The sequence below is a fragment of the Vibrio sp. D404a genome (assembly GCF_030248535.1).
Classification (GTDB): Bacteria; Pseudomonadota; Gammaproteobacteria; order Enterobacterales; family Vibrionaceae; genus Vibrio.
Map to the genome: position 1 here is coordinate 115,343 of NZ_JAHGAJ010000008.1, position 110,563 is coordinate 225,905.

A 110,563-nucleotide genomic window follows, 5' to 3' on the forward strand; every position below is an offset into this window, starting at 1 on the left:
GTCCAAGGTGTTTGACATGTAGTAGCTAAAGCCGAGGTAATCCGCTTTACCTTCTTTTAGGATTTGCTCATCTTCAGGCTGCATTTCGATATTGAAGCCCTTCAGTGCCCAATCACGCTTGGCGTAACTTGGGTAGTGACCACGAACCATGACATCAGAGAAGAAGTAGCGATCACGCATCGCTTGCTGCGCCACCATGATGTCTTCTGGCTTTGAAGAGCGAGGATAGAAAGGCACCATCGCACACATTGCACCGATCTGAAGATCTGAGTTGATCTCATGACCTTTCTTCACCACCAATGCGCTCGCAACAAACTGATGGTGAACTGCTTGGTACATCGCTTCTTGCGGCTTTTCGCACTGTGGGAACTTCACGCCAGAGCATAACCATCCGAAGATGTCCGCCGAGGTGTTCATCTGGTTATTGATCTCGTTAAACGTCATCCAGTATTTCACTTTGTGCTGGTAACGCTCCATCACCGTGGTTGAGTACTTAACAAAGAAGTCGATCACTTTGCGATTCATCCAGCCGCCGTATTCTTTGGCTAGATGGTAAGGCATTTCAAAGTGGCTCAGTGTCACTACTGGTTGGATATCGTATTTCAGAAGCTCATCAAACAGGTCATCGTAAAATTTTAACCCCGCTTCACACGGCTCGGCTTCATCGCCATTCGGGAAAATACGCGTCCACGCGATACTGGTGCGGAAACACTTAAAGCCCATTTCAGCGAATAACTTAATGTCTTCTTTGTAGCGATGGTAGAAATCAACCGCCACTTGGTTTGGGTAGTTTTCGCCGTCGATCACACCATCGGTGATTCGACGTTGAACACCATGAGCGCCTGCCGTTAACACATCGACAACGCTCACACCTTTACCATCCGCATCCCAGCCGCCTTCTAGCTGATGTGCCGCAACCGCGCCACCCCATAAAAAATCGTTTGGAAATTCGTTATTCATACCATCACTCACTACAAGTTATTCGTCAGAAAATAGATAGGTTTAAGGTAACAAACTTAAAAGCTGCAACTCTGAAACCGATTTCAAGATAACAAAAAGATACACCCTGAAACCGGTTTCAACAACAGATTTTTGAGGTTTATTTGATCATAGAGATCAAGTTGATGAGCCAAGTGATCGCTATATCTTTGATATTAAGGAGAATAAAAGTGTTGGAAGGGGAATAAAAATTTTGAGAGATGAAAAGCACCGGACTAAGGGATTTAGTCCGGCAACTGGGTATTACTTTTTCCAAGCAAATGGTTCGAATGCTTTATCCACCGGCGTTTCTGCTAAGTGATTAACGTAGTTGCTGATCACTTTTTGCGACAAGCCAAGAATCACTTCTAAAACCTGTTTCTGTCCGTAGCCAGCACTGTAAAACGCCTCTACTTCCTCTTTAGAAACATTGCCTCGCCCTCTCACCACACTCAGCGTGAAGTCCTTCAGAGCTTGCAGCTTCTCAGTTGGTAAGGCTTCATCGTTTCGTAGCGCTTCAGTGATCGCAGGATCAACCTTCATTGAGTGTGCGATCGCGGTGTGCGCCGGAACACAGTAGTGACATTCATGTTCAACGTTAATGGTTTGCCACACAACGGTGAGCTCTTCTGCGTCGAAAGAGCTATTCGTAAACTGTTGATGCAACTCTTTGTACGCATTAAGTATTTCAGGAGACTCTGCCATCACTGAATACAGACCAGGGATCATCCCCATCTGTTTCTGCGCGCCCTCAAGAATCGCTTTACTGCCTTCTGGTGCTGTTTCAATCGTATGAAATTTAAAATTGCTCATCGTCTTTATCCTGTTTGTTTTACAAAGACAACCGAACATAGGCTCAGTTGACATCAATAAAATCATATTAGAACGAACGTTCAAAAATTAAAACATCGAAGCCCAACAGTTTTTATTCATTTTTGATCTAAGTGAGAAGATTAACTGACATGAAAACAATAAGAGCCACGATATTGACTCGTGACTCTCTATAAAATGACAGCATAAAACTATGATTTTAAATAGGTTAATCTCTATTTAATGTTCTAAATAGTACTGTTCATGCGCTTGCTTGTATTGAGTGTTCTGCTCTCCAGGATAGAACTGAACCAGCTTAAGATCATCGACAGATAGGTGGATCCAACCTTCTTTCAGACGAACCCAGTTATTATCGTGGATTTGATAAACGCTTGGAAAAGTACCCCAGCCCGATTCGGATACTTGTAATTCACTAAAACGCAAAACCTGTTCAATCGGCTGGCTGTCCATATTTGGAGACTCATATACAGAAACCGCTGGCATGGTTTGTTGAGGCGTAAATTGATAGCAACTTATCGATTCAAGTGAACGATCAAACCACTGGAATTTTTTCGCTTCGACGTAATTTACAACACTACAATCGTTGAACTGAATTGCCCATACCTGCCCATCTTGGAAGCCCAAGTACCCAATCGGCTCATCAACCACCTCGCTGGTCGTCTGGCAACCGACCAGCAGAGATAAAACTAGGAGACAAAAAAGAGGTTTGCGCATAAAGGTACCCGTATTGATATGTTATCAACTGAGAATAGTCCCTTTTAGACCGTAAGTTCTAGTCGATTACCATCTGGATCGAGAACGCAACTCTCATAATAACCATCGCCGGTTCTTCTTGGGCCATCTAATCGCTCATAACCGTCTTCAACCAAGCGTTGGGTTAGATCGTCAACCGCTTGTTCTGAACCCAATGAAATCGCCACATGAATAAACCCAGTGAACTGATCATAGATATCATCTTTCGATTCAGGCACCGAGTCCATTGCCATGATCTCTAAGCGACTGCCACTATCAAAAGACAAGAAGTAAGAAGAGAAGCCTTTGGTCGGGTTGTGGTATTTCTGATTCGCCTCAGCGCCAAAATAATCGATATAGAAGGTTTTAAGTACTTCTAGCTGCTTAGTCCAGATTGCAATATGTTCAATTTTCATAGTAAGCCCTGCTCATGGGATAAATAGAGAATAGTGCTAGAATAAGCCTCAAAACCGGAATGAAAAACAGAACAAATTTAATCACAACTGTTCCTAAATAAAATGAGTCAATTTAGGGCAGTGAGCATCTCCAACATTTTTATAACAACTGCTTGAGTATTCACGTTAATTGCTCCATAGTCGCTTTTTTGAACGGTTCGAGTTATGCGATGTTAAGCTTTGCTAAATTACTGATATTGGCGTCAATCTGGGGCGGCTCTTTTCTCTTTATGCGTATTGCAGCGACGCCACTGGGGCCGGCAATGCTGATTGAAGCTCGGGTTCTATTTGCGGCATTGACCTTACTTATCGTCTCTATTTACCTCAAAAAAACACTCAAGTTCACCAAGCATACCCGGCACTTCTTTATTCTGGGGCTGTTTAATACGGCGCTCCCATTTTTGCTGTTCGCCTATGCTGCGCAGACCCTAAATGCATCCACTCTGTCCATTCTCAATTCTACCGCGCCTATTTGGGCGGCGATCATCGGTGCCATTTGGACTAAAACAGCGCTCGACCGACGCGTTGTCGCGGGACTTGGATTGGGGGTGACAGGCGTCGCTATTCTCGTTGGCTGGGATGCGATAAATATTGGTAGTGAAGCTATCTTACCGATCGGCGCTGCGGTATGTGCTGCGCTAAGTTACGGCATTGCCTCTAACTACACGAAAACGGCACCAAAAGTGGAGGCCTTTAGTAATGCTCATGGCAGTATGTGGGCGTCGGTTTTATTGGTGCTGCCTTTCATCTTCTTTATCCCTGTCAGAGAAGCACCTGACCTGACCATCGCCACGTCGGTGATTTTATTGGGCGCGGTATGTACTGGGCTTGCCTACCTACTCTACTTCAACCTCATCAACGAATTAGGGCCTTCTCCAACGTTATCGGTGACGTTTCTGATCCCGGTGTTTGGTATCCTCTGGGGACACCTATTCCTCGACGAGCACATCGGCATCAACACCATCTTTGGTTCCATCTGCGTTGTCGTCGGCACCATGTTGGTAACTGGCTTATCGCCTTACGCAATGCTTCAAGCAGCCAAACGAAAACGCCAGCAGCGCGCATCGTAATCCAGCACAGACAACAGATACAAAAATGGCCAAGACATGCATCGAACATGTCTTGGCCATTTTTATTCGCTCAATTTTTGTGAGACCAATTAGTGGCAATTCAATTGGTGGTAGCTAGTTCAATTGACGACAGCTCATTCATTTAGCGACCACTAAATCAATTGGTACCGCTCACTCATTTGATAACCATTAAGCAAACCGAGTTTTCAGCTCTTCAATCAACGGCCTTGGTTTCGCAATGCCAAAGCCCTGTGCGTAGACCACGTTCAGGTCACTCAATATCTCGGCATGTTGCTCCGACTCCACAAATTCCGCCACCGTGATAAGCCCCATGTTTTGTGCAATTTGGCTAATGTTCGCAACGATCGCTCGATCGTTTTGGTTGTGGTGAATTTGCTCAACAAAAGAGCCATCGATTTTCAGAATATCGAGAGGAATACGGCGCAGATAATCAAATGAAGCATAACCAGTTCCGAAGTCATCAAGGGCTATCTTACAACCCACATTTTGAAGCTGATTGATATTCTTGAGCACGTTTGATTCGTTCGCGAGTGGCATACTCTCAGTGATCTCAAAACAGATCTTGTCCAACGGGATACTAAAATCTTGGGCTTTTTCGACAATACTGAATGCCAGATCGGGTTGGGTTAAGGCTTGAGCCGTCAAGTTAATACAGCAGCGATCAATCATCTGCCAATCGGAAACATAGCGATTGAGCACCTTGAAGGTATTGCGAATCACCCATTTATCAAGATCCAACTCAAGGCCGAATTCATTAATTAGTGGGAAGAACTGAGCGGGTGAGAGTACCTCGCCCCCTTCTCTTGGTAAGCGTAATAGGACTTCGAACGACAATGCACCTTGTTGGCTGTGTTGCAGGTTTCGATACGGCTGACAATAGAGCTCAAATGCATCGTTATCAAACGCCTGTTGCACCTGACTCAATTGCCCCAGTGACGATAGCGGGTTGCGTACGAGTTTTACTTCAGCGACAGCATCAAATGCGTCATGCTCACTCGTTCTTGAGCACAGTTGTGATACCAATGCCTCAAACTCAACCTCAGGCGTAATACGTGTATATCGTACCTGTGGATCTAACACCTTGATCGAACGGTTATTCCAATCAAAAGAGAATGCCAATAGCTGCTGATGCAGTGTTCTGAGTTGTGGCTCCAAGCCGTCACTCTTTGGCCACATGTAGATCAACGTAGTGGTGAAAGGAGCAATATAGCCTTGACCACAGTGCGAATTATTCAGCTTAAGGTAATGACTCAGCTGTTTAAGGAGTTCACTCTTCTCTGCTAAGCCTAACGCCTTAACGCGTCGCGTAACTTCTGACAAATCAACCAGAACAAGTGCCGGTTCATAATCACAATGGGTCACGTCTTCTTTGAGCTGTGCAATGGTATATAGCCCGGTGTAAGGCTCATGACGTTCAACATCAATCGCAGCTTTGGTGGTTAAGAAGTTTTTTATTGCTTGAGTGATCATCAAGAAAATCATAACGCTGAGTGTAAACAACACCACAATCAGCCCATAGAACGTCTGATCGGTAATACCGCCCGATTCATAGGAGACGATGGTTTTGTGGATATTGACCAGCACAATCACGACGGTAAACAGAGCAGGAAGTACGAAACCAAATTGCCCCAAGCCAAGCCCAACCATAGGCACTAGCAGCAAGGAGAAAGCTATCGTCGTAACGAAATGTCCAGAACCAATCGCTGCCAGTAACACCGTCGACACCATCGCAACCCAGTAGAGATACAGCCGAGATTGCGCAGAGTGTTCAAACATCGAGCGGTTGAGCGCCAACAGCTGAGAGCGCGTGCTGACAGAAAAGAACGCTAGCGCAACGGAAAACACGGGCGTTAGCACAAGGTGAGTCATAGAGCCGCTTAACACCGCGTAGCCATAATAACTAAGCTCATTCATTAACGGGTAATCAAATAACCACGCAATGACGGTCATCAGGAGGGTGTTAAAGATCGGATAAACCACCACCATCACACCAATATAGCTCATCGCCATTAGAGTAAATTGCTCTCCCTCTATCCTCTGCCTGAGTCTTAAATATATCTCAGTAAACAGCCACATGAGCGCAGGCAAAGCCAATGAAAACGCGAAAGAGACCGCGATATCTCGCTGAGAAATAAACAAATAGTGTGTGAGTAGCCCAGCGATAACTCCAGGGAATGCATGCTTACGGAAATTGAGAAAAAGAGCGGCTACAGTACTGGCAGTGAGTGAGATAACATGGACTCGGTCAGCACTTAGCGTAAACCACTGTGATGCTTGGAAACTCAACAGAATGGCCAAGGCGATCAAGAAAGTCTGGCTTAAATAGCGAAAACGAGAGTCTTGATTGGAATCAGAAAATGTCGACAGATTCATATTCAAAGCTCGCAGATAACATAATAGGTATGGCATACCCAAGAGCGGTGATCATACTCTTTTTTATGAAGTGATGTGACCCTGAATTACCGCCGCTTTGTAAAACATTGCGCTATTTTTATAGCTAGAATCTATACATTCACGAATAAATTGCTTTTGCTCTTTATTATTAAGATTTAAATATTCAACCTGTCACATTTAACTTGGTTAAGCCGCTCCCCTTAACTCAGTTGAGATTTAAGCCGACAAATAGAAATAGCCCCGACGTATTTGCCGGGGCTGAGTAAAATTCATCATAGCGGTAGTATTAGCTGTCTGCGCTAAGTGCACCCTGACAACTCACTTCAGGCGTTTGAGGCTGTATTTTCTCTTTTATGTATCGACTTAAGCGCATCCAAGCAAAGCCACCCGCCAACACGTTGGCACAAGCAGCCGCAGCCACAGCGTAGAGCATCTCACCCGTCGATGCACCTACCCATAGTGCAGGGATATAGAAAATAAACAGCCTTGCGAACGACACATTCAACGCTTGTTTCGGTTGGCCGAGCGCATTGAACACCGATGCCACGAGCATACACAAACCCAACGGGCCAAAACTTAATGGGATAAACAGTAGACTTAATTCAAACCAGTGACGAATTGTCACCTCGTCCGATAGCATAGACGCTAACACACCACTGCCTAACGCTAACAGTGCGGCAATTGCAATGTGGAAAGTCAGTAGAAACTGAGCTGATGTTTTCAATAGTTGCGGAATTTTATGACGTTGCTGCGCGCCAAGGTAACGACCAATCATAGGTGGGATCGACATGGTCAATGCCAAAGACATCACCAACACAAAGCTCTCAACGCGCGATAACAGGCTCCAAAATGCCATTTCACTTGTTCCCATGCGCGCAATCAACCACATAGTAAAGAAAGCACTCACCGACGGCAGAATTTGATTCATGGTGGTCGGTACCACGGTTTTAACCAGCTCTGAGCCATCGTGTTTGATTTGCTGAATGCTTGCGTCAGACACACCAAACCAGCCGCGTCCACGCACTTTCATCAACATGTAGATAGAGCAAGAGAGGTAGCCCACACTCGAAGCCACCGCTGCGCCAACAATACCCATATCGAGCCAGAAAATCAGAATAGGGTCGAGAATCAGGTTAATGATACTCGCACCAAGGAACATGCTACCCGTCGTTTTGGTGTCACCATTTGCACGATAGATACAAGTGGTTAAGTACAGTAGTGCCACCGTAAGTGCGCTCAACAGCCACACAGGCCAGTATTGATTGAACACCGCTAGTAAGCGCTGATACTGCTGCTGTGGGACACCGGAAATAAATGAGTGGAAAACCCAATCACTCGCTAAAATCAGAGCAAAACAGATTAACGCAATCACTACCATACCTGCGCCAACCGATAAGGTAGCCATTGAGCTCGCCTTACGACTGTCTTTCGCACCAACCGCCTGCGAGATGATCGAGGTAGCTGCAACCCCAATCCCGACTTGCACTCCAGTAAACGCTGCCTGAAATGGCAAAGTGATACCGTGCACCGCAAGCTCATTAACACCAAGCATGCCAATGAAAATAGAGTCCACGAGCTGAACCATCATGATCGCAAATACCCCTACCGTTAAGGGCATGGTTTTCTCAATCACAGTGCGTAAAGTGGACGGCAGGCTTGGCATAGTCGGCTCTCTATTCTGTTTCTCAGGGTGCAGTATAGAGCGCACATTGCAAAAGATAAGCGTCAGCAACGCTGAATGAGTTTCAACATTTTGTATATAATCTCTGCACCGAACGTGATCCGCGCAAAATTTAGTCAACTTTCCTCTGTAAGCGTGTGACCCGGCAAAAACTTTGCGCAGGTGATCTTTGTTATAAAAATCCCTCCAGCTATTTTTTGAAGGGTTAATAATGCAAAAAATAATTCTTATCACAGGTGCAACCGATGGGATTGGCTTGGAGACCGCACGAGTATTGGCTCAACAGGGACACCACCTACTCATTCACGGTAGAAACCGCATCAAATTAGAGCGCGTTGCCGCAAGCTTAAGTCGCCTATCAAAACAGGCGAAAATAGAACACTATCTTGCTGATTTATCGGTACTGTCCGAGGTTGAGCAATTCGCTCAGCAGGTGATACGCAATCACCGTCGGCTCGATATTCTGATCAATAATGCTGGGGTCTACAACGTCCCAGAGGTCACCACCAAAGACAATCTTGATACCCGTTTCGTGGTCAATACCATTTCTCCTTATCGACTGACACGTTTGTTGCTTCCTCTTTTCGATGCCACAGGGCGCATCATCAATCTATCTTCAGCAGCACAAGCCTCGGTCGACCTTAATGCACTCACCAGCCCCAATACGGGTGAGATCCACGGGACCATTTATGCACAGAGCAAACTCGCATTGAACATGTGGTCGATGGAATTGGCTCAATCGCTCGCAGGCCATGGACCTTCAGTGATTGCCGTCAACCCCGCTTCATTCTTAGGCAGTAAATTGGTGAAAGAAGCCTATGGACTGGATGGCAATGATCTGGCGATTGGTGCAGATATCTTGTGTCGTGCCGCGCTCTCGGAAGAGTTTGCTGACGTGTCTGGTCAGTACTTTGACAACGATTCAGGGCTATTCAAACCACCCCATGCCGATGCGCTCGACGACCGAAAGAATCAAAAACTTGTTGCGGCACTGGATCGAATATTAGAGACCAAGATCCACTAAAGGCTTCAATCAGAACCTCACCTAACTAACCTAACTAAAAACCAAATATCAGCGGTACCACAGGTGCCGCTCTCCTGCTCATCATCACTTCCAAATGGCCGATTGCCTCCTGAATACGACAAAACAAAAGTTCACCTCGAATACCACAGTGGCGTAGTCTTCCCTTAATGGGTCTGATATGGTGTCGCAAGAATTTCTGTCACGGATATGAGCATGACTATGAACAGACTCACAATATTAGACGGTGGTATGGGCAGGGAGCTCAAAGAGATTGGCGCGCCTTTTTCCCAGCCTCTTTGGAGTGCCCAAGCGCTCATCGAAGCCCCACAATTTGTTACGCAAGCCCATCAGCACTTTATCGACGCCGGTGCTGAGCTAATCATCACCAATAGCTACGCGTGTGTTCCCTTCCATTTAGGGGAAGAGCGCTTTTCACAGCAGGGCTTTGAGCTTGCCGCTTTATCTGGCGAGCTTGCTCAAGCTGTGGCTGGTAACTCAAAACACGCCGTGACGGTGGCTGGTGCTATCCCTCCTCCATTTGGCAGCTACCGACCGGATCTGTTTGACGCTGAGAACGCAAAACCTATTGTTCAAACACTTCATGATGCCCAAGCGCCATATGTGGATGTATGGATGGTCGAAACGCTGTGCAGCCTAGAAGAGTTACGCGCTATTCACGAGGTACTTAAAGCCTCTTCCAAACCAAGCTATTACGCTTTCAGCCTCAGCGATGAAACGGGATCAGCGGCCACTCTGAGATCAGGACAAGCCGTGACCGATGCAATCAAACTGGCCGTTCAATCCAATGCCGCTGCTGTGCTATTTAATTGTTCAGTACCAGAAGTAATGGAACAAGCGATCATCGACGCTAAAACGGTACTCGACGAGTTAGAGAGCAGCATCGAAATTGGGGTATACGCCAACAACTTTACTCCGATAAGCAGTGATCACGAAGCGAACGACACTCTGCAGTGCATGCGAGAGCTCTCACCTGAAGGTTATTTGGAGTATGCGAAACGTTGGTATCAACTGGGTGCGACTATAATCGGCGGCTGCTGCGGGATTGGTCCTAAACACATTAAAGCGCTCAGCGATTGGAAGTTAACGCTGGCTGAGTAGCCGACTGAACAATAAAATCATTAATCACCGCCTTGCTGTTTGCTTGTAAGGTGGTGATATCTTTTCATCTTAATCATCCCAAATAGACCGTCCCTTCTCGGTAGCTTATTGATATCAAATCAATATCCTCTCTCTATTCAGCCATTGTTTTAAACAGTAACGGTAAACAACATACGCTTTGATTCGCATTCACTTGCTCTTAGGACGCTTCAAAAGCTATGATATAACATAACAACTTATGGATATGTACTGTTCTCATAATGGAAATCTTTAATGACAAACCCTGTCGATACTGAAGCTCAGATCAAACATGTAGAAAACAACTTTAAAGCGCGTGGTAAGCAGCTAACCGCAACAAGACGCCTCGTACTTCGTGCACTGATTGGATCAGGGAAAGCACTCTCTGCCTATGACATTGTTGACTACTGTCGAGATCATTTGGATAAGACGATTCAGGCTATGTCGGTCTACCGTATTCTCGAATTCTTAGAGAAGGAGCACTTGGCGCACAAGCTCAAGGTGTCCAATAAGTACATTGCTTGCTCGCATATCCTTTGTGAGCATGAACACGGCATCCCACAATTCTTCATATGTTCTAAATGTGACAAGATCAGTGAGCAAACCATCGACCCTAAACTGATCATGGATTTGCAATCAAATGCGAGAGAAGAAGGCTTTACCGTGATCAGTCCACAGTTAGAGATAAACTGTGTGTGTGACGACTGCCTAAAAGAAGAAAAGACCTGCTGTGGGAATGATTAAGAAAAAAACTGTCAGGAAAAAAGCTGGGAAGATTCAACCCAGCTCAATTAACAAGTGATGCGAGTACGATTTGCTAGAAATTGTATTCCGCAATCTTCGATGGGGTGCCGATATCGTGTTTTGGTGAGGTCGCTTTCATCGGTTCCATTCTCAGTTGACCATTGTGGAAGCTGAACTCAACCGCTTCTCCGCCAGCCATCTTCATACGGTAACGAACTTCTATGCGTTGGAACATCCCGTTGCATTCAAAGTCTTCACACTGAATTTCAAAATCCACCAGCTGATGTTGGTGCTGTCCATCATTAAAATAGATGTTGTGTTGTGTGTAGTCGGCAGTCTTTAGTAAATCTAAAACCAGCTTTAATGAGTCTGTTGTAAAGACAAGCATGACAATCTCTCTCTAATTATTATCCCAATTTCGTGTTATTGATTATTTAATTATTAACACTCGGGCGCACTATAGCTCACAGTCATTAACAATTAAGTAACCATGCGTAAGGGTTTGTAATGCATGAAAGTTTCATTGATTTAATTTATACATTTCGTGTGAGATAATTAAGCCATTGGCATATCCGCCTCATGACTTTGTTTTAGGATCCCACTGCAATGTTTAAAAGAGTGTTGCAAGCACTATTCCCTTCTTTAAAGGGGCAACCAACAAGAGCCTCTTCAGAATCAAATAACAACACCGTAAATCACGCTCAATCTGCCCAATCAGAGACTCACCAAGCACCAACACCTCAGCACACGTTAAGAGCTGATAAACCGTTAAGCCCGCACGATGCGGACTTTCTTAACTACCTATTTGGTGAATCGAGACTCAATACTGAGTCGGATCCGTTCAGTGACTTTGTTGCTGCGCGTATTGAAAAGCTGTTGCTGTCACCTAAGGCGTTGTTGAATGAATTACCTGTTATGCCTGCCTCCATCACCACATTGATGGGCGAGCTTAAGAGTGACGACTTTAATGTTAATGCTCTGCTCACCGTGGTCGACAAAGAGCCAAGCATGGCCGCTGACATGATTAAGCTGGCAAACAGTGCGCGCTACCGTCGCTCTGAAAAAGAGGTGACCGATCTAAAAACCGCCTTCATGAATATGGGTTCTCAAGGTCTGATTGAGGGGGTTATCAACGCCTACCTTAAGGAGTTCTCTCCAACCTTGAATATTTACTGGCGCCAATTTGGTGAAAAGATTTGGGATCACAGCTTACGTACCGCTTGTTACTCTCGAGATCTTCTCCAAGACAGTGGCAGTGACGAAGATGAATCGACGGCTTATTTTGTCGGGCTGATACGTAACCTAGGTAAGATGATTATCTTCCAAGTGATGGTAGAGGCGTTCCGTCATGTCGATCCAAGCGTGCCACCTAACTCGACCGCTTTTAAGCGTTTGATCAACAGCTATTCCATCAAACTGACCTACACACTTGCCAAATTCTGGGAACTGCCGGAATCGGTGCTGTTGTCCATCGCTTACCAAGAATCTCAGAAATTTGCAGCCACGCCTTTAGCGACCGCGGTACTTGAGGCTAACTACATCAGCGAACTGCAATCGCTGCTGCAATCAGACATCATAGACTTAGACACGTTTGATAAACGCTGTGAACAGCGACTCACGCAGCCAAAATCACGCACGATTGTGGATGTCATCAGAGCGCAAGCACTAGAAAAATTATCAGCATAAAAAAGGGGCTCAATTGGGCCCCTTTGTTGTCTTTGTCATCATTGATGTTCTGTTGTCTCTAAGACGATATCGCCCTTAGAAACAGCACATCAGTGTATTATCGATCCGCGACTTCAAGTACGATTTTTCCGACGTGGTTTTTCTTCAAAAACTCTTGCTGCGCATGGTGAATCTCGGCCAGTGGGAAAGACTGCGCCACGATCGGTTGGATCTGCTGTTTTTCAATTCGACGGATCAGGTTCTGAAACACCTCAGGCTCCAGTACTGTACAGCCAAAGAAGCTCAGATCTTTTAAGTAGAGTGTGCGTACATCTAACTCAACCATCGCACCGCCAATCGCACCAGAGACGGCATAGCGACCATGTGGCTTTAAGACTTCCAGAAATTCAGGCCACTTATCACCAGCGACGAGATCGATGACGACGTTAACGCTGCTTTCACCTAGCTCTTTCACTAAGTCTGCATCACGAGCAATCACCTCATCAGCACCCAGTTCAAGCAGTTGTTGATTTTTGCTTGGGCTAGTAATCGCAATCACATGAGCACCGCGGGCTTTTGCCAATTGAATCGCAGCAGAACCCACGCCACCCGACGCACCTGAAATCAGAACGCGGTCGCCTTTAGAAACTTGGGAACGGGTTAGCATGTTTTCAGCGGTCGAGTAAGAGCATGGAAACGACGCCAGTTCGATATCTGATAAGTCACTATTAATGGCATAAGCGTGCTTAGATGCCACCTTAGTGTATTCAGCAAAACCACCATCACACTCAGATCCGAAGTACCAAGGCTGTGGAAGTTCTCGGCCATACACTTCGGTCAAGCATGGCTCAATCATCACACGCTCACCAATACGAGAAGCATCAACCTGCTCACCGACAGCCACAATGATGCCGCACACATCCGCCCCCTGAATTCGAGGAAACTTCAGTGACTCACCAGACCAACTGGCATCGTCAGAATCATCACTTTTCGAGTACCAACCGATACGGGTATTAATATCCGTATTGTTCACACCCGCCGCCAGCACTTTAATCAGCACCTCATTGGGAGCTGGTGTTGGCACCGAGACATCTTCTCGGTATTGCAGCATTTCTTCTCCACCGTGACCTAGCATCTCAACGGCTTTCATCGTTGTTGGTACATCAAAACTCATAATGATTCCTTAATTTAACAGCATCTTAGCTGCACTTTTTGCAGAGGTGACCGCAGCTTGGCCCAACACAGGCCACGCACTGGACACACCTTCATGCAAGATAAATAACGGGGTTGATAGCGCTTCGTTTTGGCTCAACTGCCCTAGCAAGGCACGTACTTCGTGTTTGTGATCAAGTACGGCTTGATTGATCAGTTCATTGTCTGGAAAAGCCGCGATGGCATTCATCGACAAGCAGCCATGAGGGGCATACTCCTCCATCCAAGCTTGCAGCTGTGAAAACACATGCTCGATACCCTGTTGCGGGCTCTGAGGCGCTTCATTAAGTAGCAGGTGCAAATAGCGTTGGTGACGATGTTCAAGTGCCCCAACAATCATTGCTTCTTTGGAAGGGTAATGCTTGTACAGGGTTCTTAAGCTAACACCACACGCGGTTTTCAGCTGAGCGACGCTAGGCTCAGCGAAACCGTGTTGGCTAAATGCAACCTCAAGGGCGGCGGCAATCTGTTCTTTCAACATAGAGCAGTCTCAATACGTTTCACAGGGAATAAAAATAAACACTCACAAGGGTAGAATGATTGTTCTACTTATAGGGTAGAGCGATCATTCTACCCTTGTCAATCATTGTTGATTTACATTCGCCAACCTAGGGCCTAGCTTGTCCCTACTCTTGCCTTATAACCCTTCAAAAATCATAGACTTAAGATTTCAAGCTCGTTGTCATCATTTGATGCAGATAGGTCGCGAATACGGCGATTAGCCCGCATACAGTTAAGCTCATACCCAGATCCTGTCCAACACCAACAAGACTCAAACCCGCACCAATCAACAAGTAGTAGAGCAGACCAAACAACGCACCCGCGCTACCAATTTGCGCTCGATAGTCGACCAAGGCTTTGCTCAACACATTAGGAATCGCGATCCCAAACGACATCACCACTAACATCATCGGCAGCAGAAAAACGACCTGCTGCTGTGTCAACCAAACCCCAATACCACCCGCCACCAGCAACAGTGCAGCCAGATTTAACAGTTGAGTTGAGGTTCTGCCACGAGCCAACAATGCTTTATTGAGATAGCTCCCGATTAAGGTTCCAAGGCCAAGCACCACGCCACTGTAACCGTACTGTTCGTTGCTCAGTCCGATCTGAGTAAAGGTAAAAGCCCCCAACTGATAGTAAGAAAACAGCGCTACGTTGTAAGCACTCACTAGCAATGCAGATAGCCAGATTCGGCGATCTATGAACATGGCTAGTGCAAGCGGCTTCAATCTAACTGAGGGTTGAGATTGCTGTGTTTCTGGCAGTTTGAACAGGCTATGCAATAACGCAATCAACGCCATGGTCAGCAGTGCGACGAACACCCATTGATGCCCACCCAACACGTTTAATTGGCTGCCCAGCAGCATACCGATCACAGGACTAATCGAGATCCCAATCCCCATGTAGGCGAATACCTTTGCTAGCTCCTCGCCTGTAAAGATGTCCCTCAGCATTGTCTGTGTGACCACTGAACCCACTGCAATCCCAAATGCACTTAGCGCTCGAGCTAGCATCAGAACAGTGAAGTTTTCAGTGGTTATGGCTAAGCATGCGGCAACCACAAACAGCAGCAATCCAAGCAGCATGGTTGGGCGTCGTCCCCAATAATCGGCGAGTATGCCCCACACCACTACGCCTAAGGCAAATGCGCCAAAGTAGATAGAAAGGGTTTGAGCGGCTTGCGCGTAACTCACCGAATAGGCGTCAGAGATTGAGGTCAAGGCCGGGCTATAAATGGTTTCTGCAATCTGCGGAAACATCAATAACATCACCATTTGCCATAATGATGGTTTCGTTTTCATGGTTGTTTCTCCGTATCAATCAACTTGACGCGCAGTTTAGGGCAAACTAATCTCGACCCATTAACAACATTAAAACCAAAAACATCAAAAAAGGGACAAATGGCAATCATCACTCCTGATACCCGATTTGATGCGGACGCCATTGACGCCAAAGTGGTGGGCATTGCTGCAGAATTAGGTCAGCACGATTCCGGGATTCATCAACACAATAAGGGGCAACTGCTATACGCTCCGCAAGGCTGCATCACGCTGACCTTGGAGAAAGCGATCTGTATTCTTCCTCCAACAAAAGCGGTTTGGATCCCGCCGGGTACGATGCATCGCGCTCAAATGACAAACGTCGTTGCCTACCGCTCTATCTACTTTGATGTGAATGCATTTGAATGCCCAAAAGCGATTACAACGGTCGATGTAGACGAGCTACTCAAGGCGCTCATCAATCGAATGGCATTGTGGGAATGGGATATAGAACCAGAGCAAACCACTAAGGCGACCGAGCTGTTCTGGCAAGAGTTTTACAACGCACAGATCCACTCTTTAATGCTGCCGCTGCCACAAGATCGCCGCTTAACACGCTTTCAACAGCAGATGACAAAGCCGAACTTTTTGCCACCTAGCCTCACCCAACTTGCCGATCAAGCAGGGGCGAGTAGCAAAACCATGAGCCGTATTTTTAAGGCAGAAACCGGCATGAGCTATCAAGACTGGCGTCAGCAGTGGCGACTAATGAAAGCGATAGAGCTGCTTGCCACACTGCTGCCCGTTGCAGAAGTCGCGCACCAACTCGACTTCTCGTCCGACAGCGCTTTCATCGCTTTTTTCAAGCAGCAGACAGGCCAAACACCCTTGGCATTTAACCGATAAGACGTCACCGCTTATGTGGGTATAAAAAAGCCAGAGTCGTGAAAGTGACTCTGGCTTTTCGATAGGATGCAATAAAGGGTTGAGTGCTAATCAATCAACATAAGTGAATCAAGGATCCCTTGTCCGCTATGAATGCCCCCTTCATTTTCGCTGGCGGGTTTACTGCGAATTAAATAGCCAGCATAACCGTTCATTTGCGTCATCGGCTCACCCTCAAAATAGAGACTAAACAGACCGATTTCACTCACTAAGTCGCTCACCAAGGTTGGCTGAGCATCTCGAATCGCCAGAGTTGGCTCATCGCGCTCATGCGGATAGATCCTCTGCATCAACGCCCAAGCATCGTATTCACTTGGCTGTAATTGCTGCAGCTTTTGCGATACCTCTTCACCAAACACACAGTGACCGCCACCTTCACCTTGATTTTTCAACACCCAGTCATGCTTGTTATCTAGTTGGTTGAACCATTCAATTGTCGCCTCATTGATGGGCTTCATATCCGCCAGCACACTCTGAACCAACTCCGCCTCTTCAAGAGTTAAACCCCAACGCAGGTATTCACTGGCGGGCATCATGGTCAACAGCATTTGCATTGTCTTACTGGTTGCCAGTTGTTGACTGATGGTGGCATTCATTGCCACATAGTGTTGCTCTATAAACAGGCGAGTTTGACTGAGCGTTTGGCAACATACGTCTTCATTGAGTTCAGGAATCCAGTAATCGGCGTATTGGTACCCAGCCCTCAAATAAACCACATCAACGCCACCCACGTCTTTAAGTTCTAAGCGCTGACCACGACCACTGCTGAGTTGGCAACTCAGTTGCTCAAACGTGCGACGCACCGTTCTCACACCCAATTTCTGAAGCTCTAACTCCAATAAGTGTTGATCGTAGACGTTGTCTTCGTTGTTCTGCACAACCATCAAAAATGTCGGTTTTCCCGACTCACCAAAATGGTGTTTGACCTTTTGCGCCGCTTTCGCAATCCCCAACGCCATTTGTTCCAACCCTCTATTTTCAGCGGGAACAGCCGACGGCGCTTCTAACCACGACGAGAAGTGTTGCGGCCATTGGTTTTGTAAAAACGCATGCAACTCTGTCGCTTTTTGACCAAAGGGGCCCATACCAGCGGCAATGCCGTTGAATTCCACCACTTTGGCACCGTGGTCTCGGTCATCCATAAAGTCAGTGCGCATCAAAAGCAATGGTCTACGTGCAGGAAACAATCGTTGAGTCTTATCACCATGAGCTTGTCGGTGCAGAGCCATCAAACGTCCGAAAAAGGGATCCGCCTTGGCCATGTCACTTAAAGAGGCTTGCAGAAAATCATGGTCTTCCGACACCTTGTTGATCAACTTGGTGATCAAAGGAACCACGAGTTTCAAGTGTTCAAAGCTGTCTCGTGTCATGGTCATCGGTGCGATACTAAATGGACAGTGTCGCGCGGTATTGTCTGTTTGTCGAAACGCGACACCGTGCATGATCGCCCACTCACACGCTTCTTGTAAAAGCTGTTGCGGAACTAACGATTGAGTATTGGTTTTCATATTGTTTCTTTATTTACTAGGAATGCCCTAGCTAAGACGACGCTTATTCTCAAAAGACGAAAAATAGTCATAATATTTTCAAGTCCCTTGTTTAAAGTGCAAACGGGCTCAAAAATATGGACTCTTATTGGGTCTGTTCAATGATCAACTCTCTAAGCCATTTGTGGCTCGGTTCTGAGTCATAGTAGCGATGCCAGAGCAAGAAAAGTCCTCCCGGAACCAGTTCCATCGGAATCGGCTTCATCACTAACTCACCGCTTTCAATATAGTCCCTTACTGAGTTGTAGGGATAACACATCAAGAGGTCACTCTGCTTACAGAGTTTCACCGCGCTCGTTATATCAGAAACGTTGGCCGCTTTATTGATCTTGAGCTGCTTCGCTTGCAGTATTTCTAGCAATAACCAATCCCCGACACCGCCTGTCACCAGCTGAATGTGTCGATATTTTAGAAACGTCTTAAGATTCCAATCTTCCATCAACGCGGGGTGGTCTTGACGCATAAGACAAACCGAATAGTCTTGCATCAGCTCAGCGTAATTGAGTTCGGGAGGAATACTGTGGACGTGAGTGCTGGCGCGTTCGTCCAGCTCAAAGATACCAATACCAAAATCCACCTCACGCTTTAACAAGCGCTTGTAAGTTTCACCATTCCAAGTGGTGCTATTGATGGTAATGTTCGGAGCCTGAGCGAGCGCATTAGGCATGAACTTAGGATAGATGGCGGTATAGGCCGTTTCGACCAAGTCGATGTTAAATATGCGTTCACTGCCGAGTGGGTCAAAGTCTTCCGGAACAGTGAGCTGTTCCACTTGAAGCAAGATTTGGTGGATCTTCGGCGCAATTTCGAGTGCTTTCGGCGTCGGAAACAGACCTTTCGACTCACGTTCAAATAACGGGTCGTCAAACAGAGTCCGTAGTTTTGTCAGCTGTTTGCTCACCGCTGATTGGCTCAAAAACATTCGCTGTGCGGTCTTGCTTACACTGCGTTCTTCGAGTAAAACGTGCAAGCAGAGCAAAAGATTCATATCGCATTTCAGTAATCGCTTCACATCAACCATGATATTCCTCAGATTCACATCAAAAATGATTTTATGTCACTTTCAATCATATCATGAAGTTGGTAATTTAGACCCATATAACCTATGAGTTAACTACTCAAGAATAATAGAACTAAGGAATACTCATGAACTTTCTAGCACTCCCTAAGATTGATCTTCACTGCCACCTAGACGGAAGCGTTCGTCCAGACACTATCATTGATCTTGCGAAGCAATACGGTATCGAGCTTCCTGCAGACCGTGATGCAGTCGTTGAATCTCTTACTGTGCCAGAAGACTGTAAGAACCTAGACGAATACCTAGCGTGTTTCTCTCTGCCACTTAAAGTGATGCAAACTGAAGAAGCGATTGAGCGTATCTCTTTCGAGCTTTATGAAGATGCAGCGCTTGAGAACGTAAAATACCTTGAAGTGCGTTTTGCACCTATTCTTCACGTAAACAAAGGCCTGTCGCTTGATACGATCATCGCAAGCGCAGTAAAAGGCATGAAGCGTGCGGAAGAGAAGTACGACATCAAGGGTAACTACATCCTGTCTGTTCTTCGTATGTTCCCGAAAGACTCTATCAAAGACGTGATCGATGCAGGTCAAGCTTACCTAGGTAAAGGCGTTGTCGCATTTGATATCGCAGGCGGTGAGAAACCAGGTTTCTGTGCAGAATTCCCAGAATACACAAAATACGCGATTGAAAAAGGCTACCGTGTGACAGTACACGCGGGTGAGCAATGGCACGGTCAAAACGTTTACGACGCGGTAACGCTACTAGACGCAGAGCGCATCGGCCACGGTGTTCACATCCAAGGCAACGAAGACGCGTACAACATCGTGAAAGAGAAGCAGGTTGCACTAGAAACTTGCCCAACAAGTAACGTACAAACGAAATGTATTCACAAATTCAGCGACCACCCAATCTCTGAATTCCAGAAAGACGGTATCGTGGTAACGATCAACACGGATAACCGCACAGTATCGAACACAACCATGACTAACGAAGTTAAGCGTGTATGTGAAACGTTCGACCTAACCAAAGAAGATTACGCTCAAATCTACAAATACTCTGTAGAAAACGCGTTTGCTTCAGACGAAGTAAAACAGCACCTAATGAGCTTTGCAGACCAAATCTAATAAGATTTGAGCAACGCAAGATAAATCAGGAAGAGAAAGGCGAAAGCTTTTCTCTTTTTTATTACCTATTTGTCGTTAACCTATATTCAAAATTGACTAACGAGTAGTACAGAGATGAAAACAGAACTCGAAAAAATGTTGTCAGGCGAGATCTTCGATGGCGCCGATAAAGAAATCGACCAAATGCGTACTCACGCGTTGCACGCTCTCTCTGAATTTAACCGAAGCACAGATCCCTCTCAGCTAGAACAGTTACAGGCCAATTTATTCGGTAAAGTAGGCAGCAGTATCGTGCGTGCTCCCTTCCATTGTGAGTTCGGCAAGACCATCGAAATCGGTGATGATACCTTCATCAATATGAGTGTGGTGATGCTAGATGGTGCGAACATTAAGATCGGCAACAACGTGATGATCGGTCCGAGTGCGCAGCTCTATACCGCTTCTCACTCATTGAACCATCTAAGCCGTCGTAAATGGGAGACCTTTTGCCAACCTATCACAATCGAAGACGACGCTTGGATCGGTGGTAACTGCGTGATCAACCAAGGTGTCACCATTGGTGCCCGCTCAGTGATCGCTGCAAACTCAGTAGTCAACAGCGATGTGCCACCAGATTGCCTCTATGGCGGCACGCCTGCGAAGTTGATTCGCAGGCTAGATGTTGATAAGCAGAACAACTAGACATACCAATAGAAACGGCCATCATTTCGATGGCCGTTTTTGTTAACTAAACAGGGCAACACCATGCATCGCCACGACACTGGATGTTAGGATTCCTCTCATTCCCATATACCCTTCGGGCAGTTGATTTTGAGATTGAGGCCTGAGTTGGTGCTCAGAAAACCACACCGCAATATAGCCCGCTGCTAGCACGATAATCGTTAGGCTAGTGCTGCCTGATCCTTGCAATAACGCGGCCCACGCAATCAATAGAAAAACGTTACTCAGCAGTAGTGCTTTGCGACTCAAGCTTTGTTCTGGGTAGTCGATGGCTCTGCCCCACAACACGCCCGATAAGAAACTCAAAATAACGACACTGTAGCTAACGAACAGCTGCTCGCCTCCCAAAGAGAAGAACTGAGCGTCTAACAACATCAGCAACAGTCCGAACGCAAAAGGTATGAGACCAAGATAGCCTAGCCTTAGCATGGTGCTTCTTGTTTGTGACATATCGCCTCCCTATAGCTGCTGTTCAATCGCGTTAATCAAGGTTGAGCTTGAGGGTGAGGTCGAGCTACCGAATGTCCCGACTACATTGCCATCTTTATCAATCAGGTACTTGTAGAAGTTCCAGCGCGGAGAAACACCCGCTTGCTTCTTGATCTCACTGAACACAGGATTTGCTTCAGGCCCTGAGATAGAAGAACGCGCCATCATTGGAAAGGTCACGCCGTAATCTAGGTAACACACCTTGGCACTGTCTGCTTCGCTGCCTTTGTCTTGTCGGAAGTCATTACTTGGGAAACCAACCACAGTGAAGTCCTTGTCTTTATACTCTTGGTGAAGCGCTTCGAGTTGACCAAACTGAGAAGTGAAACCGCATTGGCTCGCCGTGTTGACGACCAGTAGGGTTTTTCCTTGAAACTCTTCGCACAAGCTCACTTCGTCTGTCGAATTCAATAGTCGTTGAGAACCTTTGAGTATATCGGGACATGACGATGCGTTAGCTATAAATGGAAGCGTGCTCAGACACAGTGTTACCAAGCTAAGTTTATATTTATTCATCCGTGTATCTCTCATTTGAGGCGATAGGTGTTGTACTGTTAAGGAGATGTTTTTGATCACTTCTCGACTCTATTTCCAAGCGCCTATTTAGCCGTATGTGATAGAATTATTACTCTTACCCAGCGTGCTGAGTCTCTGATTTGGTTCACTATAATATAGTCATGATGAGTGTTTTGAGTTCTGAGAATGAAGAAGTATGAATTAGTTGTTCAAGATATTGTTAGCAAGATCTGCCAGAACAGCATCAACCATAAACTCCCAGCAGAAAGAGAGCTCTCAGAGATCTATGGGTTGTCTCGATTTACGATTCGTAAGGCTTTAGCCAAGCTCGAAGCAATCGGCATGGTCAAATCTAAAGTCGGATCGGGCTACTTTGTGAATACCGCACTTATCGGCACGCCTCTTGTTTATAACTCAATAACTGAGAACAGTTTCGAAGAGATCTCCTACAAAAAAATTCAGCTTAATAAAGCCCTCCCTGATCAGCACGAGCAGCAGATATTTTCACTCAAAGACAGTGAGTATATTTGGAAGATTAGACGCTTAAGATTAATCAACAATAAAGTCGTTCAAATAGAGGAAGCAAAAATACCCGTTAGTGTGTTTCCCGAAATGAATGCCGATATCATCGAAAGCTCAATCCAAAAACACGCCTTATCTATCGGGCTTGAAATAGACAGCTACCTCACCACTTATCAGGCGGTCAATGTCTCTAAAGATGATGCGGAATTACTCGGCTGTAAGAAAAACGCTGCGGCAATGAATATTACCAACCGAGGCTTCTTAACGTCAGGTGAGCTGTTTATCGTTAGCGACATCATTGATATTAACTATCAATGCACCTATCACACGCCATTTAACAGCGAAAGTATGAGTTACCGAGACAAAAAGTAACGACGCCGAGTCGAGATTCAGCAGTTATCAGTAGTCATAAACAAATAAGCCGTAGCCACGAATAAACAAGCCGCAGCCACAAATAAAACAACCCGCTCAATGGCGGGTTGTTATTATTCATAAGTAAGCACTGTTTAGAATTCGTAGTACAGGCGTACACGAGCACCAAAGTCGTCATCCTCTGAGAATGCGCTCGCGTTGTTAGTCTTATTCTCAACCGTGGTGTAGTAAGTACCAAGCAGTACAGAGAAGTCCTCGACTTCAAGTACATTTTGGAACTCGTACGACGCATAACCCGTATTCACTTTCACGTCACCTTGAGCCCAAGTTGAGTCATACTCGTTCGCTCCGTAAACGTAGCCTAAACCGAAGTTGTTATACAGTGCATTCAAACCAACGCTGGCATTGGTTTCATCGACCGCATCAAGGTAAGCAAAGTTAGCATTTACATTCCAAGCACCGCTGGTCCAGTTACCCGTCAAACCATAACCGGTACGATCTGAAATGTCCTTACCATTATCATCAACAATCGCATCACTGATTAGGTTAGTTTCCATCGATGCTGCGACGGTAAAGTCACCCATGTTATACGCGACAACTGGGCGAACAAGGAACGAGTCTTTCGCGTTTTCGTGATCTACTTCCACACCGTGATAGGTATCAGAGAATAAATCTGAGCGGTCACCAATCATGGTACCAACTTCAAGGTAAAGGTTGCCAAAGCTCTGGTTATACATCAATTGGCCATCCGAGCCACGGCCACGAGCTTCCTTCACCTGATACACATAAGCACTACCGCCTGTGTAGAGCTCATTTGAAGTATCGCCTGAGTATTCAAGGAACACATCTAGCCCGACAGGGAACATATCGTATGCTTCAAAACGACCCGCTTTGATCGCCCAGCTATCTTTCTTACCAAACTCAAAGTAGGCATCATCAAGAGCGACATTACCCGTACTCTCAAATAGAGGCTGCGCCTTTACGCCTACATAGTGACCACTTGTGGTGTATTTCTCACCGGCAAACTCGATCAGAACTCGACCATCTTGGTTGAACTCGGCATCTCCGTTCTCATTTGAATCTCTATCTTGGTAATTGAAGTTCAACTCAACGTTACCACCAACTGAGAAATTCCCCTCTTCGTTATCAACAATAGCGATGCCTGCATTTGCGGCCATTGCAGACGAAACCAGTACAGCAGCTAAGGACAGCTTGAACATGCTTTTCATATAAACCCTATATATTATTTTATTGTAATGTGTTGCATAGCAACTTTTTGATAATCAAGTTGAAGTTTATGGACAGTATTCGACTCAATTTCTAGGGCGTATATTTACGGATTAATTAATACCTCACAATCTTCTCTAATTACATTTGCAGACCTAAATCACTCTTTTATATTTATTTTAAAGCCTTTAAATTTCAACAGCTTAAATATAAAAACAAATTTACCGACTAAAACGTTATCTAATTAATCAGACAAAAACAAATATTGAACGGATTATGATAAATTATTGTTCTTTCGCTTCCCCTAAGTGAATCAAAGTTATCGAAGGTATCATTGGTATAACACAATAGGTTTCATATTTGTTCTGACCAAGGATTTCATAATAAAAGAACTTAGCATTGGCTATGATTAGATAATCATTTAAATATTCAATAGTTAAGCAATAAGAATAAATAACTGTACGCATCTGCCCTCATAACATATTAAAGAGAACACTGCCGCTCACTTTAAAATGCGGAAAACCTATAAGCATCGAATTGTACTAGAACAAATTGAGTCAATGGCAAACAACAACGACAAGGATGGGGGGACGCAGAAAAGTGTTAATTTCAATGTGTGATTTCGAGACAAAAAAATAGCCACAGAACGTGGCTATTTGGTATTAGTTTACGAGTTATGGAGTATGAATAGCGCCATCAGGAAGGCGGCTTTGAGTCCACTCGTGGGGGCGATACATTACTGGAAACTCTCGTGCTACGTCGCAATCCATTTCCACGCCAATACCAGCGACTTCAGAAGCGTATAGGTAACCATCAATTGGTTCTGCCGCATTCGGGAATACTTTATGAGTGTTAGCATTGTACTCAACATGCTCTTGAATAGCCGCGTTATGTAAGTGCACATTTAAGTGAGTATTCACTGCTGCACCAATTGGTGTCATATCTGGTGGACAATGCCATGCAATACGCACCCCAAAGCTTTGACACAAGTGACCCAGTTTCAAGGCTGGCGTAATGCCACCAATCTGCGAAACATGGCAGCGAATGAAGTCGATGCGGCGATTTACTATCAGAGACTTCCACTCTTCAGGGTTATTGAAAAGTTCTCCTAAACCTAATGAAACCGAGCTTTGGCTACGGATATTATCCAGCCACTCAGTTTGGTTCGGTGGCAGAATGTCTTCGATAAAGTAAGGCTTATATTGCTCAACCTCTTTTGCAAACTGAATAGCTTGATTTGGGAAAAGGCGCTCGTGCACATCGTGTAAGATGTGGAATTTATTCCCATACTTTTCTCTCAACGACTTAAACATCGTTAAGGTGTTATCCATATATTGGTCTTGATCGTAGTAAGAACCTTCGGTCGGGTTTTGCGTCGCATGCAAGTCCGTTGGCACGCCACCATAAAAGCCCAACTGACAACGAATATGTCGATAGCCTTTCTCTAGAAATGAATCCACAAGGCTGTAAATACCTTCCATCGTATCGCTGGTTGCATGTGTATACACTGGAATAGCGTCACGAGCCTTACCACCGAATAATTGATGAAGAGGCATACCCGCTAACTTAGCTTTGATATCCCACAATGCCATATCGACACCCGATATCGCATTATTAATCACGGGACCGTTTCGCCAGTATGCATTCACCATCATCATTTGCCATAAGTCTTCAATGTTATTGGCATTTTTTCCGATTAGAATAGGCTTTAAATATTCATCGACCATTGTTTTAACGGCAAGTGGTCTCTGTTGGAAGGTTGCACAACCAAAGCCAGTCACACCCTCATTTGTTTCAACTATTACAGTGATGAGATTGTGCCTATCAGGTTTAGTAATAATGCATTGGATGTCAGATATAATAGTTTCTTTCACAATTAAATAACCTAAACTTATGTCAACTCCTATTATCTAACCGTGTTAAAAACCACATTTCAAGCGCTAAATTTGGGCCAAAAATAATTGGTACGTTAAGTGATTTTTTTTTATAAACAAAACATACCAATTGGCAAAAAACGGTGAAAAAATAATTTTTCGGATTTTAAATGTGATTGAGATCTCTTTTTATCACGTTGGATTTAAATTGGTTGTCGTTATGATTTCTCGAGTTAAACATATCCCAATAACAGGTGTAGTATGCAAATGGTAGAAAAGAATGATGCCGTTACTAATAACTCTAAGTCATCATCGAAAAAGAAAAGTTTTAATGAAAATATACAGTTATTAGTTTCTGCACTCGGTAGTGAAGATAATATCGTGAGTATTACTCACTGCATGACGCGTTTGAGATTCAACCTAGCCGATGAGTCTTTGGTTGACGAAGAAGCAGTCAAAGCGATTTCCGACGTAAAAGGCATTGTGATTCAACAAGGCCAAACTCAAGTCATTATTGGTGTTGAAGTTGAAAAGTGGTTCAAAGCACTTTCTAATACTCAACAAGCGGACGCACCAAGCAGTGATGAGATCGAAAAGGGCAAACTATTCCAAGGCGTGATGCGCATTGTCGCAGGTATCTTTGGTCCGGTTGTTCCTGCGATCGCCGGTGCCGGTATGCTGATGGGTCTATTGTCAGGCCTCATCGCAACCAATGTAATCTCTGAGACTTCTGATACGGTTTACTTCTTCCGCTCTATCTCTGTTGCTGTTTTCTTCTTCCTGCCGATGTTGGTCTCCTTCTCAGCTGCGAAAGTGTTCAAAGTAAACGAGTACATTGCACTGGCCGTTTCTTCAGCCATGCTAGCACCCCTGCTCGTTGAGAAAGCAACGCTATTGAAAGACGCAGGAGCGGCACCTGAGCTAACAGTGCTTGGTGTTGTACCAATTGAGCTTCTCAACTACGGCGGCGCTATCGTTCCGGCCATCTTAGCGATTTGGTTACTGTCTAAGGTAACGCCTCTGGTTGATCGCCTTGTACCCTCTTCAGCGAAACCGGTATTTACACCTCTGCTTGCCTTTACCGTGACTTCAACAATCACACTCTCTTTTGTTGGCCCTGCTGGTATCTGGCTAAGTAACGGTGCAGGTTGGGTAATGAGCTCGCTACTTGAGATCTCGCCTACGCTGACTGGTTTTGTTTTTGGCCTGACTCGCCCAATCACGATTGTGTTTGGTATTCACCACAGCATGACACCAATCAGCCTCAACAACTTCGCGCTTTACGGTAAGGATCTGCTGATGCCAATCATGTGTCTAGGCAACATGGCAATTGCAGGTGCAACCTTGGCAATCTGGCACAAGCAGCGCAAATATGTTTCTAAAGAGCAATCTTCGATTACAGCAGGTTCAAGTGTTACCGCTATCCTAGGTATAACCGAACCAGCGCTATTCGGCGTATTAACTAAGTACACCAAGGCGATGATGACAGCGAGTCTAGCTGCGGGCGTCTTCGGTGCTATCTCTGTAACGATTGATACTCACCTAACCAGCTATATTCTCTCTTCTGTCTTCAGTTTGCCGGCTTACCTTGCAAGCGGTACTCAGAACTTTGTTCAGGCTCTTATGGGCGTGATTGGCGTGTTCGCACTTTCTTACGTGTTAACTCTGCTGTTTGTAAAGCTCGACAACAAGTAATTCAAAATACCTCTCTGCAATGAGGTAACACCAACAGGCGTGGGCACTTTTCTCAGTGGCCACGCTTCATTCGTTCACTCTAAGTTTCCCTTTCTAAGGTTTATTCTATGACCCATATCGCAATCATCGGTGAGTGCATGATTGAGCTCAATGGTGCGCCGTTTGGCAACATGCTACAGAGTTATGGCGGAGACACACTCAACGCCGCGATATATTTAAATCGCAGCATCGATCAACAAGCAGCTAGCCCAACAATTCGCACTAGTTACGTAACAACCCTTGGCAATGATGCAATTAGCCAGCAGATGATCACTCGATGGCAAAATGAAGGTATATCGACCGATTTTGTTCTCAACGATCCACAACGCTCTCCTGGGCTCTACCTTATTCAACTTGACGAGGCTGGCGAGCGCACCTTCTTGTATTGGCGCAATGACTCAGCAGCTCGCTACATGGTGCAACACCCCAAGTTTGATGGCGTTATTAACCAGCTTAAAGATAGCGACATGATCTTTCTGAGTGGCATCTCATTGGCGATTCTTCCTCACTCGGACCAAATGAAGCTACTGACTCAGATTACAGACCTGCGCTGCCAAGGGGTTCAAATTGCATTCGACAGCAATTACCGTCCGAAATTATGGGAGAGCCTCGAGGCAACTAAAGAAACCTACCGCCTCGCGTACCAAGCGACCGATATCGCTTTGGTAACGTTCGAAGACGAACAACTGATTTGGCAAGATGAGAGCCCACGACAAACCATTGCGAGGCTACACGATCTTGGCGTGAAAACGGTCGTGGTTAAGCTCGGCGCTGACGGCTGCTTAATCAGTGAGAACCCAAAGGAAGAGCCCGTATCCGTTCCAACTATTCCAGTATCAAAAGTTGTCGACACCACCTCTGCGGGCGATTCTTTCAACGGAGGTTTCCTTGCTTGTTACCTAGCTGGCGGCAGCGTCAAACAGGCGTGTCAGCGAGGTAATGCGCTTGCCGGATTAGTAATTCAACATCGTGGGGCAATTATCCCTCACGCAGTCACAAACACTCTTTTCACCTCTATAGAGAAATAAAGTCATGCCGACTATCAACGATCAATTAAAAGCGCTTAAAGTTATCCCTGTTATCGCTCTCGACAACGCTCAAGATATCATTCCCCTAGGTAAGGTATTGGCAGAAAATGGCCTTCCAGCGGCTGAAATCACCTTTCGCTCAGATGCTGCAGTTGAAGCTATTCGCTTACTTCGCGAAGCACAACCTGACATGCTGATCGGTGCAGGAACTATCATCAATGGTGAGCAGGCTTTGGCAGCCAAAGAGGCAGGGGCTACCTTTGTGGTCTCACCTGGCTTTAATCCAAATACAGTAAGAGCTTGCCAAGAGATTGGTATCGACATTATTCCGGGCGTTAATAACCCAAGTACGGTAGAAGCGGCGCTAGAGATGGGCTTAACTACTCTTAAATTCTTCCCTGCAGAGGCTTCTGGTGGTCTCAGCATGGTGAAATCATTAGTGGGTCCATACGGCAACATCCGTCTAATGCCAACGGGAGGAATCACCCCAAGTAACATCGACAACTACCTTGCGATTCCTCAAGTACTTGCGTGCGGCGGAACTTGGATGGTGGATAAAAAACTGGTGGATAACCAGCAATGGGATGAGATCGCTCGCCTGACCCGTGAAATTGTTGAACAAGTCTCACGCTAATATAAGAAAGCCAGAGTACCGTTCTGGACTCTGGCTTTACGAGCACGGACTCGCTCTAAGATTGCTTAAGCATCAAGATAAGGTGCAACCAATTGGCGGATATTAACCTTAGCGCCAATCCTCGCGGCCAGCAGGTACATGCCGCCAATTTTTCTGTGCAGGAATAAGGCGTCAGCAGGAGGCGTATGCCAATACTCTTGCTCCATACTCAAGATCGTTCCGGCCTCTCGCAAACGCTTGGCCAGGTCGCTCTTCTTAAAATCATAGTCACCTTCCACCAACATAGGTTCGCAGGCCATTTTGACAAGGTTCAGTACCGCTTGTCGTTGGCTATCAACAATGGTGTCGCTAAAGAAGCCGATGTCTTCCAAGGCTCGGTTTAAACCTACTTCATCGCCCTCAATCACTGAGCGGAACACCAGACGATAGCCGTTGCTAAATTTATCGCTGTACTCTCGCGTCGCTCCAAAGTCGAGCAGGCCGATTTGATTAGTTTTATCGTTGTAGAGATAGTTGGCGAAATTAGGATCGGTTTGTACCATCTGTAGTTCAAACAGCTCCTTAAACAGCAGCTCAAGCAGACTGGTCATGACAAAATCGCGTGTCTCTTGTGAGGCGTGCTCAACTGATTCGACCGATTGTCCGTCAATGAATTCCATCGCAAGTACCGCATCAGAGCAGCCCGGTTGATGGACTTTAGGTACGACGAACTGGGGAGCATCTTGTAGGGCTTCACGGTAACGTATCGCAAACTGCCCCTCTCGATGATAATCCGCTTCGTCGTGAAGCTGCTTTTTCGCCTCTTCTAATAAGCCTTTATAATCAACAGACTCCGGTATCAGCCCAACGACTTTGAGCAAGGTGCCAACATTATCAACATCGCTATCGATGCTCTTACGAATGCCCGGATACTGAACCTTCACCGCCAACTTATCACCCGCGTCACTGTAGGCTTGGTGAACCTGCCCTATTGACGCACTGGCGATCGGTTTGAAGTTAAAGGCGATGTACTCAGACTTCCAATCGGCTCCTAATGAACTTTCCAGCACTTGATTGAGTTGCTTAGCAGGCAGAGGATCGGCATCTGAACGCAGTCGACTCAATATGTCAGCCAGTTCCGGTTCAAGCACGTCTCCAGCATCCATGGATAGCATCTGACCGAGTTTCATTGCTGCACCTCGTAAATGAGCCAGCTGCTCAGTAAGTCGCCCAATATTCTGAGGAGTCAGCAACAGATCTCGCGCCTTGGGGCGATTGCCCTGCACAATCTGCTTGGTGCCTTCGGTCAACACATTGCCAGCAACGCGCGTCGCTAAAGAGGCAAATTTGCCGAAACGAGAAATTCGATGAGTGGGAATATTCCTTTCTTTTGCTGACATAATTACTCTCTATTGGTGAACTTCTCTGTATACGAACAAAAAGCCATTTTGGATGATGGTCAATACAATAATTTACACCACAGACTCATCAATTGAAAAATCAAACACATATGCACCCACGCCCTCATATTTCAACATGCTGACGAAACGTGTCAAGGTGATCACCGAACGTTCCGATTGCCCATGAGATTTAACAGGAAATCACTTTCAAACAGGGTAAAAACGTTGATAACTCTGTTAATTGCCTCATCAAACCAATATATATAACGCATTGAAAATAAATAAATACTTACATCATTTTGTAAATTCAAACAGTCAATATGTGATATTCAGTCACGCGCTTAAATTCTCTTTTAAATCTCTTTGCAAACAGCGGTGATCTGGCCTAATTTTTAATATGAGCAAAGTAGCATACTGGTCGGTAAGCATGGATGTCGACTGGGAGATTGGAGTGTTATATGGATTTAACAAACAAGGCCGCTCGCATTTTTATACCTGCCATTTTCGTTATTGTCTTTTCAAGTGGCATCGCTTTCTATTTGGCCTATGAACATCACATTAAAAAGCAGATCGTGAGTAAATGGTGTGTGCAACTGGAGTTTGTTGTGAAGCAAATGGGGGAAGAGCTGCGTGATCAAAAAGCCTTCCTCAACAACATTGCCGAGCGAGAGAACTTCATTAAACGAGCCAACCTCAACCGAACCGTCTACGACGCTTTTTCCTCAATTGATACACAACTCAGCAGCACGCGCTTTGGCTACAACACCAATAACTCCTACTCATTCGCGATTGTAGATACGCAATCCAATCTCATCGCCAGCTCAGTGCAGACGTTAGAAAACCAATCGAATCAACTTTTTCTCGACACCGGACGCACCTACCTTTCAAATCCGAATGACTCAGAAAAGCTCTCCATAATCGACGGTAAGCTGTATGCGATCACCGCCCACACCCTAGACGGTTACCCAGACCGTATCGCAGTGTTAATTTTACCGATATCCGTCTTTGATAGCTTTGAATCAACCCTGAAAGAGCAGCTGCCATTTGGCTTCTCTTTTGACTATCGCTTTCTGACTGGACAAGAACGGAGCATGTTCTCAACCCAAACGCCTGAACCTTTGGCCGTTGCACTCTCAAACTATCACGCCTTTGATAGCCACGATATGGTCATGGAAGTGGACTACTCCGATGGCATTGCATTCAAACATGTTGATCCCTTTATCTCAGCATCGTTGCATATCTTCCCAGAGAACTATCAAAGCCAGCTCAACCAAGCCAAGATTTCAATCGGTGGCGTGACCTTAGCCATCACCCTGCTACTGATTTGTGGCAGTTATTTTGTGTTTTACCGACAAGTTCTGCAGCCACTCCAGGCTTACACCAGAGAGCTTAGCACCCTAAAACCGAGTGAAGAGACTCACACCAACCGGGATGAACTGGTGGACCCAAGTTATCAATCCGTGTTTGAACGCGTTAAAACCTTGGTAGAAACCGATGCCCTAACTGGGCTCGATAACCGCACCTTCTTTATGCAGAACTTGAAAAAGTTAGTCTCAGAGAAGCATCACGGTACTAGCTACCTTATCTATATCGACCTCGATAAATTTAAGGCGGTTAATGATAACTATGGTCACGACGCAGGGGATGAACTGTTGGTTCGTTTTGCTTCATCCACTCAGCAAATCCTGCAGCGTTCACGCGGACGCCTGTTTGAATCGTACCTGTTTGCACGACTTAGCGGGGATGAGTTTGCCATCTATGCCTACGGTATTACGCGACTGTCCGACATTCTGAGCGTGCTTGAAAGCATTGAAGCACAATTCCAATCCAACTGTTTCCTTGGTGATCAGCGCTATCGCGTTGGGATCAGTCTCGGTGTGGTTGAGATCAACGAACACAATGAGAACCTCACTACCGACTCACTCATGATCCAAGCAGATCGAGCGATGTACATGGCGAAAGAGTCTGAGGCGCGTCACTATTTCTATAACTCCGACCTCGAAGAGGTGGTGGCCAAAGAGCAACTCATCGAGCAGACCTTGCTCAAGGCACTCAACGAAGACGGGTTTAGCTTTTCATTCATGCCGATCATCAATGCGGGCTCTAAGACACTACGTGGGTTCGAGTTACTACTGCGTTGCCCTGAGTTGGCACAGCAAAAAATTGGCCCCGACGAATTTATCCCTTGTGCAGAGCGCAGTGGCATTATCCGTGATATTGATATGTGGGTGATCAGTAATGGTTTAATGGCGGCGAAGAGGCTCATCGACAAAGGCAATCGCGAGCTCAAATTTGCCATCAATATCTCTAGCTTAGAACTCATGTCTCCGGGCTTTCCTGCTGATGTTAATCGTATGCTGATAAGTACGGGGGTGCCTGCTGAAAACATTGAATTCGAGGTGACTGAAACGGCATTTGTTCCTGATGAAACCACCGAACTGGACGTGCTATTTGAACTCAAAGAACTGGGGCTTGATCTTGCTATAGATGACTTTGGAACGGGCTTTACTTCCTTTAACCAGTTGATTCGTTATCCATTTGATACTCTGAAGATCGACAAATCGTTCGTCGATCAAATCTTCAATAACAACCCTTCCAAGCAAGAGATGGTCAACGTACTGTACCGCCTTGCCAAAAACTACTCACTTAAAGTGGTTGCTGAGGGGGTAGAAACCAAAGAACAAGAGACCTTCCTAACCCGTTTAGGCTGTAACTATCTGCAAGGGTACTACTATGGCACCCCAGTTACGGAAGATGACGTGTTGGCTCTAATCGCCAAGTACCAGAATGCATAAAACCTGCGCCCAATAAAAAAGACCACGCGATAATGCGTGGTCTTTCTATTTGAATAAATTTGCCTATCAAGTCAGTAAAGAATTACTTTGCTGATTCATCCGTTTTGACGGTATTGGCGATGCCTTCAAGCTGAAGAACTGGTGCAGCATCAATATCTTCTGCGTTCATCATTGACGAAATACGCTGCATCGAAGAGAGCAACAAGCTCTGCTCCCAAGATTCTAAGCTTTGGAATTTATTAACAAAATTATCTTGAAGTGGTGGTGGCGCACTGTTTAGTAGGTCTTGACCTTTTTCGGTTAGATTCGCGTGAACCTTACGTCTATCCGATACACTGCGCACACGCTGCACATAACCATTCTGCTCGAGACGGTCGATGATAGTAGTGGTGGTTGCCTGACTCACATTGGTGTGATTCGATAACTCTTTGATCGTCACATTGCCCATCTCTTGGATTGCTCTCATTAAAATCAATTGAGGGCCAGTCAAACCATACTCTTTACTCAGCTTCTTCGAGTGTAAATCGATAGCGCGAATAATTTGGCGAATAGCGACCAGGATTTCGTCATGTTTGTCCAAGATGCAGACCTTTGTACTTATATGCTGTGAGTGAGTTTACAGTGCCACAAAAACCATCGCCTTAATGACGGCAGCATGATGGAAATTACACTGTAAATTGAGAGATTACTTCATTGATTTTTCCGCATTGTACTTATGTTCATACTATTCTCAATCTTTTCTCAAACTCTAAACCTGCGCAGCACGGCACTTTTGTTAAATCACACGGTGTAAGAGAGCAATTGATGTATAGCGGTGACGAGAATTAGAGAGCCCAAGCTAGCTCTCTAATCTATCCGTTAGGCAGGTTAAGCGGCATGGTTGAGCTGAAAATCGCCCGTTAGCGCACTATAAAATTCACTGTCGTCTAAAATACCCACCAGCTGTTGGTCTTCAACTAATAGGATCGGATAATCACTCTGCTGTTTGAGTTTGATTGCGTCACGCATTCCAATTTCAGGGCTAGCAAGTACGAGAGTCGACGGTGCGATATCAAGCTCCTCAGAGTCTGATGGCTGCCATTGATGGAGATTAAGGTCGTTCTCACCTTTAATGGTAAGTGCGCCTTCCACCTCTTCGACCCACACATCTTTAGCCGTACAGACTTTCCAGCTTTTGTCTTGCTGTTCAAGGTCAGCCAAAGGCTGCATCAATGAACGCCCTTTAAGCACATTCAATGGGTTCGTATGAGCAACAAAGTCCTTCACATACTCAGTCTTCGGCTTGAGTACGATCTCTTCTGGCTTGCCATGTTGAATCAGTTTACCCGACTCCATGATCGCAATGTTGTTGCCAATTTTAAGGGCTTCATCGAGATCATGACTAACAAACAAAATGGTCTTGTTGAGCTTGTTCTGTAGGGTAATCAGCTCGTCTTGTAGTTGAGCACGAATCAGAGGATCAAGCGCAGAGAACGGTTCATCCATCAGCAGGATATCAGTATCCATCGCGAATGCTCGCGCCAGACCAACACGCTGCTGCATGCCACCTGATAGCTCATGCGGGAACTTGGTTTCCCATTCCGCGAGGCCCACCATTTCTAGCTGCTCACGCGCTTTTGCTCGGCGAGCCTCTTTGGCCATACCTTGCATCTCTAACCCAAAGGCGACGTTATCCAACACAGTCAGCCACGGCATCAGAGCAAACTTCTGGAACACCATGGATACTCGGTGAGTGCGCAATTGACGCAGAGTCGCTTCGTCACACTGGGCAAGGTCGACCTGCTTATCGCCGTCTTTAACCTCAAGTGAGCCACGGCTGATTGGGTTCAAACCATTCACAGCGCGCAGCAATGAAGACTTGCCAGACCCCGACAACCCCATTAATACGCAAATCTCACCCTCTTGGATATTGAGTGACACATTGTCGACCCCAACCACTTGGCCTGTCTCATCGATGATCTCTTGACGAGACTTACCTTGGTCGAGTCTTTCAAGTGCTAATTGGGTATTATCACCGAACACAACATCGAGATTTCTAATCGTAATCGCATTCATTGTCTGCTTATCCTTGCTCATGATTAAACTTCCTTCTGGTTCGGTGTTTTACACAATCGGTCAAGAATGATCGCTACAAGAACAATCGCTAAACCCGCTTCAAAACCTTGAGAGATATTCACCGTGTTCAACGCTCGAACAACCGGTTTACCTAGGCCATCGGCACCAACAAGAGCAGCAATCACCACCATCGACAACGACAACATGATGCACTGGGTAACACCCGCCATAATGCTTGGCAGTGCCGCTGGCAGTTCAACTTTCATCAATAACTTCATACGGCTCGCACCAAATGCCTTGCCCGCTTCAATCAACTCTTCTGGCACCTTGGTTACCCCTAGGTAGGTCAAGCGAATTGGCGCGGCAATGGCAAAGATGATGGTTGAGATAAGCCCCGGTACAATCCCTAATCCAAACAGTACTAAGGTTGGAATCAGATATACAAAGGTTGGCACGGTTTGCATTAAATCGAGAATGGGTCTGAGTAGGGTATAAAGCCAAGGACGATGCGCTGCCATAATGCCCACTGGAACGCCAATTAATACGGAAATCGTTGTCGCGGCAAAGACGAGGACAAAGGTTTCCAGCATTTCTTGCCAGTAGCCAAGATTAAGAATGGTCAGTAAAGCCGCTACAACAAACACCACTAACGATATCTTACGATGCAGATACCACGCGAGAGCCGCAGTGATCAGAATCGGCAGAGCCGGTGGCATCCACTTAAACACATCAACCAGAAACAGAATGATTGTCTCAAGAAAGATGGAGATCGCATCAAACAACCCAGCAGCGTTGATGGTTAGCCAATCGACACCGGCTTCCATCCATTGACCCACCGGGATTTTGTTGTCGGTAATAAAATTCACAATATTGCCTTTAATCTAGGGTGAGCTGCCAAGCGCAACTCACCGTTTCCGATACTAATTACGCTTTTACTTGCTTTAGGTAAGCTGACACAGCTTGTTGCGCCGATTCACCTTTCAAGGTTTTCACGTTCTCAAGCCACGCTTCTACCTGTTGCGGGTTGCTATTTAGCCACTGCTGAGCAGCCTTATTTGGTTGAACGTTTTGGTTAAGAATCGCTTCCATCAACTCGTTCTCCATCTCTAGCGTGAACTCTAGGTTTTGCAGAAGCTGGCCTACGTTTGAACATTCAGATAGGTAGTTAGAACGAACATTAGTGTAAACATTGGCACCACCGTAGTTTGGACCAAAGAAGTCATCGCCGCCGTCTAAGTATTCCATCTCAACATTGCTGTTCATTGGGTGCGGAGCCCAGCCAAGGTATACGATCCACTGACTGCGGCGCGCTGCACGAGACACTTGTGAAACCATGCCCGCTTCACTTGATTCAACCAGACTGAAGTCTTTAAGGCCAAAGGCATCAGAATCAATCATCGATTGAATGAGACGGTTACCATCGTTGCCCGGCTCGATGCCGTAGATGCGGTCTTTAAATTTGTCAGCGTGTTTCGCGAGATCAGCAAAGCTCTTCACACCTGCATCGTAAACGTACTTAGGCACTGCCAGCGTGTACTTGGCGCCTTCAAGGTTGGCACGTACCGTTTCCACAGTGCCCGCCTCACGGTACTTAGCGATATCGCCTTCCATGGTTGGCATCCAGTTGCCAAGGAAAACATCGATGTCGCCGTTCGCCATTGAAGAGTAAGTCACAGGTACAGACAGCAGATCGGTCTTGGTTTGGTAGCCCAAGCCTTTCAGCAGTTCTGTGGTAACCGCTGTGGTTGCGGTGATGTCAGTCCAACCTACATCAGCAAAACGAACGTTCTCACACTGTTGAGGCTCAACAGCAGCATAGGCGTTAAATGCCAGCGCACTCACTGCAGTAGTGGCCAATGTCTTTTTAGTTACGGTGCGGATAATTGTCATAATGATTCCTTTAATTCTTCCTTTTCGCCACGTCGATGTGGCTTCTGACTCATACTGATTTTTGCTCGGTCTTTATCAGTGACCGATTATCAAGTTGTAATTAGGTTTCGCTTGCTAACGGGCGCAGCGGCTGATTTTGGCGCTGATTGTCTTGCCACTTAGGCGCAATCCAGACCGGAACTTCTGCGGCTGGCAGTGGTGTTTTGCCCAAGATGAAGTCCGAGGCACGCTCTGCAACCATAATGGTTGGCGCATTCAAGTTACCGTTGGGGATGGTTGGGAATATTGACGAATCGACCACGCGCAGGTTGGCGACACCGCGAACTCGACACTCTTCATCGAGCACAGCCATTGGGTCATCGCTCGCGCCCATTTTGCAGCCGCAAGAAGGGTGGTATGCGCTCTCGACATTCTGTTTTACCCACTCATCGATCGCTTCGTCAGAGGTGACATCTGCTCCCGGCTGGATCTCTTCTCCACGGAATTTATCCATCGCGGGTTGAGCGAGAATCTCACGCGTTAAGCGAATACAGTCACGCCAGTCTTGGCGGTCTTGCTCTGTCGAAATGTAATTAAAAATGATGTCTGGTTTTGCATGTGGATCTGCCGAGGTAATCGCAACAGTGCCACGACTCTCTGGTTTGTTCGGACCAACGTGAACTTGGAAGCCATGACCATCAAAAGCTGCTTGCCCGTCATAACGCATCGCTGCTGGCAGAAAGTGATATTGGATGTTCGGCCACTTAAGACCTTTTCGAGAGCGGATAAAGGCGCATGATTCGAAATGGTTGGTCGCCCCAAGTCCTTTGCGAGTCAAAATCCACTCCGCGCCAATCATGCCTTTACTCACTAAGCCGAGTTTACTGTTGAGTGTGATCGGCTCATTACAGTGGTACTGGAAGTAGACTTCTAGGTGATCTTGTAGGTTTTCCCCTACACCGTTCAATTCGTGTTTCACCTCAACACCTGCTTTATCAAGCACCGCTTTCGGGCCGATACCAGACAATTGAAGCAGTTGAACAGAGCCGATAGAACCCGCCGACGAGATCACTTCCTTCGAAGCCGAAGCGGTTTGAACCTTACCGGACTTTTCAAACTCAACACCTGTCGCGACCAAGGTGTCCGAGTTTTGCTCTAGCAATACTTTGCGCACCACCACGCCTTTAATGAGCGTCAGATTAGAGCGCTTTAATGCACGACGTAGATACGCGTTAGAGGTTGAGGCTCTCACACCCTTGTCTACCGTCATGTGCATAGGACCAAAGCCCTCTTGCTGATAGCCGTTGTAGTCTTTGGTTTCTGGGTAACCCGCATCTTTGCCGGCATCGATAAAGGCTTGATAAAGCGGGTTCATCTCCATATCGTTGCCGTTACAGGTGCCTACAGGACCATTGTCACCGCGGTACTCATCGCCGCCCTGATTCCATGTTTCTGCGCGTCGGAAGTAAGGCAAGCACGCTTGGTAGTTCCAACCCGCTGCGCCTTGCTCTTCCCACTCGTCAAAGTCACACGCGTGACCACGCACGTAAACCATGCCATTGATCGACGAGCTGCCACCAAGCACCTTGCCACGAGGACAGTGCAGTTGACGGCCATCCAATCCAGTCTCTTGCTGAGTCTCGAACTGCCAAGCGTATTTTTCGGTGTTCATTGGGTAAGAAAGTGCCGTTGGCATCTGGATAAAAATACTCTTATCTGTGCCGCCAGCTTCCAACAATAAAACGCTGTGTTGACCGCTTTCGGTTAGCCGATCGGCCAACACACAGCCGGCCGAACCCGCGCCGACGATAATATAATCGTAGCGTTGTTCCATGTTCTGTTCTCCGTGAGAGGTTAAGCGTTATGCATAAGGGCTGGCGTAATCACCTAGCTCAATCAGAATGCTCTTAGTTTGGGTGTAGTGAAGCAGGGTTTCAGGGCCATTCTCACGACCAATCCCCGACAGCTTGTAGCCACCGACTGGCATCTCGGCTGGTGAGTCACCCCAAGTGTTAACCCAACAGATGCCCGCTTGCATTTGATGAATCACGCGGTGAGCACGAGATAGGTTTTGCGTAAATACGCCCGCTGCCAAGCCGTAATGGGTGTCGTTGGCACGGCGAATCACATCGTCTTCATCGGTGAATTTGAGCACTGACATCACAGGGCCAAAGATCTCCTGCTGAACATGAGGCATGTCATCGTCACAATCGACAAATACGGTTGGAATAACAAAGTTGCCATTCTCTAAACCGTTATCAGTCACTTGATAACCGCCAGTGAGCAGTGTTGCGCCCGACTGCTTGGCCGTTTCGATGGCCTCTAGCACTTTAGAGAGATGTTGCTTAGAAATGAGTGCGCCAATCTGCGTCTCGATATCCATTGGATCACCGATGACCAACTTTTCAGTGCGTACTTTGAGTTGGTCGACAAACGCTTGGTAGATGCTTTCATGCACATAAACACGCGTACCATTGGTACACACTTCACCTTGGGTGTAGAAGTTCGCCACCATCGCGGCAGAGACCGCATCATCGAGCTTGGCATCATCAAAGATGATCATTGGCGACTTGCCGCCGAGCTCCATAGTGACGGACTTAAGCGTCTTAGCACTATCAGCCATTACGGCTTTGCCTGTCCCTGTCTCACCAGTGAAAGAAACCTTGGCGATATCTGGGTGAGCCGTCAGCATTTGACCGACTCGGTAATCGCCCTGAACAACGTTAAACACGCCATCAGGCAAGCCGGCCTCGGTGAAGATCTCCGCCAATTTTAGTGCCGTAAGCGGTGTCTCTTCTGAAGGTTTAAACACCATCGCGTTACCAGCGGCCAGAGCAGGTGCCGATTTCCACATCGCAATCTGAATTGGGTAGTTCCAAGCACCAATGCCCGCACACACTCCCAAAGGTTCGCGACGGGTATAGAAAAACTGGCTTTCGCTCAGCGGCTGCTGCTCGCCTTGAAGTGTCGGAGCAAGGCCTGCGTAGTACTCGATCACATCGGCACCAGAAGCCACATCCACTTCAATCGCTTCCTGCAGTGGCTTGCCCGTATCAGCAACCTCAAGCTTTGCAAGGTCATCATTTCGAGCTCTAAGTATTTCCACCGCTTTCATCAAAATGCGACTGCGTTCAACAGCGCTCATCGCCGACCATACCGCAAAGCCTCTCTGCGCCGATGCAACGGCTTGATCGAGGTCTGATTGAGAGGCTTGGCCTATGATCGCGATCGGTTCACCGTTCGCAGGATTAGTGCTTACGAAGGTTTCCCCAGATGTCGCGGCGACGGTTTGTCCATCTATGAATAAAGTGTTCATTTCCATTTGAGTTTCTGACTTAGTTTCTATTTCGGCTCTAATGGCCAATTCAAATTACAAGTATGTGTTTGTGTTAATCGACATTCAGAGAGTAGAACGTGAGCTGCTTGTCGAGATAATCGTTGATGATTGCACGCGCTTTGTTGGCATCAATGCCTTCGGGGTTGAGCGTCCCACGCAGCCAAATACCATCAATAAGCGATGCAATACCATGTGCCACCAGTTCGGCTTGGTCGGGCTCTAAAAGTGCTTTTAACTCAATAAGCAAATGAGAAATAAGGCGTTTTTCATTTACGCGCTGCAATCTTTTTAGCTGAGCGTCATGCATCGAGTAAGACCAAAACGCAAGCCAAGTCTTCGCCACTTTGTTCTCTGCTTGATAGCCTTCGAAATTTCCGTTGATGATGGCATTGATTCTTTGCAAGTGAGCCTCTGCGGGAAGTTCTTTGAGTGCACCTGTGATGGTGACCGAGAGCTGACGTAAGATCTCACGCATCGTCTCTTCGAGTAGCCCATGCTTACCACCGAAATAGTGGTTAATGATTCCAGTCGATACGCCGGCTTCTTTGCTGATCAAGGCAATGCTCGCAGCATGCAGACCAACGCGATCAATCACCGCCATCGTGGCTTGTACGAGCTGAGGTTTTCGAATATCTGGCATCCCAACCTTGGGCATTTTCGAGTCCTTTTATTTTTTATTGAACGTTCAATTAATTATAAAATGACAGAAAACTAGTTAGGGTTCAAATGATTATTTTAACAAAGCAATTACAAAACAAACGTAAAAACAACAAAATTAGGCTTTAAAACAATAAGTTACATAATCATTCGCCCACTAAACAAATACCCAAAAGATTTGAGGTGTGATGTTTATTGTTCGATAGTTTTAGGCAAAGGTTGTTTAATAGATGAGCAGAAAGAAGGGAAAGCTTGAGGCTTGAAAATTGAAAGAATCGAAAACAGATGATCTTGAAAATAGACAATATAAAAAACGGAGAGTAGCCAATAGCACTCTCCGTGTGATTTAGAGTTAGAGCATGAGTTAACTAGAACGTAAGGTGATAACTGTTGCTCGGCTGCCCAAGAGTAATACTCCAAGTCTGCTCTGATTCGCTACTGGTCATTGGTACCCAGCGCACATATAGAGAGTCCCAGTTCGTATTAACCTCAAGTTTGACTTCATCCGTAAGATCTGGGTAGATGGTAGTGATGCGCGACACCGGATCTGGGGTTACCTCACCATCAGCTTTTACAAACGCGGCTTCTGAATAGAGATGTAACGCCCCCTTTGTTGACCCTGAATAATCGATCGACAGGGTTATTTTCTCACCAACATCAAACGAAAAATCACGTTGTGCAACAATATCTTGAGCGGCAGCCGGCGTAGCAGGTTGAGCGGTTGAACCGCCCCCTCCTCCACCGCCGCCACCACATGCAGTTAGGGCTGAAATGGAAAGTAGGCTGATTAACTTGATAGATGTTTTCATGATGCTCTCCTTATTCGCCCGTTGCTGATACTGAGGTGTTTTCTACAGCGGTTTTGTACCACTCACCATGGCTCTCTCCGCTTGCTTCTACCCAGTCATCAAAGGTTAGGTAGGCCTCACAAATGTCTGTGTATTCAATCGGATGATCCCATTCATCGCGAATGTTTATCGCCCACGGCATATTGTTTTCAGTGGTGAACGAAGCCACGCCATCAGACTTGTCATCATGGGTGTTAAAGAACGCATTGTTCATGTCGCTAGTCCCCGAGAACTGCTTGAGGTGTGTTTGCCAAGTAAATCCAGGCGCTTCACTGGTAAAGTCCCCGTGGTACATGTACTGAGCAGCGAAAATGAATGAGTCATAAGGCGGATAGCCGACAATGTCTCTCGACACTGGGGTAGCAAATTCAACATAGAGTTGGTACTGCAATGCGCCCACGGTTTGAGTGCCCAAGCAGTCGCTTTGTGTGCGATAAAATGTACAACTTTCGGTCAATTCACCCAGATTTTGAAGATCCACTTTGAGGTCTTCAGAAACAATCAATACCGCATCGCTAGTGCCCTGCTTAACTATCGAGTGGCTAACCGCAACACCATTACGGGTTAGAGTTGCACTGGCGATGTTACTAGGGTCGACGCCCGGAAGATGGATACCGTAGCCGTTTGAGAAGCCCGCCCCCATCGCTTGCAGCGTATAGTCAAAACTGATGTTTTTCAGTTCACGCTGACCATTCAACTGCTCTGTAATTTGGTAACGCCACACCACATCATTGAAGTCGTAATCCCCCATCAATGGCCATCTGTCCTCGAATGCGATGGTCGCATAATCATTGCCACTTGGATAAACAGAGGTGATCGTGATGTCGCTGTCTTGCTGCACCAATGGCTCATATTTTGAGTCTGTTGAACCGTCTGGATTAACCCCATCCACCGCAGTAAAAGGCGTTACTTCAACCGTGAACAGCAGGTCGTTAAAGTCATGATCGCCGCCCGTGCGTTTTAGGTCTTCAAAGCCCAGTACGAAGAACTCATTCTCAGTATCGATAAAGGCCACATTATGTCTTCGCAGAGTTGCGGTGGTCTCCGGATTTAGATCAGAGTAACTATAGAAAGGTGTGCCCCAGCTGCCGAGGGAGGCAATATTGTTGTATGAACCCGACCAGCCCCAACCATTCGGGATAACAAAGAAGGCTAAAGTTTGACCCGCGGTCAACTCGACACCTAAGTCGATGGTGTCACCTTCGACCATTTCACCATCTGGGGCTTTTGAAGTGTTGGGAAAAACGATGGTATGCGCCGTAATGTCGTCAATTGAAGCTGGCGGATTATTGGTATCGTAGACAAAGTAACCGAGCGCGTTTCGATAACCCGCGCCCTCATTCAAAAAGGTGACTTTTGCCGACGCAAACTCGGCACCACCTAATTCATCGTCAATATCAATATTAGAGTAGCGCTCTGGTGCGATGAAAGCACTGTTAACATAGGTTCCTTCAGGCAACATCGAGTAGACATTATCTAGCGTGTCATGAGGCAATGTCCCGGCAATCGAATAAGTATCGTTGGGCTTACCTAAGACAGAGTAATTTGAGCTGTCTGCTCCAGATTCAAAAGTAAAATCGGACGTTGTTAATGCAAGTGCAAGGCTGGGAACCATGCAGCCTGCCGCAACCAGTGGATTCCATATTCTCATTGTCTTCCCTCTATCAACTGACGTTAAATGCGTAAAGTAGAAGAGAGCAAGTATGGTGCCTAAAATTTAGCCCTTTAATTTCATAAGGTTAGCAATGCTGAACACGATTTTCTCATTTTGAGAATAAAGTTGACGTCCTAAAAGCAATTGACGAGATATTAAGTTTACCGCTCACCCAAAACAAAAACTCCGACCTAATGTCGGAGTTTTTTGTTCAAGTACACAACCAGCGTTAATTCCAATCAAGAATCTGCCAGTTCGGTCTGTCTGCCAATGCTCGCAGACGCGGGCACGGGTTGACCAAATAGGCGTAATCCGCGTATTCGCAGAGTGGTAAATCGTTGATCGAGTCAGTGTAAAAATGGATGTCAGAGTAGCGATTCGGCTGCTGTGCAATCCACTGCTCTAAGCGAGTCACTTTGCCTTCTCGGTAGCTCGGCACACCCTCTATCTTCGATGTGTAACAGCCCTGTTGCTCGACTAAATCGATGCCGAGTGCATGAGGAATACCCAACTTACACCCAACAACTTCAACTAAGAAAGTCACGCTGGCAGAGATGATCAGCATATCAATCCCTTCGCGTTTGAGTTGCTCAATAAGCGGTAAGGTTTGAGTAAACAGCTTAGGTAGAATTTTACTCTCTACGCACTCTTCCACCAACACATTCACCTGTTGTGTTGTCAGATGAGCGAGAGGCTCCATGGCGAACGTTAGGTAATCCTCCATATCGAGTTTACCTTGACTATACAACCCCATAAGGCGCTGATCTTCTTCAATAAAGCTTGGGTAGCTCGCAATACCTTTTTCGACTAGGAACTCATTCCATAGCATCGCAGCATCGGCGTTGACTAGGGTTTCATCCATATCAAATACATACAAAGGCTTAGACATCTTAGGCTCTCACAGGTTGAATTTCGTTTAAGTTAAATAGCAACTCCAGCTGGCTTCCGTTCGCCAGTAGACGCTCAGAAGAACGGTTAAGCAAATCAACGGTCAGCTCACACTCATCCACATCCACTTGATAACGAATCACGTTACCCAACAGCTGATGATTACGGATCGTAGCCGTTTTTGGTGCTGAAATATGTGCACCGTATTGTCTTCCCTGCTCTTTAACGTAAATCGACTCTGGGCGAATCGCCACCTTCCAATCAGTATCGATATCGAAAAGTTGCTTGGCTTTATTGGCTTGAACCAGATTGTAGTGACCCATGAATCCGGCAACAAACTCGTTAGCAGGTTGAGTGTAAATCTCTTCTGGTGTGCCCGCTTGAACGATCTCGCCCTTGTTCATCAAGAAGATGCGGTCAGACATGATCATCGCCTCTTCTTGGTCGTGAGTTACAAAGATGGTGGTGAGATCCATCTCTTTTTGAATATCACGGATCTGCTGACGCAGGTGCTTACGAATCTTGGCGTCCAACGCCGACAATGGCTCATCCAATAACAAGATGCGTGGTTTCACCACTAAGGCTCTGGCTAAAGCGACACGCTGACGCTGACCACCCGATAACTGATGCGGATAAAAGCTCTCTTTTCCTTTGAGATCCACCAGCTCAATCACTTTAGCCACTTCGCGCTTGATCTCATCGCCAGACAGCTTTTTCATCTTAAGGCCAAAGGCGATGTTGCCCTCTACCGTCATGTTTGGGAACAGTGCATAGGATTGAAAAACCATGCCGATGCCACGCTGCTGTGGTGCTTGGTGGGTAATCTCTTCACCATTCACCCAGATCTCGCCGCCATCAACAGGGTTAAGACCCGCCAAGCTACGCAGCAGAGTGGATTTACCACAACCACTTGGTCCAAGCAGGGTGATGAACTCACCCTTCTCAATCGAAAATTGAATGTCTTCGAAAACGGTATTGTCGCCGAAACTTTTCGTTAGATTGTGTGCGTTTACATAACTCATTATTTGACTCCACGGCTGAAACGACTTGCCATCCAAGTCAGTAAGAAAATGAATAGGAAGTAGGTCATCACCAAGGCAGAGGTAAAGTGGCCGCTGGTTTGACGCATGTTATATAGATAGATTTGTAGCGTCTCGTAGCGTGTTCCAACCAAGATGTTGGCAAACACGAACTCACCCAATAGGAACGAGAACGAGAGAAACAGAGAAGCCATCAAGCCCTTCTTAAGGTTTGGCAAAATAATCAATAAGAAAGCCTTAGTGGTGCTCGCGCCAAGAAGGTGAGCAGCATCCATTAGGTCTTGCAGATTGATCGCCTCAAAACTGTTAGCAATGGCGCGATACATGAATGGCAGAGCAATGGTGAAGTAGGTACCAATCAAGATCCAAGGTGTACCAATCAGCGAGATTTCACTGTCGGCGTAGAGCTGCAACAGGCCAACCGACGACACCACTGGCGGCACGGCAAACGGCAGTAAGATCATGATATTCATCAGCTTATCAAGCTTAGGAAAGTAGTAGAACACCACGAAAATCGCTGGAAGAATCAGCACCACACTCAGTGTTAGCGCAGCAATACAGATAAACAACGATCGACCAAAGGCTTGCAAGAAGCGAGGGTCTGTCAGCAGGCTGACGTACCAGTCCAACGTAAAGCCATCAGGAAGGATGGTTGCCCCCCAACGAGATGAAATTGAATAGATAAAGGTAGCTAAGATCGGAATCAGCATGATGCCAACGATCGAGAAAACCACCAATTTATGAAAGCGAGTATTAACGTTTTGCATTAGCTTTTCTTCCCTGCATAACTCTTACTGATAAGCCATTGGTTGATCACGGTAATGAATGCCAGAATCGCCATTAAGATCACTGAAATCGCCGCTGCCAGATTAGGCTCAAGGAACAGATCGCCCGAAACCAAGCTCGCGATTCGAATGGTTATCACGTTGTAGTTACCAGAAGTGAGCGCATAGACACTTGCGTACGCACCGATCGCATTAGCGATAAGAATAATAAAGGTGCCGAAGAGCGCTGGAGACAACACTGGAAGGCCGACCTTGAGCCAATACTGCCAAGTTTTCGCGCCAAGTAGCGCCGAAGCCGCTTGCCAATCATCACTCAACGCATCAAAGGCAGGGTATAACAAGAGCACTGCCAATGGGATCTGGAAATAGATATAGATCGCCAATAAGCCCCATTTGCCATACAGATCAAAATCTCCCAATAGACCATATTGCTTTAGCAGCAGGGTAACGGCGCCATTAGTGCCTAGGATGATGATGAAAGCGAACGACAGAGGCACACCCGCAAAGTTGCTGCTCATGTTGGTAAAGGCAATCACACCATCGCGAATCTTGCAGTCAACGCGGCGTAGAGAAGAAACCAACAATGTCGCAATCGCCAAGCCGAAAACACTCGACCACAGCGACAACCAAAGGCTATTGCCAAACGCCTGCATCATAAAGGCGGAATCGAACACCTCAATGTAGTTTTCAAGCGACAACTCACCGTCGTAAAAGAAGCTGTTAATCAGCACCCAAACCATAGGTGCTAATTGAAACAGGTAGAAAAACAGCGCGAAAGGAACCAACCATAAAACAGGCTTAAAGCGCTTAAGCCAAGACTGTACTGGTTTAGACGTATTGGCTTTTAATGAATTCGGTTTTTGCGTGATGGCAGAACTGCTCATAGTGCTAACAATTCCTGAGTGTAAGATTTATCGTGTTCTATATTGAGAAGCTGGCACACAGTGCCGCAGATGTCGGTCTGCTTAACTTGGCACTCTTGGTGAGTGAATTTGTCGCCAATCACGAAGAAAGGCACCTCTCGCTCTTCAGACAGAATCCCACCATGAGAAAGGTCATCGTTCATGCCGTGGTCGCTGGTCACAATCACTTGATAACCATCTTCAACCCACTCCTTGATGTAGTTAGACAAGAAGATATCCGCCCCGCGCGCACTGTTGCGATACTGGCGCGAATCTAGGCCATGCTTATGTCCCATATCATCGATATTCATCGGATGGATCAACAAGAAATCCGGTTGGTAGGTTAAACGCAGGTGTTCTGCGTCGAGAAACAGCGCCTCATCTGGGTAGTGGTCCCAGTGGTAGAAACAGCCATGTTGAATGTTCAGATTCTCATCATGAGTAAATCGGTCACGAACCGGATCAAATGGCGCACGATTGTACAACTCACTCACCCAGTGATATGCCGCTGCAGCGGTGGTTTTACCCTGAGCTTTGGCCAAGCTAAAGATCGACTCGTGATGTGAAAGGCGCACAATCTGATTGTTTACAATGCCGCTCTCGACCGGGCGTACCCCAGTTAAGATGCACTCATACAGTGGGCGTGACATAGATGGCAGTTCGCACTGCACTGGATAAAGCGTCGCGCGCATTTTGCCTTGCGAGTCGCTTTGTGAATCATTCTGATGACTCAGTTCTAGAAGACCATTCAGGTAGCCCATGCAATTACGGGCTACCTGATAATTCAGTCCATCTAGAACAACAAGGATGACCTTATTGCTCATGATTTATTCTCTTGCTAACTAACGGGGATTACTGCTGATGAATCAGAACGCTTTCTTGCCATTGACGTGGCAGGCGACGCGCTGATTTTTCCCATGCTGAGAAGTCAGACACAGGGTGAACATTGCCGTACTCTTCGTTAGCAATAAGCTTGTCTTGTACCGATTGAGGCAGAGTCACATTGGTTCGGATTGGACGTGCATAACCTTCTGCTAGGTTGATTTGGCCTTGGTCGCTGAAGATGTATTCACGAGCCAGTTTTGCTGCATTTGGGTTTTGCGCGTACTTGTTGATGATGGTGGTGTAACCAGAGATCACAGAGCCATCTTGTGGAATGTTAACGCTGAAGCGCTCACGGTCGATCTTGTCACGGTAGTTCAACGCGTTGAAATCCCACATAATCGCCACTTCAACTTCGCCCTTTTCTAGGTTAGCAATGTTTGGATCTGTGTAAGACAGACGACCCTGCTTCGCTAGCTCAGCAAAGAATTTGATCGCAGGCTTCAGGTTTGACTCATCACCACCGTTAGCAAAGGCTGCTGCCAGTACTGCGTTGTTCGCTTGCGCCGCAACGCCTACGTCACCCACAGTCACTTTGTAGTCACCCTCAAGGATATCGCTCCAAGACTTAGGAGCATCTTTTACAAGGTTGTTGTTTGAGATGAATGAGATAGTACCGGTGTATGCTAACGCCCAGTGACCGTCTTTGTCTTTTGCCCACTCAGGAATGTCATCCCAAGTTGACGGCTTGTAGGGTTGAGTGACTTCTTTGTTTACCGCAACACGCGCGAAAGCAAAACCAACATCACCGATATCCGCTGTCGCATTGCGTTTCTCAGCTTCAAATTTTGCAATCTCTTGTGCTGAGCTCATGTCTGTATCTTGGTGCTTTAACCCGTAGTTGGCTTTTAAGTCAGCCCACGTGCCTTTCCAGTTTGCCCAACTATCAGGCATACCCACACTGTAAACTGCACCCTCTTCTTTCGCGGCTTTTACTAATGCATCTAAATCTGCATCATTCGCCATTGCTGGCATAGACAGTGTCGCTGTCATTAAAGTCGCACCAATCAGTTTTGATGGCGTTAAAGGTGCACGGCTAAGCAAAGTTTTCATTGTCTCTATCCTTCTGGACTAGGTCAGTAAGTTCACTTTGTATGCTATAGGCCGAGTATTACGATTTATGGGAACTTATTTGACAGTTCGAATGCATTTCTATGGCAGATATATTTCAAAAGCATGACTTTTAAGCGCAAAGGACTGTCACATTGCTGTTAAATAAAAGACCTATACTGGTAACAACACCGAATCATGGACTAGATCAGAAATGAGAATGCCGGGCAATAGCCACTCAGAGACACAACTGGGAAAGATCAAAAACAGTATCCGAGAACAGATTCAATCAGGGATCTATAAAGAGGGGCAAAAGCTGCCATCAGAGCGCGTGCTTAGCGAACTCTTCTCCACAACACGCATCACCCTCAAAGACGCTCTTATCTCATTAGAGACAGAGGGGCTTATTTACCGTGAAGAGAGACGGGGTTGGTTTGTCTCTCCCGAGCGCATCCGCTACAACCCGCTGTCGCGTTCTCACTTTCATCAAATGATCCGAGAGCAGAACCGCATCGCTGAGACTCGCCTCATCAATACTCGATCTGAAATGGCAGCAGGTGAATACGCGAAAGCGCTAGAAGTCAAGAGCATTACCCCCATTCATGTGATTGAGCGACTGCGCTACATTGATGGCCGAGTAGTATTGTTCGTTGAGAACGTGCTTAAAGCGCCCCTGTTTCAAGACATACTCTCTCACGACCTTAAGATGTCGCTCACCGATATCTACAAAAAGAACTATGGTTATGAAACCCAGCGTTCACGGTTTGATGTGATTCCCACCTCGGCACCCGCCCATGTCGCCAAGGCACTTAATCTCTCTGAGGGGCAACCTGTACTGAAGATCTGCCGCGTCAACTACAAGCAAGACGGCGAATTGATGGACTGTGAATTTGAATACTGGCGCCCAGACTCGGTAGTAATTCATATTGATAGCATTGGCTAATATCGTGATGGTATTACTTCATTATTAACAAAAACTCCGACCTTAGCGTTGGAGTTTTGGTTGATAAGTTTTGTTGGTAGTAGTGGGGTTATTCAACTCTAAACAATGCAAAACACAATTTATAAAAAACACTGTGCAATTCAAGTCTGCTTTGGTTACTATTGGTGCGACTTATGAATGGAGTAAGGTTTTATGATCAAAGTGATTGCACCGTTATTGCTGGCATTTTCTGGGTACGCCCTGAGTGCAGGAACTTCAAGCACTGAGAGTTCAAGTGCAGAGAGCTTAAATTCAAACAGCTTGAATACAAACAGCCCGGATGTATTTGATATCAATTCGATTCAGAACCTACCAATTCAAAGTCTATCGACTCAAAACGTACTAACTGCACCAAAGCAGAATCATGAGTGTCAAAGCATCGTGTGTAGCAACTACACTTCTTTCGATACCAGTTCGACATCTAATGACGACAACATCACCGTGGTTAGCGTGCCTGAAAGAAACTCCAATGAAACCCTCGATGCGATTGGCAGTGCCCTCTACATCATTGGTGAGATAGGCTTTGCAGAGAATCTATCTGGGCCAGACTATCGCAACAGCTCTTCTAACTACTAGGGCTACTAACTGACAATGCCCCTAACTGATTGCCGGCACAAATGAGCGCTTGAGTCACTCCATTTTAGCTAGCCACAACACGTTTAGTCCGGCATCACCACAATACCCATAGCTTCAAGCAATTGATCTTGTTGCCATTCTGCGATTTGAACACCTGTCATATCCACCCTTTTCGGGTTAAGCCCCTCTAGCTCAGCATGACATAGGTTTGCGCCTTGGAAACTAAATTGAGTCCAAGCATCTTCTGAAAAAACACCGCGACTCAAGTCTGATCCTTTCATTGATGCACCGACTAAGTGTGCACCTATCCAGCGGTTTTCAAACAGCTCGCATTTTTCTAAATTGGCGCTTTCTAGGTTTGTATAGGATAAGTTACAGCCGGTGATATAAGCCGAGCAAAAGAACACTTTTTGCGTCACATAGTTGGAAAAATTCGCTCGGTGGAAGTTGGCTCCCTTCAGGTCACACTCTCTCAACTCGATGCCAAAACAGTTGGCGTTGCTAAAGTTAGCCATAGCAAGTTGGCAATGTTGGAAACTGGCGTCTCTCAGGTCAGCCAGTTTGAACTGACACCCTTCCATATCGGAAGACGCAACGAATTTGCAGTGCTTAAACGTCGCCTCTCTCAAATCCGCACTCTGAAAATTACACTCAATGAATACGCAAGAATCAAAAACAAGATGAGATAAGTCTTGATGCGAAAAATCGTGGTGTTGGTAAGTGTGCTTATGTGTCTTCATGATCACTCCTCAATTGAACTGCCAGAAAAGTAACACCGGATAATCATCGAGTCACGTTTTTAAAACCCTTTAAAAACATACATTTAAAATACCCCAAAATCGCCAATTTAAGGCACCTAGAAGCGATTTTAACAGGGTGTTTTTTTGATTTTCTTATGCACCTTTGCAGAAAAAAGTTTAATCAAACTGAGAGGCGCTCAGAAAGAAAGAGGTTCTACAGCGCTAAAACCTGAGTAAACTCGTGAAAAGCACCATTTACATTGTAAATCCGCACAAAAAAAGAGCACTCAATGGTGCTCTTTGCTAATTAAAATGAATGACTTGGGTTACGCGACTTCAAGAATGATCTTCTCGAGCTTATCTAAGCCTTCGCTAAGAACCTCAGACTCGATCGTCAATGGTGGCAGTAAGCGAATTACGTTCGCTTTCACACCACAAGACAGCAGAATTAAGCCATTCTCTTGTGCCTTGCTAATAACGGCCTTAGTGAGATCTTGCAGAGGTTTGCCCGTTTCAGGACAAGCAAACTCAATCGCCATCATCGCACCCGTAGTACGGATTTCACCAATTGCAGGTACAGACTCTTGAAGCTTAGTCATACGAGCATTAACCACCTCACCAATGCCCATCGCTTTCGCACACAGCTGCTCTTCTTCGATAATTTTAAGAACCTCAAGACCCGCAACACAACCTAGAGGTGAACCTGCGTATGTACCACCAAGGCCGCCCGGCAGTGCCGAATCCATCACATCCGCTTTGCCTACCACAGCAGAGATAGGGAAACCGCCTGCGATGCCTTTTGCCATGGTCATCATGTCTGGTTCAATGCCTAAATATTCCGTAGCAAACATTTTACCGGTACGCGCAAAACCCGTTTGGATTTCGTCAGCAATGAGCATGATGCCGTGCTTATCACACACTTCACGTAGCCCTTGTGCGAATTCAGCAGGTGCTTTGTAGAAGCCCCCTTCGCCTTGCACAGGTTCAAAGATGATAGCCGCTACGCGTGATGGCTCGATATCACATGCGAACAGGTCTTCAAGCGCTTGCAGGCTCTGCTCAGTGCTCACGCCATGGAAGGCATTTGGGTATGGTGCATGGAAGATCTCATTCGGGAAAGGACCAAAGCCCGCTTTGTATGGCGCGACTTTACCTGTCAGGCCCATCGTCATATTTGTACGACCGTGGAAACCACCTTTGAATGCAATAACGCCACTACGACCAGTATGAGCACGTGCCACTTTCACTGCGTTCTCTACTGCCTCTGCGCCCGTGGTTAGGAAAATCGCTTTCTTTTCACTATCGCCCGGTGCAAGTTCAGTAAGCTTTTCCGCCAGCTCAACGAACGAAGCGTACGGTGTCACCATCGCACAAGTATGGGAGAAGTTATCCAGCTGCGCTTTCACCGCTTCACTGATGCGTTTGTTTGAGTGACCGGTATTGGTTACCGCAATGCCTGCAGCAAAATCGATGTATTTGTTGCCATCTACGTCCCATACATGGGCGTTCTCTGCTTTCTCAACGTAAAGTGGATAAAGTGCGCCCATACCTTGAGCGATTACTTGGCTTCTTCTTTGGTGTAGTTGTTGGTTAGTCATTGTTTTGTCCTTAAATTAGTTGCCGCCAAAGCAGAGATATTTGATGTCCATGTATTCATCGATACCTTGTTTTGCCCCTTCACGTCCGATACCAGACTGTTTTACCCCACCGAACGGAGCCACTTCGGTAGAAATCATACCTTCATTAATGCCGACCATGCCGTACTCGAGCGCTTCAGCGATCTTCCAAACGCGATGGATGTTTTGGCTGTAGAAGTACGATGCGAGGCCGTAGATGGTGTCGTTAGCCATCTCGATCAATTGCTCATCGTTATCGAATGCAATCACAGGCGCAACAGGGCCAAAGATCTCCTGCGAGACAATGTGCATGTCATGAGTCACGTTCTTAAGTACGACCGGCTGCATGAACAGGCCATCAAGGTTCGTCACTTCCGAAACCGGCTGTGCGCCTTGGTCAATGGCGCCATCAATCAGAGCTTGGATTCCCGCTTTCGCTGATTCACTGATCACAGGACCAATGTTCACGCCTTCGTCTAAGCCATTTCCGACCTTGAGCTGCTGAACGGCAGCATCGAATTTAGTCACGAACTCGTCATAGACTTTGCTGTGAACATAGAATCGGTTCGCACAAACACACGTTTGGCCGGCATTGCGGAATTTCGATGCCATAGCACCCGCAACGGCAGCATCGATATCTGCATCATCAAACACAATAAATGGTGCGTTACCGCCAAGCTCCATTGAGGTGCGTTTAATATCGTGTGCGCTCTGCTGCATCAGTACGCTACCCACTTGAGTAGAGCCTGTGAACGAGAACTTACGAATCAGTGGGTGCGATGTGAAAATACCGCCAACCTGACGTGAACTTTCACCGAGAATCACCTGCAATACATCGCGCGGAATACCCGCTTGGTACGCCAGTTCAGCGACAGCGAACGCAGACAGTGGCGTAGAATCCGATGGCTTAACGATAAAGCTACAACCCGCTGCTAACGCAGGGCCTGCCTTACGAGTGATCATCGCAATTGGGAAGTTCCAAGGCGTAATGGCACACGCCACGCCAATTGGCTGCTTGATCGTCACTAAGCGTTTATCACCGCTTGGGGCTGGGATGGTTTCACCGTAAGTGCGCTTGGCTTCTTCAGCGAACCACTCAATAAAACTTGCGCCATAAAGCACTTCGCCCTGCGCTTCTGCCAGAGGCTTACCTTGCTCTAGCGTCATTAAACGGCCAAGGTCTTCTTTGTTTTCTAGCAGCAGTTGATACCATTTATTTAGTAGCCCTGCGCGTACTTTGGCTGGCTGAGCCGTCCACTCTTTTTGAGCAACGCTGGCACGTTCAACACCATCTAAAATGGCTTGTTCTGAAGAGACTGGCGCATAACCCAGTACCTCGCCCGTTGCAGGGTTGCTCACGGCAATCCCCTGCTCTTGGTCCGACACCATAAACGACAGCAATGTTTGGTTGTTAATTTGTTGCATGGTGATTCCTTTTGACAGCTAAACGTTGCCGTTATTGACCGATGTTGAGGTTCGGCCAACGGCTAATAGTAATTTTAATAGATAATGGCTAAGCCGGGATTTGCTGAGTGATGCAGTGAATATTTCCGCCACCCAACAACACCTCACGTGAAGGGATTCCTATCACTTGGTGATCTGGCATCGCCTGTTGCAGTATCTCGATTGCCTGCGAGTCGGTTGTATCATCGAGTAGGGGCAAAAAGACATACTCATTTACGATAAGAAAGTTTGCATAAGAGGCGCTCAACCTTTCACCAGCATCACGCACCATGCCTTCACTCTTGTCCACGCCGTTCGCTTCTCGCTCGCTGTAGTGCAGAGGGCCCGGCAGTGGCAAGCGGATCACTTCAATACTCCTACCTTGAGCATCGGTTTGCGACGTTAGCGCTTGCTCTGCTTGGCGTGATAGCTCGAACTGTGGGTCGCTTGGATCATCAGTCCAGCTCAAGACCACTTTAGCCGGCGCAATTACATGCATTAGATTATCGACATGACCGTCAGTCTCGTCATTAAACAGTCCCTTTGGAAGCCAGATGACTTTATCGATACCAAGATACTCTTTAAGACTCGCTTCAATCTGTTGCTGACTCATTTCAGGGTTACGCCCCGGACTCAGCAAACACTCTTGCGTGGTATACAAGGTACCTTCACCGTCGGTATGAATAGCACCGCCTTCAAGAACAAATGGCGCTCGATAGTGGTCAAGGCCGATGATGTCACACACTGAGCTCGCCACTAAGTCGTCTTGCTGCCAGTTGTCATACAGGCCGTTATAATCCCCGCCCCACGCATTGAACCGCCAGCTGATGCCACGGCGCACGCCTTTCTCGTTCAGCACCACGGTTGGGCCTATGTCGCGCATCCAAGCATCGTTGTATGGGATCTCGACCAGTCGAATATCGGAGTGAAGCAAAGCGCGAGCTCTATCAAACTGCTTACAGCTAACTGCCACGCACACCTTGGTCACTTCCGAAATCGCGTTGGCAATGCGAGCAAAGGTCTGCTGTGCAGGCTGCGCTTGTTCACGCCAATTGTCTTTTCGCTCAGGCCAAGCAAGCCACACTTCACTCACCGGTTGAAACTCAGCCGGAAAGTAGAAGCCATCTTGTCGAGGCGTGGTTGATAGCTGCATAGTGCCTCCTTATACCGCCAGTTTGCCTACACTGCCGTACAGATCTGGTCGACGGTCACGGAATAGCCCCCACGAGTGACGAGCCTGCGCCGTTGCGGCTAAATCGACTTCTGCATAGATGATCGCTTCACCTTCACGTGGCGCTTCAGCAAGCTTGCCACCGGTATGATCAGTGATGAAAGACGAACCGTAGAAGGTCGTTTCAATGCCATCATCCACCTCAGTACCTACTCGGTTTGACGCGATAACTGGTACTAAGTTGGCCGCTGAATGGCCTTGCATCGTGCGTTGCCAATGGTCACGCGAATCTAGGGTTGGGTCTTGTGGCTCACTACCGATCGCGGTTGGGTAGAAGATCGCTTCAGCGCCATGCAGAGCTAAGCTGCGAGCCAGTTCTGGGAACCATTGATCCCAACAGATGCCAGCGCCGAAGGTGCCAAACTTAGTCTTCCAAACCTTGAAGCCAGTATCACCCGGGCTGAAGTAGTACTTCTCGCTGTAACCCGGTCCATCTGGAATATGTGACTTGCGGTAATTGTCGAGTACCGTGCCATCTGCATCGATCATCACTAACGAGTTAAAGAAGGTGTTACCCGCTTTTTCAAAGTAGCTCACCGGGATCACGACACCCAACTCTTTAGCGAGAGCGCTCATCTCTTTAATCAGTAAGCAGTTATCTGTCTCTTCTGCCAACTCGAAGTATTTCGCTTCCTGTTTCTTACAGAAGTAAGGCGCTGCAAACAGCTCTTGAGGCAGAATGACGTTGGCACCGTTGCTCGCGGCTTCACGAATCGCCTGCTTGGCTTTGTTTAGGTTATCTTCCAGATCCCAGCTCTTAGTCAGTTGTAAGGCTGCAAATTTCACTACTCTACTCATTCGATGTTCCTTATCTGTGTCTGGATTAGATAGCCAGTTTGTCTCTTAGGTTGTAATACGCTGCACCCACTGCGGTGAATGGGATTTGGAAGTGACGGCCCCCCGGGAAAGCGTAGTGCTTCAATGCTGCGAAAGCATCGAATCGCTCAGCGTGTCCGGTTAAGGCTTCTGCCAATAGTTTGCCTGCAAGGTGAGTACAAGTGACACCATGGCCGCTATAACCTTGTAGGTAGTAGATGTTGTCGTCGAATGCGCCGAACTGAGGCATACGCGAGTAAGTTAGCAGGAAGTTACCCGTCCAAGTGTAATCAATCTTAATCCCTTTCAATTGAGGGAAAACCTTCTCTAGCTTAGGACGAATCAAGGCTTCGATATTCTCTGGGTCACGAGCACCGTACACTACGCCACCACCAAACAGCAGGCGTTTATCAGCACTTAGACGGAAGTAATCCAGTAGGTAATTACAATCTTCAACACAGTAGTCGCTTGGCAGTACCTGCTTAAGTTGCTCATCAGTCAGCGGCTCTGTCGCCACCACTTGGGTACCACACGGAATCGCTTTGTTGCTGATGTTCGGTGCAAGACCACCAAGGTAAGCATTACCTGCCAACACTAGATATTTGCACTTCACGCTGCCCTGAGCCGTTCTCGCCACAGGGTTCACGCCCTTCTCTAGCGAGGTTACTGCAGACTGTTCGAAAATTTGACCACCCAAAGAGACAAACGCTGCTGCTTCACCGAGAGCCAGTTTTAGAGGATGGATGTGACCACCACGCATATCGAGCAGACCGCCAGTGTAAACCTGAGTACCGACTGCCGCTTCTACCTCATTGGCATCAAGCAGAGTCAGTTGGTCATTACCGTAACGCTCCCAGTTTTTCTTATGGTGCTCTAGGCCAGCGAGTTGCTTTTTGTTTAGTGCTGTAAATAGGCCACCGCGCTTATGATCACACTCGATATCGTACTTATCGATAAGGCCACGAATGATGTCGCCGCCTTCAAAGATCATGTCACACAGAGCTTTAGCTTGGGGTTGGTCGTAACGGCTTTCAATCACGTCAACATCTCGGCTGTAGCTATTAACGATCTGACCGCCGTTGCGACCGGTTGCGCCAAAACCGACTTTCGCACTCTCTAGCACCACCACTTTGAAGCCTTTCTCTGCCAGATGCAGTGCTGAAGATAAACCAGAGAAACCGGCACCAACCACACACACATCACACTCGATGTTGTCTTGAAGTTGTGGGAAATCTGGCATGTTTGGTACTGAGTGCGCGTAAAACGAGTCCGTATGCTTATTCATTGCTTTATTCCTTTGTTATTCGTCAGCAGGCTTAAGGGTGTAGGCGAATCCAAGTCGTTTTGGTTTCTGTGAATTTTTCAATGGCATGCAGTGACTTATCACGGCCGTTACCACTCATTTTGAATCCACCAAATGGGACAGTCATGTCACCTTCGTTGTAGTTATTGACCCAGACTGAACCCGCTTGTAGCTGCTTAGCCACACGGTGAACACGATTAATATTGCTGCTCCAAAGAGCGGCACCTAGGCCATATTTAGAATCGTTAGCAATGGCGATCGCCTCTTGCTCATCTTTGAAAGGAATCACGCACAACACAGGACCAAAAATCTCTTCCTGCGCAACACGCATCTTATTGTCTACATTGTCGAGAATGGTTGGCTCAACGAACGCGCCTTTGCCATCGACATCGCCACCGCAGCGCAGCGTTGCACCCTCAGTTTGACCAAGGTGGATGTACTCCAGCACTTTGGCTTTATGCCCTTGATCGATAAGTGCGCCCATAGAACAAGTGGTGTCCATTGGGTCTTTTGGCGTGAAGGCTTTAGACGCTTCAATCACCTTCTCAACAAACTGATCTTTAATGCTTTCATGAACCAGCAATCGAGTTGCTGCAACACACACTTCACCTTGGTTATAGAAGCAACCACCTGCCGTTTCAGCGGCTGCGCGGTCAAGATCGTCACAGTCTTCAAAGACAATATTGGCATTCTTACCACCCGCCTCTGCAAAGACGCGTTTTAGGTTGGTCTCACCAGAACGAACCATTAACTGACCAGCGATTCGGGTTGAACCGGTAAAGGCAATGCAATCAACATCATGGTGTTTAGCTAGCGCATCTCCGGCTTCATGACCGTAGCCAGTAATAACTTGGAATACGCCACGAGGAAGACCCGCTTGATTAGCAAGCTTGCCAAGGAAGATTGCTGTTAAAGAGGATTTTTCTGACGGTTTTAGAATGACACTGTTGCCCGCCGCGAGCGCAGGGCCGAGCTTCCAACAGGCTAGCCATAGAGGGAAGTTCCATGGAACCACAGCGGCGACAACACCAATAGGTTGATGAGAGATGTAGGCGTGAACATCTTTTTCGGTTGGCGCGACTTCACCGTAGACTTTATCAATCGCTTCAGCGTACCAGCGTAAAGAGCCTGCTGCGCCCGGGATATCGGTAGAGACGCTGTGATTGATAGGTTTACCGGTATCGAGCGTTTCCAGTAACGCTAACTCTTCACGGTGTTCATCGATGAGATCAGCGAATAAGCTTAGGACAGCTTTACGATGAGATGGGGCGCTGTTGCTCCATTCACCGGCTTGAAAGGCTTGACGAGCGCATGTTACCGCAAGATCAACATCTTCTTCTTGGCAACGAGCGATCTCTGTAAGCGTTTCGTCCGTTGCTGGGTTGATGACATCAAGCATTTGACCGCTGATGGCAAGAGTATACTCGCCGTTAATAAATGCTCGATTTTCGATGTTTAGACTGTTTTGTAATTCAATCCATTGTTCCTGGGTTTTCATACGCTCTCCTTGTTATCACAACAAGGCAAGGCCCACTTAGAATGTGGTTGGCGTATGCGCGCTTATCATTCGACAAGCCTTGTCTGTGTGATTTGTAAACTTATGCGGCTGAGTTGTATCAATGACGTACGACTCGCCTTGTTTAAGGACGTAAGATTGGTCTTTATACTCAAGCGTGATTTCACCCTCAAGAATGGTTCCGATCTCTTCGCCTTCATGTTTAATTTCTGCCGCACCAGTCGTGCCATGTGGGGCATACTCTTCGATTAAAAACCCGATGACCTGCTCTTTACTGCCGTTGGTGACTAGCTTCATTGAAACGGACTCACTGCCCATCTCCACCAACTCATCAGGGGTAACGACAACCTTTACTTCATCACTGGCTGGCTTTTCAAAGGTGAAAAACTCCGATAGCGACAAAGAAAAAACGTTCACTATTTTTTGCAACGAGCTCACTGAAGGGCTGACCTTAGCGTTCTCAATAGAGGAGATAGCACTATGTGTAATGCCAGCTCGCTCGGCTAATTCTCGTTGTGACAATCCATGTTCTTTTCGTAACTGAACAATATTTTTACCAATCTCTTGATTGTCCATTTATCTGGCTCCTAACTTATAGAGAGGCAGCCATCATAAATTCTTTGAACAAAATTTGTGAGAAATGATTGGTTTTCGCTTTCCATTCTGGGTGCCACTGCACGCCAACAAAGAATTTTTGTCCTGGAAGGCTAAATGCTTCCACCAAACCATCGGGGGCTTTCGCTTCTACTTGCAGTTGCGGAGCCAGTTGGTCAACACCTTGATTATGAAGAGTGTTCACTTCAAAAAAGACCGTGGTTTCCCAGTGATTCTCTGTCAGCCATTTTTCAAAAAGGCTCTGCTTTTGCACCAGCACCGCATGTGATGGTGCGTATTTCTCTTCAAAGTCGTCGACTTGGATCTCTCGATGATCATTAAAGCCGGAATCGTGAACCGCCGGATTTAACGAGCCACCCAACGCCACATTCATCTCTTGAAACCCACGGCAGATCCCTAGACATGGAATGTCTTTATCAATAGCTTTGCGCAGTAATGAAAAAGAGAGCTCGTCACGCGCTTCATCTTTCTTCGCCTCTTGATGCGTCGCGTTGTAGTGGTGCGGCGCAACATTCGAGTGACTGCCCGGAAATAAAATGCCATCACACATTTCAAGGATTCGCTCGATATCTTCACTCGACATATCTGGCGCTAACATCAGCGGCAAACCGCCGAAGTCTTTTACTGCCGCTAGATAGAAGTCATTAACGGCTTGTATTTGATAGCCACCCAACTCTTTCGCGCAGCTAACAATTCCAATAATGGGTTTGCTTTGTGTAGACATGTTACTTCCGTGCTCGATTTATTTAACACTCACACTACAAACCATGTACAAAATTATCAACACCGATGTTCGATATTCTGACCAAATCGTGACCAACGCCTCTTTTTTGGTCAAAAAAACGGCTAATTTTGCTCATTATATTGAGCAAAAACCGATCAGCTGTTACAAAATAGTTAACAAAAATATCTTTCATAAAATTTACAACTTGAAAGAAAATCAAAATAAACCATTGTATTTTAAGCAAATAAAACAAAATCTTTAGACTTTAGTCTTATCAATACAACTCAGTTGTTTGTTTTTTGTTGCTTTAGGTTTGCTGTACAGAGGCTAGTTGGAGAACTCAATGGAATCGTATCTACAGGAAGTTAAAAATTTTCGACAAAAATGGCCCAACATCGAGTTTGTTGATCTCATTTTCACCGATATCAATGCCACACCAAGAGGCAAAAGAATCCCAGTCAATGCGCTGGAGAAGCTAGCGAAAGGGGTGGCACTACCGCTGTCTACTATTACTCTCGATACTAAAGGCAATGTGGTAGAGAGCGCAGGGTTAGGTGAAGACCTAGGCGAGCCAGATAACATTTGTTTCCCTGTTGCTGACACACTGATGCCAACAGCAAAAGAGTCAGTCGGCCAGATACTACTAAGTATGATGGATGAGACAGCAGAGCAACCAAGCCCGCTATTCATTCGTAATATCGTCGAAGACATGCTCGATAAACTGCACGCTAAAGATCAGTACCCATGCGTTGCCTTAGAACTTGAGTTCTACCTCATCGACAAAAAACGCGGCGAGATGGGCGCTCTGCAAACCGCTATTAACCCAACTAAAAAGTCCCGCGAGAAAGATACCGAGGTGTATGACCTAGACGGCCTTGATGACTACGCTGATTTCCTCGCCGACCTTAACAAGATCGCACAAGATCAAGGGCTAAATACCTCTGGTGCACTCTCTGAATCCGCACCGGGGCAGTTTGAAATTAACTTTAACCACTCAAAAGATGTGCTTAGAGCATGTGATGAAGTGATCATCGCTAAGCGTCTTATCCGCCAGATTGCCCACCAGCACGGTTTTGATGCCACCTTTATGGCTAAACCGTTTGGCGACCAAGCCGGTAATGGCATGCACATTCACCTTAGTTTGGTGGATTCGCTCGGCAACAATCACTTTAGCCAAGCCGATGGCGAAGCCAGTGACCTCTTTTATCAAACCATGGCCGCGATGTTGGCTCAAACATCCGATTCCATGGCATTGATTTGTCCTAACGTAAACTCTTACCGCCGTTTTGTCCCTGGCGCTTACGTACCTACGAAAGCCGATTGGGGAGAAAACCACCGTGGTGTTGCGATGCGTGTGCCCATCAGCGATAGCAAAAATCGCCGAATTGAACATCGTATAGCAGGAGCTGACGTTAACCCTTATATTCTCGCTGCAGTAGTACTTTCCGCGGTATTAGCGAGTGAAAACTATACCAAAGACCAATGTCCTAAAGCCCTCAGTGATGATGCAATTGACCTACCACTGCGTATGTCAGAGGCACTCGACCAGCTAGAACGCAGTGAGCTGGCTCCGTACATCTCTAGAGACTTTATCGATTTATATTTAGCTTGCAAACGGAGTGAACTCGCCGACTTTGAACGCGAAATCACCCCATTAGAAATCGAATGGATGTTGCACTCAGCATAAATAAAGGAAATATACGTATGACTACGCAAACCAAGGCGTTGGACGCGCCGCTGAAGATCAACACTCAACACATCATGGTATCCCTATTGGTGGTGGCGACGTTTGTGTTCTTCACTTCAATCGGATTGAACCACCAAGAAGGAGAGGCTTACGGGTGGATGAGTTTGCTTCCGACGGCTCTGGTATTGGTGTTCGCACTGACAACGCACCGCACCGTAGAAGCGCTATTTAGTGGCACGATTGCTGGTGTGTTGCTACTGAACCCAACAGAAGCAGTGGAGCAGATCGTTGGCATCTCAATGGATGTGATGATGAACGAGACCATTGCATGGATCGTGCTTGTTTGTGGTCTGATGGGCGGCTTAATTGCGATTCTAGAGAAGGGCGGCAGTATCTTAAGCTTCTCTGATATGCTGGTGACTAAGGTTAAAAGCCGCAAGCAATCTATGTTGATGACCTTCTTCCTCGGTATTCTGATCTTCATTGATGATTATCTAAACGCGATTGCGATCTCCTCTTCAATGAAGAAGATCACGGATGGCTACAACATTTCGCGTGAGAAACTCTCTTACCTAGTGGATTCGACCGCGGCACCTATCTGTATTCTGGTTCCGATTTCAACTTGGGCAATCTTCTTTAGCTCACTGCTTGAAGCGAATGGCGTTGCTGAAGCGGGTCAAGGCATCAAAGCGTACATCGAAGCGATTCCTTACATGGCTTACGGCTGGGTAACGCTGGCCATCGTACTTCTCGTTGCAATGGAAAAACTGCCTGACCTAGGCGCAATGAAAGTCGCTGAAAAACGCGCGAAGAAGGGTCAAGTTCGCCCAGATGGCGCAACAGATATCGACTTTGGCGCAGACATCTCAGCACACACTAACCCAACCATGGGCCTAATCAACTTCCTACTACCAATGGTGGTATTAGTTGCAGCGAGCTGGTACTTCGGTATCGATCTACTAGCCGGTGTGTTTGTCGCAATCATCTTCACTATCTGTTTCTACGGTGTGCAGCGTCTGATCTCGATGAACGACATGTTCGAAGCGGTCTACGACGGTATCAAGGTGATGTTGTTGCCACTAGCAACGGTAATCGGCGGCTTTATGCTGAAATCGGTTAACGATTCTCTGGGTGTAACTCAATATGTAATCGAAACGGTGAGCCCTTACCTATCTGCATCTTACTTCCCTGCGATCATCTTCATGATCACTGGCGCGTTGGTATTCGCGACTGCATCATCATGGGGTACATTCGCTGTAGCAATGCCAATCGTATTGCCACTTGGTGAGCAGCTTGGCGTACCACTGCACCTTACTGTAGCGGCGCTACTATCAGCATCAGCAGCGGGCAGCCACTCTTGTTTCTTCAGTGATTCAACGGTTCTGTCAGCACAAGGCTCAGGTTGTACATCGATGCAACACGCGACGACTCAGTTCCCGTACGCATTGATCGGTATCATCGCAACCGCTATCTTCTTCCTAGTGATTGGCTAAGAAGCAAAACAAGCTTAATTGAAAAATCCGAGTGTTTAACGACACTCGGATTTTTTACATTACTCGTCACCGGAAACTCGCTCAGTAAAAGCCACCATGTTTCATGTGCACAAAAAGTAAGATAGCAGCGATAACCAATTCCAGCACCAATGGCGGAACGACCGCTTTATCGAACCCATCCAGAACCAGACCGACCACTCGCCCGGCCGCGACAGCCAACATCACCACTGCAACAAAGAAGTAGCCGTCGGTATCATTGTTAAAAAATCCAGCCGCAATAATATAAACGCTTGCCAAAAATAGGCCGCCCATTACTGAACGAATCGTGTTCATACCCGCCTTACCAATCGGCTCCAAAGCGAAATTTGCCAACATTTTCTTAGGTGCAAACATCGACATCATGCCAAGCCCAGTCAACATCAACGCAATCACGCCAACCAAAGTGTTCATTACTGTATCCATCATATCTCTCCTTATGCTGGTGTTTTCGCTGTTAAAAACTGTTGAATCGCTTGATACGCGTTGTCTTGTGCAGAACTGTTGTTAAATAGTGGCTCCAGTGTCACTTGGTCGATCACAGGCCCTGTCGGAGAACCGGCCCGGCTCGCATAAAATCGGCCACTCTCGAAGCTTGGATTAAACAAACCTTCTAGGTAACGCTTGGCGCCTTTCTCGACACTGTGCATCATGCCAAATAGTGGCATCACGGTTCCGCCCACGTACTTAAAGAACACCTTTTTCAACAGTGGCAAATCGTCCATACCATTGGTGCCAGTCGTGCCACCAGGGCTGATGGTCACGAAACGAAGGTGCGGGTGCTGTCTCGCCATCGATGACATCCACAGAGTACCAGTCAGTTTAATGGTGCCGTAAACATCCAGCGGATCCGCGTTTGAACCGAATTTACTTCCGTCTGCAATTGACGAGAACTCCTGTACCGACGTGTCCTTTAGCTCAGGCTTAGCAACACCCATTCTTGGTACACCGCGTGCCGTCTCAGAGCCCGCATAAATAATGGTTGACGTAACCAACTGCTTTTTCACTAGCTCTTCTACAAGTACTACATGACCTAGAACATTCGATGCAAAGATAGTGGTCACGCCATCTTCAGTCAGTTGATGAGGTGTTTTACCGCCCGTACCACCCGCATTCAAAATTACCGCATCAACAGGCGACTTGAGACGAGTCACTGCTTGTTGCACGGAATAGGACTCGGAGACATCAAGTAGTAAAATCTCGAACAAATCTTTGCCGGTTTCTTCAACCAGCTTTCTCTTCGCTTCGTTCGCTTTCTGTTGGTTTCTGCAACCCAAGTAAATCTTCTTTATGCCACTTTGTTGAGCCAACTGGCGCGCTGCTTCAAAGCCTAAGCCAGCGTTGGCACCCGTAATTAATACACTTGTTATTGAGTTCATCATGTTCCCTTCTCGGTGATGTTTAACGTGTAATTAAGCTAACATGATTGAAAAATGGACTGTATATAGGTAAAAATGGACACTGTGTTTCAAAAATGAACCATAGGCAGAATTATGCTGAACAATGAGACTTATACCTTTAACTGGGATGACCTGAAGATCTTTCTCGCGGTGGTGCGCAGCGGAACACTGCGTGGGGGAGCCGAGAGCATCAAGGTTAACCACACGACACTGACCCGTCGCCTGTCAGTCATGGAGGAGCAGATTGGTAGTCGACTGTTTGACCGATCTAAGCAAGGCTTACAACTCACTCAAATAGGGGAAGAGCTGCTCCCATACGCTGAGCGTGTCGAAGAGGAGATGGTCGCAGCATCACGCATGATCATTGGCAAAGACAGTGAGCCTGTTGGCACCGTTTATGTCTCTATGCCTCATGGATTGGCGATGACCTCGATCATGGATGACCTCGCACTCTTTGCGGAGCGCTACCCAGATATCACACTTAATCTTAATTTCGGTAACGACATCGCTAATCTGAGCCGCCGTGAATCCGACGTCTCTATACGCATTGCCAATGAAGTCTACGACGATGCCGTGGGGCGCCGTTTAGTGCAAATGTCGCAAGCGGCCTATTGCACTAGAGAGTATGCACAGAAAGTAAAAGACAACGCTGGCGAAGGGCTACACTTTATTGGATGGCACGAACCGGAGGGTGATATCAGTGCCCAGTGGCTAAAAGAGAGTTTTTACCCGAAAGCAACGCTTAAGCACCGAGTCTCAGAACTGGTCCCGTTGATAAACTTAGCCGCTTCCGGGCTTGGAATGGCTTATCTTGCGTGCAATTTAGGAGACAGGCACCCAAACCTAGTGCGCGCTCCATTTCAAAAGCCGCTGCCCTATCGAAGTATCTGGCTTCTGCTGCACACCGACCTACGCCGGACTGCACGCATCCGCCGATTTGTCGACTTTCTTGGCGAGCAGATTCAATCACGTGAGAACGAGTTTTGGGTGACAGGAACCGTGGCAAAAGCTGATTAGGCAAATCATTCACGGCCTCTCCTCTTTAAAAGGAATCCAATGAAAACATGGAAACAACCACTGCCGGGCTACGAATGGCTTATTCATCAAGTCTGGTTTATTGAGGTAGATGAAGGAGAGATCATCGAGCCCAAACCTCACCTGATCCCCAACTCTCGTGCCCACCTGCTGTTTACCCCTCCACAGCAGCCATACAGTTATGACAATGGGCATTCTCAACTACAAGGTTTGGGAAGTCACCTTCTTACTGCAAGTGAAAACTTACTTCTTTTAGAAGACCAAGCTCCACTATTACGTATCGGCATTACCTTTCGTCCTGAGGGACTCAAACTCCTCAATTCCAATGCCGTAATCACGCCTAACCAATGTGAGTGGTTTGAGTGGCTGTCCTGCTTATTTGACGGGGATTTCCAACGGCATTTACTGGCGTTAACCGCTCGTAATGACATCCTTGATCATATCCACCAGCATCTCGATAAACTGGGGCTAACCCCACCAGTAGATCGCAACGACAAGATGATTCAAAAAGCGGTGTCGATCATCGACTCAATACTGGAGCACAATGATCATGTCGACATTGAAGCGTTAGCCGAGCAGTGCGCATGTTCAAGACGTACCCTGGAGAGAACATTCAAAGATATGGTTGGCTTAAGCATTAAGCAATATCAGAAGATGACTCGCCTTGAGCAGATGATTTTATCTCTTTACCAACAAGATCAAGAGGTTGATTGGAGCGACTTTGCCCAGCAATTTGGCTTTAGCGATCAATCGCATTTGATTCGAACCCTCAAGCAGCAGCTGAAACGCACGCCGTCGAAGTACCTGAAGAACCGAGATCTCACCATTGATATCTACGGTGACTTTGAAGACTGATTCAATGAGTTCAAGCGCCCAAAAAAACGAAAAGTTGTCGCAAATGTTCAATTTTATCTGCAGCCCACTCGCTAAGATACGCTTCAAATAACGAGGTAAACAAAAACGATGTCATATTCAAAATTAAAACGTGGTGAGTCGATTCCTTTTAACGATTCACTGACTATCGCTCTCATTCAACCCAACGACCTACAAGACATCATTACTATGCTCAATGATGAAGCCGTCAACCAATATCTGTTCTTTGCGCCAGCGGACGAGAGTATGTTCCAAGGGTTCTTTGGTCCGATAATCGAGAACACTCAACAAGCAATTGAGGCGGGTGAATGGCCAGCCAGCCCGACATTTGTGATCCGAGACCAACAAGGTCGCTACATGGGAATGACGGCCGTTACGCAGGTAATGTTTCTGCAAGGTAACTACGAAATCGGCTATCAACTTCCTGTGCACGCTTGGGGGCAAGGTATTGCAACTCAGTCTTGTAAGATGATGGTTGAGATCGGCTTCAACGAACTCAATGCTCACAAGATCAGTGCTGACTGCTACGCTGGCAATGCAGGCTCTTTTAAGACATTGGAGAAATGCGGCTTCACACAAGAAGGTCGCCAAGCTGATTACTATAAATTAGAGAACGGCTTTGACGATAAGCTTTACTACGGAATAACCGCTAAGCAGTTCGCAACGCTTTAGTCGCTCCAAACTCCCTTACGAGCCACTCATGTAGTGGCTTTTTTCATGCACTATTTTCGCTCCGCATCGACCGATTTGTATTGAGTTTGTTTGAGCAAATAAATACACTGAAGAGAGCATTACCCGGAGGTGAAATGAACAATAAAAACAAGCACATAATATTAATTCACGGCCTCTATATGCCTGCATTGATCATGCAGTATCTAGATAGAAACTTTAAAAAGCGCGGCTTTCAAACTCACAAGTTTGCCTATAACTCTCTGCGCTTTCCATCCGCTTCCAAGCGATTGAATCGATTTGTGACTGCCCGATTCAATGAAAATGACGAAGTCTACTTCTTTGGACACTCTCTTGGCGGCCTACTAATTCGTCACTACTTTAAGCACTACCAACCAAAATTTGCCGATACCTGCATCATTACTGCAGGCACACCGCACAACGGCGCTACCATAGCCAAAACGCTCTCGAATCATGGACTTGGATTTATCTTTGGCTCGACCAAACACATCCTCAACGACGGGCTGGGTGATTATGACATCGACGTGCCGATTGGAGTGATTACAGGCACTTATGATGCGGGCGTAGGGCGAATTGTACTCGGTAAGAATCATGGCGATGGCACGGTAACACTAGAAGATGCCAACCTAAAAGGGGCTACTGACACCTGCGCACTCAACCTCAATCACACCGCGTTGGTGTATTCGAAAGAAGTGGTACAGCGATCGTTGGAGTTTATTGAAAATAAGGCTTTTAGATCTGGAAAATAAGAGAGGGGGATTTGGTCTTTACGTGATTTTCTAGTTCGTATTTATACTTCAATAGGGTTATTCAAGCATATAGATTGACGCATCCTTGCGCCTGATAGTCCTTTTATCGATTAGTTTCCGAAACGGTAGTGTGCACCAACGCCTGCTGAGAAATCTGATGATGCGTGAGAAGTCGATGTCGCGTAGTTCATTGTGCCAGAAACTGACCATGAGTCATTCACTTGGTATGCACCGCCAAGTGCAATGGCTTCCGTAGAACCTGCGAAACCAACACCCACACCAACTGCATATTCACCTGCATTAGCTAGCACAGGACGAGCGTTAGTAATTGCGTGTGACGATGCCATTACCTGATCCATGCGGTCATCAAGCTCAAGCATTTTTTGACCTTGCTTATATAGATCTTGTTCTAGTGAATCCATGCGAGCCATATCTTCAGTGTAAGTGTCGCGAGCTTGCTCTATAACTTCACGAGCATTATCTTTGATGTCGTCGCGGCCTGGGCGCTCTTTTCCGTTATCCCAATCAATTTCGTCCTTATTTGGAATATCTAGTTCTGGACGGTCGCCGCCTGACTCTGGGCGAGTCTTTCCGTTTAGGTTGTCTTTGATTTCTTGCTTGCTAGTTTCGTGTATAGTTCCCTCACGATCGTGGTAAACAATGTCATCACCTAGCTTGCCCGCCGCGAATACATGATCGCCATTTGCATCACGTATATCTAACACGCGAGCTCCATTGTTTTCATTCACAGACGTATCGATTGTGCCAATTAGCTCATCGTGAACCTTAATCATGGTAGTTGATGATGTGCCATCATGGCGATCACGCTCTACCGACACTCCGTTGTCTTGTCCTAATGGCGGGCGAACTTCTTGCCCAACGGAACCATCAGGATCGTTTGAGACAATCCAATTACCAGTATTAACTTTAGTTACTTTATCGGTGTGGTTGTCGATATGTACATACTCACCATTCTCATCAAAAGTAATAGAGTGATTACCGTCTAAAGTTGTCCATCCATGACCTTCTTCATCTTTAACAAGGTTCCAGGTGTCCTCCCCATTAGTAACAACAGCTGTATCACCGATCACTGTCACGTGACCTTTACTGTCTGGAGTTTGCACTTCTGCCACTACGCCTGTTGATACTGCTGCAATTGCCACTGCTAAAATTGTCTTTTTCATTACGTTACTTTTCTTTACTCGCTTAATTTAAAGGTAGAGAGAAAACTCTCATTGATAATTTAATTAACTGTTAGAACAGGCGGATTATTTAAATAAATCCAGCGCTACTGTTCAGTGGCGTTAATGTAAACTCTCAGGATAAAGACAAGTAGCGGGCATAATTTATGCTCTACATAAACGGCATTTATGTAGAGCAAGGTAAATAAAAAATACAATTAAAAATCATAAACTTAAAATAGCAACAGCACGTACAACCCCACAAAAAAACTGACTTACATAAGTATTAAATAAAAAAACAGCACTTAAACAATAAATAGTTAAAATGGAATAGGAGATATTCTATCTATATAAATCCTCATCATTGAAAATAGATTAAAATAGTAAGATTCTGATAATTAAGCATTGAAATCTAATTGATATCCTATTCAATACAACTGGGTAGTCAAACCTCATCGCATCATTTGTAATATCGGCTATTCCCAAACTTCACCAATAACTAAGTATCGTGTATGTCATCCAATCACTGAGTGACAAACGCTATGTTTCACTACAATCAAACCAACGACGCTAAGGATAGCTTCGGTAAAAAGATAAAGAATGGCTTCTTCACCATCGCCAAGTTTATAGTCAAATCTTGCGTGATAATCGGTGCTCTCGTTGGAGCATCTGTCGGTCTATCCAAACTTGGAACCATTCATGGCAAGTCCTTGCCAGAGCACTACTTCATTGATGGTCACCCGACAATATTAAAATTGCTCGATTCAGAGGTCTTTATGGGCTTCGTGTTTTTTGTCACAGTCGCCATCCTCGTTTATGTCTTATATCTGCTGTGGGAATTACATGAAATAGCAGTCCATAAAGCTGCCAAGATGTCGAGTGCGCATACTCAAATCGTCTTTGCGCTCTCCTTATGTGGCCTGTTTATCGATAAAACATGGTGGGTGCTCGCCATCATCATTGCCTTTGCCCGCTGGGATATCCTCGCTGACGCGATTTCGAGTATCATCCGCAACGGCAATTCAGCAACTAAGACTGCTAAGGAGTAACCCATGAAAGAGATCATGCTTCCTTACATCTTAATCTGTTGGATTTTGGTTAAAACAGGAATTGTTCGCTGGACACTGAAAAACGCGACGATCATCGTCGGTATTGGTGTGTTACTCGCCTTTGCTCTATTTACCGCCCACAGGTTTTGGTCTCCTGCTGACCTCACAGACAGCACGACAGTCAAAGCGCCTCACGCAGTGTTAAGCCCCTTGATCGGTCAGGAGGTTGAGCAAGTATTTGTCGATCACAACCAGTTCGTAAATAAAGGCGATCTGATTTACACACTACGTTCGGTCGACACTGAATCGCAAATGAAAGGGCTAGAAGCTCAAAAACAAGCCGCACAAGCAGAAATATTGGCGCTCACACATCAGGTAAACAATGATGAGCGAACACTGCAACGCTTGACGCAATTAGGCGATTTTTCACAAGAATCTCAACGTGATGAAATTCGAACTCGTATCGACACAACTCAAGCACAGATTGCATCGGCAAACGCGCAAATACTGAATATTGAAGCGCAAATAGCGACCGCACAGTGGCAGAATGAACGCCGTGAAGTGCGTGCACCATTTGATGGTCAACTCTCTATTTCGAACATTGTTGACGGCACCCGTGTAGGCAACATGCATCTATACGATGTAAATAAGAAGTTTGTTGAAATGCGTATAGCTGATCAAACCTATAGCCGCATCAAGGTGGGGCAATTTGCGGAGTTTTACGTCAACGCCTACCCGGGTGAAATCTTCCGAGGTCGTGTCCATAGCCTGACGACCGGAACTGGTGAAGCAAGGGTTTCGGTAATGAACGGGTCACAACACGTAAGACAGCATGTCGGGAACAACATGAATGATCATGGCCGAACTGTCGTCATCGAGTTTGATGAGCCAGAAGGCTATAACATTCCTATCGGAGCGACTGGTTCTGGCTGGGTATCCGCGACCAAGCCTCACCCAATGCTCGGCTTCATGGACATTATTGGCGGAGCGACCGTTCGCCTCAAAGCCTACAAAGCCTATCTTTCGGCACTGTAATTATCCCGCTATTGGAATAGTGATGTTGAAACACAAAAAGAGAGGCTCACATGAGCCTCTTTTCAATTCAAGCACATTTAATCTTGATTCAGGATTGGGGTTAGCAAGTCACAAAGCCACGCTATCTTTGATGAATAACGACGCGATGACTTCATGATCAAAGCCACCTCTATGCTCAAGTCCGGCTGGGTATCATCCATCACTTTCGAATATTGCAACGTATAGAATTCATCCATTAACTGCGACATAAGCTGATAATTATCGACAAATACTTGAGGCTCTATCGTAGGATCAAGCTGATGAAAGTGATGTATTTGGTCGTTAACACCAGGAACGACAAATTTAACGTATTGCTTAGATTCAACGTTGCCAATAAATGCTCCAGAACCACGGTGAAGGCGTTTTTGATAGAAACTCTGCGGCTTATCACTTAGTACGTGTACGCCTAGATCGACCTCTCCTTGCAAGATCAAATTCTCACTAGTGTCTCCCCATGTACGAATATCAATGACGGCATTCGTCTGATTTCTAATGGCTTGAATTATCGCTTTTCCTCTAGTAACTAAATAAGGCTCTGCAATATGCAGCGAGACCGTTTCTAGTTGTCTCGGGTCAAACTTTTCGGGTTCTAATGCTTGGTTTAACTGCCCTAGTGCGGCACTGATTTTCGGCTCTATAGAAACCGCATAAGTCGTTGGGGTTAAACCTGTCGGGTTACGTAGGAATAGAGGGTCACCCAAGTCCTCTCTCAACTTCGCTAGAACCTTTGAAACGTACGACTGAGATCGACCAATCGCCATCGCAGTGCGGCTCGTGGATTGCGTTTTCATCAGCGAAACAAAAACATGCAGTGTATTTAAGTCATTCATAACAGGACCTCAATAATAAATCGTCGCAAAGTAAACGTAATATGCGATTAAGAGACCAAAACATAAGAACTCACACACTGCTGTTTACTCAGGCACAAAAAAAGCGAGCTCCCTTGAGCTCGCATCACAGAAAACGCCTTACTACCTAGTAGCTATAGATTGAAGGGAGTTCTTCATAATGATTACCTCCACGCTACTTCCCTATAGCGAGGAGTTATTTTTAAAATTGGTAGTTAAATTCGATACGGTGATCGCCATCTTCGAAATCAACCTCTTCATTCCAGTTCGCAAAGTAGCGAACATTGAGGCGTGGGTTGATTTGGTATGACGCTGCAAACTCATGAGTCATGATTGAATCGTCACCGTAGAACGCACCATTTTTGTAGGTGTCTGAGCCGCTGATTGTGCCCATGTACATCGGGTTATAGTTCAGCCAGATTTTGTCTGTGATCTCGACTTTCGCGTACATACCCGCTACATAAAATGTTCCATGCATGTCGTAACGATCATGCAGTTCATCGGCATCTGAACGAGCCTTGTCAGTTAGAGGCTCACCTGCCGCAATACCAGCTCCAGCTAACGGATATAAGTTCACAGGGCCAAACTTTGGTAGCGCTTGAATAAAGCTATACGATGCAGAACCTTGGTTGGTATCGAAGTTATAGTTCACGTCAACTTGAGCGCCTCGACCATTGGTTAGGTCGACAGTAAAATTGCGAAAACGTACCGAGTCTATTGAATCATCGACAGTGCCGAATTTAGCTTTATCGTTATCACGGAAGCCAATGGCATCGCCTGCGATCCCCTTAATCTCCAATACGTTCATACCCATTGTAGTGTCTGAGCCCGTATCGTAGGTTTGACCAAACTTTAAGTTCAGTCCTTTATCGCTGTAGCCTGCACCAGCCTGAGTGTAAACAGCCAGTGGGTCACTCATGTCTTGGACTGACTCTTCTGCTTTTGCGACAGAAGGAACACAAATTAGAGCTGTAACAATGCCTACCGCTAATGTGCGCGGCACAAATGTATCTAAATCAATTTTCATGGATGGAACCTTTGGTTGGATGCGCGAGCTCTAGGCTCGCGTAAATCAGATGTCAGTTTAAATGCTCATCCATGAGCATCTATTAGTTAGTCACAACGTTGAAGAATCGTCTTTAACTCCGCCATTCGAGGCCCGTAGTAGCGCTCAACAAAGTAGTACGGTTCGCCCTCGTTCACTGGCATCCAATAGCTGCCATCTTGCGGGTCATCAGTTGAGAAGGTGATGGTGATATTTCCGTTTTTATCTGGTTGGGTGTTGTACGCGTTATAAACTTGATGATCAGCACCTGGGATGGTGTTGTAGGTAATACCCGAGTAGCGAGTCAGTGACCAAAATAGATCGACTCCAGGTTCATATGGCATAGTGAAGACCTCGGTCTTCGAACCATTTAACGGTTTACCTTCGCAGTTGCTCGGAACACCTGTGTAGTAGGCATGTTCAGCGTCCATTGTTGCCGAATACACTGGCAACCCAAGGTGACCAACAATACCAATGACGCGAGTAACATGGTCATCTGCTCTTGGCTCATTAGAATCGATTGGGCCAAACAATCCCCAGTTATCTGCGCCTTCAGCGATTGACCTTTCTAGGTAAACGCCCGTCATGAAGTTCTGCATACGCTTGAATTCAGCGTCACTGTGTTTGCCAACTCGTGACTTCATCAGCTCAAGGTTTTCAGGGTATACACTGCTCGTATCTAGCGTAAATTTGATTGGATCAGAAAAGTCCAACCCGCCGCCAGTAGTGACCGCTTGAATAGCGACCTGATCTTGAATCGCATGGCTTTCTGAAATTGTATCGGCTTCAAAGACCTGCGTTCGCAGGAAGACATGCGGATGATTACCTCTAGACTCAACAACAATCACATCATCTTGGGCTTTATAGTCGCTGCCCTCGCGAACAAACATATAATTGGTTTGTTTAGGGTTATATTCATCATAAATCGTGTAGTGTTCTTGGTCTGTAATATGGACTGAGAAGTAACGGTCTTCCACCACGGGTACTTGCATGAATACAGGGCCATCAGAAAGGTCTAGCACCGCCTTGGAGTACAAATGATCAAGTGCGGGTGTCACAACGAAATCCGTGCCTGAACCGGGTAGTTCACGAGTATGCTTAATGATGTTTGTACCACCATTATCAATCACAGTATCTTTTAAATAGTTAGCATGATGCGTAACAATATATGCACGCATTTCCGCAGGTGTTGCCGTAATTTCTGTTCCATTTGGCAAGCTTGTTGTCACTGCGTCGCTCGCTATCGCCCCGCATGATGCCGCGACAATGGTTATCGCAAGAAGTGTTTTTTTCATGAGTTTTTCTCTCGTTTAATCGTAATCAAATACTGAAATTGCTATTGAATCGATGCGATAGCATCACTTAACAGGTACTGCCACTGGCAGCGTGTAAGATTCCATTTCATCAAGCTTTGGCTCGTAGACTCGAACCAAGAAGTTCCAACCTTCCGTCACTGGCAAATGGTTTTTCACACCTTTAACACCGTCACAATCACCAAAGTGCACAGTAAAGGTATTGTCTGAATTGAACTGAATGTTGTTCTTGTTCAGGATTGCCTTCTCGTTCATCATCCAGCCTTCTGAGCCATACATGGTGATTGAGAAGAATCCATTACGAGTATCATCGTTATAGAATGGAGGGACTTCATAAGTGGCGACGCTACATGCAGTCGAACCTCCATCGTGGGTATACCCAACGTATTGAGCAGCTGCATCCGGCAGTAAACCCCAGCCTGTTGCGGTTCCTAGGCGATGCATCAGTGGATTGATCTCTCCGCGAGCACCTTGCATGTCGTTCAAAGAGCCAATTCTTGAACTCACTTCATCAAACATTGCACGCCAAGCTAGCAGTTCGTCGCGGTCGTATTGAGGCTGCACATATGGCGTCTTTGAGTAACTTTCAACAACCAGTCCATCTTGGATTCGATGCACTTCTTTTATGTCGTCAGGGTTATTCGCATCAACCTCTGTTCGCACAACGATCATGCCGTGAGTCTGCTCTGGGTCGGCATCAATCTTATGTGTACCTGCGGTGCTAAACACTTGGTTGATATAGTGATCACCAAGAACCACCATGACAGAGATGTAACGATCACCAAGATCAGGGATCGTAATTTCGCCGCCTTTACTCAAATCAGTAACGAAACCACTGTAAAGCGTATCCTGATTCATTCTGACAACGGTTTGATTATCAAGCGGTGTGATAGCGCGGAAGTGAAAGAAGTTATTATCACCAGCAAGGCCAGCGATACGGCTCATTGCTTCATGTGTCTCCATCACTTCATAATTGTCGTAAGTAATTTCGATATTGCCGGCGTAGGCGCCACAGGAAAGTGCAGCAAGTGTTGCTGCTACCGCTGTTTTTTTCATGTTTTCATCCTCAAAAATAACCCCAGTTAGATGACAGTTTTTACGCTGTATCGTTGATGTGGTTAATGTATTTAGGAATGAATATCGGTAGTAGACAGGCGCAGTGATGCTCTACATAAATAGCGTTTATGTAGAGGACAATCTATTCAAAAGAGAAGATGGGAGAGGTAGGCGAGCGTTTATATATCACCGAGGAGCTTAAGGATCTGGGCTCTCACCTGTTTGTGATGATGATTATCTTGGTACTTTTTGTGGTACACCAAATCTATCTGAATGGGAGCAATTGAAAAAGGTACCGCGACCTTTTTTAAACCCAAAATTTCGATCAAAGGATCGTTACCATTCGTGGCACAGATAGCATCAGAGTCACGCACACATAGCAGCATCGAACTTGGGCTTGTCACCTGCTTGACGATTTTTCTTGGCAGATTCATCCCTGTGAGTTTTTCCATACCTGATACTTCATGTTGAGAGTAGGTAAGAGTCACGTGTTCGAGGTCATGAAACTCCTCTAAGGTTACCGAATCACCTATCCAAGGATGATCTTCTCGGCACACATACGCCAATTCAACATCTTGAAGATGCTCATAAACAAAAGACTGCTCTTTATCTTGCTTAAAGCGGGACTCAATCGCCATGTCGATCTTATCGTGACGTAAGTGGTCAAGAACAAGATACTCAGACAACGGGTTTTCAATCAACTTCACCCCTTCAATCACTGGCAGTTGAATCACGATGTGTTCGGGAGCGTAGACAGTGAACTCTCTGGGTTTATCCAGCGCTAACTCAAGCCTGTGTTCTATCTCTTTAAAGTGTTCAGCAAAGGCATGAGCATCAGATGTGGGTTCAAGCCTGCGACCATGACGAACAAACAACGCTTTGCCCAACTGTTGTTCTAAGCGTTTGATGCTCGCAGACATGGCTGGCTGGGTAACGTCGAGAACGTCAGCAGCCTGAGTAATACTGTTGAGTTCGTAAACACGTAAGAAAGGGATAATGAGATTTAAGTCCATACATTCCAGCCGTTAGTGGTTAAGTCGAGTCGCCGCCGCTTGGTAACTCTTTAAGTGTTCGGGAAGAAGTTACACCCTAAAACAAAAATACCACCCTTTAACAAAGAGTGGTATTGAATAACTCAAACAAACACAGTGAAAGCAGGACTACAGGCGATTCACTCTGGTAGGTAGGAACACCTCACCGAGCATACAACGAACCGAACCTCCGCCTATGTCTTCAATGGTTTTTACATTGAATGGCAGCAGTTTTCCGTGCGTCGATAGCTGAGCGCGCTGTGCTGGAGAAAACGCATCAAAAGCCGATTGCGACATTGCGATAACCTTATCGCCATTCACGGTTTCAAGCTGAAGGATGTTGCCACAGAAACGATTCATCTGATCAATCGAGATAGAGATAACTTGTTTATCTTTCGCAAGGGACTTCACCACAAAGCGACGCTCGAACTCAGGAATCACTTCATCACAGATCACACAGAAGTTGTCACCAATCGCCATCATCACGTTTGTATGATAGATCGGGTGGCCTGAAGGCAAAGCGGTTTGGAAAGAAACCACGCGCGAGTAACCAATGCGCTTGGCGTAATCTTCCAGTACTTCTCTATCACAGCGTTGAGAAAGGGCGGCATAGATGGTTTTGTTGATATGGTCGATCACCATAACGCCAGTGCTTTCGAGGTAAGCACCCTGCTGTAAATAAGATTCAAGTGTATCCACATGGTTCACGATGCGACCCGAGGCTTCAAGGGCTTCGATGAGAGCATTCGGCTTCACTTCATGTTGGCGGTTTTCACACGCCATTGGGAAGGTATACAAGCTGCCATCGCTAACGGTACTAAACCAGTTGTTTGGGAAAACCGCATCCGGTGTTTCAACGCCAAGTTCAGGATAATCAAACTCGACGACTTGCACGCCTTCTTTGCGAAGTGCCTTTACCATCGCTTTAAACTCAGCCATGGTTTGCGACTTCACTTCGTCTTGAGTCAGGTTAACGCGCTGCTGGAATTCATTGTCACGTGCCGTCTCTTCGTTAAAACGAAACTCTTTGGGTGGCACCATCACTACACAGTTTGCATTTTGTACATTCGTTGTCTGTAGTGATTTCTTGTGTAGGTTTAACATCTCAACTGTCCCTATCTTTGATTTACCCGACAATTGTAAACAGATTGTTACAAGAAGAATCACTGAATTATTGATAATTTCATTAGCGTTCCTCAATAATCCCTGCCAAATCGCGGTTAAACCCTAATTTTTACTGCACTATCTCTATCACTGCCCTCTGTTCATTTATCGCATTCTATTCAAACAGTAATATTACGCTAAGTGTCAGTTTTGGTTACAATTTAATCCAATTAGCGTTAGGATAGCGTTGTTGCATAACACGTTGATCCCGCGGCAGTCAGTCAACGTCTCATTTCACATCAACCCTAACTCATTCAAAAATAACTATGATTTCGCTTATGGCGTCGTCATAGACTTGCTTTACTCGTGATCTAAAATCACAACAATAATTACAACTTTGCACACAGATGCAGAGGTTGACTAAGGGAAATCTATGTTTAAGAAATTTGAAGGCTTTACCGAGGCCTTCCCAAAGGACGAACCAATACAGCCACCAAGCGGCATATTGGCTTTTTGTCGACATTACACACGCGGATTTGAAAAGCCGTTACTGATCCTTGGCTTAATGAGTATGACCATCGCAATCATCGAGGTGGCGCTGTTTGGCTATATGGGACAGTTGGTTGATTGGCTTACAACCAGCAATAAAGAGACCTTCCTTGCCGACAATCAAACAACATTGATCGGCTTAGGGATTCTGTTGTTGGTGATCATGCCTGTCATGATCGCGGCGTATTCTCTCTTGCTTCACCAAACCTTGCTGGGCAACTACCCAATGTCGATTCGTTGGCTTGCTCACCGTTACCTTTTGAAGCAGAGCTTATCCTTCTATCAAGATGACTTTGCAGGGCGTGTTGCCACCAAAGTAATGCAGACCTCGCTTGCTGTGCGTGAAACTGTGACCAAAATGGTCGATGTGTTCGTGTACGTCACGGTCTACTTTACGGCCATGCTGTTTATGTTGGCCGAGTCCGACTGGCGCTTAATGGCTCCGATGCTGATCTGGTTGTTCGCCTACATTGGCATTCAGCTGCACTTCGTACCTAAGTTGAAAAATGTCTCTTCTGAGCAAGCCGATGCGCGTTCGTTGATGACAGGTCGAATTGTTGATAGCTACACCAATATCGCGACGGTGAAGCTGTTCTCACACAGCAAGCGTGAAACAGAATATGCAGAAGAAGGCATGGAAGGCTTCCTAGACACGGTTTACCGTCAGATGCGCTTGGTGACGGGCTTTAACGTGTGGGTTGAGTTTGCTAACTACCTGCTGGTTTTCAGTATCGCGGGCATCTCTATCTACCTATGGTTAGATGATGCGATCACCGTTGGTGCGATCGCGATTGCGGTGAGTTTGGCTCTACGTATTAACGGCATGTCGAAATGGATCATGTGGGAAATCGGTGGCCTGTTTGAAAACTTGGGTACCGTGATTGATGGCATGAAAACACTGGCTAAGCCGATTGCGATTCAAGACAAACCAAACGCTGAGCCACTGCAAGTGCCTCAAGGCGGTATCCATTTTGATAATGTGAGCTTTAACTACGGTGAGAACAAAGGGGTGATCAATAACCTCAACCTCAACATCAAACCGGGTGAAAAAGTGGGCCTTGTCGGTCGCTCTGGTGCAGGTAAATCGACCTTAGTTAACTTGCTGCTGCGTTTCCATGACGTAGAAGAAGGTCGTATTATGATTGATGGGCAAGAGATCGCAGCGGTCACTCAAGACTCACTGCGCAGCAATATCGGCATGGTGACGCAAGACACCTCACTGCTGCACCGCTCTATCAAAGACAATATTCTCTACGGTCGCCCAGATGCGTCAGATGAAGAGTTGTACGCAGCCACTAAGCAGGCGCATGCTCATGAGTTTATCGAAACCCTAACCGACCCATTCGGCAATCTAGGTTACGATGCGCAAGTAGGTGAGCGCGGCGTGAAGCTGTCTGGTGGTCAACGCCAACGTATTGCGATTTCACGTGTGCTTCTGAAAAACGCGCCACTGCTGGTGTTGGATGAGGCTACGTCTGCTCTCGATTCAGAGGTAGAAGCCGCGATTCAAGAGAGTCTCAATGAGTTGATGGAAGGTAAGACAGTGATTGCCATTGCGCACCGCTTATCGACGATTGCTGCAATGGATCGTTTGATCGTTCTCGACCAAGGTAACATTGTGGAAGAAGGCACTCACCAAGAGCTGATTTCACAAAATGGTATCTATGCTCAATTGTGGAGTCATCAAACGGGTGGCTTTATCGGAGATGATCTGGAACAAGCGTCCAACGCTTAATTTGTGTGCAATTATAAATATGCGGGGCGATTCACATAAAATTGTTAGGTAGTCGTAAATTATACGTAGCAGAATGTTATGTCGTAATTATATAATATGACTAACAGACAAAGACGCTTCGCTTGCGCGTTCTGGAATAAGGCTAGACTTCGGGGGGAGGCTAGCCTTTTTTATTGGCTAGCTTTTTTATTAATTGGATTTTGTATTAACTAAAACTTGCGATTCATTTTCTCTAAGCACGCCGTCAAAATCAGTGTCTCTTCCGACGACATACCACTGGTGAGGTCATTGACCAAATCAAGGTGTAGCTGGTTATGTTGGGTATGAATCGCTTGCCCTGCTGACGTCAGCTCAACCACGATGGCACGCCTATCTGTCGGGTGTTCACAACGCTGAACCAACTCCGCCTTCACCAACTTCTCAATCTGAACCGTTAACGTTCCTGTCGTAATGCCCAGCTTTTCAGACAGCTCTTTCATACGCAGAGCACCATGAACACCCAGCACCTCAATGGTGTGTACCTGAGCTAACGAATAGCCGGTCTCTTTCACAACCGACTGCTCCCAAGAAGACATCTTGTCGTAGAATTCGGTAATAAGCTGACTTAGGTGTTCAAGGTTTTGCATGACAAATGACTAATTTAATTCAAGAGTAAGATGATTAATCTTATCAAACTTCGCTAAGCGTTGCCTAAAGTCATTCACCGTCAAATCACTATCAGACTGCAACGCAATCGCTGCTGAATAGTGGTGACCGCTGATCTTCCAAATATGCAGATCCACCACCTCAGCATCAGAGCCAAGCTCTTCAATAATCTGCTGGCGATAATTTGAGTCAATGCTTTCATCAAGCAGAATCGGACTGGTCTGTTTTAGCAGGTTCATTGTCCACTTTAAGATAACAACCGCACCGACCATACCCATGATCGCATCCAGCCAATTCCAGCCATAGAATTTACCAAACAGTAGTGCAACAATCGCCAACAAAGAGGTAAGGGCATCGGCCAACACATGCATGTATGCCGCACGCAGGTTGTGATCATGATGATGGTGATGGCTGTGATCATGGTCGTGGTCGTGATGGTCGTGATGATGATCACCGAGCAAAAACATACTCGCCACATTGACCGCTAAGCCAACACAAGCGACCGCTATCGCTTCATTGAATTGAATGCTTTGCGGGTTAAGTAAACGATGCACCGACTCCGTAAACATCAACAACGCCACAATACCTAATGCAATAGCACTGGTATAACCGCCCAATACGCTGACTTTACCCGTGCCAAATGAGAAGCGCTCACTGCTCTCATGCTTCTTCGCATATCGGTACGCAAACAGCGTGATACAAAACGCAGCGGCGTGCGTCCCCATATGCCAGCCATCAGCCAGTAACGCCATCGAGCCATAGATGGTACCAGCACTGATCTCCACCACCATAGTGACCACAGTTAGCAGCAGAACATAAAAAGTGCGCTTTTCACCCGATTGATTGCGAGTGGAGAAGTTGTGCCCATGCTTAACTTGTGAATTCATCGTGTTTCCATTTTAGTTTGACAATCAAAATACTTGCCTATCAATGTAGTTTGGCTATCAAACAAAGTCAACGATCGAAATAAGATCGTTCAATAACATTGGCGCTTTCTATTTGTTTCTTGCCCAATTTTTCTTAAAATGCGCGCAAGACTTAATCTAGAGAACAACTATGAACAAGAGTGTTATCACTAACGCGGTGGCTTTAGCTCTGCTGGCTGCGGGTTACTTTACGGCTAGCCAATATTTACTTTATGCGGGCCTATTCGCATTTTCTGGCGCGATTACCAACTGGCTTGCCATTCACATGCTGTTTGAAAAAGTGCCGGGATTGTATGGCTCAGGTGTGATTCCAGCTCGTTTCGAACAGTTTAAAGCGGCCATCAAGCAGTTGATGATGGAACAGTTCTTTACCGAAAGTAACATCGACCGCTTCTTGAACAGCGAAATGGCTGGCGGCCAGTCGCTGAACTTAGAGCCAGTGATCAAGAAGATTGACCTTAACCCTGCGTTCGATTCCTTGGTCGAAGTGATCGCCAACTCTCAATTTGGCGGGATGCTCGCAATGCTTGGTGGCACAGAAGCACTTCAACCGCTGAAAGAACCATTTGTAGAGAAAATGCAGACTTCTATCATTGAGATTGGCCAAAGTGACACTGTGAAAAATGCCCTCAAAGAGCAGTTTGAGTCTCCTGCAATGATGGACGAAATCAAAGAGAACATCGAAGCGATCATCGACCAGCGCTTGAGCGAGCTGACACCAAAATTGGTAAAAGAGATGGTGCAGAAAATGATCAAAGAGCACCTTGGCTGGCTTGTCGTATGGGGTGGTGTTTTCGGTGGCGTAATTGGCGTTATCTCAGCGGCTATCACTCTATAATCACCAGTCACTCTGTCTCTTTCACAGAACATGAAACGAAAAATGGAAGCCTATGAGCTTCCATTTTTGTATCTGTGGTTTTTGGTTTGTTCAAGCTAGCCCAAAGTCGACAGTAATTCAGGGTTCACTCCGAAGCCTTTCTTATGCTCCTCAATCACCACCTCACTGCGCGTCTGTATCACGCCCGGCAAGGTTCCAAGCTTGGTCGACATAAACGACTGATACGCCTTCATGTCTTTTACTCGCACTTTGATCATGGTGTCGAAATCCCCAGACAATGAATAGCACTCTTCTATCTCAGGCATCATCTCCACAGCCTGTGCAAACTTATCAAAAATAGAGAAGCTAGTCTGATCGAGGCGGATATGAATAAACACCTGTACATCAAGCCCAAGCTTCTCAGAGCACAACTCAGCGTGATAACCGGTGATGTAGCCCTCTTTCTCTAGGCGCTTTAAACGATCCGAACAAGGGGAAGTGGTAAGGTTGACCTGCTTTGCCAATTCCACGACCGGCAGTCGACCTTTCATATGTAAGATTCGCAGTATCTCTTTATCGATACGATCTAATTGGTGTTGAGGCATAACATCTCTATAAACAGGCTCAATATGTGAAGAGTATATTCTATGCTTAGCGAAAACTTGCAAAACAAAGTTCACAGATTTTAAAACAGGTCGACAACACTATATTTACATGAAAGATATAAAGAATAAATCACATACCGACAACTTATAAATCCTGTTTCAGACTGTTAATATTGTGTTATAAAAATGACCTTTTTAACAAATAAGTTGAGCTATAGAGAAAAGTATCTACTGAGGGCTGTGTGAATAATAGATGACACAGAGAGAAAGGATGACTCTATTTATGAAAACACAAGAAATCGCATACAAACCTTACGGCATTGGCTTATGGACTCGAGCAACCGTATCAAAAGACGTCGCACAAGCACTTGCAAATGAATACGCAAGTTATGGCTGGGAAGTAAAATTAGACGGCTTCCTCGTTGAACAAGAAAGCGTACAACAAGCCGCTTAAGCGATATCGAACCTCCTTATTGGAGGTTTTTTTATGCCTTTTCGCCATCAACTTGTCTTATTGTTGATAAGCGAATCACTCGCCGTTAGGCAAGGCCAACTTGTGGCGACACGCTCTCACTTTTCTTCTGTGGCAGTTCTTCTGCTCGGCTATTACAGGTGCGGCAAAAGTGTTGAACTTCCATATCATAGTACTGATTACCACTAAACAGCTTTGAGGTTAGCAATAACATACGGCCCGACAAAGTTTCTGGCGCAATCTCGCAACGCTTCATGATCGACTTGTGATGGGTGGTCTTCTTACATGTTTTGCAATATAGATCTGGCATACCTTTATCCTATCCGGCCTGTCCTCATTACTGATAATTGACACATCATGTCCAATTCAGTTCAAACATTCACCGTGTGATTTATAAAAATGAGGACTAAGTTCAAAAAAACACCATCTCGGTACACTGTTTTTTGAAGCAACGCGAGCTTAGTATTCATTTAATATCATGAAAACCTCAGTCACAAAGCGGCGACAATTTACAATGTAAACTTGCTCAGAAAGTCATCGTAAAGACAATTCTCGCCCTCCAATCTGTTAGTTTGAGATCTGTTCCAGATATTCACATATTGAGCTCTGTAGAAAAGAGACCACTCTCTCCCTGCCACCAGCGCCCAACACACTTGATCTCCTCTCAGCTCTCCGTCACTTATAGAGTTCGATAAAGCCGTTTGACAAATGTTTAGGCATAAAAAAAGAGCCACCGAAGTGACTCTTTGTTTCAATAGATTGGCGTGTGAAAGAATTAGTCTAGTTCAACTAATTGTTTTTCGAATTTCTCGTGTTGCTTCTTAACTGACTCTTCTGGCTCGCCAGTAATTAGGCTCACAACAACGATAGAGATCGTTGAGAAGATGATTCCCGGTACGATTTCGTACACGTCGAACCAACCACCTGTTAGCTGTTTCCACATTACGATAGTCACACCACCTACAACGATACCCGCTAGCGCGCCATTGCGGTTCATACGAGACCAGTACAAGCTTAGTACGATAGCTGGACCAAATGCAGCACCGAAGCCTGCCCATGCGTAAGATACAAGGCCAAGAACCGAACTGTCTGGTGTCATCGCTAGGAACAGTGCGATAAGTGAGATAATCACAACCGCAAAACGACCTACACGTACGATCTCTTCAGATGTCGCGTCTTTCTTCAGAACTTGCTTGTACAAGTCTTCTGCCATTGCAGATGAAGAAACAAGAAGCTGTGAATCCGCAGTACTCATGATTGCCGCTAGGATAGCAGCCAATAGGATACCTGCGATCACTGGGTGGAACATAGCATTAACAAGAAGCATAAAGATCTTCTCGCCATCGTCTAGCTTAGGTGCGCCAGAGTTAGTCACGTAGATTAGACCAACCAGACCCACTAACATTGCACCCGCCATAGACAGTGCAGTCCATACCACTGCGATACGACGCGCTGTGCCTAGGTCTTTATTAGTACGTGTTGCTTTGAAACGCGCAAGGATATGCGGTTGACCAAAGTAACCTAGACCCCATGCCGCTAGAGAGATAATTGCAATCGCAGATAGAGGCTCACCTTTCGCATCATTCCATAGCGTTAGCAGCTCAGGGTTGATGTTGTGTAGATCTGTCGATAGTTGACCAAGGCCACCGTTCATCGCAGCAATCGGCACGATAAGCAGCGCAGCAGACATCAGTAGACCTTGCACAAGGTCAGTCCAAGATACCGCAAGGAAACCACCAAATAGCGTGTACGATACAACACATACTGTGCCGATGATTACCGCTGTGGTGTAGTCTAAGCCGAATACTGTTTCAAACAACTTACCGCCCGCTACCAAGCCTGAGCTTGTGTAGAAAAGGAAGAAGAGAAGAATAAAGAAAGCAGAAATTGTTTGGATCAGCTTAGACGTATCATTGAAACGACGAGCTAGGAACTCAGGTAGCGTCAATGCATCTGTTGTAATGCTGTACGTACGCAGGCGTTTAGCACTGATTAACCAGTTTGCCCATGTACCCACTAGTAGGCCACCAGCCAACCAGAAAGCTTCGAAACCCGCAGCATACGCGTAGCCCGGAAGACCTAGCAGTAGCCAACCACTCATGTCCGAAGCACCCGCAGAAAGCGCAGCAGGCCATGGACCAAGTGCACGACCACCAAGGAAGTAGTCGGTCGAGTTAGATGTACGTTTGTAAGCAATAACCCCGATTGCCAGCATCATAATTAGATACGCAATGAACGTCGATGTTATTGCAAAACTGTTTTCTATCATTTGATAGTCCTCATTTAGAAAAATCCTTCCATGCCCAGCCAATAAAACTTAGCCAACATAATGTTGGCCAAGTTCTGTTAGATAGGGTTCCTGAAATCACGGCGCAACCGAAGCAGCCGCCCGTTATCAGTGGTGTTGAAGGTTAGTGGGCTTCACTCCCAAGCTCGAGCAAGGTCGCGTTACCACCCACGGCTGTTATATTTATGGTTCGCGTACGCTCAGTAATAAAGCGCAGCGATAGGTGTGGATCGTGAGCAACATGCATTGCTGTCAGATCCGTTTCAGACACTAAACCGACGATAGCACCGTCACGCTTAGCAAGTTGTAAATTGATCGCTTGTTCTGTTTGTGGATTGCCCACGTAAGCAACGCTACGCACGTCACAAGCCAGTAGCTGCTGAGACGCATCGAACGAGGTCGTTTGAACAAGGTTTGATGGCAGATTTGCTTGTTTCGCTGCATCTGCAATCAGAGTATTGAACTGAGTGTCATCACTACACACAATCACGCTGTTACCCGCAATTAAAGCAGCCGTCAGCATTGCTGTTGCCGTTTGCAATGTTGGTAATGAGTCTTGAGTCTCATCGACAATAACCAAAGCCACACCACGGCCAGCCGCGTATAGCTCATTGGTTTCACCCGTAGGCCCAACTAACATGTGATGCTCTTCCAACAGAGCAGAAGCCTGCTCTATATGGAAGCTCGCCACTGCCGCTAGCGGTGCTGACTGACTCTCGATTTCAGATTTTAATGCCAGAATTTGAGTACTTTTGTGCTCAAAGTCGGTTAAGTTCCACTGTTCCCACGCTTGGAATGCATCGGAAAAACCCGTCACTTGATGAACCATGATATCGCTCCTTATACCTGCGCTTGAGAAAAGTGAACATTGGTAAAGCGGTATAGGTAGTGTGGACCACCCGCTTTTGGACCCGTTCCAGATAGACCTTGACCACCGAATGGCTGCACGCCAACCACGGCACCGACTTGGTCACGGTTGATGTAGCAGTTGCCCACGCGAACGTGTTTCTCAATCCAGCGATAAGTGGTTTCGTTACGGCTATGGATGCCCATAGTCAGGCCAAAGCCAGTTTGGTTTATCTGTTCAACCACTTGTGCCAATTCGCTCGCTTTGTAGCGAACAATATGCAGCACAGGGCCAAACTGCTCTTCTGTTAGGCAGCTAATATCATTGATTTCAAAGGCACTTGGTGGCACGAAGTCACCATGTTTGCAATCATCACTCAAGGTCAGCTGAGCAACACGCTTCTGCGTTTGAGTCATGTTCTCAAGGTGAGCCATCAGCTTCTGTTTCGCGTTGGTATCAATCACAGGGCCGACGTCGGTTTTGTGTAGATGAGGAACACCGACACTCAACTCGTTCATCGCACCTTGAATAAGTGCTACCACGCGATCCGCGATATCCTCTTGAATGTACAGCACGCGCAGCGCTGAACAACGTTGACCAGCAGAAGCAAAAGCAGAACGAATAACATCACGAACTACCTGTTCTGGAAGCGCTGTACTGTCGACGATCATCGCATTCTGGCCGCCCGTTTCCGCAATAAATGGAACTGGCTTAGCCGTGCGACTTGCCAATGACACATTGATACGTTGAGCGGTTGGCGTTGAGCCTGTAAACGCTACACCAGCGATTGCATCGTGGCTTGTTAGCGCGCTACCGATTTCTGCACCGCGACCCGGTAGAAGCTGAATTGTGCCTGCCGGGAAGCCTGCTTGTTGCATTAATTCAACCGCGCGAGCCGCAATCAAACTGGTTTGCTCTGCTGGTTTCGCAACCACAGTGTTACCTGCAACCAATGCCGCTGTGATTTGACCAAGGAAGATCGCCAGTGGGAAGTTCCAAGGGCTGATACATACAAACACACCACGGCCTTGGCGAGATGCCAAACGAACTTGACCATCAAAGCCTTTCAGTTCGAATTCTTGTAGGTTGTCAGCTTGTTTTGCGTAGTAACGACAGAAGTCGACCGCTTCACGCACTTCATCAATACTGTCGTGAATCGTCTTACCCGCTTCTTGGTGACAGATTGCCACCAGCTCAGCAAGGTTCTCTTCCATCAAGTCAGCCAGCTTCTCAAGAGCCGCAGCTTTAACTTCAACAGAAGTCGCATTCCAATCTGCGAACGCTGCATCTGCGCCGCTGATCGCTTTGGAAACATGATCAAGGTTTGCGAAAGCCACCTGACCAACATTGATACGACGATCGTAAGGTGCTGTTACTTGCTCAACATTCTGATCAGCCTTGATCATGCTTTCGGCAAGAGCTTCGCCGTTGATGATCGGGCCAGCCGTCCACTGTTTATCTAAGAAGCCTTTTACCTGCTCCTCAAAACTGTGCGCTTCACTTTCGATATCAATGTTGACACCGTAAGAGTTTTTACGCTCTGGGAACACAGATGGTGGCAGTGGAATCTTAGTGTTGTTCAGCGTATCGAACGCCAGAAGCATATCCACTGGGTGTTGCGTCAACTCTGTCACAGGGCAGCGTGCATCCACCAAGCGGTGTACAAATGAGCTGTTCGCACCATTTTCTAGCAGACGACGAACTAGGTAAGGAAGTAGATCCTTGTGGCTACCCACTGGTGCGTATATACGCACTGACTGTTGGTATGCTTCCATCGCGTGGTTGTATAGAGAATCACCCATACCGTGCAGGCGTTGGAATTCAAAGTCTTTATGATCTGCCATTACAGCAATAGCAGACACAGTGTGCGCGTTGTGGCTCGCAAACTGCGGGAAGATGTTGCCACGAACGCTTGGGCTCAGTAGGTAGCGTGCACAGGCTAGGTAAGCAACATCCGTCGCTTCTTTGCGTGTGTAAACTGGGTAGTTATCAAAGCCAGCTTGTTGCGACCATTTGATTTCGCTATCCCAGTACGCACCTTTTACCAAGCGCAGTGGGATCAGATCGCCCTGCTCTTTTGCTAAGCGGTTCAGCCATACCAATACCGGAAGTGCACGCTTAGAGTAAGCTTGGATTACTAGGCCAAACTTGCCCCAGCCTTTCACAAGTTCGCTGCGGTAAAGTTTCTCAAACAGTTTTAGAGAAAGCTCTAAACGGTCCGCTTCTTCGGCATCGATGGTAATCGCAACATCAAGCTCGATCGCGCGACGCAGTAGTTGCTCTAGCGTGTCGCAAAGCTCTGTCAGTACACGCTCTTCATTCGCTACTTCGTAACGTGGGTGCAATGCAGAAAGCTTGATAGATACTGATGGCGCAGGGCTAGATTTTGATGAGACATAAGTGTCTCGACCTACGGCTTCAATCGCCATTAGGTAATCTTTGAAGTACTTGTTTGCGTCTGCAGTCGTCAGTGCCGCTTCACCTAGCATGTCGTATGAATAGGTAAAGCCTTTGTCGCGCATAGGTTTGCCATTCTTTTGTGCCTCAGCGATGCTGCGACCCAATACAAACTGATGACCCATTACCTTCATCGCTTGGTGCATCGCTTTACGAATTACCGGCTCAGAAAGCTTGTTTACTAGACGGTTTACCGCCTGAGTTGGGCTCTGCTCATTTGATGAAAGACCCACAACCTTACCCGTCAGCATCAAACCCCATGTGGATGCATTCACAAACACAGAGTCAGAGTTTTTCAGGTGAGATTTCCAGTCAGCAACGCTGAGCTTGTCACGAATTAGAGCATCAGCGGTCGCTGAATCAGGGATACGCATTAACGCTTCTGCAAGACACATCAACAAAATGCCCTCTTGCGTATCTAGGCTGTATTCAAGCAGCAGTGCATCGATCATTTGAATCGACGTCTTATCTGCGCGAATGGCTTCGATCAGCGAGGTTGTCTTGTCTGTGATTTGTTGCTTTTCAGACTCAGAAGGCGTAGCTAGCGGCAGAAGTTGCTCTAGCCATTGGGTTTCATCCACCATATATAATGGTGAGATAAGCGACCACAGCTCACCAAGCGATTGCTCGTTGAACTCTGGTTTTAACACATCAGTAGCTGTAAACATGCGTTTTCCTTAATCTCACACCCGAACAAAAAACGTCCGAGATTTCTACAATGGCTGCAGTGTATTGAGAGTATATAAGGAATACTTGTCAAAAACTCCGAGTTTTTTGCTAAAAACTGGGTTTATTAACAAAACAAAAACATCATCACATATGAAACTTCAAACGAATGTGCCGTTTTGTTTCACTATTTAACAGTTATTTGCTTTTTGTATTGAGATGGTGACATCCCTTGAAGGCGGGAAAAAGTATGGGTAAATGCAGACTGACCAGAGAAGCCTGCCAGCTCTGCTACCTGACCAAGGCTGAGGTTGCCTTGCTCAATTAAACGGCGAGCGCGGTCGATTCGCTTACCTAATACGTACTGGTGTGGAGTGATGCCCATCTGCTCTTTAAACAGCATATGGAACTGACTCTCACCTAAGAACACGCTACCAGCCAATTGCGCCACTGAGATCTTATTTGCTAAATGCTGTTCGATGTAGCGATCCAGCGCCTCAAGATCAAAGCGTGATTCTTTTACGGATGTTTCAAATTCAGAGATATGGCGTTGCAACAGCGCGATCACTGTGTCATTACAGGCGCGACTTAATAGTAGATCGTCAGGACTGGCTTGCATCTCCTGAACCAACATATGTATTAGCTTTTGGATCTGCCCGTCCAACTGGAAGTAAACGTTAGATGACGCAAGCTGATTGATCTTCTCTAACATCAATGGGTCATCATTACTTGGCATAGGCATGTTCAGCACTAAGATATCAGACTGCCCCACCACGCCACCGAAAGCATGATCAGAGCACGCCGTTACCACACAGCCTTGACCGGGGCCGACCAGATTACCTTTGCCGCTCACCTCAAACTCGGCTTGGCCTTTCAATCCAATCACCACCTGCGAATACTGATGCTCGTGACAATCCATGTGAGATGGCAGGGTCACGATCTCAGCGGGGCGAGGACCTGATAAGCCTAGCGGTGAAAGATCGAGATTGGGCATGATGGGTAATTTTGGCATGTCGAAACAGTTTTGATAGTTAGAGATCCGGAATAATACTCTGATTTTAGCCCAAGATGAATTTGTAAATGATCATGAGAGTCATTTAGCACAAGCCTTCGCTACACGATCATTATTGCGATCACGGTGATCATGCCTCCGGAAAGATGATCAAGAGTGTATAAACTACGGTCGATGTAAAACCAATTTTATTAAGCGCTCCGAATGGTGAGGACTGGGCGATACATTGATTGTTTCAATCCTCGTACAGCGACTCACAATCCTGAGTGATTGAGGGAATTCCCCCCTTTTGCAAACACGGAGCAAGGAGTAAATTGATTCACAGAGTAGTAAGTCACTCTGGGTATCTTACTGATACCTCAGGTTAATTTGCATGACCCTCGTGAGTTAATCTGAAATCTTCTACACGTCGACAAGGCAGATCTTGTCTTTGGCCAGCCCGTCTTCAGGCTGGCTTTTTTTTGCGTCTCATATCGTCAATAGCTAACGCTCTCTCCCTTGTTTACTCGTACAGCCTTGATCATCGTTCCCTTGATCATCGTTTCACACGCCGCCCGCTAATTTACAATACAGCGTTATAAGAAACTGATATCATTAACTTAGTTCCGAAACTGAGATAATATTTTGTCGAAAACACTTAACTCAATACAACGCTCTCTTTTTGAACAGTTGCCGGGCTGCTGGGGGTGCAAAGATACTAACTCCACCTTTGTGTACGCAAACCAAGCCTATAACCAACTGATCGGTTTGACCGACAATCAAAACTGCGCAGGTTTGACAGACTTCGATATGCCAAGCCAAACAACGGAATGTGCGCAAGACTTTAGAGCACAAGACAAATACGTGATGGAAACACGTAAGACATTAAAAATACTCGATATTCATCCTTATCCAGATGGCCGTTGGCACGCGCACATTTTTACCAAGACCCCTTGGCTCGATGACGATGGACAGGTGCAGGGAACGATATTTTATGGTCAAGAATTAACCGACACCGCCATCTTAGAGGTCGGTCACTGGGTTTGCCAAGCCACCAGCACCAAGTTGTGTGACGGTTCAATAGCTGGCGCAGAGCCAAGGCAGTCAAAACTCAATAAAAAGCTCACCTCCCGTGAATCTGAGGTGCTGTTTTTATTGCTGTTTGGGAAAAAGCCGCAATACATTGCACAAACCCTGTCGATTTCGATCAAAACCGTAGAAGGGCACGTTGCCCGACTCAAGCAGAAGTTCGATGCCAACAGTAAGAGTCAGTTGATTGAGTTTGCTTTGGAGTCTGGGCTTGGCTCCGTTATTCCTGAGAGTCTGCTCAATCGCCAGATCTCGGTGGTGCTGCACAGCGAAGTGACCACTAGCACTCAGCGATAGCTCTGAGCCATAGTTCTGAACACTCTATGTGATTCGCTACAGACGATAGCCTCAAGGGTTCTCGCTCGACAAACAAAAACACCGCGTCAGTCTCACTAGATTACACGCGGTGTTTTAGTATTTGGCATTCAACAAATTTGATGCGTTTGATTCAGCTATGGCGCGAGACGGTCGATATCCCAACGATTCTCTTGGCGAGAAAATAGGAAGCGGTCGTGCAGACGGTGTTCACCACCCTGCCAGAACTCAATGCTGTCGACACGAACACGGAAACCACCCCAAAAACTTGGCACTGGGATTTCACCCTTGGCAAACTTCTGTTTTAGCTCTAGGTATTTACCTTCCAAGATGCCACGAGCAGAAATACGACTACTTTGTTTACTCGCGATAGCAGCCAGTTGGCTCTCTTTCGGGCGTGAAGAGAAATACTTCATGTTCTCTACCGCTGTAAGCTTCTCTGCAGTACCTGTAATGTGAACTTGGCGCTCTAACGGATGCCACGGGAAGTGAAGGCTGATTTTGCTGTTATGTTCTAACTGCTGTGCCTTACGGCTTCCTAGGTTGGTATAGAAAACGAAACCTTGTTTATCGACGTTCTTAAGCAACACGATACGCTGAAAAGGTTGACCATCCTTATCCACCGTAGCTACCGTCATCGCAGTCGGATCGGTAAGCTTGGCTTCAATTGCCTGCTCTAGCCACAGGTTAAATTGATCGACGGGATCGGCAGCTAAGTCTTTGCGTCTCAATCCACCCTGAGCATATTCACGGCGAATATCTTTCAGTTCCATTTCGTTGCTCCTTTTCATTTTTTTGTGATTCTGCGCTTTCGCATAACGAAATACAAGCCCGTGATAGCCGTTTGTGCTGGCTATTGGGCTCGGTGTTACCAAGATCTCGGTACTCTGATAGTCATGTTGTTAATCTATATACACTTTCAATCGGATCTGAGTTCACCTTGGCCAACAAAATAACCCGTTTTCTGACCCCTTCTGTTATCGCTTCACTACTTCTAGGTGCCGCTGGACTCGCCGCGACGCATCTGTTGGCGGAGCAGTATCAACAGCGATTAGTTCGCGAGCAACTTGAAGAGGCGGCCAATAAAGCCAATCTCCAACTGGATTCCGAGCTGGCCAAATTCAAGCAGGTCCCAGCCATACTGAGCCACGATCCAAGAATATTGGGCTACTTTTCAAAGCAAACTACCGCGCAGCAACTCAACTTATTACTCGAAGATTGGGCAAGCCAAAGCCTGGCGGATACCATCTACATTCATGACGACAGTGGTACCGTGGTTGCCTCAAGTAACTATCAAGATCCAAAGACCTTCGTGGGCGAGAACTTTGCGTTTCGTCCTTACTTCAGCCAAGCGATCAATGGTGATAAATCTCAATACGTAGGCCTAGGTGCACGCTCAAACGTTCGCGGTTATTTTCTCTCTTCCCCACTCTACGTTGCAGAGGAAATCGTTGGTGTGTTGACCGTTAAAGTCAGCCTAGAGAACATTGAAGCGATTTTGACCAGTGATGGCTTTGATATTGTCGTGCTCGACAACAACCAAGTGGTGTTTCTCTCTAGCCAACCCCAATGGCTGTACCACTCTTTGCAACCACTGAGCTTAATTCAACAACAACAGATCGCGCAGCAACGTCAATATGGGTTGGACCAAATCACTCTGATTGATGATTTCCTTGCTCTGTCACAGCCCGTTAGCGAATTACCCAGCAAGCAGTTGAGCCAAATGGGCAGGTTTAATGTCTACCCTGCCACAACTAGCAGTCAGCAATACCAAGTTGTGGCGCTCAAGGGGCGAGAGACAGAGCTCAAGAAAGTGACGCAGATAGACGCGATATTCTTGGTGATCTACAGCCTAGTATTGCTGATCGCTTGGTCTTGGCGTCAAACCTACAAAGCGAAAGTGGCACTCACAACGCTCAATCATAAACTGGAAGAGACCGTTAACAAGCGCACGCTCTACCTTCAGCAGTCGAACCAACAGTTGCAACAGACCATTCATCAATACCAAGAGTCCCAAAGCAAGCTCAAGCAGACTGAGCAAGAACTCACACAGACGGCCAAACTCGCGGTATTAGGTGAACTCTCAGCCAGCATTAACCATGAAATAAACCAACCGCTCGCAGCCCTGCGAACCTACAGTGAGAACAGCCTCAAGCTGCTAGAAATGGGACGTACCGATATGGTGAAGGGCAATCTAGATAAGATGCTGGCTCTCAATATGTCAATCACCGACATCATCGCTCGACTTAAAGTCTTTACCCGCAAGGTCACTAAGCAAGAGAACCACACGGCAAATCTGCATCAAGCGGTCAATAACGCGACTGGCATCTTGAGTGCCCTGTTGATCAAGCAAGGCATAACGTTGCGTATGACTTCTATTAGTGACGACATTCAGATTTCGATTCACCCAACCGAGTTAGAGCAGGTATTGGTTAATTTGATTCATAACGCCGCGCAAGCACTGAACCAGCAGCCGAGCCCGCAGATTGGCTTAGAGTGGCGATTGGAATCTCAAACTTGTGTACTTGATATTTGGGACAACGGCGTCGGGCTGCCTGAATCAAAACTCTCTCAGTTGTTTGACCCCTTTTTTACCACCAAACCGGAAGGGCTAGGGCTTGGACTGTCGATCTCTAAGCGGATTATTGAAGCGTATCACGGCAGTATCACCGCAACCCGCCGCGAGCCTTGTGGCATGGTATTCTCGCTGCGAATCCCGTTACAGACCGTCACCTCGGATACCAGCCCAGAGCATACGGCTGACGAGAATAACCAAAACACCGATTAAAGGTGTAGTTGAACACAACCCATTATTGAAACAAGGAATGTGGCTTTGAAAACCATGCCAGCACTCTACTTTATTGACGATGAACCCGCGATTCGTGACTCTGTTGAGCAAGCCATGCTCATAGAGGGCATTGAGATTCGTTGCTTTCCCAACGCGGTAGAAGCACTCAAACAGATCCCTTTGACCCAAGCTGGCGTGGTGATCACCGACATCCATATGCCTGTTATGGACGGTATTCAATTTACCGAACAACTTTTAAAACACAATCCGCACTTTCAAGTGATTGTATTGACCGGACACGGAGATGTTCAGACCGCTGTCACCGCAATGAAAGTGGGAGCCTGCGACTTCCTTGAGAAGCCTTTTGTTGTCGATGCCTTGATGACGGCCATTCACAAAGCCGCGGACAAGCTCGCACTGGTTGAAGAAAACAATCTCCTGCGAAAAGAGTTAGCGATGCAGACGCACGTGGGCCCCAAGTTGATCGGTCAATCGCCCTCTATGGTGAACCTAAGACGCGATCTGATTACGCTCGATCTCAGCAAAGACCCGATGATCATCTTTAAAGGTGAAGTCGGCACGGGCAAGCGGATTACCGCTCAATACACCCACGACCTGCACAGCAACCAGCGAGGGGAACTCTACCCTGTTGCCGCGTTCAATCTACCTAAATCCGATCAAGAGACGTTTTGCGACTATCTCTACCAGTTGTGCAATAAACATCGTGGCGGAACTCTCTATATCCATGAAACAGAAGTATTAATTTCTCAGCAATGGGCTTGGCTCACGCAAGTAAAATCAAAGTTACTTCATGAAAATGCATGCAATTCAAATGCAACTTGTATCATTATCGCATCCACCGTTGTACCCGCTACAATTAAAGGGGAGTTTCGTCAATTCGACCTTCTGCCACTAGCGCAAAGGACCGAAGATATTGGCTCACTGTTTAAGCACTTTGCGCGAGGTGCGGCCAGCCGTTATCAGTTACCACCGCCGATCATCACCAAACGAGATATCGAGCGGCTGATTGCGAAACCTTGGCCAGAGAATGTTCGTCAACTGCGTCAGGAAGCAGAGCTACGAGTGCTCACCCAAGTAAAACAGCCAGAGGAACAAGAAGAGAATCACGATTCAGAAGATAGCGCCTCAGGAACGGCCATTAAACAGCTCTCTTTAAGCGAACGAACGGATAACTTTGAGCAGATCATTTTGATAGAAGCCTTACACCGTCACCAAGGCATGCTTAAAGAGGTGCAACAAGAGCTACAAGTGTCTCGTAAGACCTTATATGACAAGCTGCGTAAACACCAATTAGACAAAACCGATTTTAAAAATCGATAATTTGATAAATATATATAAATACAACGCTTTATGGGAACAAAATCTTAACATTTCTTAAAACTAAGAATACACTCAATAGGCTTGCACTAAATTTCGCAGACAAGGATTGTTATGAGCCAGAAAAGTTACAACAAGCTGAACGATACCGAGCTCGACTACGTCGATGATAAAACAGCGGCGTTGCTACTCAACACGCCAACCAGTGCGCGGATAATGCTGTGGGTTATCGTTCTGTTCTTTGTTGCTGCGATCGGCTGGGCCGCTTGGGCAGAGATAGACAAAGTGACTGTTGGCCAAGGTAAGGTGATCCCCTCTTCTCAGATTCAAGTGGTACAGAACCTCGAAGGTGGTCTGGTAAAAGAGATCTTGGTTAAAGAAGGCCAACAGGTTCAAAAAGGTCAGCAACTGCTTCTTATCGATGACACCCGTTTTCGTTCGGACTTCCGCGAACGCGAACAACAAGTCGCCAACTTAACAGCAAACGTGTTGATGCTTTCCGCATCACTAACCAGTGTGGTGATCGACGAAAACTTCTCTGTCGAAAATTGGCAAAAGAGTGTGATCCTCAATTACGGAAAACTGGCTTTCCCTCCACAATTTATCGAACGTCAACCCGACTTAATCCAACGCCAAAAAGCCGAATACCGACAAGATCTTAATAACCTACGTAACCAACTGTCTGTATTTGAACAACAAGTTGAACAGAAACAACAAGACCTAGTCGAGGTTCAAGCGCGAGTAGCCAACCTACGCGAGAGCTACCGTTTTGCGCGCAAAGAGCTCGATATCACCAAGCCGTTGGCTGACGAGGGCGTGGTTCCGCGTATCGAGCTGCTAAAACTTCAAAGACAAGTGAACGACACGCGTCGTGAACTCACCTCTAGCGAACTGAAAATCCCAGTCCTGCGTTCGGCCATTAAAGAGTCGATGCTTAGCCGAGTCGATGCAGCACTGAATTTCCGCTCGGAACAACAAGAGAAACTCAATCAAGCGCAAGACAAACTCTCGGCACTGACCGAATCTGCCGTCGGTTTAGAAGATAGAGTAAACCGAACTGTGGTTATCTCGCCAGTGACAGGTACGGTGAAGACGTTAGGCATCAATACCGTGGGTGGTGTTATTCAGCCGGGTATGGACATTGTTGAGATCGTACCAACCGAAGATTCATTGCTGGTCGAAGCCAAAATCGCCCCGCAAGACATCGCCTTCCTACGCCCTGAGCTTACTGCCATTGTTAAGTTCAGCGCCTATGACTTCACCAAATATGGTGGTCTTGAAGGAGTATTGGAGCACATCAGTGCTGATACCACCCAAGATGAAGAGGGCAACAGTTTCTATATCGTGCGTGTTCGAACTGAAAAATACAGCTTCGGGCAAAATGAAGAGTTGCCGATCATCCCGGGTATGACGGCATCGGTCGACATTATTACTGGTAAAAGAACCGTACTGGATTACATGTTGAAGCCAATATTAAGTGCTCAGAACAACGCGTTGAAAGAGTAAGGGTGTGTGATGTTTTTCCCTTTCAACCTAGATGTTAGTCAAAGCCACAAGGCCGTTCGATGATGAAATCACGTGCTGCCATTGTACTGTTGGCAATGACCTCTTTTGCATCGTTTGCACTGAATACCACGGAACAGCGCTGGGTGAATGCCGTCTCGCAAACCTATGGTGATAGAGCGGCTAAGCGAGTTGAGACATGGCGATCCTATATTGCGCAGTTCAAAACGCAGAGTGACGCTCAGAAGCTGGAATCCGTCAATCGCTTCTTTAACCAACTCTACTTTGTTGACGACATTGTTCTGTGGGGAAAGAAAGATTACTGGGCAACACCACTGGAGTTCTTGGGCAGTAACGCCGGCGATTGTGAAGACTTCACCATCGCGAAGTACTTTTCCTTGCTGGAGCTGGGCGTGCCCGACAAGAAACTGAGATTGGTCTACGTCAAAGCCCTAGAGCTAAATCAGTTCCATATGGTACTGGCCTACTACTCCACACCGAGTGCGGAGCCGGTCATTTTAGACAATTTGAATCCAGAAATTAAACGAGCGTCAACGCGCAGAGACTTACTACCGGTATACAGCTTTAACGGTAAAAACCTATGGCTTATGAAGTCTTCGGCAGGAAACGGACAGCTTGCAGGTAAATCATCCAGATTGAGCTTGTGGAACGATCTTCGTTCACGCGAGCGCTCTCTAAAATTAAACAAACCCATTATCAATTACGATGAGTAGGTACAATGACTTTATATAAACAGCTTGTAGTCGGGATGGTTGCGGTCTTTATATTACTGATGACGTCAGTATTTATGATCGAATTTAATACCACTCGAGGCCACCTAGAAGCGCAGCAGCGCTCAGAGGTAAGCAATACCATCAATACCGTTGGTTTGGCTTTGGCTCCTTATCTTGAGGACAAAGATCCAATCGCCGTTGAATCGGTCATCAATGCGCTGTTTGATGGCAGCTCGTATTCAGTGGTGCGCCTCATCTTCCTTGATAGTGGCGACGACATTTTACGCTCTTACCCGATCAAACCCAGTACCGTACCTAGCTGGTTCACATCGCTGAACTTGTTTGAGCCTATTCACGACCGCCGTGTCATCACCAGTGGTTGGATGCAGCTCGCTGAGGTGGAAATTGTCAGTCACCCCGGCCCTGCCTATGCCCAACTTTGGCAATCATTTACTCGCTTAACGACTGTATTTGCTTTGATTTTTACCATCGGGCTGCTGGCTATCTCGTGGATAGTTAAACGCTCTCTGAAGCCACTGAACCTGATCATCGCCAAGATGGACCAAATTGCGAAAAACCAGTTTGGTGAACCGCTTGCGAGACCAAAAACCAAAGACCTGATTATGGTCGTGGACGGCATCAACCACATGTCGACCCAAGTTGAACAAGCCTTTAAAAACCAAGCACAGGAAGCACAACGACTGCGTGAGCGTGCCTATATCGATCCCGTGTCACAACTGGGTAATCGTGCTTACTATATGTCACAGCTTAACCAGTGGTTGGCTGAATCGAGTGTTGGTGGTTTGGCTGTTCTTCAGGCGCAATTCATCGCCGACGAATACGAAGATAAAGGCTACCAAGAGGGCGACGCGCTCGTGCATGACTTGGCTGAGCATCTGCAAGCCTCTATCTCATCACCCGATCTTACAATGGCTCGTATCTCAAAAGATGAGTTCGGCTTTATCTTGCCAAACATTGATGAGAGCGAGCTGAAGCTAATCGCTGACAGCATTGTTAATTGTGTACAAGGGCTAGGTTCCGACCCAACAGGCACCGCTCACGCTAGTATTTCGCTGGGTGTGACGCACAGTAGCCAAAGCAAGACCAGCACTGAAATCATGTCGTTGGTGGATAACGCCCTATCTATCGCCAAAGCAAACCGCGAGATGACTTACGGTTACATCACGGCCGATGACCACGGCGCGGTAATGGGTAAACAACAATGGCGTACGCTGGTAGAAGAAGCGATCATCAATGATCTGTTCACCTTCCGTTTGCAAGCGGCCAACAACAGTTTCGGTAAGACCTTCCACCAAGAGGTGTTCTCTGCCATCGAAAAAGACGGGGTTCGCTACAGTGCCGCTCAATACCTATATGCACTTGAGCAACTTGGTGCTAGCCACGAGCTAGACCAATACGTTATCGAGAAAATGATCGAGAAACTTCACGCTAAAGAGATCACGACACCAGTGGCGATCAACATCTCGGCGAGCAGTATCTCAGAGCCAAGCTTCATCCGTTGGGTTGGAGAAACACTCAGCAAGAATTCATCGATTTCACACATGCTGCACTTTGAGATCCCAGAGAATTGCTTTGTGAATGAACCACACTACACGGCACTGCTATGTAATGCGATTCGCAACACCGACGCGGTATTTGGTGTTGATAACTACGGTCGTAACTTCCAGTCTCTGGAATACATCAATGAGTTCCGCCCAGGCTACGTTAAGCTGGATTACCTCTACACCCACAATCTGGATGATGAGAAACAGAAATTTACCCTGACGTCGATCTCACGTACGGCGCACAACTTGGGTATTACCACCATCGCCTCACGTATCGAGACTCAAACGCAGCTTGATACATTGTCAGACAACTACGTTGAAGTGTTCCAAGGCTTCATCGTAGATAAGTAGCAGTAAGGTGGTTATTTAATGCAAGATCCATTACTCAATTCGCTGATATACGTCAGCCGCTATTACGGTCTGGCGAACTCTCCAGAGGCGCTCATTAATGGGTTGCCTCTCGCGGATGGTAAGCTGACCCCTTTCCTATTCCCTCGCTCTGCAGAGCGTGCAGGGTTAGTGGCGAAAGAGAACCGCTCCGACTTAGAGAGCATTCCGGAGCTGATTCTGCCAGCGGTACTGCTGCTCAAGCAGGGTGAAGCGTGTGTACTCAACCGCATCGATTTTGAAAAGCAAGAAGCGGAAATCATTACAGCCGAAAGCGGCATGGTGCCGATCCTCATTCCACTGGGAGAGCTGAAAGATCAATTTATTGGTCGCTACTTCTTAGTTAAGAAACAGTTCCGTTACGACGAGCGCTCACCAGAGATCCTCAAAACCCGTCAAGGACACTGGTTTTGGGGCACCATTTGGGAATCGAAAAAGATCTACCGCGACGTACTGATCGCCTCGATTCTAATTAACTTGTTTGCTATCGCTGCACCAATGTTCACCCGCTTAGTCTACGACAAAGTGGTCCCTAACCTCGCCTTTGAAACGCTATGGGTATTGGCAAGTGGTATCTTTGTGGTGTTTCTCTTTGATCTGCTGCTCAAACTTATGCGCAGTTACTTTATCGATATTGCGGGCAAAAAATCTGACATCCTAATCTCCTCAAAGCTGTTTAGTAAAGTGCTCGGGATTCGTATGGAGGCTAAGCCTGCATCCGTCGGTGCCTTTGCGAAAAACCTGCAAGAGTTTGAATCAATCCGAGAGTTCTTTACTTCCGCAACGATTGGATCTTTGATTGACCTTCCTTTCGCGCTCCTCTTCCTCACCCTTATTTGGCTGATGGCTGGCGATCTGGTGTACGTTCCTATCGTCGGTGTAGTGATACTGGTTATCTACGCATTCCTGATTCAAGGTCCACTGCGTCGCACAATTGAAGAGGGCTCACGCCTTGCTTCGCAAAAATACGCCAACCTGATTGAGAGCCTAGCCGGTCTTGAAACCGTTAAGCTATTCAGCGCTCAGAGTCAGTTCCAGTTCCGCTGGGAAGAAGCGGTGGCGCACATGGCAAACTGGAATATTAAGAGTCGTAGAATCACCGACAGCATTCAAAACACCGCTGGTTTTGTGCAACAGAGTACCAATGTCGGCATGATCATCTTTGGTGTTTACCTGATTGCTGAGGGTGACCTTACTATGGGTGGTTTGATTGCTGCGACTATGTTGAGTGGCCGCGCGATTGGCCCGTTGGTTCAGCTCTCTATTCTGTCGACTCGTTACAACCAAGCGAAGTCATCAATGACCTTGATTGAGCAAGTCATGGAGATGCCTGATGAGCAAGAAGAGGGCAAACGCTACATTCACCGCCCTATCATTCAAGGACATATTGCGCTTGATAAGGTGACCTTCCACTATCCAGATTCCCCTATTGCGTCGGTGCGTGACCTTAGCCTAACCATAACACCGGGCGAAAAGGTGGCGATCATCGGTCGTATTGGTTCGGGTAAGACAACACTAGAACGTCTGATTATGGGCCTGTACAAGCCGACAGAGGGTCATGTGCGTATTGATGATACCGATATGGAGCAACTACATCATGTCGACGTACGCCGCAATATAGGCTGTGTACCGCAAGACAGTAACTTGTTCTATGGCTCGGTTCGCGACAACATTACTTTGGGTCGTCCATTGGTGGATGATCGCGACGTCATGGACGCAGCTAACCGAGCAGGCGTGACCAACTTTACTCAGCAAGATCCTGCAGGCTTAGAGCGCCAAGTCGGTGAAGGCGGTGGTTTACTATCAGGTGGTCAACGTCAGGCCGTGGCTATTGCTCGTGCTTTCTTAGGTCGCCCACCTGTACTGCTGATGGATGAACCAACCAGTGCGATGGATAATCGCTCAGAAATGCACATCAAGCACCAATTGAACCAGCTATTACCGAGCGAAACGCTTATCCTGATCACCCACAAAACCTCAATGTTAGACGTTGTAGACCGAGTGATTGTGATGGAGAAAGGCTGCATCATTGCCGATGGTCCGAAAGCCAAAGTACTGTCTGATCTTAAGCAAGGCAAAGTGAGAGCAGTCAGCTAGGTTGATACTAGAACACGCTTTCACACTAAACGTAAAAAGGAGCCACTGGCTCCTTTTTTTATTCTGGTTACTTGATGACAAGAAGAGAGTAGTTAGACGATTACAGCTGCTCTCCAATGTCCTCTTTTTCCATTTTAAACGAACACTGAATCTCGTATTGGTTAAAGGAGAATACGCTACCGCCGTGAGTACGTTTAGTTGTCACGGTTTCGTCACCAAACTGAATCGTCACGCGAGTATAGACCTTCTCATGCGCCTCAACCGTGCACTCTTCAAGTAAGGTATCAAACTCCGCTTCAAGATTATCAATCTGCTGCTTGGTCGATTCTATCGCTTGGTTGTTCTGCTCTCTCATCGATTCAATGCGCTGCGCCTCTTCGTCACTGCGCTCTGCCTTGGGTCTTTTCTTAAACTCCAGCTCTTGGCGAATCACATCCATGGTTTTCTCTTGAGCGGTCTTGTAGACATCTCTAAGCTCACTCATCTTCAGCTTGTAACCGTCGTAGCGGGCAAAACAGTGGACCTTAGTGGCGGTATCACCCTCAACACCGAGGAACACGCACTCTACCTTGCCACCTACTTTGGCTTCACCGCCACTAAGCGTACCGTGCTTCTTCATGCCATCAACCACAATCAAATCATGACCGCAGCGAATTTCATTACTCATGCTGTGTACCGTCAATCGGATATCTGTTCCAGCTTGCAGCTCAGAATATTGAGCATAGCTCGCTTCGATTGAGCCCTTAGTGAGAACTTTACAGCTTTTACACTCACCCTCTTTCACAGTGTGGCCGATAATGCCTTTCGCCACTTTAATGTCGCCCTGCGCCTGCACTTCGGCAGATTCAATGAAACCGCCAACCGTCACGCTTCCGGTTGCCTTCACCACCATGCCAGGGTCAATGTTGCCAGAAACAAATACATTACCTTTAAACTTAACGTGGCCGGTAGCCACGCTAACGCTATTCAGACACAATGCCTCATCGACCTCGATGGTGCGTTCTTTAATAAGTGGCAATCCAGAACAGTTGGCAACGAGAAGATTGGGATCATCAGAAGAAATAGACGTGCCCTTTCCAGGCTTGAGTAGGCTGTCTTTTCCAGGAAGTGGTGGAATGAGTTTCCCTTGAACGGTGAAACCTGCAGTTCCCTTGGTCGCGGGCGTTCGCCTCATCACCGGGTCATTTTCACCAACGGTAATGGTTTCCCCAAGATCGCGCATGTCGATCTTGCCGGACTCTTTGCTGCGAGGTTTGAGCACTTGACGTGTGATGTCAGGAACAAGAGGCTCAAACTTAGCGTCTTTACCTTTCACTGGCTGTTTGCCTTGAGCGACCACTTGTGTGAATTTATCACCCGCCTGTAGCTTGTTACTCATTACGAGTACCTTTTTTAGGGCGAGTTTATTAATACCTTTGGTGATGTGTGCCTGAGCCAGTGCATGAACAATTTCCGCGCCTCTTAGCCCACGCCCTGCATAAGCACCAGTAACCGTGATACTGGCAAGCATCTCGTCGTCAGACAACTCGACAACCATACTTGCATTACGCATCTCTGCCACAGTTACGCCTTCATAGGCTTCACCTTTGCCCTCTCTTGCTAGGTTAACAAAGCGTATAACTTCATCTTCTAAAGGGAAGAATTGACTGGCTTGCAACTTCTTCAGTGACTCAGGTAACTCCTTTTGATCAAAGCTTCCATCCACGACAAAGCCTGATTGCAACCGAGCGATCACTTCCTTTCCATCTTCAGACAATGTAACTATGTTGTCCCACATACGACTGCCACTTCCTTAGCAAAAGAGTATGAATTCAGTTTATAGAAGATACTGTTTTGTGAACATACTCCTTTTTCAATAACAAGGGATAAGTCACTTTACTGAATATTTTCTCAATATTGAGCTACTACACTTCAATTCGCAACTTATTGACTTAACGCATTAAATCAACCTGAATGACTTTAGCAAAGACCAATTATGTGGCCGCAACAAGTCCACCACAAAAATTTTATTCTGAAATCAGGTTTGGTGTGACGAGCTCAATTTTCGAGTATTTCAAGCTGTTGGAAAAAGGCAAGAACGAAAGAAGTTCGACTTGTTGGTGAATGAAGAGAGACGAGAGACGAGAGACCGGAGACGAGAGCTGAGTTTACAGTGTAAATTGAGTCATGGTTGAGTTTACACTGTAAATCGATAAATGAATGAAATTACGATGAGAGCCTATTTACACTGTAAATTAGGATTTAGACCTAACTCACTGATAACGAGTTCGAGGTCTTTTCTCAGTGAAGCTTCCGTTTGCTTACGTCCAGTAAAGTTGGTCAGCTCGCTGCACTCGCTCCATGATTTCTTTTGTAACACCTTCCAGATAATTAAGTCAGAGACTCGGCGCAACTGGTCGCGGTTCAACTCGAAGATCATATTCTCAAACATAAAACCAACACTATCGAATCCGTTGCCACCGAGTATGTAGTGATTCAACATTGCAAGGTTTTGTTGTGAGACAGTTTGGCAAGACAGAGATGCCAACAACGAACGAACAATAGAAGCCTCAAGTTCATTGTACGAAGTAGAAATCAGATAACGGAAACTGGAATTGAAATGCGACTTACCTTGTTCGAGCCAAACCTGAGACGACTTGGTTAAGGCTCTACACATGAGTAGAGAATGGCACCCACTCGCTTGGTCACGCTGGTGGCCGAGGTGCATTGGCTCAAATCCATTACTGAACCAGAAATCAACCAACTCATCCGTTGCGCCAAAACTAGTCGCCAAATAATCGAAGTGACCTGCTGATTGAACCAAATGCGTCATCATCTGATGACCGTAGCCTTGCCCTTGAATATCCGGATGAACAGCGATTCTCATGATTCTGAGACACGTTTGCTCGGCAGCCAAAGGGATGCCTAAGTGGTTAGCAATAAGCGCCGGAGCCAAATGCCCACGAGGTCGACGTTTACCCAACTGAATGTCTTCAATCATATTAGGTTGCAATCCACCCTCTTCGACCACCAATACACACCCCAAACATCTCTTTTCGACGAACAGAGCATGAAGCGACATTTGTGGATTATCGAGCAACTGAATCAAATCATTTGGCGATGTTTGATAATGAGCGCTAACCAATAATCCAAAGCACTGGTCAAGTATGTAAGGATTATCAAGCAAAGCTTGCTTGTCGAACTGATGCCAAGTGGTACTACTGGTTTGAAGGTTTTCAGGTAGTGCTTCAATATCTGAATTAAGTAAGAACGTCTCAAACAACCACTCTTCTAGCGGATCACCAACACTCCAACGTATCGGCTGTTCAAGTTTAAATGAGCGCCAGTTAGGACGATGCTGAGATAACCACTTTTCAAACTTAAGACCAAAGCCTCGTCCACTGCCTTCATACCCGTGTACAGTAGTCGAAAAAACCATGCGGTGGTAGCGCTCTACCATACGCTTCAACATTGGAAGAGGAATCGCCGCCGCTTCATCCACTAAAAGCAGGTCGCAATCGGGTTGCGTTCTTAGCAGTTCATCTGGCGCAATAAAAACAATGTTACTCTGTTCGTGTACCAAGGTATGGCGGTTTAACATCGTTGAATGAGGTAATTGCTTCAAAGCATGTTCAAACAATGGTTGTACAGCTTTTACATTAGGAGCGGTAACGACAATGGTCACCGCCTTTTTAACCTGAATAATCTTGGCAGAAGCCATGCCCAATGCCGAGCTCTTACCGCGTCCGCGATCTGCAGTCAAAACCAATGGACGTTTCCGGTGACCAAACATCACCTTTTGAATCGCCTCAATGGCGTGACTTTGTTGTTCATACTGATCAACACAATGTTCAACTTCTACCATTTGAGGCAGTTGTGACATCAACTGCTCAAGGTTTTGCGGCGACATATCTTGAGACAAACCATACAGCTTATCGAACTGACGTTTAATCCAGAGTTCAGAGAAAGTGGATTTATCCAAAGTCGTCGTATCGCTCTGCTTGTGTGGAAGAACCAAAAGCACCCCACCCCCAACCAAAGCACCCAACGCAGCCGTAAAACTATTGGCATCAAACGCATTTCTAAAGTCACAGATCAACACTTGGCACTCTTGCCCTAGTAGGTGCTGGCCTTTATTGAAAGGGATTGTTTGCGTGCCGGGTACTTCCAATTCACCGAGAACGTAGGCAGCAGAGTTAGCTTTGTTTTTGAGATAAGATTGAATCTCTTGAGATTGCCACTCCACATCGCCGGTGAGAACAACACCATAGCGATGGTTATGATGAATAGCAGTAGTAGAGAGTTGCGTTAAGAAAGGGAGAGTTGTCATAAATTGTGTCCAGATTGGTCTACACACAGTTTATCACAGGTAAAGAAAAAGCCGCATCAAGCGGCTTTTAATTGGAATGGTGAGAGCGTTAGTTTAGCTTTGATTGAACGAAAGCCAAAATCTCTTCCATGGTCGCGTCATCAACCTTTTTAAGGTTCAATGCTAGGTTAGCACCCTTACGGCTGTATGAAGCACGGCCTTTAATTAGCTCAACCTTAGGAGTCGCTTTTTTTGCTGGCGCTGGTGCAAGTTCAGAAATCCAATTCTCTAGTGTTTCTGTCACGTCTTTTGTTAGACGAGTGACACCTTGCGCTTCACTACGCTGCCATACAAAACCATCAGTCGCATCGCATTTCGTCAGCAAGTTTTGTTGCTGTTCTGCATTAAGTGAACCAAATTGCTTGTGAAGTTTTACGATGGTTGGACGACCTAAGTCACTCACATTTGGATACGCTTGAAGCAGCTCTAGCGGAAGCGATGCCGCTTTCAAAGCGCCACTCACTAATGCTTCACTACACTGGAACATTTTAGCCAGCGCTTTTTGGTCTTCAGCTTCACCTTTATCTAGCTTCGCTTGCATCTCTTTGCCTTTCTCATAAAGAGACAGTGGCTTGTGCGCATTCGCTACATCAGAAAGGAACTTAGCGTGTTCACTGTTGATGTCTTCAGCGACATAGATAAGAAACTCTTTGTCAGCAAGAATACAAGACATACGACGACGGCTACCGTCTAAGACTTCAATCTTACCGTCTTTGTTCTTACGACCTACAGCTGGGTACTGCTGACCACGCTCTTTAAGTGTGGTTAAAACGTCTGAAAGTGCGTGTTCGTTTAGGAAAGATTGCTCACGTGCATTCTCTTCGAATACGACGGTTTGCGTTGCAACTTGATCAGCAGGAATACGTACTAGCTCAAAAGACACCATTTCTTCACCAGCAACAGCAAGTTCAATCACTTGAGCTTGCTCTTTTGCTGCTGTTTGAGCTTCTTGAGGAGTTGCTACTCGGCGCTTGTTTGCTTTACCAAATAGCTTTGCATTTAAGTCGGATGTTTTAATTGCCATGTTGATTATCCCTGATTAAGTGAAGACCAGTTGCTGTGTAGTACACGTTCTAATTCAAGTGCACTCTTCTGTACTGCATCTTGAGCAACCGCTAGCGTCTTTTTACCGCCTTCAAAATCGCTTGTCGTTAAGTCAAAAACCGTGCTGTAAGTATCTGCGCAGGTTTCAAATGCGCGGCTACGAGGAATGGTAGCCATCATAACTTGGTCATTCAGCAGGTAGTTCATCTCGGTCAAGACAGAGACTTGTTTCTTGTTGTCATCTTCAAACATCGTCGGCATCAAGCGAATGAACTCAAGCCCTTTCCAATCATCAGGGAACATCTCATAAACCGTTGGTAGATGCTGGAAAAAGTTAACCGTCGATGCCCAGTCAAGACGCTTAGCCGCACATGGGATCAGTAACGCGTTCGACGCGTACATTGCATTCCATACCAACGGGTCAACGTGAGGACCGGTATCAATCATGATCACGTCGAAGTCATCAGCGATTTTGTCAATCAGCTTCTCTTTGAGTAGACGAACAATATCGAGAGACTGATCTTGAGATAGGCTCTGCCACGCTTCTGCGTTAAACATCGCATCTTCTGGGAATGCTGAAACGGTTTTAAGGTTCGGGTATTGGGTCGGAAGCAGTACATTTTTATGTAGGAATTCCGAGTCGACTTCTTGGCCTTCTGGTACGTTATCTAACATGATATCGACAGCTGAGTAAATGCTGTCGTGCTCTGCCCCACTGATTTGTGGGTTTAAGAAAAGACGCAGTGAACCCTGTGGGTCAAGGTCGATAAGACAAATACGGTAACGTTTATCCAAGTTCAGTGATAAGCAAGCCGCTAGGTGAACCGCAGTCATAGATTTACCTGTACCACCTTTTTGGTTCTGTACGTTGATAATCCAAGGTTTATTGTCTGCGTGTTTCTTACGTTCGTGGAACTTATCCACGCCCGCAGCGTCCATCAGCATGTGTGCTTCAGTAAGAGAAATCGAATAGTGATTAGCGTTATTTTTCGTGAACTGGTGGCCTTCCGCTTCCAGTTTAGTGATCGCATCATCCAATTTACGACGAGTAAGACCTGAGCGTGTCTCCATCATCGCCTTAGACATTGGAGGAAAATGCTCGTCACTTCGCTCTTCCAAGATGATCTCAATTCGGTCAGCCTGAACTTGTTGAGTCTGTTCGGCTAGCTGATAGAGCTTATCAATCGTTTGTTCTCTTTTCATTGCCAATTTCCGTAATGGTTAACTTAGTAGAAATTGTACAGCAATTAACAACAAATCCAACAAAAACATGAACATTCATTTATGAGTGAAATCACATAAAATTGATTGCCTGTAATGTTTTCTGTGTTACGCAGCAGTGACAGGTGAACAAAAAATGACTAAAAACAACCGCTGTAATGCGGCACATTCTTCGATAAATTTAAAGTGTTACATTGTCACTAATTTACAATGTAAATGAATTTTACCCCTTTTTCGTCGGAACGATTGAAATTCAAGCACAGATTACGGTGAATGTGATTTCGATTGAAAAACAGGTTCTGAGGTTCTG

The 110,563-nt window shown here is 46.4% G+C and carries 96 protein-coding genes (1 of these 96 only partly in view); 33 read left to right on the plus strand and 63 right to left on the minus strand.

Annotation, left to right across the window (positions count from 1 at the left end):
* The 4 genes from KI655_RS05930 to KI655_RS05945 form a co-directional block, all read right to left on the minus strand.
* A protein-coding gene (locus KI655_RS05930; RefSeq protein ID WP_285402654.1) for a 6-phospho-beta-glucosidase crosses the window boundary here: on the minus strand, positions 1-960 show its 5' portion. It extends 480 nt beyond the left edge of the window; only the first 960 of its 1,440 coding nucleotides appear in the window; the start codon lies at positions 958-960; its stop codon lies beyond the left edge, outside the window.
* Between the two features lie 282 nt (positions 961-1,242).
* Positions 1,243-1,791 carry a carboxymuconolactone decarboxylase family protein gene (locus KI655_RS05935; RefSeq protein ID WP_032553849.1) on the minus strand — a complete coding sequence of 183 codons (549 nt, stop codon included), beginning with the start codon at positions 1,789-1,791 and terminating at the stop codon, positions 1,243-1,245.
* A gap of 237 nt (positions 1,792-2,028) precedes the next feature.
* Positions 2,029-2,523, minus strand: coding sequence for a hypothetical protein (locus KI655_RS05940; RefSeq protein WP_285402657.1), 495 nt, complete (start codon positions 2,521-2,523; stop codon positions 2,029-2,031).
* 44 nt (positions 2,524-2,567) lie between these two features.
* Positions 2,568-2,957 (minus strand): VOC family protein, encoded by a 390-nt coding sequence (locus KI655_RS05945; RefSeq protein WP_285402659.1) that lies wholly within the window; start codon positions 2,955-2,957, stop codon positions 2,568-2,570.
* 269 nt (positions 2,958-3,226) lie between these two features.
* Here KI655_RS05945 and KI655_RS05950 point away from each other — a divergent pair, with 269 nt between their 5' ends.
* Positions 3,227-4,066 carry a DMT family transporter gene (locus tag KI655_RS05950; RefSeq protein ID WP_373417258.1) on the plus strand — a complete coding sequence of 280 codons (840 nt, stop codon included), beginning with the start codon at positions 3,227-3,229 and terminating at the stop codon, positions 4,064-4,066.
* Positions 4,067-4,255: 189 nt separating this feature from the next.
* On the opposite strand, the gene KI655_RS05955 is transcribed toward KI655_RS05950, so the two are convergent.
* Both KI655_RS05955 and KI655_RS05960 read right to left on the minus strand, forming a co-directional pair.
* Entirely contained in the window at positions 4,256-6,460 is a 2,205-nt protein-coding gene (locus KI655_RS05955; protein ID WP_285402663.1) for an EAL domain-containing protein, read from the minus strand.
* Between the two features lie 307 nt (positions 6,461-6,767).
* On the minus strand, positions 6,768-8,144 hold the full coding sequence (locus tag KI655_RS05960; RefSeq protein WP_285402665.1) for an MATE family efflux transporter: 1,377 nt from the start codon (positions 8,142-8,144) through the stop codon (positions 6,768-6,770).
* Positions 8,145-8,373: 229 nt separating this feature from the next.
* Between KI655_RS05960 and KI655_RS05965 the strand changes: the two genes are divergently transcribed.
* The 3 genes from KI655_RS05965 (at position 8,374) to KI655_RS05975 (ending at position 11,067) form a co-directional block, all read left to right on the plus strand.
* Complete coding sequence (locus KI655_RS05965; RefSeq protein ID WP_285402667.1) at positions 8,374-9,186, plus strand: SDR family NAD(P)-dependent oxidoreductase; 813 nt, start codon at positions 8,374-8,376, stop codon at positions 9,184-9,186.
* 219 nt (positions 9,187-9,405) lie between these two features.
* The gene (locus KI655_RS05970; RefSeq protein WP_285402669.1) at positions 9,406-10,305 is read left to right on the plus strand and encodes a homocysteine S-methyltransferase family protein; all 900 of its coding nucleotides are present in this window, start codon (positions 9,406-9,408) and stop codon (positions 10,303-10,305) included.
* A 273-nt stretch (positions 10,306-10,578) separates the two neighbouring features.
* Positions 10,579-11,067 carry a Fur family transcriptional regulator gene (locus KI655_RS05975; protein WP_285402671.1) on the plus strand — a complete coding sequence of 163 codons (489 nt, stop codon included), beginning with the start codon at positions 10,579-10,581 and terminating at the stop codon, positions 11,065-11,067.
* Between the two features lie 73 nt (positions 11,068-11,140).
* On the opposite strand, the gene KI655_RS05980 is transcribed toward KI655_RS05975, so the two are convergent.
* Positions 11,141-11,455: a hypothetical protein gene (locus tag KI655_RS05980; protein ID WP_285402673.1), complete on the minus strand. Its 315-nt coding sequence runs from the start codon at positions 11,453-11,455 to the stop codon at positions 11,141-11,143.
* 218 nt (positions 11,456-11,673) lie between these two features.
* Between KI655_RS05980 and KI655_RS05985 the strand changes: the two genes are divergently transcribed.
* Positions 11,674-12,753, plus strand: a complete 1,080-nt coding sequence (locus tag KI655_RS05985) for an HDOD domain-containing protein (protein WP_285402675.1) — start codon at positions 11,674-11,676, stop codon at positions 12,751-12,753.
* Positions 12,754-12,850: 97 nt separating this feature from the next.
* Here the strand turns inward: KI655_RS05985 and KI655_RS05990 are convergent, their stop codons facing one another.
* The 3 genes from KI655_RS05990 to KI655_RS06000 form a co-directional block, all read right to left on the minus strand.
* Positions 12,851-13,906, minus strand: coding sequence for an alcohol dehydrogenase family protein (locus KI655_RS05990; RefSeq protein WP_285402677.1), 1,056 nt, complete (start codon positions 13,904-13,906; stop codon positions 12,851-12,853).
* Positions 13,907-13,915: 9 nt separating this feature from the next.
* Entirely contained in the window at positions 13,916-14,425 is a 510-nt protein-coding gene (locus KI655_RS05995) for a TetR/AcrR family transcriptional regulator (protein ID WP_285402679.1), read from the minus strand.
* A 181-nt stretch (positions 14,426-14,606) separates the two neighbouring features.
* On the minus strand, positions 14,607-15,749 hold the full coding sequence (locus tag KI655_RS06000; RefSeq protein ID WP_285402681.1) for a multidrug effflux MFS transporter: 1,143 nt from the start codon (positions 15,747-15,749) through the stop codon (positions 14,607-14,609).
* A 99-nt stretch (positions 15,750-15,848) separates the two neighbouring features.
* On the opposite strand from KI655_RS06000, the gene KI655_RS06005 reads away from it, so the two are divergent.
* Positions 15,849-16,613 (plus strand): helix-turn-helix domain-containing protein, encoded by a 765-nt coding sequence (locus tag KI655_RS06005; RefSeq protein ID WP_285402682.1) that lies wholly within the window; start codon positions 15,849-15,851, stop codon positions 16,611-16,613.
* 86 nt (positions 16,614-16,699) lie between these two features.
* Here KI655_RS06005 and KI655_RS06010 read toward each other — a convergent pair whose 3' ends face one another.
* A complete protein-coding gene (locus KI655_RS06010) occupies positions 16,700-18,160 on the minus strand; it encodes a glutathione synthase (protein WP_285402684.1) in 1,461 nt (486 codons plus the stop codon).
* A gap of 124 nt (positions 18,161-18,284) precedes the next feature.
* Positions 18,285-19,220, minus strand: coding sequence for a LysR family transcriptional regulator (locus tag KI655_RS06015; RefSeq protein ID WP_285402686.1), 936 nt, complete (start codon positions 19,218-19,220; stop codon positions 18,285-18,287).
* A gap of 125 nt (positions 19,221-19,345) precedes the next feature.
* Here KI655_RS06015 and add point away from each other — a divergent pair, with 125 nt between their 5' ends.
* Both add and KI655_RS06025 read left to right on the plus strand, forming a co-directional pair.
* Positions 19,346-20,344 (plus strand): adenosine deaminase, encoded by a 999-nt coding sequence (add, locus tag KI655_RS06020; RefSeq protein WP_285402688.1) that lies wholly within the window; start codon positions 19,346-19,348, stop codon positions 20,342-20,344.
* A gap of 114 nt (positions 20,345-20,458) precedes the next feature.
* Entirely contained in the window at positions 20,459-21,025 is a 567-nt protein-coding gene (locus tag KI655_RS06025; protein WP_285402689.1) for a sugar O-acetyltransferase, read from the plus strand.
* Between the two features lie 42 nt (positions 21,026-21,067).
* Here KI655_RS06025 and KI655_RS06030 read toward each other — a convergent pair whose 3' ends face one another.
* Positions 21,068-21,514: a DUF3429 domain-containing protein gene (locus KI655_RS06030; protein WP_285402691.1), complete on the minus strand. Its 447-nt coding sequence runs from the start codon at positions 21,512-21,514 to the stop codon at positions 21,068-21,070.
* A gap of 9 nt (positions 21,515-21,523) precedes the next feature.
* Complete coding sequence (locus KI655_RS06035; RefSeq protein ID WP_285402692.1) at positions 21,524-22,069, minus strand: glutathione peroxidase; 546 nt, start codon at positions 22,067-22,069, stop codon at positions 21,524-21,526.
* A 186-nt stretch (positions 22,070-22,255) separates the two neighbouring features.
* Here KI655_RS06035 and KI655_RS06040 point away from each other — a divergent pair, with 186 nt between their 5' ends.
* Positions 22,256-22,963, plus strand: a complete 708-nt coding sequence (locus tag KI655_RS06040; RefSeq protein WP_285402693.1) for a GntR family transcriptional regulator — start codon at positions 22,256-22,258, stop codon at positions 22,961-22,963.
* A 134-nt stretch (positions 22,964-23,097) separates the two neighbouring features.
* Here KI655_RS06040 and KI655_RS06045 read toward each other — a convergent pair whose 3' ends face one another.
* The gene (locus tag KI655_RS06045; RefSeq protein ID WP_285402695.1) at positions 23,098-24,192 is read right to left on the minus strand and encodes a carbohydrate porin; all 1,095 of its coding nucleotides are present in this window, start codon (positions 24,190-24,192) and stop codon (positions 23,098-23,100) included.
* Between the two features lie 672 nt (positions 24,193-24,864).
* On the minus strand, positions 24,865-26,064 hold the full coding sequence (locus tag KI655_RS06050) for an enolase C-terminal domain-like protein (protein ID WP_285402697.1): 1,200 nt from the start codon (positions 26,062-26,064) through the stop codon (positions 24,865-24,867).
* 261 nt (positions 26,065-26,325) lie between these two features.
* On the opposite strand from KI655_RS06050, the gene KI655_RS06055 reads away from it, so the two are divergent.
* From KI655_RS06055 to KI655_RS06065, 3 genes are all read left to right on the plus strand, one after another.
* Complete coding sequence (locus KI655_RS06055; protein ID WP_285402699.1) at positions 26,326-27,759, plus strand: PTS transporter subunit EIIC; 1,434 nt, start codon at positions 26,326-26,328, stop codon at positions 27,757-27,759.
* Positions 27,760-27,866: 107 nt separating this feature from the next.
* Complete coding sequence (locus KI655_RS06060) at positions 27,867-28,826, plus strand: sugar kinase (RefSeq protein WP_285402701.1); 960 nt, start codon at positions 27,867-27,869, stop codon at positions 28,824-28,826.
* Positions 28,827-28,830: 4 nt separating this feature from the next.
* Complete coding sequence (locus KI655_RS06065) at positions 28,831-29,460, plus strand: bifunctional 4-hydroxy-2-oxoglutarate aldolase/2-dehydro-3-deoxy-phosphogluconate aldolase (protein WP_285402703.1); 630 nt, start codon at positions 28,831-28,833, stop codon at positions 29,458-29,460.
* A 65-nt stretch (positions 29,461-29,525) separates the two neighbouring features.
* Here the strand turns inward: KI655_RS06065 and KI655_RS06070 are convergent, their stop codons facing one another.
* The gene (locus KI655_RS06070) at positions 29,526-30,839 is read right to left on the minus strand and encodes an AarF/ABC1/UbiB kinase family protein (protein ID WP_285402705.1); all 1,314 of its coding nucleotides are present in this window, start codon (positions 30,837-30,839) and stop codon (positions 29,526-29,528) included.
* A 458-nt stretch (positions 30,840-31,297) separates the two neighbouring features.
* Between KI655_RS06070 and KI655_RS06075 the strand changes: the two genes are divergently transcribed.
* A complete protein-coding gene (locus KI655_RS06075; RefSeq protein WP_285402707.1) occupies positions 31,298-33,634 on the plus strand; it encodes a bifunctional diguanylate cyclase/phosphodiesterase in 2,337 nt (778 codons plus the stop codon).
* A gap of 82 nt (positions 33,635-33,716) precedes the next feature.
* Here the strand turns inward: KI655_RS06075 and KI655_RS06080 are convergent, their stop codons facing one another.
* The 15 genes from KI655_RS06080 to KI655_RS06150 all read right to left on the minus strand — a co-directional run bounded on the left by KI655_RS06080 (position 33,717) and on the right by KI655_RS06150 (position 49,604).
* Complete coding sequence (locus tag KI655_RS06080) at positions 33,717-34,214, minus strand: MarR family winged helix-turn-helix transcriptional regulator (protein WP_285402709.1); 498 nt, start codon at positions 34,212-34,214, stop codon at positions 33,717-33,719.
* A 287-nt stretch (positions 34,215-34,501) separates the two neighbouring features.
* Positions 34,502-35,710 carry a choline ABC transporter ATP-binding protein gene (gene choV / locus KI655_RS06085; RefSeq protein WP_285402710.1) on the minus strand — a complete coding sequence of 403 codons (1,209 nt, stop codon included), beginning with the start codon at positions 35,708-35,710 and terminating at the stop codon, positions 34,502-34,504.
* Positions 35,711-35,712: 2 nt separating this feature from the next.
* A complete protein-coding gene (gene choW, locus KI655_RS06090) occupies positions 35,713-36,555 on the minus strand; it encodes a choline ABC transporter permease subunit (RefSeq protein WP_285402712.1) in 843 nt (280 codons plus the stop codon).
* Between the two features lie 58 nt (positions 36,556-36,613).
* Positions 36,614-37,579, minus strand: coding sequence for a choline ABC transporter substrate-binding protein (locus KI655_RS06095; protein WP_285402714.1), 966 nt, complete (start codon positions 37,577-37,579; stop codon positions 36,614-36,616).
* Between the two features lie 100 nt (positions 37,580-37,679).
* Positions 37,680-39,392, minus strand: coding sequence for a choline dehydrogenase (betA, locus tag KI655_RS06100; RefSeq protein ID WP_285402716.1), 1,713 nt, complete (start codon positions 39,390-39,392; stop codon positions 37,680-37,682).
* 27 nt (positions 39,393-39,419) lie between these two features.
* Entirely contained in the window at positions 39,420-40,880 is a 1,461-nt protein-coding gene (betB, locus tag KI655_RS06105; RefSeq protein ID WP_285402718.1) for a betaine-aldehyde dehydrogenase, read from the minus strand.
* 67 nt (positions 40,881-40,947) lie between these two features.
* Complete coding sequence (gene betI, locus KI655_RS06110; protein ID WP_285402720.1) at positions 40,948-41,550, minus strand: transcriptional regulator BetI; 603 nt, start codon at positions 41,548-41,550, stop codon at positions 40,948-40,950.
* 370 nt (positions 41,551-41,920) lie between these two features.
* On the minus strand, positions 41,921-42,361 hold the full coding sequence (locus tag KI655_RS06115; RefSeq protein ID WP_285402722.1) for a hypothetical protein: 441 nt from the start codon (positions 42,359-42,361) through the stop codon (positions 41,921-41,923).
* Positions 42,362-42,371: 10 nt separating this feature from the next.
* The gene (locus KI655_RS06120) at positions 42,372-44,051 is read right to left on the minus strand and encodes an LruC domain-containing protein (protein WP_285402724.1); all 1,680 of its coding nucleotides are present in this window, start codon (positions 44,049-44,051) and stop codon (positions 42,372-42,374) included.
* A 232-nt stretch (positions 44,052-44,283) separates the two neighbouring features.
* Positions 44,284-44,943: an HAD family phosphatase gene (locus KI655_RS06125; protein WP_285402726.1), complete on the minus strand. Its 660-nt coding sequence runs from the start codon at positions 44,941-44,943 to the stop codon at positions 44,284-44,286.
* A gap of 1 nt (position 44,944) precedes the next feature.
* Positions 44,945-45,964, minus strand: coding sequence for an ABC transporter ATP-binding protein (locus KI655_RS06130; RefSeq protein WP_285402728.1), 1,020 nt, complete (start codon positions 45,962-45,964; stop codon positions 44,945-44,947).
* Complete coding sequence (locus tag KI655_RS06135; RefSeq protein ID WP_285402730.1) at positions 45,964-46,749, minus strand: ABC transporter permease; 786 nt, start codon at positions 46,747-46,749, stop codon at positions 45,964-45,966. The genes KI655_RS06130 and KI655_RS06135 overlap by 1 nt, the downstream gene beginning before the upstream one ends.
* Positions 46,749-47,651: an ABC transporter permease subunit gene (locus tag KI655_RS06140; RefSeq protein WP_285402732.1), complete on the minus strand. Its 903-nt coding sequence runs from the start codon at positions 47,649-47,651 to the stop codon at positions 46,749-46,751. The genes KI655_RS06135 and KI655_RS06140 overlap by 1 nt, the downstream gene beginning before the upstream one ends.
* Positions 47,648-48,493: an alkaline phosphatase family protein gene (locus tag KI655_RS06145; protein ID WP_285402734.1), complete on the minus strand. Its 846-nt coding sequence runs from the start codon at positions 48,491-48,493 to the stop codon at positions 47,648-47,650. Before KI655_RS06145 ends, KI655_RS06140 begins: the two co-directional genes overlap by 4 nt.
* Positions 48,494-48,521: 28 nt before the next feature.
* Positions 48,522-49,604 carry an ABC transporter substrate-binding protein gene (locus KI655_RS06150; protein WP_285402735.1) on the minus strand — a complete coding sequence of 361 codons (1,083 nt, stop codon included), beginning with the start codon at positions 49,602-49,604 and terminating at the stop codon, positions 48,522-48,524.
* Positions 49,605-49,815: 211 nt separating this feature from the next.
* Here KI655_RS06150 and KI655_RS06155 point away from each other — a divergent pair, with 211 nt between their 5' ends.
* On the plus strand, positions 49,816-50,544 hold the full coding sequence (locus KI655_RS06155; protein WP_285402737.1) for a UTRA domain-containing protein: 729 nt from the start codon (positions 49,816-49,818) through the stop codon (positions 50,542-50,544).
* Positions 50,545-50,736: 192 nt separating this feature from the next.
* Complete coding sequence (locus KI655_RS06160; protein ID WP_285402738.1) at positions 50,737-51,159, plus strand: hypothetical protein; 423 nt, start codon at positions 50,737-50,739, stop codon at positions 51,157-51,159.
* An 83-nt stretch (positions 51,160-51,242) separates the two neighbouring features.
* Here the strand turns inward: KI655_RS06160 and KI655_RS06165 are convergent, their stop codons facing one another.
* From KI655_RS06165 to KI655_RS06205, 9 genes are all read right to left on the minus strand, one after another.
* Positions 51,243-51,899, minus strand: coding sequence for a Qnr family pentapeptide repeat protein (locus KI655_RS06165; RefSeq protein ID WP_285402740.1), 657 nt, complete (start codon positions 51,897-51,899; stop codon positions 51,243-51,245).
* A gap of 326 nt (positions 51,900-52,225) precedes the next feature.
* Positions 52,226-53,497 carry a 4-aminobutyrate--2-oxoglutarate transaminase gene (gene gabT / locus KI655_RS06170; protein ID WP_150869815.1) on the minus strand — a complete coding sequence of 424 codons (1,272 nt, stop codon included), beginning with the start codon at positions 53,495-53,497 and terminating at the stop codon, positions 52,226-52,228.
* Positions 53,498-53,512: 15 nt separating this feature from the next.
* Positions 53,513-54,940, minus strand: coding sequence for an NAD-dependent succinate-semialdehyde dehydrogenase (locus tag KI655_RS06175; RefSeq protein ID WP_285402743.1), 1,428 nt, complete (start codon positions 54,938-54,940; stop codon positions 53,513-53,515).
* Positions 54,941-55,028: 88 nt separating this feature from the next.
* A complete protein-coding gene (gene aguA / locus KI655_RS06180) occupies positions 55,029-56,111 on the minus strand; it encodes an agmatine deiminase (RefSeq protein WP_285402745.1) in 1,083 nt (360 codons plus the stop codon).
* 9 nt (positions 56,112-56,120) lie between these two features.
* Positions 56,121-56,987 (minus strand): N-carbamoylputrescine amidase, encoded by an 867-nt coding sequence (aguB, locus tag KI655_RS06185; protein ID WP_285402747.1) that lies wholly within the window; start codon positions 56,985-56,987, stop codon positions 56,121-56,123.
* Between the two features lie 25 nt (positions 56,988-57,012).
* Positions 57,013-58,290 carry an FAD-binding oxidoreductase gene (locus KI655_RS06190; RefSeq protein WP_032553791.1) on the minus strand — a complete coding sequence of 426 codons (1,278 nt, stop codon included), beginning with the start codon at positions 58,288-58,290 and terminating at the stop codon, positions 57,013-57,015.
* A gap of 31 nt (positions 58,291-58,321) precedes the next feature.
* Complete coding sequence (locus KI655_RS06195) at positions 58,322-59,806, minus strand: aldehyde dehydrogenase (RefSeq protein WP_285402751.1); 1,485 nt, start codon at positions 59,804-59,806, stop codon at positions 58,322-58,324.
* 36 nt (positions 59,807-59,842) lie between these two features.
* Positions 59,843-60,400, minus strand: coding sequence for an HTH-type transcriptional regulator PuuR (gene puuR, locus KI655_RS06200; protein WP_032553788.1), 558 nt, complete (start codon positions 60,398-60,400; stop codon positions 59,843-59,845).
* Between the two features lie 16 nt (positions 60,401-60,416).
* On the minus strand, positions 60,417-61,163 hold the full coding sequence (locus KI655_RS06205) for a gamma-glutamyl-gamma-aminobutyrate hydrolase family protein (RefSeq protein WP_285402754.1): 747 nt from the start codon (positions 61,161-61,163) through the stop codon (positions 60,417-60,419).
* Between the two features lie 343 nt (positions 61,164-61,506).
* Here KI655_RS06205 and KI655_RS06210 point away from each other — a divergent pair, with 343 nt between their 5' ends.
* Positions 61,507-62,850 (plus strand): glutamine synthetase family protein, encoded by a 1,344-nt coding sequence (locus KI655_RS06210; RefSeq protein WP_285402756.1) that lies wholly within the window; start codon positions 61,507-61,509, stop codon positions 62,848-62,850.
* Positions 62,851-62,867: 17 nt separating this feature from the next.
* Positions 62,868-64,343 (plus strand): Na+/H+ antiporter NhaC family protein, encoded by a 1,476-nt coding sequence (locus KI655_RS06215; protein WP_285402758.1) that lies wholly within the window; start codon positions 62,868-62,870, stop codon positions 64,341-64,343.
* Between the two features lie 81 nt (positions 64,344-64,424).
* On the opposite strand, the gene KI655_RS06220 is transcribed toward KI655_RS06215, so the two are convergent.
* Together KI655_RS06220 and KI655_RS06225 are read right to left on the minus strand one after the other, a co-directional pair.
* The gene (locus KI655_RS06220; protein WP_285402760.1) at positions 64,425-64,808 is read right to left on the minus strand and encodes a DUF4345 family protein; all 384 of its coding nucleotides are present in this window, start codon (positions 64,806-64,808) and stop codon (positions 64,425-64,427) included.
* Between the two features lie 8 nt (positions 64,809-64,816).
* Positions 64,817-65,758, minus strand: a complete 942-nt coding sequence (locus tag KI655_RS06225) for an SDR family NAD(P)-dependent oxidoreductase (protein WP_150869806.1) — start codon at positions 65,756-65,758, stop codon at positions 64,817-64,819.
* Positions 65,759-65,872: 114 nt separating this feature from the next.
* On the opposite strand from KI655_RS06225, the gene KI655_RS06230 reads away from it, so the two are divergent.
* From KI655_RS06230 to KI655_RS06245, 4 genes are all read left to right on the plus strand, one after another.
* Positions 65,873-66,796: a LysR family transcriptional regulator gene (locus KI655_RS06230; RefSeq protein ID WP_285402764.1), complete on the plus strand. Its 924-nt coding sequence runs from the start codon at positions 65,873-65,875 to the stop codon at positions 66,794-66,796.
* A gap of 39 nt (positions 66,797-66,835) precedes the next feature.
* Positions 66,836-67,669: an AraC family transcriptional regulator gene (locus KI655_RS06235; protein WP_285402766.1), complete on the plus strand. Its 834-nt coding sequence runs from the start codon at positions 66,836-66,838 to the stop codon at positions 67,667-67,669.
* A 108-nt stretch (positions 67,670-67,777) separates the two neighbouring features.
* Positions 67,778-68,359, plus strand: coding sequence for a GNAT family N-acetyltransferase (locus tag KI655_RS06240; protein WP_285402768.1), 582 nt, complete (start codon positions 67,778-67,780; stop codon positions 68,357-68,359).
* Positions 68,360-68,493: 134 nt separating this feature from the next.
* Complete coding sequence (locus KI655_RS06245; protein ID WP_285402770.1) at positions 68,494-69,126, plus strand: triacylglycerol lipase; 633 nt, start codon at positions 68,494-68,496, stop codon at positions 69,124-69,126.
* A gap of 110 nt (positions 69,127-69,236) precedes the next feature.
* Here the strand turns inward: KI655_RS06245 and KI655_RS06250 are convergent, their stop codons facing one another.
* The gene (locus KI655_RS06250) at positions 69,237-70,310 is read right to left on the minus strand and encodes a YadA C-terminal domain-containing protein (protein WP_285402772.1); all 1,074 of its coding nucleotides are present in this window, start codon (positions 70,308-70,310) and stop codon (positions 69,237-69,239) included.
* 539 nt (positions 70,311-70,849) lie between these two features.
* On the opposite strand from KI655_RS06250, the gene KI655_RS06255 reads away from it, so the two are divergent.
* Complete coding sequence (locus KI655_RS06255; protein ID WP_285402774.1) at positions 70,850-71,356, plus strand: magnesium transporter; 507 nt, start codon at positions 70,850-70,852, stop codon at positions 71,354-71,356.
* Positions 71,357-71,359: 3 nt separating this feature from the next.
* Positions 71,360-72,391, plus strand: coding sequence for an HlyD family secretion protein (locus KI655_RS06260; RefSeq protein WP_285402776.1), 1,032 nt, complete (start codon positions 71,360-71,362; stop codon positions 72,389-72,391).
* Positions 72,392-72,468: 77 nt separating this feature from the next.
* On the opposite strand, the gene KI655_RS06265 is transcribed toward KI655_RS06260, so the two are convergent.
* The 6 genes from KI655_RS06265 to KI655_RS06290 all read right to left on the minus strand — a co-directional run bounded on the left by KI655_RS06265 (position 72,469) and on the right by KI655_RS06290 (position 78,827).
* Complete coding sequence (locus tag KI655_RS06265; protein WP_285402778.1) at positions 72,469-73,260, minus strand: LysR family transcriptional regulator; 792 nt, start codon at positions 73,258-73,260, stop codon at positions 72,469-72,471.
* 220 nt (positions 73,261-73,480) lie between these two features.
* Positions 73,481-74,305 (minus strand): hypothetical protein, encoded by an 825-nt coding sequence (locus tag KI655_RS06270; RefSeq protein WP_285402780.1) that lies wholly within the window; start codon positions 74,303-74,305, stop codon positions 73,481-73,483.
* An 86-nt stretch (positions 74,306-74,391) separates the two neighbouring features.
* A complete protein-coding gene (locus KI655_RS06275) occupies positions 74,392-75,618 on the minus strand; it encodes a DUF1254 domain-containing protein (RefSeq protein ID WP_285402782.1) in 1,227 nt (408 codons plus the stop codon).
* Positions 75,619-75,681: 63 nt separating this feature from the next.
* Positions 75,682-76,692 (minus strand): DUF1254 domain-containing protein, encoded by a 1,011-nt coding sequence (locus tag KI655_RS06280; protein WP_285402784.1) that lies wholly within the window; start codon positions 76,690-76,692, stop codon positions 75,682-75,684.
* 179 nt (positions 76,693-76,871) lie between these two features.
* On the minus strand, positions 76,872-77,705 hold the full coding sequence (locus KI655_RS06285; protein ID WP_285402785.1) for a LysR family transcriptional regulator: 834 nt from the start codon (positions 77,703-77,705) through the stop codon (positions 76,872-76,874).
* 147 nt (positions 77,706-77,852) lie between these two features.
* On the minus strand, positions 77,853-78,827 hold the full coding sequence (locus tag KI655_RS06290; RefSeq protein WP_285402786.1) for an arginine deiminase-related protein: 975 nt from the start codon (positions 78,825-78,827) through the stop codon (positions 77,853-77,855).
* 433 nt (positions 78,828-79,260) lie between these two features.
* On the opposite strand from KI655_RS06290, the gene KI655_RS06295 reads away from it, so the two are divergent.
* Positions 79,261-81,111, plus strand: a complete 1,851-nt coding sequence (locus KI655_RS06295) for an ABC transporter ATP-binding protein (RefSeq protein ID WP_285402788.1) — start codon at positions 79,261-79,263, stop codon at positions 81,109-81,111.
* A gap of 209 nt (positions 81,112-81,320) precedes the next feature.
* Here KI655_RS06295 and KI655_RS06300 read toward each other — a convergent pair whose 3' ends face one another.
* Together KI655_RS06300 and dmeF are read right to left on the minus strand one after the other, a co-directional pair.
* The gene (locus KI655_RS06300; RefSeq protein ID WP_285402789.1) at positions 81,321-81,737 is read right to left on the minus strand and encodes a MarR family winged helix-turn-helix transcriptional regulator; all 417 of its coding nucleotides are present in this window, start codon (positions 81,735-81,737) and stop codon (positions 81,321-81,323) included.
* A gap of 9 nt (positions 81,738-81,746) precedes the next feature.
* Entirely contained in the window at positions 81,747-82,643 is an 897-nt protein-coding gene (gene dmeF / locus KI655_RS06305; protein ID WP_285402790.1) for a CDF family Co(II)/Ni(II) efflux transporter DmeF, read from the minus strand.
* 169 nt (positions 82,644-82,812) lie between these two features.
* Between dmeF and KI655_RS06310 the strand changes: the two genes are divergently transcribed.
* Positions 82,813-83,520 carry a DUF445 domain-containing protein gene (locus tag KI655_RS06310; protein WP_285402791.1) on the plus strand — a complete coding sequence of 236 codons (708 nt, stop codon included), beginning with the start codon at positions 82,813-82,815 and terminating at the stop codon, positions 83,518-83,520.
* 95 nt (positions 83,521-83,615) lie between these two features.
* On the opposite strand, the gene KI655_RS06315 is transcribed toward KI655_RS06310, so the two are convergent.
* The gene (locus KI655_RS06315; RefSeq protein WP_032553765.1) at positions 83,616-84,104 is read right to left on the minus strand and encodes an Lrp/AsnC family transcriptional regulator; all 489 of its coding nucleotides are present in this window, start codon (positions 84,102-84,104) and stop codon (positions 83,616-83,618) included.
* Between the two features lie 283 nt (positions 84,105-84,387).
* Here KI655_RS06315 and KI655_RS06320 point away from each other — a divergent pair, with 283 nt between their 5' ends.
* A complete protein-coding gene (locus KI655_RS06320; protein ID WP_285353151.1) occupies positions 84,388-84,558 on the plus strand; it encodes a hypothetical protein in 171 nt (56 codons plus the stop codon).
* 85 nt (positions 84,559-84,643) lie between these two features.
* Here KI655_RS06320 and KI655_RS06325 read toward each other — a convergent pair whose 3' ends face one another.
* The 5 genes from KI655_RS06325 to KI655_RS06345 form a co-directional block, all read right to left on the minus strand.
* Entirely contained in the window at positions 84,644-84,886 is a 243-nt protein-coding gene (locus KI655_RS06325) for a hypothetical protein (RefSeq protein WP_285402792.1), read from the minus strand.
* Between the two features lie 465 nt (positions 84,887-85,351).
* Complete coding sequence (putP, locus tag KI655_RS06330; protein WP_285402793.1) at positions 85,352-86,845, minus strand: sodium/proline symporter PutP; 1,494 nt, start codon at positions 86,843-86,845, stop codon at positions 85,352-85,354.
* A 142-nt stretch (positions 86,846-86,987) separates the two neighbouring features.
* Positions 86,988-87,692 carry a 1-pyrroline-5-carboxylate dehydrogenase gene (locus tag KI655_RS06335; RefSeq protein ID WP_285402794.1) on the minus strand — a complete coding sequence of 235 codons (705 nt, stop codon included), beginning with the start codon at positions 87,690-87,692 and terminating at the stop codon, positions 86,988-86,990.
* A gap of 11 nt (positions 87,693-87,703) precedes the next feature.
* Positions 87,704-90,835: a bifunctional proline dehydrogenase/L-glutamate gamma-semialdehyde dehydrogenase PutA gene (putA, locus tag KI655_RS06340; protein ID WP_285402795.1), complete on the minus strand. Its 3,132-nt coding sequence runs from the start codon at positions 90,833-90,835 to the stop codon at positions 87,704-87,706.
* Positions 90,836-91,020: 185 nt separating this feature from the next.
* Complete coding sequence (locus tag KI655_RS06345) at positions 91,021-91,845, minus strand: AraC family transcriptional regulator (protein WP_285402796.1); 825 nt, start codon at positions 91,843-91,845, stop codon at positions 91,021-91,023.
* A gap of 624 nt (positions 91,846-92,469) precedes the next feature.
* Between KI655_RS06345 and KI655_RS06350 the strand changes: the two genes are divergently transcribed.
* Positions 92,470-93,210, plus strand: coding sequence for a helix-turn-helix transcriptional regulator (locus KI655_RS06350; protein WP_285402798.1), 741 nt, complete (start codon positions 92,470-92,472; stop codon positions 93,208-93,210).
* Between the two features lie 155 nt (positions 93,211-93,365).
* Here KI655_RS06350 and pdxH read toward each other — a convergent pair whose 3' ends face one another.
* Positions 93,366-94,001, minus strand: a complete 636-nt coding sequence (gene pdxH, locus KI655_RS06355; RefSeq protein WP_285402800.1) for a pyridoxamine 5'-phosphate oxidase — start codon at positions 93,999-94,001, stop codon at positions 93,366-93,368.
* 167 nt (positions 94,002-94,168) lie between these two features.
* Here pdxH and KI655_RS06360 point away from each other — a divergent pair, with 167 nt between their 5' ends.
* The 6 genes from KI655_RS06360 to KI655_RS06385 all read left to right on the plus strand — a co-directional run bounded on the left by KI655_RS06360 (position 94,169) and on the right by KI655_RS06385 (position 103,640).
* Positions 94,169-96,016: an ATP-binding protein gene (locus KI655_RS06360; RefSeq protein WP_285402802.1), complete on the plus strand. Its 1,848-nt coding sequence runs from the start codon at positions 94,169-94,171 to the stop codon at positions 96,014-96,016.
* 54 nt (positions 96,017-96,070) lie between these two features.
* Positions 96,071-97,357 (plus strand): sigma-54 dependent transcriptional regulator, encoded by a 1,287-nt coding sequence (locus KI655_RS06365; RefSeq protein ID WP_285402829.1) that lies wholly within the window; start codon positions 96,071-96,073, stop codon positions 97,355-97,357.
* Between the two features lie 111 nt (positions 97,358-97,468).
* Complete coding sequence (locus KI655_RS06370) at positions 97,469-98,860, plus strand: HlyD family type I secretion periplasmic adaptor subunit (protein WP_285402804.1); 1,392 nt, start codon at positions 97,469-97,471, stop codon at positions 98,858-98,860.
* Positions 98,861-98,922: 62 nt separating this feature from the next.
* Positions 98,923-99,591 carry a transglutaminase-like cysteine peptidase gene (locus tag KI655_RS06375; RefSeq protein WP_285402831.1) on the plus strand — a complete coding sequence of 223 codons (669 nt, stop codon included), beginning with the start codon at positions 98,923-98,925 and terminating at the stop codon, positions 99,589-99,591.
* A gap of 5 nt (positions 99,592-99,596) precedes the next feature.
* Positions 99,597-101,507, plus strand: a complete 1,911-nt coding sequence (locus tag KI655_RS06380; RefSeq protein WP_285402805.1) for an EAL domain-containing protein — start codon at positions 99,597-99,599, stop codon at positions 101,505-101,507.
* A gap of 18 nt (positions 101,508-101,525) precedes the next feature.
* On the plus strand, positions 101,526-103,640 hold the full coding sequence (locus KI655_RS06385) for a type I secretion system permease/ATPase (protein WP_285402807.1): 2,115 nt from the start codon (positions 101,526-101,528) through the stop codon (positions 103,638-103,640).
* A 100-nt stretch (positions 103,641-103,740) separates the two neighbouring features.
* On the opposite strand, the gene KI655_RS06390 is transcribed toward KI655_RS06385, so the two are convergent.
* The 4 genes from KI655_RS06390 to KI655_RS06405 form a co-directional block, all read right to left on the minus strand.
* On the minus strand, positions 103,741-105,417 hold the full coding sequence (locus tag KI655_RS06390) for a DUF342 domain-containing protein (RefSeq protein WP_285402809.1): 1,677 nt from the start codon (positions 105,415-105,417) through the stop codon (positions 103,741-103,743).
* Between the two features lie 441 nt (positions 105,418-105,858).
* The gene (locus KI655_RS06395) at positions 105,859-107,949 is read right to left on the minus strand and encodes a tRNA(Met) cytidine acetyltransferase TmcA (protein WP_285402811.1); all 2,091 of its coding nucleotides are present in this window, start codon (positions 107,947-107,949) and stop codon (positions 105,859-105,861) included.
* A gap of 88 nt (positions 107,950-108,037) precedes the next feature.
* Entirely contained in the window at positions 108,038-109,012 is a 975-nt protein-coding gene (locus tag KI655_RS06400; RefSeq protein WP_285402813.1) for a ParB/RepB/Spo0J family partition protein, read from the minus strand.
* Positions 109,013-109,017: 5 nt separating this feature from the next.
* Entirely contained in the window at positions 109,018-110,235 is a 1,218-nt protein-coding gene (locus KI655_RS06405) for a ParA family protein (protein ID WP_285402816.1), read from the minus strand.
* Between the last annotated feature and the right edge of the window lie 328 nt (positions 110,236-110,563).

Excerpts from the sequence above, each read along its gene's own strand:
- betB (WP_285402718.1), bottom strand. The coding sequence starts at position 40,880 with ATGGAAATGAACACTTTATTCATAGATGGACAAACCGTCGCCGCGACA.
- KI655_RS06135 (WP_285402730.1), bottom strand. The coding sequence starts at position 46,749 with ATGCAAAACGTTAATACTCGCTTTCATAAATTGGTGGTTTTCTCGATC.
- KI655_RS06010 (WP_285402684.1), bottom strand. The coding sequence starts at position 18,160 with ATGAAAACCAATACTCAATCGTTAGTTCCGCAACAGCTTTTACAAGAA.
- KI655_RS05945 (WP_285402659.1), bottom strand. The coding sequence starts at position 2,957 with ATGAAAATTGAACATATTGCAATCTGGACTAAGCAGCTAGAAGTACTT.
- KI655_RS06120 (WP_285402724.1), bottom strand. The coding sequence starts at position 44,051 with ATGAGAATATGGAATCCACTGGTTGCGGCAGGCTGCATGGTTCCCAGC.
- KI655_RS06030 (WP_285402691.1), bottom strand. The coding sequence starts at position 21,514 with ATGTCACAAACAAGAAGCACCATGCTAAGGCTAGGCTATCTTGGTCTC.
- KI655_RS05940 (WP_285402657.1), bottom strand. The coding sequence starts at position 2,523 with ATGCGCAAACCTCTTTTTTGTCTCCTAGTTTTATCTCTGCTGGTCGGT.
- KI655_RS06270 (WP_285402780.1), bottom strand. The coding sequence starts at position 74,305 with ATGAAAATTGATTTAGATACATTTGTGCCGCGCACATTAGCGGTAGGC.
- KI655_RS06220 (WP_285402760.1), bottom strand. The coding sequence starts at position 64,808 with ATGATGGATACAGTAATGAACACTTTGGTTGGCGTGATTGCGTTGATG.
- KI655_RS06385 (WP_285402807.1), top strand. The coding sequence starts at position 101,526 with ATGCAAGATCCATTACTCAATTCGCTGATATACGTCAGCCGCTATTAC.
- KI655_RS06130 (WP_285402728.1), bottom strand. The coding sequence starts at position 45,964 with ATGAGTTATGTAAACGCACACAATCTAACGAAAAGTTTCGGCGACAAT.
- choV (WP_285402710.1), bottom strand. The coding sequence starts at position 35,710 with ATGAGCAAGGATAAGCAGACAATGAATGCGATTACGATTAGAAATCTC.
- betI (WP_285402720.1), bottom strand. The coding sequence starts at position 41,550 with ATGCCCAAGGTTGGGATGCCAGATATTCGAAAACCTCAGCTCGTACAA.
- KI655_RS06065 (WP_285402703.1), top strand. The coding sequence starts at position 28,831 with ATGCCGACTATCAACGATCAATTAAAAGCGCTTAAAGTTATCCCTGTT.
- KI655_RS06315 (WP_032553765.1), bottom strand. The coding sequence starts at position 84,104 with ATGCCTCAACACCAATTAGATCGTATCGATAAAGAGATACTGCGAATC.
- KI655_RS06300 (WP_285402789.1), bottom strand. The coding sequence starts at position 81,737 with ATGCAAAACCTTGAACACCTAAGTCAGCTTATTACCGAATTCTACGAC.
- aguA (WP_285402745.1), bottom strand. The coding sequence starts at position 56,111 with ATGCAGCTATCAACCACGCCTCGACAAGATGGCTTCTACTTTCCGGCT.
- KI655_RS06245 (WP_285402770.1), top strand. The coding sequence starts at position 68,494 with ATGAACAATAAAAACAAGCACATAATATTAATTCACGGCCTCTATATG.
- KI655_RS06335 (WP_285402794.1), bottom strand. The coding sequence starts at position 87,692 with ATGGTTCATCAAGTGACGGGTTTTTCCGATGCATTCCAAGCGTGGGAA.
- puuR (WP_032553788.1), bottom strand. The coding sequence starts at position 60,400 with ATGGACAATCAAGAGATTGGTAAAAATATTGTTCAGTTACGAAAAGAA.
- KI655_RS06380 (WP_285402805.1), top strand. The coding sequence starts at position 99,597 with ATGACTTTATATAAACAGCTTGTAGTCGGGATGGTTGCGGTCTTTATA.
- KI655_RS05975 (WP_285402671.1), top strand. The coding sequence starts at position 10,579 with ATGACAAACCCTGTCGATACTGAAGCTCAGATCAAACATGTAGAAAAC.
- KI655_RS06070 (WP_285402705.1), bottom strand. The coding sequence starts at position 30,839 with ATGTCAGCAAAAGAAAGGAATATTCCCACTCATCGAATTTCTCGTTTC.
- KI655_RS06255 (WP_285402774.1), top strand. The coding sequence starts at position 70,850 with ATGTTTCACTACAATCAAACCAACGACGCTAAGGATAGCTTCGGTAAA.
- pdxH (WP_285402800.1), bottom strand. The coding sequence starts at position 94,001 with ATGGAACTGAAAGATATTCGCCGTGAATATGCTCAGGGTGGATTGAGA.
- gabT (WP_150869815.1), bottom strand. The coding sequence starts at position 53,497 with ATGACTAACCAACAACTACACCAAAGAAGAAGCCAAGTAATCGCTCAA.
- putP (WP_285402793.1), bottom strand. The coding sequence starts at position 86,845 with ATGATAGAAAACAGTTTTGCAATAACATCGACGTTCATTGCGTATCTA.
- KI655_RS05985 (WP_285402675.1), top strand. The coding sequence starts at position 11,674 with ATGTTTAAAAGAGTGTTGCAAGCACTATTCCCTTCTTTAAAGGGGCAA.
- KI655_RS06175 (WP_285402743.1), bottom strand. The coding sequence starts at position 54,940 with ATGCAACAAATTAACAACCAAACATTGCTGTCGTTTATGGTGTCGGAC.
- KI655_RS06160 (WP_285402738.1), top strand. The coding sequence starts at position 50,737 with ATGATCAAAGTGATTGCACCGTTATTGCTGGCATTTTCTGGGTACGCC.
- KI655_RS06260 (WP_285402776.1), top strand. The coding sequence starts at position 71,360 with ATGAAAGAGATCATGCTTCCTTACATCTTAATCTGTTGGATTTTGGTT.
- KI655_RS06060 (WP_285402701.1), top strand. The coding sequence starts at position 27,867 with ATGACCCATATCGCAATCATCGGTGAGTGCATGATTGAGCTCAATGGT.
- KI655_RS06390 (WP_285402809.1), bottom strand. The coding sequence starts at position 105,417 with ATGTGGGACAACATAGTTACATTGTCTGAAGATGGAAAGGAAGTGATC.
- KI655_RS06225 (WP_150869806.1), bottom strand. The coding sequence starts at position 65,758 with ATGAACTCAATAACAAGTGTATTAATTACGGGTGCCAACGCTGGCTTA.
- KI655_RS06150 (WP_285402735.1), bottom strand. The coding sequence starts at position 49,604 with ATGAAAACTTTGCTTAGCCGTGCACCTTTAACGCCATCAAAACTGATT.
- KI655_RS06265 (WP_285402778.1), bottom strand. The coding sequence starts at position 73,260 with ATGAATGACTTAAATACACTGCATGTTTTTGTTTCGCTGATGAAAACG.
- KI655_RS06395 (WP_285402811.1), bottom strand. The coding sequence starts at position 107,949 with ATGACAACTCTCCCTTTCTTAACGCAACTCTCTACTACTGCTATTCAT.
- KI655_RS06345 (WP_285402796.1), bottom strand. The coding sequence starts at position 91,845 with ATGCCAAAATTACCCATCATGCCCAATCTCGATCTTTCACCGCTAGGC.
- KI655_RS06040 (WP_285402693.1), top strand. The coding sequence starts at position 22,256 with ATGAAGAAGTATGAATTAGTTGTTCAAGATATTGTTAGCAAGATCTGC.
- KI655_RS06230 (WP_285402764.1), top strand. The coding sequence starts at position 65,873 with ATGCTGAACAATGAGACTTATACCTTTAACTGGGATGACCTGAAGATC.
- KI655_RS06115 (WP_285402722.1), bottom strand. The coding sequence starts at position 42,361 with ATGAAAACATCTATCAAGTTAATCAGCCTACTTTCCATTTCAGCCCTA.
- KI655_RS06250 (WP_285402772.1), bottom strand. The coding sequence starts at position 70,310 with ATGAAAAAGACAATTTTAGCAGTGGCAATTGCAGCAGTATCAACAGGC.
- KI655_RS06290 (WP_285402786.1), bottom strand. The coding sequence starts at position 78,827 with ATGTTAAACCTACACAAGAAATCACTACAGACAACGAATGTACAAAAT.
- KI655_RS06045 (WP_285402695.1), bottom strand. The coding sequence starts at position 24,192 with ATGAAAAGCATGTTCAAGCTGTCCTTAGCTGCTGTACTGGTTTCGTCT.
- KI655_RS05980 (WP_285402673.1), bottom strand. The coding sequence starts at position 11,455 with ATGCTTGTCTTTACAACAGACTCATTAAAGCTGGTTTTAGATTTACTA.
- KI655_RS06370 (WP_285402804.1), top strand. The coding sequence starts at position 97,469 with ATGAGCCAGAAAAGTTACAACAAGCTGAACGATACCGAGCTCGACTAC.
- KI655_RS05955 (WP_285402663.1), bottom strand. The coding sequence starts at position 6,460 with ATGAATCTGTCGACATTTTCTGATTCCAATCAAGACTCTCGTTTTCGC.
- KI655_RS06195 (WP_285402751.1), bottom strand. The coding sequence starts at position 59,806 with ATGAAAACCCAGGAACAATGGATTGAATTACAAAACAGTCTAAACATC.
- KI655_RS06155 (WP_285402737.1), top strand. The coding sequence starts at position 49,816 with ATGAGAATGCCGGGCAATAGCCACTCAGAGACACAACTGGGAAAGATC.
- KI655_RS05995 (WP_285402679.1), bottom strand. The coding sequence starts at position 14,425 with ATGTTGAAAGAACAGATTGCCGCCGCCCTTGAGGTTGCATTTAGCCAA.
- KI655_RS06190 (WP_032553791.1), bottom strand. The coding sequence starts at position 58,290 with ATGAATAAGCATACGGACTCGTTTTACGCGCACTCAGTACCAAACATG.
- KI655_RS06095 (WP_285402714.1), bottom strand. The coding sequence starts at position 37,579 with ATGACAATTATCCGCACCGTAACTAAAAAGACATTGGCCACTACTGCA.
- KI655_RS06320 (WP_285353151.1), top strand. The coding sequence starts at position 84,388 with ATGAAAACACAAGAAATCGCATACAAACCTTACGGCATTGGCTTATGG.
- KI655_RS06365 (WP_285402829.1), top strand. The coding sequence starts at position 96,071 with ATGCCAGCACTCTACTTTATTGACGATGAACCCGCGATTCGTGACTCT.
- KI655_RS06325 (WP_285402792.1), bottom strand. The coding sequence starts at position 84,886 with ATGCCAGATCTATATTGCAAAACATGTAAGAAGACCACCCATCACAAG.
- KI655_RS05960 (WP_285402665.1), bottom strand. The coding sequence starts at position 8,144 with ATGCCAAGCCTGCCGTCCACTTTACGCACTGTGATTGAGAAAACCATG.
- KI655_RS06240 (WP_285402768.1), top strand. The coding sequence starts at position 67,778 with ATGTCATATTCAAAATTAAAACGTGGTGAGTCGATTCCTTTTAACGAT.
- KI655_RS06145 (WP_285402734.1), bottom strand. The coding sequence starts at position 48,493 with ATGAGCAATAAGGTCATCCTTGTTGTTCTAGATGGACTGAATTATCAG.
- KI655_RS06125 (WP_285402726.1), bottom strand. The coding sequence starts at position 44,943 with ATGTCTAAGCCTTTGTATGTATTTGATATGGATGAAACCCTAGTCAAC.
- putA (WP_285402795.1), bottom strand. The coding sequence starts at position 90,835 with ATGTTTACAGCTACTGATGTGTTAAAACCAGAGTTCAACGAGCAATCG.
- KI655_RS06210 (WP_285402756.1), top strand. The coding sequence starts at position 61,507 with ATGGAATCGTATCTACAGGAAGTTAAAAATTTTCGACAAAAATGGCCC.
- KI655_RS05950 (WP_373417258.1), top strand. The coding sequence starts at position 3,227 with ATGCGTATTGCAGCGACGCCACTGGGGCCGGCAATGCTGATTGAAGCT.
- KI655_RS06000 (WP_285402681.1), bottom strand. The coding sequence starts at position 15,749 with ATGAAAACGAAACCATCATTATGGCAAATGGTGATGTTATTGATGTTT.
- KI655_RS06055 (WP_285402699.1), top strand. The coding sequence starts at position 26,326 with ATGCAAATGGTAGAAAAGAATGATGCCGTTACTAATAACTCTAAGTCA.
- KI655_RS06310 (WP_285402791.1), top strand. The coding sequence starts at position 82,813 with ATGAACAAGAGTGTTATCACTAACGCGGTGGCTTTAGCTCTGCTGGCT.
- KI655_RS06285 (WP_285402785.1), bottom strand. The coding sequence starts at position 77,705 with ATGGACTTAAATCTCATTATCCCTTTCTTACGTGTTTACGAACTCAAC.
- KI655_RS05965 (WP_285402667.1), top strand. The coding sequence starts at position 8,374 with ATGCAAAAAATAATTCTTATCACAGGTGCAACCGATGGGATTGGCTTG.
- KI655_RS06165 (WP_285402740.1), bottom strand. The coding sequence starts at position 51,899 with ATGAAGACACATAAGCACACTTACCAACACCACGATTTTTCGCATCAA.
- KI655_RS06235 (WP_285402766.1), top strand. The coding sequence starts at position 66,836 with ATGAAAACATGGAAACAACCACTGCCGGGCTACGAATGGCTTATTCAT.
- KI655_RS05935 (WP_032553849.1), bottom strand. The coding sequence starts at position 1,791 with ATGAGCAATTTTAAATTTCATACGATTGAAACAGCACCAGAAGGCAGT.
- KI655_RS06075 (WP_285402707.1), top strand. The coding sequence starts at position 31,298 with ATGGATTTAACAAACAAGGCCGCTCGCATTTTTATACCTGCCATTTTC.
- KI655_RS06375 (WP_285402831.1), top strand. The coding sequence starts at position 98,923 with ATGAAATCACGTGCTGCCATTGTACTGTTGGCAATGACCTCTTTTGCA.
- betA (WP_285402716.1), bottom strand. The coding sequence starts at position 39,392 with ATGGAACAACGCTACGATTATATTATCGTCGGCGCGGGTTCGGCCGGC.
- dmeF (WP_285402790.1), bottom strand. The coding sequence starts at position 82,643 with ATGAATTCACAAGTTAAGCATGGGCACAACTTCTCCACTCGCAATCAA.
- KI655_RS06275 (WP_285402782.1), bottom strand. The coding sequence starts at position 75,618 with ATGAAAAAAACACTTCTTGCGATAACCATTGTCGCGGCATCATGCGGG.
- KI655_RS06405 (WP_285402816.1), bottom strand. The coding sequence starts at position 110,235 with ATGAAAAGAGAACAAACGATTGATAAGCTCTATCAGCTAGCCGAACAG.
- KI655_RS06015 (WP_285402686.1), bottom strand. The coding sequence starts at position 19,220 with ATGGTTGATGTGAAGCGATTACTGAAATGCGATATGAATCTTTTGCTC.
- KI655_RS05990 (WP_285402677.1), bottom strand. The coding sequence starts at position 13,906 with ATGAGTTTTGATGTACCAACAACGATGAAAGCCGTTGAGATGCTAGGT.
- KI655_RS06025 (WP_285402689.1), top strand. The coding sequence starts at position 20,459 with ATGAAAACAGAACTCGAAAAAATGTTGTCAGGCGAGATCTTCGATGGC.
- KI655_RS06295 (WP_285402788.1), top strand. The coding sequence starts at position 79,261 with ATGTTTAAGAAATTTGAAGGCTTTACCGAGGCCTTCCCAAAGGACGAA.
- KI655_RS06035 (WP_285402692.1), bottom strand. The coding sequence starts at position 22,069 with ATGAATAAATATAAACTTAGCTTGGTAACACTGTGTCTGAGCACGCTT.
- aguB (WP_285402747.1), bottom strand. The coding sequence starts at position 56,987 with ATGAGTAGAGTAGTGAAATTTGCAGCCTTACAACTGACTAAGAGCTGG.
- KI655_RS06400 (WP_285402813.1), bottom strand. The coding sequence starts at position 109,012 with ATGGCAATTAAAACATCCGACTTAAATGCAAAGCTATTTGGTAAAGCA.
- KI655_RS06215 (WP_285402758.1), top strand. The coding sequence starts at position 62,868 with ATGACTACGCAAACCAAGGCGTTGGACGCGCCGCTGAAGATCAACACT.
- add (WP_285402688.1), top strand. The coding sequence starts at position 19,346 with ATGAACTTTCTAGCACTCCCTAAGATTGATCTTCACTGCCACCTAGAC.
- KI655_RS05970 (WP_285402669.1), top strand. The coding sequence starts at position 9,406 with ATGAACAGACTCACAATATTAGACGGTGGTATGGGCAGGGAGCTCAAA.
- KI655_RS06205 (WP_285402754.1), bottom strand. The coding sequence starts at position 61,163 with ATGTCTACACAAAGCAAACCCATTATTGGAATTGTTAGCTGCGCGAAA.
- KI655_RS06280 (WP_285402784.1), bottom strand. The coding sequence starts at position 76,692 with ATGAAAAAAACAGCGGTAGCAGCAACACTTGCTGCACTTTCCTGTGGC.
- KI655_RS06005 (WP_285402682.1), top strand. The coding sequence starts at position 15,849 with ATGGCAATCATCACTCCTGATACCCGATTTGATGCGGACGCCATTGAC.
- KI655_RS06140 (WP_285402732.1), bottom strand. The coding sequence starts at position 47,651 with ATGAGCAGTTCTGCCATCACGCAAAAACCGAATTCATTAAAAGCCAAT.